We start from the raw sequence: 101,268 nt of genomic DNA, 5'->3' as shown, positions 1-101,268 counted from the left end.
GGCCTGGCCTTGCGAGCCTGCCAGGCCGGGCACCGCGTCTTATTCGCCACCGCCGCCGAATGGGTCGCACGGCTAGCCGAAGCTCACCACGCCGGCCGCATCCACGCCGAACTGACCCGGCTCGGCCGCTACCCACTCATCGTCGTCGACGAGGTCGGCTACATCCCCTTCGAACCCGAAGCCGCAAACCTGTTCTTCCAGCTCGTCTCATCGCGCTACGAACGAGCCAGCCTCATCGTCACCTCCAACAAAGCCTTCGGCCGCTGGGGCGAAGTGTTCGGCGACGACGTCGTCGCCGCCGCCATGATCGACCGCCTCGTGCACCACGCCGAAGTCATCACCCTCAAAGGAGACAGCTACCGACTCAAAGACCGCGACCTCGGCCGCACCCCCGCGGCCACCACCACTGAGGAATAATCACCACCACCACCCCAGGGGGTCAATTCTCACTTGCCGCCAGGGGGTCAAAATTCAGATGCCGTCGACACAACCAGCGCCGGTAGTCGGTTTTGCGTGTAACGAACCGCATCAGGCCGCGTCTTTCCGTTGGGTTGGGTGCGGATTATCAATCCAATCCGCTCTATCGGCGCGCACCCACCAGTCGGTTGCCCCGGCCGAAAGCTCAGACGCCCGCCTCGACGTCAACACCGCTCACACAAGGCGCTACATCTGACGTTCAAGGTCGGCTGCCTCATTCCTGAACCGTGCCAACCCCGGACTTATGGCGGCTTGGGTGGAAACATCACCGGTGCAGGCGACGTCGTCGCCATCGGACATGGCCGCAAGCGTAAGGCCGGCGTCTCCCCTGTGTTCATCTTTTTGAAATACTTGCGGTTCTTCCACCGCTGCGCGATTCCTCCTGCGTTTCCGCGCAGCCGAATACCTGAGGTAGTGTGTGCACGCGCCTCGCCCGCGTCGAAGTTGAACCAGTTACTTATCGAAAGGTCCTGGTAAGCGCGTACCTGGCGCGTGATGAATCGAGCTCCGGCGGCCCGGCCGAAAACTCCGAACGCGCATTGACGGCTTCGATCGGCGTCTAAGCTCACCACCGGCACTACTGGCATGCGAGACAGGGGGCGGTTTTGACCGTGACCGATAGCGACGTCCGATCTCTCTACCTCGATCAGATCCGGCGCGACCTTACTAGATATGGCATGGACCAACTAGTGCCCGTGGGATGGCCGTTGAAGATGCGCGCCAGCGTGGGTTGGTTGACGTGGCTCCCCTTCCTTAAAAACCGCAACATCATGCTCGTGCGTAAGCGTCCGTTCGACAAGGAGCTGCGTGACGTGGGCATGGACTGGCCGGTGGATGCCGAGACGATGATCGGCATGCGCCGGCTCACCAGCCTGCAGGAATGTGTCGAGACAGTTCTGACCGAGGACATCCCCGGTGATCTGGTCGAATGTGGAGTATGGCGGGGCGGGGCGTCGATCTTGATGCGCGCCGTTCTCGCGGCCTACGGGGATACGAAGCGCCACGTCTGGCTATGCGATTCGTTCGAAGGTGTACCACCGCCCGACACCGCGAACTATAAAGCGGATAAGCTGCCGCGGTTTGCGCTCGGTCTCCATCACGCTGCGCCCATTCTGGCGGTAACTCAAGACGAGGTCAGGGCGAATTTCGAGCGCTACGGGCTGCTGGATGAGCAGGTGCGCTTTCTTCCCGGCTGGTTCAAAGACACACTGCAAGACGCGCCGATCGAAGAGATCGCTGTGCTGAGGCTTGACGGTGACCTCTACGAATCGACGATCCAAGCGCTTGACGCGCTTTACCCCCGATTGTCCGCGGGGGGGTTCTGCATCATTGATGACTTCAACCTTGCTGGATGTAGGCAAGCCGTCACGGATTACCGAACCAGGCATGGGATCTCCTCGGAAATCGTCACGATCGACCAGTGTGGCGTGTTCTGGCGCAAGTGAGCTGCGCATGCTGAAAGTACTGTCGGTACGGCTTTCGTCACGAGGCACCCTGGCCAGGCCAGCACGGGCAGAACGGTAAGACTTCGGGATTAACGATGAGAATTGTGCTGGCAAGTTACGGAACTCGTGGTGATATCGAGCCGTCCCTGGTTGTCGGCCGCGAACTACTGCGCAGAGGCCATGACGTGCGGATGGCCGTTCCGCCCGACGCGGTAGATTTCGTGGAGGCCGGGGGTCTCTCGGCGGTCGCGTACGGTCTGGATACGCGGACGTGGTTGGACGTCTACCGCAACTTTTGGACGTCCTTTTTCGGGGGCTTCTGGAAGGTCAGAGAGCTCCGAAAGCTGTGGCACGAGATGTGGGAACTCAGCGATGAGTGCTGGACGCAGATGAGCAAGGCACTGACGTCGATCGCGGACGGGGCCGACCTGCTTTTCGTGGGCCTGAGTTATCAGGAGGCCGCGATCAGCGTCGCGGAGTATCTGAATGTCCCGTTGGCAACTCTGCATCACGTCCCAGTTCGGGCAAACGGCGAGCTTGTACCGATTCTGCCCGCCCCGCTGGCCCGTTTCGCGATGACTGCGTTCGACTGGCTGGGATGGTTCCTGAACAAGAACGTTGAGCAGGCACAGCGCCGTGAATTGGGACTGGCTAAGGCCAAAAGCCCCGCGGCGCAACGCATAGCGTCGAGCGGGGCGCTGGAAGTCCAGGCCTACGACGAGGTGTGCTTCCCAGGCTTGGCGGCGGAATGGGCAAAATGGAATGGTCAGCGACCTTTTGTCGGCGCGCTGACTATGGAGTTGACCACCGGGGCGGATGAGGAAGTCGCATCATGGATTGCCGCTGGAACTCCTCCGATTTGTTTCGGGTTCGGCAGCATGCCGGTGGAATCCCCGGCCGACGCGATCGAGATGATCGGCTCAGCCTGCGCGGAATTGGGTGAGCGCGCGTTGATTTGCGCTGGTTGGAGCGACTTCAGCGACATCCCGCACGGCGACCACGTCAAGGTGGTGGGCGGGGTGAATTATGCTGCGGTCTTTCCCGCCTGCCGTGCGGTTGTCCACCACGGTGGCTCGGGCACCACAGCCGCAAGCCTGCGCGCCGGAGTGCCCACCCTGATTCTTTCGATGGACGTCAACCAGAAGTTATGGGGTGCCCGGGTCAAGCGACTGAAGGTGGGCACCTCACGGCGCTTTTCGAGCACTACCCGCAAATCACTCGTAAAGGATTTGCGCCGAATCCTCGCTGCGGAGTACGCGATGCGGGCACGCGAACTCGCCACGAAGATGACGACACCTGCCGAAAGCGTGGCCAACGCCGCTGATGTCGTAGAAAGGTATGCGCGTTCGAGGCACCTTGCCTGACTGGCGATGGCAGGCGGCCGAGGCGCCCCAAAGCGCCGCACTTCCCGGCGACTGCCTGTTAGTATCCAACGACGCCGGTCAACGGACTCGCCGAACGGTATCATCGACGCTATTCGAGCTGCTAGACCAGACCGCGCGAACATTTCCGAACACGACCAAGGAAAACATGACCAGCCTGACGACTAAACTGAAGTTTCGTTGGACGCCTCGAACCCTTACATTTCTGTTTTTTTGGTGGCTTGGGGGAACGCGTCCTGCCGTGGCGCGGCATTATCTTATCGACGCGCTGCGCTGTCGCTTGGTCAAGCGGGGAATTCCATCTCGCGCCGCAAAGCACCTTGCTGAGGTTAGTGCGGAATTTGAAGGGCACGCCGAGAAAGGACAATTTCAAGAGCGCTGGTTCGATATGAATATCGTGCCGTGGTCTGTCACCTTTCCGAAAGTTTTCGACCGTTCGGACCCGGTACGCATTCTCGAAATCGGGTCATGGGAAGGGCGCTCGAGCCTGTTCCTCCTGACGTACTTCACGAAAGGCGAGTTAACCGCCGTTGACACATGGGCCGGCAGTGACGAGTGGCATTACCACGCCACCCCAGACTTGCAAGATCTTGAGGCACGATTTGACCATAACGTCGCCTCGGGCGGCGGACGGGTAACGAAGCGCAAGGGATCATCACTAAGCGTGTTGCCTCAGTTGCTAAACGAGCAGCAAATGTTTGACATCATTTATGTGGATGGATCGCACTTAGCGGATGACGCCATAACGGACTCTTTTAACGCATGGCGTTTGTTGAAGCAGGGCGGGATCATGATATTCGATGATGTTATGTGGCCAGCTTACCCGCGGGCACGCGCCAACACCGCATGGGCGATCAACCAATTTTTGAAATACCATACCGGTGAATACAAAGTTCTGCACGCCCAGTATCAGATCATTTTGCAGAAAAAGGTTGCGTTTGTTGACCGTCTGGCAGATTGGATAAAGTCACCGCCGGTCCCCGCTGCGATTTCAGAGTCGGCGACCAACTCACATGAACGGCGACACACGCAGCAGGAAGTGCTCGGCTAGGCGCCGCAGGCTCGCTCGCCATTTGTCTAAAGCGCTATCGACCACGCGGCCCGCTTAGCCGGAAGTCGCCTCCTGTTGTACGGTGACTGGCGGCAAGCCAGGCCTCTTTTGAGTGAAACGGGATTTCAACGCGATCGCTCGCTTTTCAACCAAGAACCAACTCCCGGCTGCTAGTGGCACGGTCACGGCGCCGGCGATGACCGCGAACGCAAACGGATTCAAAACCCCAAGGCCACAGATCACCAAGAACTGCTGCGTCGGCCATCCGTAGATGTAAACGCCGTAGGACAAGTCGGTACGCAATCTCAAGCGCGGGTTGCGGATCAGGGAGCCTGAAACAATGACGGCGTACGCCAATGGAATGGCGGCCACCACTCGGTAATTGACCATGAGCAGCGCGGACGCCAGCACGATGACCATGCTGAGTGCGACGAGCGACCATCGAGCGGGAAGCACGTCTCGGAATTGATGTATCAGCATTCCGGCGAGGAACACGACGGCGAAGCGCGCAATCATCTGCGGAATCGTTTGCACTGCGAAGGCCGGGTAGGACACCACCGCGGCCAATGAAACTGCCAGTAGGAACGCCAGAGGCACTGCCCAACGGCGACCGAGCAGTCCGGTGATACCGGCAGCGGCAACTCCGATGTAGCAGATCAATTCGAAGATGAGAGTCCACAGTGTGCCATCCCATACATGCGGCCATGGGACTCCGCTCGGTGTACCCGCGATACTGGCGTGGTACACGTTGAGTACTGCGTTGTTCAGCACGTATTCGATTGGCGCAGTGGACATCAGCAGCTTCTTCGCTGAACCGCCCTGGATCGCCACGCCGATGGGCGCGATAACGAACGCGACGACGATCAGGCAGACCCACAACCCCGGAAAGATGCGAAGAGCGCGCGCGGCGAAGTACTCGCGAGGGCGTGGGTTGCGGAGCCAACTGGAGGTGATAAGGAATCCCGAGAGGACGAAGAACCCGTCGACCGCGATTTCATAGAGTCCCCCCAGTCCCGGAGCCGTATGGCCGGTGAGTGGCCAAGAGTGTTGCAGGACGACCGCACTGGCCATCACGAGCCGCCAAACGTTTAGCGCATTTCTTCGCGGATCGAATGCCTGTCCAAGTTTCATGCATTTCCGCCTGTTCCCCGATTGCCCGTCCATTGTTGCGCAGTTATACCGGCGTCGCATGAAAGTTATGCAGGAAAGTCCGTTGTAGTGGTGCCGGCGTCACGTTAACACTCGCTGACGGTCGCCGCCTGACCGCGCTCGACCCGGCCCCAAACGATCCAGGCGGCGTCTCGCGCGACGGTTAAACAGCGAATCTTTCGTGGGACTGAAACATCAACGTGCGTGTCGATGGCAGATGGTACTGTCGTGATTCGCCTGGACGGGGCAGAGCTGGGCAATCGTTCCTGAGGGACTCTATTTTGGCTGATGGTGAGCTGACTGCACGCGAGGCGGAAAGCGCTGTGTGGGACGTAATCGTCGTCGGCACCGGCATGGGCGGCGGGATGCTCGGCTACTCGCTGGCCCGTTCAGGACGACGGGTGCTGTTCGTCGAGAAGGGGCGCTCGACCCTTCCCGGCGCGCCGAGTACGCTCCGCTCATCGATGCCCGAAGTGGCTGAGCCTCGGGCCTGCCGTTCGCCAGTGACCTACTACGACGTTTTGGCCCGGTCTGGGCGGTCGACCGACGAGGTCGAAGACATCAGCGGGCGTTCCCCGCAGCGGTTTGTGCCATTTTTAGGCAGCGGGACGGGCGGTTCATCCTCCCTCTACGGCATGGTCTGCGAGCGGTTCTTCGCGCAAGACTTCATTCCGCGCCAGCACTTCCGCAACCCCGGCGAATCCACCGTGCCCGAGGCCTGGCCGGTTACCTACGACGAGATGGCGCCCTGGTACGCCGCGGCCGAGCAACTGCTAAGAGTTCGGGGCCAGCCAGACCCATTGCGCGCGGACGCCACCGATGTCAGTCTGCCTGCGGCACCGCCATTTTCGGCAGAGAACCAACCATTGGTCGACTATCTGGCGGGTCGCGGTTTGCACCCTTATCACCTGCCGATGGCCTGCGATTACACGGAAGATTGTTCCACCTGTCAGAGCTATCTTTGCCACCGGTCGTGCAAAAACGACACCGGCCGCAATTGCGTGCGGCCCGCGATCGCCGAGTACGGCGCCCACCTGCTCGCGGAATGTCGGGTCGTGCATCTCGAGGCGGACCGCACACAAGTCCGACAGGTAATCTGCGAGAGCCGCTCTGGCACGCTGGTACTGAAAGCCAAGGTGGTGGTGCTGGCCGCCGGGGCTCTGGTCACGCCGGTGCTGCTGCTCAATTCCCGTTCAGCAGATTGGCCGCGTGGACTGGCCAATGGCTCAGATTGGGTGGGCCGCAACCTGATGCGTCATCTTGTTGACTTGGTCGAAATCTGGCCGCAGCCCGGCCACAGGATGTTGGGCGCAAACAAGGAGATCGGGCTCAACGATTTTTATTTCTGGGAGGGCCAGAAATACGGCACCGTACAGTCATTCGGCCCCATGCCGCCCATGGAAATTCTGACCAGCACCCCGGGCTGGCGGGCAAGAGCACTGCGTCTGATGAAGCCAGCGGTCCGCCGGGTGTATGAGCGGTTCTTCAATGGCGGACTGGTGCTCGCGACGATCATGGAAGATCTCCCCTACCTGGACAACCGCGTGCTGCCCTCCGATCAGCCGAACGCCGATGGCCGCCAGCGCCTGCGGCTTCAATACCGCCTTCACGCCAATGAGATCGAGCGCCGCGCAGTGTTTTTGCAGCAAATGAAAGAAGTGCTGGAGCCGTTCCGCAAAATTACTTTGCGAGGTGCGGAAGACAACAAGGCCGTCGCTCACGTCTGCGGCACATGCCGCTTCGGCATCGATCCCACATCCAGCGTGCTCAATCAGCACAACCGGGCGCACGAAGTCGACAACCTGTACGTGGTCGACAGCTCGTTCTTCCCCTCCAGCGCCGGGTTGAATCCCAGTTTGACGATTGCGGCCAACGCCTTAAGGGTGGCCGCGCACGTGAACCAGGCACACTTCGCCACCTGATAAGCGGTGAAGACCAGCCTGAAGTGTCAACTGGCCGAAGCGATTACCTGGGGGCGGGTTGGCGGAGCGGCAGCCCAGCCGCGCGGTAGATCGCATCGATGACGGTCATGTTCTCGATAGCGGCTTCCGGTGTCGTCCTTACAGGCTCGCCCCGCAACACCGCAGCGGCGAAAGCATCGAGTTGGTACGCGTACGAAGGACGGCGCGGGAAACGCTTCACTCGTTTGCCGCCTGCTGATCGGACGGAGAGCCGATGGAAAGACTGCGGCATCACCGGATTGAGTACCCGCAACTCACCACGGTCGCCAATCACCTTGGCGCTCAGCTGCAGCAGGTTCGTCGACCACATTGAGCAGCGAATCCGTCCGGTATGCCCGCCGTCGAACCGCAGCTCGGCCCTCATGGCCCGGTCGACCTGAGGGTCACGCAGTTTCGCCTGCGCCGAAGCGACTTCCGGCGTTGAACCGCCGAACGTACGGACCATGTCCACGGCATAGCATCCGGCATCCATTGTCGCCCCGCCGGCAAGGGAGTAGTCGTAGCGGATATCGGAAAATTTTGGAAGCGGAAAGCACAGGGCCGCCTCCACTCGCTCCAACTTGCCCAACTCCCCCGAGGCAATGATCTCCTCGACACGCAACGTCAATGGGTGGTAGCGATAGTGGAAAGCTTCCATCACCACTCGGTCTGACTTCGCGGCGAGTTCGGCGATTTCGCGTGCCTCGGCAGCATTGGCAGTGAACGGCTTTTCACACAGCACGTGCTTGCCGGCCGCAAGCGCGGCTCGAGTCCACTTGCCGTGCAAACTATTCGGCAGCGGGTTGTAGACCGCGTCCACGTCTTGGTCGGCGATCAGCGCCTCGTAGCTGTCGTGGACTCGGTCGATTCCGTGTTTCGCGGCAAAGGCTTGAGCACGTGACGCATCGCGTGCAGCTACGGCGGCGACTACGACTTCGGCGTTTTCACGAGCAGGGTTGATGAGCGCCAACGGCGCGATACGAGCCGCGCCAAGGATTCCGATCCTTACCTTGGCCTTCACGAATTGGAGGATATCCGGTTCGGCGAGGCGAGGATTTCGTCCAGATATGCAGGCGGTTTCAGATTTAGCAATCCCACACGGTCGGCAACGAGGTCTGCATAGTCAAGTGCTTCAATCTGCGCGGGCGAGTACGACAATCGTGAGTCCGCAGTTCCTTTTCGTACAATTCCCACCCCCCAGTCGCAGTTCAATACCGCGATTTGCAGATCTTGTCGAGTGCTACGCAGGTAGACGATCGCCTTCCAGACATCGCCACTCCAGTCGATCTCCCACCAACGGTTCTGCGCACGAAAGTCGGCGTACGAGTCTGCCGGGCAAGCGACCGACGCTCGCGTCGGATTGCAGTCGTGCAGGAAAATGACGCCATCGTCGCGCAGATAGCGCAGCGTGTTCTCGACGTCGTTCACGACCTGTCCATAGGTGTGCAGGCCATCGATCAAAGCGACGTCGATGCGACGCTGCTTGAGGAACGTCGCCTCGTTCTGGAAGAAGGTGTCGCTAGTCATCTCGAAGTAGTGGGTCGCGTTAGCCTTCGCGTCGGCGCGCCGCCGCGTACGCGCCGAAAGCCTGAACGCCGGGTCGACGGCGATCTTCTCCGCGGCCGTGATACGCCGGAATGCCGTCCCGCGCGAGACACCGATCTCCAGGTATACGGGACTCGACCGCCCGTCGAGCGCCCTCTGTACGGCCTTGATCCGGTTCATCCCACAACCCTCCCCGACGCTCGTGCGTCCGATAAATAGCACGCCCGCATACTAGAGATTCGTCTGATCTTCGTCCCGCCGAACCGGGTGAGGTTCTCGCGGAGAATGCGCCAAACCCTCACCTCAGGCGTGTCATAGCACCTATGCTTCTCAGGATCGGGCCCGTTCATAATCTGTAAACCTATCCCAACCGAGACCGCTGTAATATCCAAACGGCACTCACATTCGCAAACATGCTTCCTGCGAACGGAATAGGCGCAACGAGTCCCTGCTGTGGCCCCTTGGGGGCAGGGATCCTGCCGGTCGGTACGCTGCGCCGAGGCAGGCGGGAAGTCACAATGCCACAGACTCCAAGTACATAGAAAACGCAAGCGATTCTCGCAGACGAAAGCAAAGAGCCTGGTAGCGTGGCCTCGCGCATGGCAAGTGATATAAGGCTAGGAGCCCTATGAAATTCGCCCTCGCAAGCTTCGGCACTCGCGGTGACATCGAGCCCTCAGTCGCTGTCGGTCGCGAACTGCTGCGCAGAGGCCACGATGTGCACATTGCCGTCCCGCCCAACCTGATTAGCTTCGTCGAGTCCACTGGTCTTACGACCGTCTCCTATGGCCTCGACACCCAGGACGGTCTCCAGGAGGGCCTCGACGCCAACCGCGAATTCTGGACCTTGATCTTCCGCAAGTTCTGGAAGGTAAACGAGCTGCGCGAAGCATGGCACGGGCTGTGGGACCCGGTTGCCGACATGTGGGCACACATGAACAAAACCTTGATGTCATTGGCGCAAGACGCTGACTTGTTGCTCACCGGCCTGAATTTCGAACAAGCCGCTGCCAACGTGGCGGAATACTACGATATCCCGTTTGCCACGCTGCACTTCTTCCCAATAAGGCCCAATGGTCAGCTCATTGGGACCCTACCTGCGCCGTTGGTCCGCTTCGGAATGATGGCAATGGGCTTGGCTTCTTGGCATCTTCTAACAAAGAAGCTCGATGATTTTCAGCGCCGCGAACTAGGCCTGCCAAGGGCGAGGGGAACCTCTTGGCGACGGCTGGCTGAAAGCGGGGCGCTGGAAATCCAGGCGTACGACGAGGTTTGCTTCCCCGGTCTGGCAGCCGAATGGGCGAAATGGAATGGCCAACGGCCTTTCGTCGGACCGCTCACAATGGAGCTGACCACGGAAGCCGACGACGAGGTCGCGTCCTGGATCGCCGCAGACACGCCGCCGATTTGCTTCGGCTTTGGCAGTTTTGCGGTCGAATCTCCTGCTGCGACAGTCGAGATGATCGCCAGCGCGTGCGCGGAATTGGGCGAACGCGCATTGATTTGTTCCGGCTGGACCGACTTCAGTGACGTCCCCGATTTCGACCATGTCAAGGTGGTGGGCGCGGTGAACTACGCGGCAACCTTCCCCGCCTGCCGGGCGGTCGTTCACCACGGGGGCGCGGGCACCACAGCCGCAAGCCTGCGCGCCGGCGTTCCCACGCTGATTCTCTGGACGATGCCTGACCAACCGATCTGGGGAGCGCAGTTCAAACGGCTGAAGGTCGGCACGTCCCGGCGCTTTTCGACCACTACCCGCGAGTCGCTGGTCATAGATCTGCGCAAGATTCTCGCACCCGATTACGCCGTCCGCGCCCGTGAGCTCGCCAGCCGGATGACTAAGCCCGCCGAAACCATCTCTAACACAGCCGATCTCATCGAAAATTTCGCCCGCTCGAGACGTCCTGGCTGATCGGCGATGCGTGTCATCCGGATTGGCGGCGCCCGGCTGGCCTAAGCCCACGTCCCCCGGCGACGGTGAGCCATTGCCATAAGCTCAATCATCGGCTTCACGACGGAGGGCCGAAAGATCTGGGACTGCATGCTTTTCGAGCGGCTGCGGAAATCCTCGAACAACGTTCGGTAATCATGTTCGCTCGCCTGGTACGCCTCGAAGATGCGATCCAGCGTGGCGATGTCAGGCGAACCGTCTCGCGCGGCCACGCACAGGGCACCATAGGTGGCGGAGATCCAATCTGTTCCGAAACGCTCTATCACGGCTCCGCAGTTTCGCTGACGCCGAAGATCCGGCGTGAGGAACGCGTCGATTGCATCCTCCTCCCGGTTCTCCAGATTGACGGGAAGCGCCGCGGAAACCCGCTTCATCTCTGTGCGCCAGTCCGCCAGCATGCTGGCGTATTCAACGAACACGCGGGGCACGTCGCGCGTGTGTCGCTCGGCCAGCAGGTTGTATTTGAGCCACAAGGCGCTCGACAGTTCCGGCGAGATTTTCCAGGATGCCGCCACCGACGATATGACCTCTTGTGGGTGGCGCAAGGCAATCAGGGCTGCCACGTCGAATCCGGCCAGACGCGCCGCCTCGAACCACAGATCGGACATCGTGGTTATCCGTGGGTCTTTGATGACCACGAGTGGTGCGGCGGGCATCGTCTTGAGATACGCGCTGATCTCGGCGACGCACGCGGCCTTCTCGTTGGCACCCAGTGCACCTTCTTCCAGCAAGCGCAGTGAGGGGTCGAACCAGGCGCTGCCGGCGCGGTGCAGAATCGCTTCATTGATCCCGATCGCTTTGCGCGGCTCCCAATTGCCGCGTGGATTGCCGGCATCGGCGCCCAACATCCCGGTGGGGAGGGTGCCGCCGCATAGTGACAGAACGCGTGTCATCGCCGAAGTGCCAGAACGTTGTGTACCCAACACAAAGAGAACGACTGGCTGAGGCGCAGCGGCAGGTTTGGCGGCTTTGCCCGCGGCATCCCGACAGTCCGCGACCCGGTCGCCGGATGAAACCCCCCCTACAGATTTCATCGCGAATCCAGCCTTTCATTCATCGTGCGCTTAATCTTTGGTACCGGGGCATTATGTCTGATTTTCGTCGCAGCATCATCCCGAATGAGACGAATCATCAAGGCTTGTGCGTCGCGGCGTTGCAGGCGACTCGGCTTCGGTTGATTCGGCGGGTTCGGTCGGTGTGATCGACGGGAGGTCCGAGCACTTCTCCTGTATGGAACACCGCTCCGGCGCGAACGAGAGCAACCAGGTGGACTGTGCGTTGACGGCTCGCCGGCGGACTTGTGCGTCGTTGATGATGAGTTGGTACGCCGTGTTGGAACGAGCACGCGCGGCCGGTTACTGTCACCGTTATGTCGAGGATCATGGGCAACCTGCTCCGCATCATGCTGAACACAGGCCGCGACAAGAACTCCCTGGAGCCCACACGCTGGGCGGCCGCATACAGCTGGTTCCGCGGCGAGCACCTCGTTTCCCCACCCGCGGTCGCGAAGCGACGCCATCTTCTCAAGGTTTTCAAATCGCGTGGGCACCGCGTCTTCGTTGAGGCTGGCACCTACAAAGGTGAAACGACCGCATTCTTTGTGCCGCACGCAGATCAGGTGATAACGGTCGAGCTCCATGACGACCTTTTCGCCGCAGCCAAGCAACGCTTCGCAAACTACCCAAATGTCACTCTCATCCACGGCGATTCGCTTACCGAGATCCCAAAGATTGTGGCGAACTGTTCGACCCCACCGCTTATTTACCTCGATGGGCACTTCTCGGGCGCCGGCACGGCCAGGGGTGAGGAGATGGAGCCAGCAGAGTCCACGCTTGGGCGACTCGCCGACGTAGCTCCGCCCGGAGCCAGTGTTGTGATCGATGACCTGAGGCTCTTCGGCTCCGGACTCGCCGGATTCCCCCAGCTCGATGCGATCACAACAACCGCGCGCGCCGCATTCCCGACGGCAGTGATCCGCACTGGCCTGGACTCGATCGTCGCCGAAATTCCGAAAACAGACGGGTAAAAAGCGCGTGTACCAGGGGCGCTCGTCCCGATGGAGTACATCGTTGCGGGCTTCAGCTCGTTCCTGGTTCTAAAACCATTACGGGAAGGGATGGTTCATGAACCGACGGCTTGCGGGCGGATTTTCCGCGGCCGCCCCGCCGGTGCATGTGCTGCTGGCATGGCAACTTCGCTTGTGGATGTTCAACCATCCCGCAGTGGGTGGACACTATGTCCTCACCCAGACGCGCCGGTTACTCGCAGTCGCCGGTGCGCACAAGCAGCACATCTCACAGATCCGTTCGGAGTTCACCACTAATACGGCGCACGCCACGTTCAGCGGCCTGTGGTTCGACGTCCACCTGGTGCCGTGGTGTTTGACCTTCCAGCGGGCCTTCAGCCGTAAGGACCCGCTGCGGATACTCGAAATTGGATCCTTCGAGGGCCGCTCCACCCTGTTCCTGTTGACCTACTTCCCCAAAGCGCAGGTCACCACCGTGGACACGTGGGCGGGGGCCGCTGATGAAGCGGGACGCGCTGACTTCGGCGGCATCGAGGCGCGTTTCGACGCCAATCTCGCACCTTTCGCCAACAGGTTGACCAAACGCAATGGCTCGGCCACGCACATACTGCCCCGGCTCCTCGACGAGCACCAAGAATTCGACCTGGTGTACGTCGACGCCTCACACTATGCCGATGACGTCTTGACGGACTCGATCACCGCGTGGCGCATGCTGCGCACCGACGGGGTGCTGATCTTCGATGACCTGAACTGGTTCGACTACCCTACGCTGCGGGACAACCCGGCGTGGGCGATCAACACCTTCCTGGATTTTCACGCCGGCGGCCACCGGATTCTCAGCGTCACCCCGTGGCAGCTCACGCTGCAAAAAAAATGAAGCCTATTCCGGCCTCGGTGGGGGCGAGCATCAGAATCAGTTCCAGGTGTAGCCGATGTCGCCGGCGACCATCACCCCAGGACTAGCCATCCAATAACCACGACGGCCCTCTTGTGATCGGCCAAACTTATTGCGCCGCCATGCCGTTGGGCGGTTCCTACTCGGCAGATGCGCGGCTTTGCGGGCCGCCGCGCGGCACTGGGCCTTCAACGACACCACGTCGGTCGCGTCCATGCCGGCCGTTGGGCTGAACATCCCTTAATTATGGCGATGATCGCCGCACATACGACAGCCCCGGCCTGCAGGCGAAAGGGACATCGGACCACCGCACGCCGGTTGACCCGGCGAACCACGTTGTCAGGCACGGTGTCTCGATAGACCACTTCCATCCCGCTGCCGGTGCAATGGCGCTCAGCTATGGGTCTACCCGCTCGCGCGAGGTTGTGGAAACCCGTCTACCTCGTGACTAGGTAGATGGCCAAGGAGACATATTTACTCAGGGGATACGGCAGGCCCTTTGAAGTATGAGCAGCCCGAAGCTTCGCCTCCAGCTTGTCCTTGTCGGAGCACGCCAGGACGGTCGCGGGGTGAGTAAGGGGCAAGCTCAGGTCCTCGGCGCCCAGCGAAGAGTAGACCATATCGCCCTTCGTGTGGGTGGCATCGGCGTGGAAGCCAATATTCCGTACCAAGTTTCGGGCCGGGGTCGCACAAAGCCCTGAGTTCGCCCATATGCTGTAGAACCACCGCCAGGCCCAAGTATCGACCTGGCCGTCATAAACGCTTTGGAACACGAACTCCCAGTAGCAGCGCTCACTCATCGTTGGGAAATACTGGTCGAAGAGCTTCCTATCTCTGATCTCCGGCCAGTCCGTCATGTTGAGGTCGTATTTCGCCCAGGCTCGCCTCCACGTGGCCCAGCCCCATATGTGGGGATATCTCGAGAAATAGTAGCTATCCGCAATCTCAGCGTGTCCGAACAAATGATTCCCGCCCGAGATCATCATGACGCGCTCGTCGTTCTCGTAGCGATCTAGAAGGTCGGCGCAGTAGGGGAAGAACGAAGCGGAAGGCACGCAGTCGTCCTCGAGGATTATCGCCTTATCGACGAGCTCGAAAGCCCACGTCAGGCCAGAGGAGATGCGGTGACAGGTGCCCATGTTGGTCTCCGAGAAATTCGTCTGGATTTCGCAGTCCCAGTCGACTTCGTCGACGATCGCGCGTGTCGCTGCGCACTTCTCAGCCTCTCCGGGCCTATTCGTGCGCGGGCCATCGGCGATCACCAGGAGCTTCTTGGGCCTCGCGACCCTGATCGCTTCTAGCGCCTGCCTTGTGGTGTCCGGGCGATTGAAGATCGTGAAGATGACTGGGACGGAGCACGGTTGTCTCATCACTTGACGCAGTCAACCACTATGGACATCGGCCGGAAGGGGTGGGACACCCTTTCGTCGTTGTCAGGGGTTCTCTTGACAAAGCCTTTCGAGTAATCGATGGGCCTGGTATGCGGAAACCCCTTTTCGTCATAGTAATGATAGAATTCCACGGAAGAAAACTGTGTATCTTTAAGTAGCTCCAGTACGCTCTCATATTTCGGGAACCAGACATGGCCCCCTTTTACTACCTTCTTTGGGCCGAATACAGGAGGTCGACGCCTATATGCTCCGCCTCCGAACGGATCGAACATGATGTTTCCGTGTGCATCTTTAATCGATCTATCGAGTAAAACATCGCAACGATAATCTGGAAGCGACAACCTGAAAAGTCCGCCCATTTTAAGGACTCTGTATATTTCAGAAATGGTAGCGGGAAGCTTGCAATACTCTATGTGCTCGAAAACGTCTTCAGACTGGTAGATATCAACGGAGCCGTCGGGTATCGGAAGCGGCATCGAAACATCGTGGCGGATATGCCATTCGTCTTGCTTTGTCAGCGATAGCCCCACTTGTTGCCTAGTACGGTATTCAGGCATGTCAGGAAGGTCACCTGCATACAGATTTACGAAACAACGCGACGACAGCTCGCTGAATTTCATGGCCTGCCCCTTATTGCGATGGCGCCAGCGCTAGAGGAAGGCGTGGACACTCGTTCAACCTCGCGGAGCAAAGCACGGTCTGGCATCGCGCCCTCATTGTCCGCGGCCACACGCCACCCAGATCAGAGATGGAGAACTTCATCGATGAGTCCTCTGAAAAGTTCAATACTCCTGGCCGCGCCCTGCCGAAAGAATCTCCGGGATGCCAACCGGGCCTTTGTCACGGCGAGGCTGCGGTCCGCGTGCTTTTCGTCGGGTCGTCCGACGACGGGGCGTAAGAGGTCGCCGAGTTGGACACCAGCAGCGCCCGCGACGAGACTCTCATGATTCCTCAACGCCGGCCCATGCCATAGTACTCAAAGCCCTCGGCCTGCACACGCTCAGGGTCATAGATGTTTCGGCCGTCGAACACGACGTGCCCTCGCATGGCCGACTTCACACGCTGCCAAGACGGCCGCTGAAACTGTTTCCACTCCGTGAGGAGCAGCAGCGCGTCGGCGCCCTCAACGGCTTCGTACATGGTTTCGGCGTACTCGATCGAATTCCCGAGCGCCTTTTTGGCCTGCTCGGTCCCTTCGGGATCGAAGGCCCGCACCAAGGCCCCGAACTCAGTCAAGTCCTTTGCAATGACCAGAGAGGGGGCCTCGCGCACGTCGTCGGTCCGTGGTTTAAAGCTGAGGCCCCAGAGCGCGATACGCAGGTCTTGTAGATTCTTCGTGGGCGAGTCATCCCCAAAACGAGTGACGATCTTGGACACGAGGACGGACTTCTGCTCGCTATTGACCTGTTCGACCGCGCGCAGTAGACGTGTGTCCGATCCCAAGCGCTCGGCAGTATGTAAAAGTGCCTGAACGTCTTTCGGCAAGCAAGATCCTCCATAGCCTATCCCGGGGAACAGAAATTCATAACCAATACGCTTGTCCGCCCCGATGGCTTCCCGTACGGCTGCGATATCGGCGCCGGCCTTCTCGCACAAGTTCGAGATCTCGTTGATAAAAGAAATCTTGGTCGCGAGGAAAGAGTTGGCTGCATACTTCGCCATCTCGGCGCTCCTGGTGTCTATGACGATCAGCGGGTGGAAGGTGCGAAGAAACGGCTCGTAGAGCTCCCGCATGATAGCGAGCGCACGCTCCGAGTCGCCGCCGATCACCACGCGGTCGGGCTGCATGAAGTCAGCGATCGCCTTCCCCTGCTTCAGAAATTCCGGGTTGGACACGACGTCGAACTCGTGCTTGGCCTTCCTACGAATGATCGCTCGGATTTTGTCCGCAGTGCCGACAGGGACGGTCGACTTGCTCACGACGACCTTGTAGCGGTCCATATAAGTCCCGATGTCGTTAGCAGCGGAGTAGACGTAGGTAAGGTCGGCCGCGCCGCCCTCACCCATGGGCGTTGGGACAGCGATAAAGATCACGTCTCCATGCTCGATCGCTCGCTGCCTGTCCGTCGTGAAGTCGATAAGCCCGTTCTCGCGGCTCCCTGCGATCAGCTCAGCCAGGCGGGGCTCGTAAATTGGGATTTCTCCACCGAGTAGTCGGTCTATCTTGGCCTGGTCAATATCGATGCAGATGACGTCGTTACCGCTGTCCGCCAGGCAGGCGCCCGTGACGAGGCCGACGTAGCCCGAACCAATTATCGAGATTTTCAAGATGATCCCTTCGTCTCCTCGATCGACCGCCGCCAATATTGCCGCAAGCAACCTGCGATTTCCCGTAGAGGACTGGCCAGCGCTCCCGGCACTTTCACTGCAAAGTGATTCTGACTTCGACCCCGCGCCAGGCCGCATACTATCCAGCGGACTGCCGCGTAGTCTTCCACCGGAGCGGTGGTGTAGCAGGTGTGCGCGGCCTACATTGCCCACAGGCGACATGTGAGGCGTCGCCAGATTGCTTGACGCGGAATTATATTGCCACCTGGCTCAACGAACCTCACATAGTCGCTTCGGTCCCTCGGACCGTGCCCACGGCGTCCGCTTGCCCGGTAGAGTTGCTGCCCGAAAGGGGCATCATGCGATGGGACGGTTTCTGGATGAAATGGTCTTTACGGCTCGGCAGCGCTCAGGGCGACTCCGGGTACCGGACATGCCGCACTTCGACAGCCCGGAATCCACCGCATGGTTCCTCAAGCAGTTGGAGGGCTCGAAACTGTACCTTGAGTACGGGACGGGTGGCTCGACATACCAAGCAGCCAGGCTGGGAATAGATTTCATTGCCGTCGACACCGACTCATACTTTCTAGACAGCGTGCGAGCCAAAATCCACGCCGCCGGCATGGAGCGCGCCGGACAGTTGTACTGGCACGCGGATATTGGATGGACCGGAACATGGGGCCGCCCATTGGGGCGGGTGACCGATCATCGCCGCGAGTTATTTCGGCGCGCCTCCGACCCACCGCCCAAGTGCTTCGATGGCCGCCAACCAGACCTTGTGTTAATCGATGGCCGGTTTCGCGTCGCCTCTGCCTTCAAAGTCTTTAACATGCTAAGTGCACAGACCGGGTGGATGGTGGTGGTTGACGACTACACCGACCGCGCCTACTACCGGGAGATCGAGGACTACGCCGAGGTAAAGCTAGTAGGACGCATGGCTGTTATCCAATCCGCTCAGCCTGTTCCCAGCGATGTAATCACCCGATGGGAAACCGATTTTAACTAGTATTTCCCGCCTGACCAGATTGCGGGGCATCGTCCTATTCGTTGTAGGGCGACGACCTTATCGTCCGCTACGTCGAAACCCTCACCCTGGTGGGCGTTCTCGTAGCCGTAGACACTTTGGTCCTTCTGTTTGGCGTGCCTGCCGCTCTCAGTCGGCCGTAACGCCCGTTAGTAAGCCCATCACTGCACGTCTGTTGCCTTTGACATCTACTATGAAGCGACGGCGACGCCCCCGGCGTTGTAGCGCAACGAGGGGTGAGATCGCCGTAATTATCGGATGCCGGACGCGCGGCAAAAAGCATGCACCGACGGGAGCGGGAATCCAGTGAAGCGAGCATTGATAACCGGAATTACCGGGCAAGACGGCTCGTACCTCGCCGAACTGTTGCTGACCAAGGGATACGAGGTCCACGGCCTCATCCGTCGGGCGTCCACCTTTAATACCTCGCGGATCGATCACCTTTATGTCGATCCCCACCAACCGGGCGCACGACTTTTCTTGCACTACGGCGATCTCACCGATGGAACCCGTCTGGTGACGTTGTTGAACACCATCGATCCGGACGAAGTGTACAACCTCGCGGCGCAGTCGCATGTGCGTGTCAGCTTCGACGAGCCGGTACACACTGGCGACACAACCGGCATGGGATCGATCCGACTGCTCGAAGCTGTCCGCCTGTCCCGAGTGCAATGCCGGTATTATCAAGCATCGTCGTCTGAGATGTTCGGCGCGTCGCCGCCAACGCAAAATGAGCAGACAGCGTTTAATCCGCGATCACCGTATGGTGCGGCAAAGCTTTACTCGTACTGGGCGACTCGCAACTATCGAGAAGCGTACGGGTTGTTCGCGGTGAACGGCATCTTGTTCAACCACGAATCTCCCAGGCGGGGCGAAACATTCGTGACTCGAAAAATCACACGAGCCGTCGCGCGGATCAAAGCAGGTGTCCAATCAAATCTCTACTTAGGCAACCTCGATGCTGTGCGCGACTGGGGGTACGCACCCGAATACGTGGAGGGAATGTGGCGCATGCTGCAAGCTGCACAACCCGAAGACTTCGTTCTGGCGACGGGACGCGGTTACACAGTGCGTGAATTCGCTGAAACCGCGTTCGACCACGCCGGACTCGACTGGCAGAAGCATGTGCAGTTCGACGAGCGCTACCTGAGGCCCACTGAGGTGGATTCGCTGATAGGGGATGCCACGAAGGCCGCCCAGACCTTGGGGTGGAAGGCCTCCGTCCACACCAGCGACCTGGCGCGAATCATGGTGGAGGCGGACATCGCCGCTCTCGAATGCGACGGCAGGCCATGGATTGACAGGCCGAGTCTTCCGGGCTGGGGCTGACAACGGATGGACGCGTCAGTCGGCACTCTTGACCGCACAGCTCCGGTGTACATCGCCGGACACCGCGGCCTAGTCGGATCCGCCTTGCTACGCGGATTTCAGGCCGAGGGATTCACCAATCTTCTTGTGCGGTCACACAGCGAACTCGACCTAACGGACCGGGCCACGACATTCGACTTCATACTGAGCACCAGACCACATGTCGTCATCGTCGCAGCGGCCCGTGTGGGCGGGATCATGGCCAACGACACATATCCCGTGGATTTTCTATCCGAGAACCTGCAGATCCAGGTGAATCTGCTCGATGCCGCGGTGACCGCGCGGGTGCCGCGACTGCTGTTTCTCGGTTCGTCTTGCATATACCCGAAATTTGCGTCACAGCCCATCAAGGAGAACGCGCTGCTCACCGGCCCGCTGGAGCCCACCAATGACGCATACGCGATCGCTAAGATCGCCGGCATTCTTCAGGTCCAGGCGGTCAGGCGCCAGTACGGCCTGGCATGGATTTCTGCGATGCCGACGAACCTGTATGGACCGGGCGACAACTTCTCCCCATCGGGGTCACACCTGCTGCCGGCGCTCATCCGCCGATACGAGGAGGCCAGAGTTAGCGGCGCGCCGGAGGTGACGAACTGGGGCACCGGGGCTCCGCGGCGTGAGCTGCTCCACGTCGATGACCTGGCAAACGCATGTCTGCACCTCTTGGAAAACTTCGACGGTCCGAACCACGTCAACGTGGGCACCGGCATCGACCACACCATCATGGAGATTGCTGATATGGTCGCCGGAGCGGTCGGCTACTCCGGCGAAACTCGCTGGGACACAACCAAACCGGATGGGACGCCACGCAAACTGCTGGACATTTCGGTGTTGCGAGAGGCTGGCTGGCAGCCCGGCATCGCGCTGCGGGACGGCATCGAGGCGACGGTGGCCTGGTATCGCGCGAACGCCGATGCAGTGAGGAAGTGACATTGTCGCCGAGGCTTCAGCAACGCCTTTTATCGGGAAAGGCGCACCGGTCGCCCGGATGCACAAGCACGCATCTCCTCTCTGCATGGCCCGGTCGCACGTTCACCACATCCCGGGGAAATCCGCATGTTAGCGTTGCGCGGTGGATTTGATGCACCGCGCTCGTCAGATCGCGCATCGCGCCGGTTTCGAGGTGACGAGCTACTCTCCTCACCTGGACTGGGAACGAAATTTCATGCATCAACTCGAATCGCATCAGATAAACCTCGTGCTTGATGTCGGCGCCAACTCCGGCCAATACGGTACCGACCTGCGCAGGGCGGCGTACAAGGGTCGTATCGTATCGTTCGAACCTTTATCGGAGCCATTTTCACTTTTAGCTCAGAAGGCAGCGAAAGATTCGCTGTGGGATTGCAGGCAGTGTGCATTAGGAGATGTTGATGGAAAAATTTCGGTAAATGTCGCGGCGAATGCCGGTCAAAGCAGTTCTGTTTTGTCGATGCTGAAAAGTCACCAGGATGCGTTTCCTTGGGCAAATTACACTGGTACCGAAGAGGTGCCGATACACCGACTTGATTCTGTGGTGCCAGAAATTCTCCGTCCGGCCGATGTTGCTTTTCTCAAGATCGACGTGCAAGGATTTGAGAAACAGGTGCTCGCAGGTAGTAAATCAACGCTGAATAACCGTTGCGTCGGCATGCAACTCGAACTTTCGTGCCTCCCCCTGTACGAAGGCGGGATGCTCATTCGCGAGGCGCTCGATCTTGTATATTCTTTGGGGTTCACGCTCACAGGATTGCTGCCATGTGTCACGGACACCCGAAATGGTCGAATGTTGCAGGCCGACGGCATCTTCTTCCGTGAAAGTGATTGACCGAAGATGCGCGTCGGAGCCTTTGTCGATCGAATGGCACATGGGCACCGACCGAACGCGCAAAGTGAAGATTGCGAGTAGCCCATGACTGCGCCAATGTTTTCCATCATCGTGCCCGCATTGAACATGGTGACGACTTTGCCCGCCTGCCTCGAAAGCATCGCGCAACAGGTTTGCGGCGACTTTGAGCTGGTCCTCGTAGACGGCGGCTCGACGGATGGAACGCTCGATGTGGCGCATAGCTTCGCTCCCAAGCTGGGGACCCGGTTAATCATCCATTCCGGCCCCGACCGCGGCGCCTACGATGCCATGAACCGTGGTGTCGACATGGCCAGCGGGGCCTGGTTGCTATTTTTGGGTGCCGACGACACCCTGTACGACGCCGACACCTTGGCTCGCGTAGCCGCGTTCATCGGAGAACATGAGCACAGCGATCTCGTGTATGGCGATGTAATGCTGCGCTCGAATTCTTTCCGCCATGCAGGCGCCTTCGACCTCGACCGTCTGCTGTTCGACACCAACCTCGGCCACCAGTCGGTCTTCTATCGCCGTGAGATTTTCGACGGCATCGGCCCCTACAACCTGCGCTATCCTGTCTGCGCCGATTGGGACTTCAATATCCGCTGCTTCTCCAACCCCGCGCTGGTCACCCGGTACATGGACATCGTCGTTGCGCGGTACAACGACATGAGCGGGATCAGCATGAGCAAGGACAAAGAGTTCATGAAGCGACTCCCGCTGTATCTCTGGACATCGAACTTGACCCGCGGGATGACAAAGGAGGGCCGCCGCGCGGTGTTCATGGCGTACCTTCGGTGGTTCCGTATCCAGGCGTTTCGGGTACGCAACGCTAGATCGAGGTTGTTCCGCGCGCGTAGCGCTCAAAGACCCGCAAGCCCAGCCCGCCGCTAGCCTGCCAACGCACGCGGCATGCAGGATCGCCCGTCCCCGTACGTGGCAAACAATGGGCGCCATGGCTGTCACATGGGTAGCGCCCTCGCGAGTGTGGTTAAGGTTCCGGATGCTCTCACGCATTGGATTCGGCGGCGACCCGATACCCACGCACCGCGACCGGGACAGACACCGCTAGCAGTGCCATCGCCCAAGCCATGGTCATCGCCAGGGGCCGTACCAACGGGCCGCCGTGGGCCAGGGCCCACATGGCCTCGATGGGCGGTGACATCGGTTGCATGCGGACAAATGGCCGGAGCCACTCGGGGAACGTGTTGATTGGCGTGGTTCCGGGGTTGAGGAATGCCAGGGAGACGGTGCCGGCTGCCAGCCAGGTCATGAGGGAGACACCGTTGGTCCGGATGGCGATCGCCATGACCAGCGACGTGAACCCAACCACGAGGATGGAAGGGATCAGAACGTAGAGCAGTATGGTGAGCCAGCCATGCGTGAAGCGCAGCCCCATTACGACTCCGAGGGCGGTGATCAGAATCGTTCCGCCGAGAGCCCGCACGGCCTCTGCCGTCAGCCGTCCGGTGAGCGGGCTTGCTCTGTGGACGGGCAGCACCCACATCCGGCTCAGCATTCGTGAATCGCGCTCCATCGCGATGCCGAGCGAAGTGCTGAGGGCGCCAAACAGTGCGGACAGCACCGAGCACACCGGGACCAGGCCGTAGACGCTGGCGACGCCGGTGAGCTTATGGACGCGCTCATCCAGCACCACGACATAGACCAGCAAGAGGCAGACAGGGACAATCAGGGATCCCACCAGCACCGCTCGCTCACGCCGCCACTCGGTGAGGAGTCGCACGGCTTGCACCCAGCTCTGGGTCAGCAGCGAACCCTGCGTCTCCATACGATGTGACACTAGGTTCGCCTCTGCATCCGTAGCGTGATTGCGCCGAAGACCAGCACCATGCCCACACACCACGCCAGGCTGGGTGCCAGATTGCCGACTGTCACATGGCCACGGCCCAAGCCACGGAGTGTTTCGGCGACCAGCGACAAGGGCTGGTTGCGTACGTATGGACGCAGCCAACCGGGGAAGTTGGTCTCGGGGGCGATTCCCGTGGAAAGCATGAATAGCAGGAGTTGGGGGACAAACAATAGGTGGCTGGCGCCCTGCGGGGTGCTGGTACTCGAACCCAGCGCGTCGGCACCTAGTGCCACGGCGAGGCCGAATAGCAGTGCGATGGCGACGAAGGCCGCCGCGTAGCCCGGACCGCCGGTCATCCGGAATCCGAATGCATAGCCGGCGATGATCGCCACCGTCAGGCCGAGCGCGGCCCGGACCAGGGTCGCAATTATTCGCGCACTCACCGGGACTGCCGCGGCGATTGGCAGCGTCATCAATCGCTCCCCCAGCCCATGCAGGTGATCGCGTGCAGCGCGATCCGCGGTGAGCATTCCGGCGAAGACCACCGCCTGGAGCGCGATCGCAGGGACCAGATACTGCGCATAGCTGGTGTGTCCGGTGTCGACCAGGCCGTGCAACGCCAGGGAAAAGCCGACCAGATATCCGACGGGTGAGAATATCTCGAACATCAGCCCGCCGTCGCGTGCGGCGGCGAGCAGCGACCGTTCGGTGAGGGCGGCCAGAGCGGTCATGCTTGGGCGACTGTCCGCTCGGTGAGGTGCAGGAACGCCTCATCGAGGGACGGTTTGCGCAGCGATATGTCGATGAGTTCCACACCGATCGCATCGACCCGCCGGAACACCTCGCTCAATGTCGCCACACCGTAGGGAGCCGGCACCGACACCGAGTTCATGTCGGCGTCGATATCGATGCCATCGAGGCCGGTCAGCGCAGCCATGACCTGGTGGACGTCGGCCGGGTTCGCCGGGGTCACCTGGCAATAGCTGGTGCCCACCCTGCGTTTGAGGTCCTCGGCGGTACCGCTGGCGATCACCTGCCCGTGGTCGATGACAACGATCGAGTCGCTCAACACGTCGGCCTCTTCCAGGTACTGCGTGGTCAGCAGCACAGTGACGCCCTGCAGGGTCAATGAGCTCACCAGCGACCACACGGCTCGGCGGCTACGTGGGTCCAGCCCGGTGGTCGGCTCATCGAGAAACAGCACCTTCGGCAGCACCACCAGGGCGCTGGCGAGATCGACCCGCCGCTGCATGCCTCCGGAGTAGGTGGATACCCGCCGATCGGCGGCCGCGACGAGGTCGAACTGTTCGAGCAACTCGTCGGCACGAGCCTTCGCCTGTTGCCGGCGCAGGCCGCGCAGCCTGCCGAACAGCACCAGGTTCTCCCGCCCGGTGAGCATTGGATCCATTCCGGTGAACTGCCCGGCCATCCCGATGCCGGCACGTACCTGGGTGGGCTGACGGACGACGTCATACCCGCCGACGCGCGCGCTGCCCGAACTGGGCCGAATCAGCGTGGACAAGATATTGATGGTCGTGGTCTTGCCGGCGCCGTTGTGGCCGAGCAGGCCGCACACGGTTCCGGCCGGGACTGAGAAGCTCACGCCATTGACCGCGGGCGTATTTTGCCCGAATGTCTTTGTGAGGCCGACAACCTCGATCGCCAGTGAGCTCACGACTGGCAGTATTTCATGGTGGATGGTCGACGTGTCGTGGTATCGGCAAAGCATGATGCTTTCGAGATGTGGGCCCCTTCCGCTCTGGTGACTCACCGGAACTGGAACTGGTAAGTATGCCTGTCACAGCTGACGGGCAGGTTCCGCTGGTCACTGCAGCAATGTGAAATCGATCGAAGATGTGGTGTGATGTGGCCCCAAACGCAGTTCAGGGAAGTCGCCGCATATGGGCTGTCGTTGTGTCCCGGCGCTACGTCCCCTTCCCGCCGCTTTTCAATTCGTCACGCTGATAACTGCACCGCTGGGTGATTGATGCTCGCCGGGTAGGCGCTAGCAAGTCCTTCCGCGTGCTTGACGCTGGAGCAGGAATCGCGCCCTATCGCAAGCATTTTGAACATGTGACGTACGAAACTGCCGACTTCGGCCAGGTCAGCAAAGAGTACTCCCAGATCGATTACATCTGCCGGCTTGAAGAACTGCCGATGGCCGACGAGACCTACGATCTTGTGCTTTGCTCCCAGGTGTTAGAACACGTTCCCGACCCGGTGGCCGTTCTTCGGGAACTTAAGCGCGTGCTGAAGCCCGGTGGGCAAGCATGGGTGAGCGCACCGCTCTTCTATGAAGAGCACGAGCAGCCCTATGACTTCTGTCGCTATACGCAGTTCGCGTGGCAGCGGATGGCCGCCGAGGCCGGGTTTACCGTCGAGTCACTCGACTGGCTGGAAGGGTACTACGGCACCATCAGTTATCAGCTGATGATGGCCAGCAACGAGTTGCCATATGTGTGGCTGCCCCTACAATTCGCCTGCTTTGTGTTGTCTTTGGTGTTTGGATTCCTAGACACCAAATTCAAGATCACCAAGACAGGCATGCCAAAGAACTACCGATGCGTTTTCCGGCGGCCCCCTATTGATGCACTAGAAGAAGACGAGTTCGAAGTTAAACTCGGCTAGGCAAACGTGATCAATGGAAGGCACGTGAGATAATTGCTCGCATCAATCTATTTGCCATCGCCACGGTGCGGGAGTCTCGATGAGCCGACAACTTGGCTTCCATTTCGGTGAATGGGTGAGCGACCACCGCTGGGCGCTGCTTGCCCCGTTGTTTCACCGATCGTTGCTCGAGATCCGATAAGTATTCGCGCGCCGCTGCAGCCCCTGCGCCGTCTCTGGTCAGCACCACCAGATTGCCACGAAGCCATGGAAAGGTCGAAAGCGACCGCAGCACAAGGGTATCGAACAGGCACGGGTACCAGCCGGCTGAGGCGAATAAGTCGAGCCGCCGCGAAATGGATTGGTTGGTGTGGTTGCCGCCGGGCGGTCCTGCCGGCGCGCCAGAAATTATTATGCGCTCGCGCGCATGGCGCGCGATGTTATCAACGAGCGCATCTTCCGACGCCGGATGATGGATTGCGCCCAGGCTCATCACGAGGTCGAAAGTCTGTGCCAGGTTCAGCGGTTTGCCAAGGTCGGCTCGCACGTATTCGTCGGCTTCGAGGTACGTTGCCGTTGGATCGAAATTGTCGACACCCGTAATCCGTTCAGTCCCGTGAGAAGCGAAGTACTTCGCATATGCCCCAGAACCGCAACCGATGTCCAGTACGGAGCCGGGACGATACCGCTGTGCGACATACCGGAAAGGGGGGAGATCAACGCAGAGTTCGGTTTTGGATCTGCCGCCGTTCGTGAATGGTCGTGCGAAGTGTCTTCGCGCCCTAACCTTTCGGTGCGAGTTCCGCAGAAATTCGGTGTCCGATGCCAGCCCAGAGATATCAGCTTCCGGGTTGAATATTCTGTCGATGGACCGCACGACTTTTTGCAGCGGAGTGCAGGTGACCGCCGACCGCGCTGTCAATTCCGTATAAGCCGGCACCACCGGATCGCGTACCACGTCGCGCGGCCACCGCAGTTCAGCCCCGGAGAAGTCCGCATACTTGAGCGCTTCCATCGTCAAAACCTCGGGCGTAAGCGAATCGCGAATGATGCGCTCGTAAACCACTTTCCAGTGAATCGCGTGTGCCATGTCGAGCCGGTATCGATTTCGCTCCAGATTGGCGATCCAGCCGACCAAGATCTTACTTGTGAATTGATCAACGCTTCGCACGGGGAAGTGAGCTATCGTCGCATCCCGTAATTTCACTTTGCGTAGCGGAAGGCCCATGTGCCTGACGCCATGGTTGCCTTGGCGGATCTTCACCTTCATGTCGATCTTCGGCTTGGTGACGATGATCGGCTTGTACCACGCGCGCTCAACCAACTTCCGGTGGGTGATGCTCCGCAATGGATCCGACTCATCGCCTTCGGGACCGTCGGGGGCGGGAATGTAGGTGCGCCAGGAATATTGCGCTTGCGTACCAGGGCGCAGTGCGCGCAACTGTGAGTACAAGGTGTCCCGCGACGAGGCAACGATAAATTCATCGGCATCAAGCAAGAACACAAAGCGCGGCTTGAAGATTGGCACTATCCTGCGGTATACGGCCGTTACGATTTCTGCCTGAAAGTGACCAACCACCGGGTCGTCCAACAAAACAATGGGCAGCCCCTCCCGCTGTAGCCGAACGAGAATTTCACGAGTGTCATCGACCGAGTCGTTATCGACGATGACCAGCGCATCCATATAGCTCAAGTTATGCCGAGCGAACGCCTCAACGACATCGGCCTCGTTCTTCACCATGGCGATCCCGAGGGCTTCAAACATGTGTAACCCTGCTCCGGCGGCCGCTCGGACGAACCACGGCGGCGACTTTCATCCTCTGAGCGCAATATACGGCCGCCTCGCCCTGCCGCCGCGTTGCATCGTGCAGCTCTAGCACCCTATATCGGCCTTATGCTGTCCCGTCATCGCCCTCCCGCCCGTTTCGTATTGCGCACCACCGCTATGAGGCAACCCGCTTGACGCGGGCGAACTCCTCCACTAGTTCAGCAGCTCGCGCGACGCTTTCTGCGGGTTTAGTCATGTGGGTGGCGAAATCGCGAGCGCGAGTGGTGTATTCGGGCGCCAGAATACGCCGCAGGTCGGCGACCAACGACTGGCGGTTCGTCGCCGCAAAGCGCCGGGCGGTACCGACCTTCAGTCGTTTCACCGATGCGGCCCAGAAAGGCTGATCTCCCGCCGTCCACAGGATCAAAGTGGGCATCCCGGCGCGCAGACCAGCCGCTGTGGTGCCCGAGCCGCCGTGATGAACGACTGCACGGCAGGCGGGGAAGGTGGTGCCGTAATTCACCATGCCCGCCACCTTCACGTGCTCGAATTGGGGCGCACCGCTGAAGTCACGCAAGCCGGTGCAAACCAACGCTCGTTCACCCAGCTCCGCACAGGCCCCGCCAATCAGTTCGACTGTGGCTGCCGGTGATTCGACCGCTATGGTTGCCAGGCAGAAACAAATCGGGGGGCTCCCCGACGCGATCCATGACGCAACCTCGTCATCGACGTCCGTGGCCATCTCCATCGTCAGCGCACCGACGAAAGGACGCCGGTCGCCCCATTTCTCCCACTCGGCTTCCAGGCCAGGGAAGAAGGCCGTGTCATAGGCCTGGATTTCCAACGATCCGCTTTCCACTATCCGTCGCCCAGCGAAGCGGGTCGCTTTGGGTAGGCCCAGTTCACGGCGTTGCGCGTCCTCGGCCCTCTTGTTCATGCGCCAGCAGAACCAGTCGTGCAATGTCATTGCCGAGCGCAATACCGGCGATGGCACGCTATCGAAGAGCTGACCATTGGGCCGTATGGGGAAATAGTGCAGCGTGACAAATGGGGCGTGGTAGTACTCCGCGACACTGACGGCGAGATCCTGATAAAGCAGACCAGTGAACAGCAGGTCAGCCCCGTCGCACAGCGACGTCAGCGTCTGGCTCATTTCCTTCCAGTGCCGAAGGCAAGGCTCCCATAGTTCTCGCACCAACCTGATCGGCTCCCGGATAGTCCAAAGGCTGCGGAGCAAGTTCGGCCAGAAGCTCCGTAGGAAATTCTCGTCCCAGAATTCGTGCAAATTTGGCCCGTAGGCGACGGCCGAAAGTCCCGCTTTTTCAGCGAAACTTACGAAGTCGGGCGGGACGGCAATATCAACTTCGTGTCCCCTGCGAAGCAGTTCGCTACCGATAGCAACGGAAGGCTCGATATCACCGCGACTTCCGTAGCTTGCCAGCACAAATTTCATGCGGTCATTATCACGACGTTGTCGGCGTCGCGGGCGCTTTCGAGCCGAGTGCGCTTCGGGCCTTTGGGTCAGCCGGCGACGGCTTCCGGCTCGGAGAACGGCGCACCGAACTCGGTGACCGGACGGAATCCGCGCTTGCGCACCTTGTCGGCGGCCCGGCGGATCAGGGCATAGATCCCGACGAACGCCGCGTGATCGGTCATCACCAGGGGCGTCAGCAGCCGGTTGTGCACCAACGCGAACGCCACCCCCGAGGCGGGGTCGGCCCATCCCAGCGAACCACCCAACCCGACGTGACCGAAGCCGGGCATCATGCCGCCGACCGGCAGACTGTGATATCCCAGGTGAAAAGCCAACGGCACGTACAGGTTTCGGTCCGGTCGCAGGCTCCGCTCGCCCGTCAGGCCCGCGACCAGCTGACGGGAGAGGAAGCGGATGCCGTCAACCTCGCCGCCATTGGCGATCGCGCCATACATCCGGGCCAGCCCGCGCGCAGTGGCTACGCCGTTCGCCGCCGGGATCTCCGCGTCCAGCAAGGGAATGTCACCCTGCACGGCGGCGACCAGACCCTTGAAATACATCGACCGGTACGCCCCGGACATCTCGTTGGCGACCTTGCGCGTCACGTAGCTGAGGACGCGGTTTCCGATCATGTTTTGCGGGCAGATGATCTCGGCGACCCGCGTCGGCGCATTAGCCGGCGGCCGACCGAGGTGCAGGCCGTCGGTGCCCAACGGCTCGGCGAGCTCCTCGCGGATCAGCGTGGCCATGCCCTTTCCGGTCACGGCCCGGCCCAGGCCGGACATCAACCAGCCGAACGTCAGCGCGTGGTACGCCGATTTGCCAAGCAGCCGTCCGGGCGCCGCAGCGGCCAGCTTCTCCTCCATCACGACGTGATCGAGCAGTTCTTCCTTGGTGGCGCCGCGCAGGCCGGACAGCCCGGCCTCGTGTCGCATGACCTGGCGCACGGTCATGTCGGCCTTGCCGTTGGCCGCGAACTGCGGCCAGTACTCGGCAACGGGCGCCTCGTAGTCGATCAGGCCCCGGTCAGCGAGCCGGTGGATGACGGTAGCGGCCATCCCCTTGGTCGCCGAGAAAACCATCGCGGCGGTGTTCTCCGTCCACGGCCGCTGCCCGGCCCGATCGGCGCAACCCGTCCAGACGTCCACGACGGGCTGCCCGTCGACATAGACGGCCAACGCCCCGCCACCGAACCGGCGCGCGGGGAACATGCTGGCGAAACTGCGAACGACGCAACCGAAGTGTGAGTCCGCCGCGCCGGACACACGATGACCTGCGTCAAAGTCATCGTGGACACGGACCGCGCGGCGATCGACTCGGGCATCCACCGTCACAACTTTGAATTTACGTGCATTACACAACCGGCAGGAGCGAAACGGAAATTATTTACTCATCCGTTAATCCGTCGCTGGCCGTCAAAATCTGCTGGGCCGCCAGCGCGGGAGTTAGCTCCCCCGCCTTGACCTTTCGCTCCACGTCGGCGCGGACCTTGCGCACCGCAGGGTTGGTCAACAACCGGTCCAGCACCGTGTCGCGCACCATCTGCCAGGTCCAGTCGACCAGCTGATCCCGGCGGCGCGCCTCCAACTCCCCCGCCTCGCTCAGGACCTGGCGATGCCGTTCGACGGTGTCCCACAATTCCTTCAGGCCGGTCCCCTCGGCCGCGCTCATCGTGAGAACGGGCGGGCGCCAGAGCGTTTCACGCGGATGGATAAGCCTGATCGCCCCGAACAGCTCGCGCGCCGCCGACCGGGCCTCGGCGAGGTGATCGCCGTCGGCCTTGTTCACCACCACGATGTCGGCCAGCTCCAGCACGCCCTTCTTGATGCCCTGCAGCTGATCGCCCCCGCGCGCCAGGGTCAGCAGCACGAACGTGTCGACCATGTTGGCCACCGTCACCTCGGACTGACCGACGCCGACGGTCTCGATCAGGATCACGTCGAAGCCGGCGGCCTCGAGCAGCACCGTCGTTTCGCGGGTCGCCTTGGCCACCCCGCCCAGGGTGCCCGACGTGGGCGACGGCCGGATGTAGGCATCCGGATGCATTGCCAGGCGCGCCATTCGGGTTTTGTCGCCCAGGATCGAGCCGCCGGTCCGCGTCGATGACGGGTCGACGGCCAGCACGGCCACCCGGTGCCCCAGCTCGATCAGATGCATGCCGAGGGCCTCGATGCTGGTGGACTTGCCCACCCCGGGGATCCCGGTGATGCCGACGCGATAGGCGTTGCCCGAATCCGGCGTCAGCTCCAGCAGCAGCTGCTGCGCCTGCTCGCGGTGATCGGCGCGAGTGGACTCCAGCAGCGTGATGGCCCGCGGCAACGCCGCGCGGTCACCGTTGCGGACCGCCTCGGCCAGCTCCGAGCTCATCTCCAGCTCCTTCGGGCCCAGCTCCTTCGGGCCGCGAGCGTAAGCACACTGCGAAAAAACCCGGCCGAATCTGCAGTGTGCTTACGCTCGCGGAAGAGATCGTCAGCCATCTAGTCGAGCGTGTAACCCAGTCGCTCGGCGAGCTTGTGCAGCAAGCCGATTGCGGCGTCGGCGATCACGGTCCCGGGCGGGAAGATGGCGGCGGCCCCGGCCTCGTACAGCTCGTCGAAGTCACCCGGCGGGATGACGCCGCCCACCACGATCATGATGTCGGGCCGGCCCACCTCGGCCATCGCCTCGCGCAGCGCGGGCACCAGCGTCAGGTGACCGGCCGCCAGCGAGGACACCCCGACCACGTGCACGTCGTTGTCGGCGGCCTGGCGGGCCACCTCCTCTGGCGTGGAGAACAGGGATCCGACGTCGACGTCGAATCCGATGTCCGCGAACGCCGTCGCGATCACCTTCTGGCCGCGGTCGTGGCCGTCCTGGCCCATCTTGGCCACCAGAATCCTGGGGCGGCGACCGTCGGCTTCCGCGAACTTCTCGACGAGTTCGGTCGCCGTTGCCATGTTCGTGGCCTTTCCAGCTTCGTCGCGGTAGACCCCGGCGATAGTACGGATCTCCGCCTGGTGGCGGCCATACACCTTCTCCAGCGCGTCGGAAATCTCGCCGACGGTCGCCTTGTGGCGGGCCGCGTCGATGGCCAGCGCCAGCAGGTTGTTGCCCAACCCGTCCTCACCGGCGCGGCCCTGGGCGGCCGCGGCGCGGGACAGTTCAGCCAGGGCCGCGTCGACGGCCTTCTGGTCCCGGTTCGCCCGCAGCTCTTGCAGTTTGGCGAGTTGCTCGGCCCGCACCCGGCTGTTCTCGACCTTGAGGACCTCGACCTCGTGATCCTCTTCGACCTGGTACTTGTTCACCCCGATCACCGGCTGGATACCGGAGTCGATCCGGGCCTGGGTGCGCGCGGCCGCCTCCTCGATGCGAAGCTTGGGGATGCCGTCGCTGATGGCCTGGGCCATGCCGCCGTGCTCGGCGACCTCGGCGATGTGGGCGCGGGCCTTCTGCGCGAGCTGATGCGTGAGCCATTCGACGTAATACGAACCCGCCCACGGATCGATGGGCCGCGTGGTGCCCGACTCCTGCTGCAGCACCAGCTGGGTGTTGCGGGCGATGCGCGCCGAGAAGTCGGTGGGCAGTGCCAAAGCCTCGTCGAGCGCGTTGGTGTGCAGCGACTGCGTGTGCCCCTGCGTTGCGGCCATCGCCTCGATGCAGGTGCGGGCGACGTTGTTGAACGCGTCCTGCGCGGTCAGCGACCAGCCGGAGGTCTGCGAATGCGTGCGCAGCGACAACGATTTGGCGTTCTTGGGCTCGAACTGCGACACCAGCTCGCTCCACAGCAGCCGGCCCGCCCGCAGCTTGGCGACCTCCATGAAGAAGTTCATCCCGATGCCCCAGAAGAAGGACAGCCGGGGCGCGAACCTGTCGATGTCCAGCTCGGCGTCCAGGCCGGCCTTGATGTAGTCGACCCCGTCGGCCAGCGTGTAGGCCAGCTCCAAATCGGCTGTGGCTCCGGCCTCTTGGATGTGGTATCCGGAGATCGAGATGGAGTTGAACTTCGGCATCTTGGCGCTGGTGTAGGCGAAGATGTCGGAGATGATGCGCATCGACGGCTTGGGCGGATAGATGTAGGTGTTGCGCACCATGAACTCTTTGAGGATGTCGTTTTGGATGGTGCCGGCCAGCTTCTCCGGCGGCACACCCTGTTCCTCGGCGGCCACCACGTACAGCGCCAGGATCGGCAGCACCGCGCCGTTCATGGTCATCGACACCGACACCGTCGACAGGTCGATGCCGTCGAACAGCTGGCGCATGTCGATGATGGAATCGATTGCCACACCGGCCATTCCGACGTCACCCTGCACCCGCGGATGGTCGGAGTCGTAGCCGCGGTGGGTGGCCAGGTCGAAGGCCACCGACAGACCCTTCTGACCCGCCGCCAGGTTGCGCCGGTAGAACGCGTTGGACTCCGCGGCGGTGGAAAAACCGGCGTACTGCCGAATCGTCCACGGCTGGTTGACATACATCGTCGGATAGGGCCCGCGCACGAACGGTGGCTCGCCGGGAAAACTGTGCAGCGGATACCCGTCGGCTTCCACGGCGGCGCGGTCGGCACCGATGTAAACCGGTTTGACGTCGATGTCTTCCGGTGTGTGCCATTGCAGCTGGTCGGGTGTGTACAAATGCGCGACGGCGGCCGCGGCCACATGTTCTTCGACGGCGGCTTCGGTCGCCGGCGCGATCGCCCGCTCGCTGTGCAGCGGCACGTCGGCGAAGCTGCCGACAGCAGGTGCAGTGGTCGTCATTCTAACTACGCTCCCAGCCTCGTGAGCAGATCCGACAGAGCTTGCACCGCATTGATTTTCGCGGTCAGGAATTGGTCCGGTTGGTGCTCGGCGTCGGCGACGGCCTTCTCGGGCCCGGCCAGATAGACCCGCGCGATGCCGGCGTTGCGCGCCGCCCGCACGACGCCCGAAGCCTCGTCCTGGTAGCGCTTGTCGGTGCCGCAGATGACCGCTACCGTCGGCGACCCCGCGTCGGACACCGCCGAGGCGACGCCGCCGGCGTCGACCGTTCCCGGGTTGATCGCCTCGATGCCGCCGGAGGCCAGCAGGTTCGAGGCGAACGTCGCGCGGATGTTGTTTTCGGCCAGCGGGCCCAGCGGCAACAACAGCACCTGCGGGCGGGATCCGGTGCGGGCCAGGTAGGCGTCCGAGCGGTCCCGCAGCGCCTCGAACTCCGCGGCGTACCGCACCAGCTTCCCGGCGGCGAGCGGCGAATACGTCGAATCGCTTTGCGGCAGGGGCGGTTCGGTGAGGTTGGGGAATTCGTTGACGCCGGTGATCGCGGTCCGGCGGTGTGCGATGTCGTCGCTGCGACGGGCGGCGACCTCGGCGATCTGACCGGCGATGAAGTCGCGGGCCTGCGTGAATCCGCCCCGCGCCTCGATGGCCTGGAAGTGCTCCCAGGCCTGCTCGGCCAGGCGACGGGTGAGGTCCTCCACGAACCAGGATCCACCGGCCGGATCCAGCACGCGGCCCACGTGTGACTCCTCGAGCAGCAGCAGCTGCGTGTTGCGCGCGATGCGGCGCGCGAAACTCGTTGCCATGTCCGGGAATCCGCCGTCGATGGCCACATCGAACGGGAACACCAGCAGGGAGTCGGCGCCACCGACACCGGCGCCGAAGGCGGCCAGGGTGCAGCGCAGCATGTTCACCCACGGGTCGCGTTGCGTCATCATCGGCAGCGACGTCTCGGCGTGGGTGACGGCCGCGCCGGCGTCCGGCTCGCCGACAACCTCGGCGACCCGCGCCCACAGGTTGCGCGCGGCGCGGAACTTGGCGATCGTGATGAACTGGTCGTCATCGGCGGCGAACCGGAAGCTGATCTGCTGCAACGCCTGACCGATCGAGAGCCCCGATTCGGTGAGCACCCGCAGGTAACTCACCGCGGCCGCCACACTCGCGGCGAGCTCCCACGTCGCGTTGGCGCCGAGGTTGTGGAAGGCGGGCCCGTCGACGGTGATCGCACGCACCCCGGTGTGGTGGGCGGCCCGCTTGGCGACGGCGACCACGTCCTCGATCTTCGGCGCTGGCCGCTCACTGAGGGTTGCGCTCAGCGGGTCAGCGCCCAGGTCGATCGACAGGGTGGCGCGCTGGTCGGGCTCGACCGCATCAACCAGCGCCAACGCCGCGTCGCTGGCCGCCGCGTAGTCGGCCCCGGCCTCCAGGATCAGTGGCGCCATGCTCAGGTAGACGCCCTCGAGCGCCTCGCCCAGCTGGTCGGGCGAAACGCCCGACTCCCCGATCCGCAGGACCACCGCGCCGGCCCCGTTGCCGAGCGCGTCGAGCACCGCGGAGTTGACGTCCTTTGCCGCCACACCGGGCACCGGCGTCGCGGGGAAAGCCTCGGCGACCTTCCAGCCGGACTTGACGTCGCGCAGCGCGTCGCCGCCGCGCACGAAGGGCCACTCACCCGGCAGCGGCGGTTCCGGCAATTCGTCGAGTGCGGTGTAGAGCGCGCGGATCGCGATCCCGTCATACGTCGGGGTTTCCAGCAGCCGCTCGGGCGCGTCCCCCAACTGCTCGGGGTCCTTCCGGGTGCTTTTGGCCAGCACACCGGCGACCGCACTGCGCCAACGCCCGCGAACCTGTTCCAGGTCCGCGAGCTCGGGTACATCAATGGACACCGATTGCTCCCTTTTCCCAGCATTTAAGCTAAAGCTCTGGGGATACCACTTAGCTACCGAGGCTAATTGATGACCGCTCGTCGCTAAAAACCGCCAGGTGCGGCCGCCGGGCCGATTCCCGATGAAACACCGGCGTCGCGAAACGCCCTATTCACCTGCGGCCCGTACCCTAGGGAGCCGTGACGGGTTCCGCCACCAGCAAAATCGCCGAAACGCTGCGCGATCTCGGCTGCGCCATGGGCGTCGCCGCGCGAAGCGTGTCCCGGTCGCGGATCGCCTGGGCAGTGGTGGGCATCACAACGCTGGTGGTGCTGGCGTCGTGGCTTCCGCTGCCCACGCCGGTGCAGATGCGCGACTGGGCGCAGTCCGTCGGACCGTGGTTCCCCCTGGCGTTCTTGATCACCCACATCGTCGTGACGGTGGTGCCCATTCCGCGCACGGCGTTCACCCTGGCGGCCGGACTGCTGTTCGGGCCGCTGTTGGGCGTTGCCATCGCAGTGGTCGCCAGCACCGCGAGCGCGATGATTGCGCTGCTGCTGGTGCGCGCGGCCGGATGGCGGCTGAACCGGCTGGCGCGGTATCGATCCATCGAAACGGTGGAAGAGCGCCTGCGACAACGGGGCTGGCTGGCCATCGTGTCGCTGCGGCTGATACCCGCGGTGCCGTTCTCGGCGCTCAACTACGCCGCGGGCGCGTCGAGCGTGCGGGTGCTGCCCTACGCGCTGGCGACTCTGGCCGGGTTGCTGCCCGGCACCACCGCCGTCGTCGTTCTCGGCGATGCGCTCGCCGGTCACATCAGCGCGCTGCTGTATCTGGTATCCGCGATCAGCAGCGCGCTGGGACTGAGCGGGCTGATCATCGAAATCCGCCACTTCCGCCGGCATCACCGCCGTGCGCGCCGTGCGCAGCGCGACGAACCCTCGCCCGAGCCGGCCACCGTCGCCTGATCACCAACTTCGGTAAGACCGCCGCGCGGTGCGGCGAAGACCGCTGTAATGGTGAAGGTGTACGCCCTGGAGGTCGCGAGCTGGGGGACGCCGTACTCGCCGGCTCGCACCGTCGCGCTGCCGCTGAGCGCCCTGGTGTTAGCGGTGCTCGCCGTCCTGGGTTTGCTGCCCGACCGGGACGCACGGCGCCGCAGCCCGAAGAGGAACCCGTTCGCCGCGCCGGTCGCGCAGCCACGGCGCGCCAAGCTGCACACCACGTTGCTCACCCTCGCGGCGGTGTGCAGCATCGCCGCCCTGGTTACGGCCGTCTGCCTGTTTCCCAGGGCCACCACGCCGGCGGCGCAGATGCCGCCGCCCGTCCTGGCGCCGATCGATCTGCCCGCCGCCATCGCGGTGGGGCCGGGCGCGGGAATCTACGTCGCCTACGCCGATCGCTCCGGTGGAATGGGTTGCACCGCAGGCTTTCTGGTGCACACCAGCACCGGTGCGGCCGAGATTCTCACCGCCGGGCACTGCAACCGCCCCGGGCAACCCAGCAAGGTGACGATGAACCTGGGCGGCGTCCTGCCCTACGCGACGGTGGGCACGTTCCGCGAGACGATCAACTAGGGAGTGCACAACGAACAGCACGACATCGGCCTGATCACACTGGACGGCGACAACATCCCCCAGTCCTCGGCGGTCGCCGCGTCGGTGCCGGTCACCGGTGTCGCCAGCAGCCTGCAGATAGGCCAGCAACTGTGCAAGTTCGGCATGGGCTCCGGCGCGGACTCCTGCGGGCCGATCGTCAAGATCACCGACAGCAAGGTGGTATTCCTGGCGGGCGGTCACTGCGGCGATTCGGGCGGCCCGGTGTATCGGTACGAAAAGGACGGCACCGTCAGCGCCGTCGGCATCCTCATCCGCGGCGGCGTCCCCTACACCCCCAGGGCCCGGTGCGCGGCCCGGGCCAAATTCTCCGTCGCCGAATTGGTGCGGCCCTGGCTGGACAAGTGGCACCTGACGGCCGTGACCGCGCCGGCTTCCCCGCATCCCTGAAAGGGATAACCCACTTTGGCGGCCCAGTACCCTCTCGAGTGACCCAGCTCCGACGACCGTGGAGAGCCGCATGACATCGGACAACAACGGAGCCCGCCGGCGTCCCACCGGTGTCGCCTTACTCGCCGGACGGCTGCTGCGGTCGCGCCGCCTCATGCGCGCGCCGATCTGGATTTACAAAGCCCGCGCGGGCGCGTTGTTCGGTTCACGCATCCTGCTGCTCGAACACATCGGCCGCAAGTCGGGGCTGGCGCGCTATGCGGCGTTGGAGGTCGTCGACCACTCGTCGCCCGACACCTACGTGGTCGCATCGGGCTTCGGCCGAAAAGCCCAGTGGTTCCGCAACATTGAAGCCAACCCGCGGGTGCGGGTCTACGCCGGCAGCCGCCCGCCCAGGACCGCGACCGCGCGGGTGATGACCACGCCCGAGGCCGATAACGCCTTGGCCGCCTACCGATCCCGGCATCCGAAGGCGTGGCAGCGGATGCGTCCGGTGCTCGAGGAAGCGCTCGGCGTACCGATCACCGACACCAACACCCCGCTGCCGCTGGTCGAGCTGCGCCTCGACTAGTTCTTGTCGGGTCCCTTGATCGTCATCGCGGCGACCAGCGCCAAAAACAGGGCGGCCGGAACGCCGTTGACGACTTTGTCGCGCACCCGGACGTGCGCGCCCACCGCCAAGACGAAGTACAACGTCAGCATCGCCGTCGTCAGCCGCGCCAGGGCGGGAAAACGGTTGACCGACAGCAATCCGACGGCGGCGGCCGCCTTCACCGCGGGCAACACGGGCCGGACGTTCTCCGGCAGCCCCACGTCATCCAACACTTTCTTGATCGGCGCCACCTGAACGCCGCACAGTACCGCGTCGACGGCGTGGAAGGCCCCAAGCGCCGCATAGCTCTTCGGTGAAGTCAACGCACTCATGCCGCAATCCTATGGAGTCAGCTCGCCGGTCGCGCCGTCCGCCGGCTGGCGGGCTATCGCCTCCGCCTTGGCCACCGCCTGGGCGATCGCCGGGTCGGTCTCGGTGGAGAACCAGTCGGCGACGTCGGCGTCGTCGTCGGCGCTGTGCTTGGGGGCGTCGTCGACGGGCGATGGCTGGAAGCGGAACACGCCGTCCTGGCCCGGCGCCCCCAGCAGCTTGGTGAACCCCTGCAACGCCGCGCTGAAGTCGCTGGGCACCACCCACACCTTGTTGGCGTCGCCGCGCGCCATCTCCGGCAGCGTCTGCAGATACTGGTAAGCCAGCATCTCCGGGGTGGGCCGGCCGGCCTTGATCGCGGCGAACGTCTTCTCGATGGCCTTGGCCTGCCCCTGCGCCTGCAGGTAGGCCGCGGCGCGTTCACCTTGGGCGCGCAGCATCCGCGACTGCCGGTCGGCCTCGGCGCCCAGGATCGCGGCCTGCTTGGCGCCCTCGGCCGCCAGGATCTGCGCCTGCTTCTGGCCCTCGGCCTCCTTGATCGCCGCCTCGCGCATACCTTCGGCGGTCAGGATCATCGCCCGCTTCTCGCGGTCGGCCTTCATCTGCTTTTCCATCGACGCCTGAATCGACGGCGGCGGATCGATGCTGCGCAATTCGACCCGGGCGACGCGCAGGCCCCACCGGCCGGTCGCCTCGTCGAGCACGCCGCGCAGCTGCCCGTTGATCTGGTCGCGCGACGTCAGCGTCTGCTCCAGCGTCATGCCGCCGACCACGTTGCGCAGCGTGGTGGTGGTGAGCTGCTCGACGCCGACGATGTAGTTGCTGATCTCATAGACCGCCGCCTGGGGAACGGTGACCTGGAAGTAGACCACGGTGTCGATGTTGAGGGTCAAGTTGTCCTCGGTGATCACCGGCTGCGGCGGGAACGACACCACCCGCTCACGCAGATCCACGCGGGCGCGCACCCGATCGATGAACGGCACCAACAACGTCAGCTGCCCGCTGACCGTGCGGCTGTATCGGCCCAGCCGTTCGATCACCGCGGCCTCCGCCTGGGGTATCAGCGCCACCGACTTGGCCACCACGACGATCGCGAAGATCACCAAGACGACCAGCAGCACCAAACCAGCAACTGCACCTTGCATCGGACTTCCTCTCTCCGTCGTTGGCAGCGCTACAGGCTGCTTTTGAAGACGACCGCCGTGGCGCCGTCGATGTGCATGACGGTCACCGGCTCCCCCGGTTCGTAGACCTCGGCGTCATCGAGCGGACGGGCCGACCACACCTGGCCGTCGAGCTTGACCTGGCCCTCGTCGCGCGCGACCCGCTGGAGCACCAGCGCGGTTTTGCCCTGCAACGCTTCGATTCCCAACCGCGGCGCCGCGGCCGGCGTCAGCCGCCGCGTCAGCGGCGGGCGAACCAGCACCAGCAGCAGCACCGAGACCACCAGGAACACCGCGCCGTTGGCCCACACCGGAAGGTCCGTCACCCAACTGGTTAGCGCCGCGGCCAGTGCGCCCCCACCGAGCATCACCAAAAACAAATGGCCGGTGAGCGCCTCCGCACCGGCCAGCACCAGCGCGAATATCAGCCAAAGCACCGCGGCGTGCATGCGGCAAGAATACGCGTGATCCGCCTCTGCCGGGTAAAACAACTACACTGCGTTCTCGTGTGGTGTCCCAGTGTTTCGCTGTCCTTATGGGCCAATGCGTGGCTCGCCGGAAAGGCCGCGCCCGATGACGTCCTGGACGCGTTATCCGTTTGGGCGCCAAAGCAATCGGTGACCGCGTATGATGCGGTGGCCGCAGGCCACACCGGGTTGCCCTGGCCCGATGTGCACGACGCCGGAACTGTCACGCTGCTGCAGACGTTGCGCGCCGCGATCGGCCGGCCGCCGCCGGCGCACGACGGCGTCGGGTTGATGCGCGGATCGATCAACGTGGTTTTGCCGGTGCCGGGCGACGTGCGCGGGCTGGCCCCCGGGACGCAGTTCGAGCGGGACGCGCTGGCCGCCGGCGAGGCGGTCATTATCGCCAATCCGCGCGATCCCGCCACCGCGGTCGGCCTGGTGCCCGAATTCTCCTATGAGGACGACGAAGACGTGCCCGAGGACTACGAGACGCGGCTGGCCGAATTGTGCATGCTGACATGGACCGTGTACTCGCTGCCCGGCGCACCCGTGCTGGACCATTACGAGCTCGGCGACGCCGAATACACGCTGCGGTCGGCGGTGCGCTCGGCCGCGGACGCGCTGGGCGCCATCGGCCTGGGGACCGCCGCGTCCGACGTCGACGACCCGCGCGGCCTCGTCGAGCAACTCATGGAATCCGCACGGCAACACCGCATTCCCGACCACGCGCCGACGCGCGCGCTTCGGGTGCTGGAGAACGCCGCCCACGTCGACGCCATCATCGCGGTCAGCGCGGGCCTGAGCCGATCCGACTCTCCGGACCGGTTCGCCGCGCCCGTCGCCGCCGGCGTGGAACCACTGGGAACCCAATCCTCTTCGGAGGCCCGCATCGCCAGCGACGCGCTGCGGCCGCTCACCGCCGTGGTGCGTTCGGCCCGGATGGCGGCCGTGACCGCGATCCTGCATTCGGCCTGGGGCGATTAGCCGTTTCTAGCGGCCGGCCGCGCAGTGCGGCGGGCGGCACGGCGCGCCGTTGACGCTGGCGAGGCAACCGGGCACCGGGTCGGGTCCGGTCACTCTCTCGGGAGCTCGCCCGTATCGCAGTTCGTCGATCAGGTCCGCGGCCATCTGCGCGAAACGCGGATGCGCGTTAGGGGTCGACGCCCGCACCAGTGCCACGCCCGCCGCCTCGGCCTGAGCTGCCAACTCGTTGTCGAGGTCCCACACCACCTCGATGTGGTCGGCCACGAACCCGATCGGGCAGACGATGACGGCCTTCGTCCCGGCCTCGGCGAGGGTGGTCAGGTGGTCGGCCACGTCGGGCTCCAGCCATGGCACCTGGGGCGGCCCCGAGCGCGACTGCCACGCCAGATCGTAGTCGGAGTATCCGGCGGCGGCCGCCACAAGGCTTGCGGCGTAAGCGACTTGGCGGCTGTACAGCCGGGGCCCCAGGCGGTCGTCGGCGGCCACCGGGATCGAATGCGCGGTGAACACCAGTCGCGCACCGGCCTGTTGCTCGGCGGTCAGAGCGCCCGACGCCGCGGCTATGGTGTCGGCGAAGATCCGCACGAACCTGGGGTGGTCGAAATAGGGCCGCAGCTTGACCAATTCGGGCGCGTCGGGCCCGGCCGCCTCGCGCGCCCGGGCGATGTCCTCGACGTATTGCGTGCAGCTGGAATAGCCGCTCCACGCCGAGGTGGTGAACACCACGGCCCGACGAATTCCGTTGTCGCGCATGGTCGCGACGGTGTCCTCGACGTAGGGCTCCCAATTGCGGTTGCCGAAATGAACCGGCAGGTCCAGGCCGCGGTCGTGCAGCTCGGCTTCCAGCTGCGCGACCAGCGCGCGATTGATGTTGTTGATCGGCGAGACGCCACCGAAATGCAGGTAGTGCCCGGCGACGTCATCGAGCCGTTCCGGTGGCACGTCGCGGCCCCGGGTGACGTTCTCCAGGAACGGCCGAACCTGCTCGGGACCTTCCGGCCCACCGAAGGAGAGCAGCAGGACGGCGTCGAATTCCATTAGGCTTTAGAGCAATTGGGTGCTTGCGCCGCCGTCGGCGTAGATGATGGTTCCCGTCGTCGCCGGCAGCCAATCCGAGAGCAACGCGCACACCGTCTTGGCGACCGGCGTCGGATCCTTCATGTTCCAGCCGATGGGCGCGCGCTGGTCCCAGCCCTCTTCGAGCAGCTGCATCTGCGCGCCGGCCTCTTCGCCGAGCGCCCCGCCGACGATCGCGCTCATGGCCAGCGTCCGGATTGGGCCCGCGGCAACGAGATTCGAGCGCACGCCGAACTTGCCCGCCTCGCGCGCCACGAACCGGTTGACCGATTCCAGCGCGCTCTTGGCGACGGTCATCCAGTTGTAGGCCGGCATCGCCCGACTGGGGTCGAAGTCCATACCCACGATGGAGCCGCCGGGATTCATGATCGGCAGCGTCGCCTTGGCCAGCGAGGCGTACGAATACGCCGAGATGTGAATGCCTTTGGAGACATCCTCATACGGCGCGTCGAAGAACGGGTTGATGCCCATCCCCGTCTGCGGCATGAAACCGATCGAGTGCACCACGCCGTCGAGCTTGTTGCCGTCGCCGATCTCTGCGGTCACCCGCTCGGCGAGCGAGTCCAGGTGCTCCTGGTTCTGCACGTCGAGTTCGATCAGCGGCGCTTTCTCCGGCAACCGGTCGGCGATGCGCTGAATCAGGCGCAACCGGTCGAACCCGGTCAGCACCAACTGCGCCCCGGCCTCCTGGGCCGCCTTGGCGATGTGAAACGCGATCGAGGAGTCGGTGATGATCCCGGAGACCAGAATCCGTTTGCCGTCGAGCAGTCCTGCCATGTCCGTCCTTTGAATCGTGGTTGAAGTCAGTGGCCCATGCCCATGCCGCCGTCCACCGGGATGACCGCGCCGGCGATGTAGCTGGCGTCCTCGGACGCCAAGAAGCTGACCGCGCCGGCGACCTCCTCGGCGGTGCCGACCCGCTTGGCCGGGATGAAGTCCAGCGCACCCGCCTGGATCCGCTCGTCCAGCGCGCGGGTCATCTCGGTGTCGATGTAGCCCGGCGCCACCACATTCGCGGTGACATTGGCCTTGGAGAGCTCGCGGGAGATCGAGCGGGCCATGCCGATCAGGCCGGCCTTGGCGGCCGCGTAGTTGGCCTGGTTGCCGATGCCCCAACTGCCGGACACCGACCCGATGAAGATGATCCGGCCGAAACGCTTGCGCTGCATGCTGCGTGAGGCGCGCTGGGCCACCCGGAAGGCGCCGGTGAGGTTGGCGTTGATGACCTCCTCGAACCGCTCCTCGGTCATCCGGATCAGGAACGCGTCCTTGGATATGCCGGCATTGGACACCAGCACCTCGACCGGGCCCTGGTGCTCTTCGACCTCCTTGAAGGCGCGGTCGACCGCTTCGTTGTCGGTGACGTCGCACACGACGCCGAACAACCCCTCGGGCGCCCCGGATCCGCGGTGCGTGACGGCCACCTTGTGGCCGTCGGCGGCCAGCCGCTGCGCGATCGCCAGCCCTATCCCCCGGTTTCCGCCGGTGACCAGGACCGAACGGGATACGAATGCCGGCTTGCCGCCGTTGCTGGCGGGCTTGGAGGTGTGCTCGGTGGCTGCGTCAGTCACCCGGCCAACTTATCGCCTCGATGCGGCGGGGCCGAAATCTCCCCCCGTCATCTCCGCGAGCGTAAGCGGGCTGCGCTTCTCGGGCCGGATTTTCGCAGTGCGCTTACACTCGCGCGGTTCTGTCGGTGTGACTGCGCACACTTCGGCCATGACAGGCCCCTTCCTGGGCAGCGAAGCCCTGGCTGTCGGCGCGCTGACTCCATATGAGCTGCGCAGTCGATACATGGCGCTGCACAAAGACGTGTACGTCCACAGAGATGCGGAGCTGACCGCGGTATTGCGGGCGAAGGCCTGCTGGCTGCGGTCTCGACGCCGCGGCATACTCGCCGGCTTTTCCGCCTCGGCGCTGCTCGGCTCGAAGTGGATCGACCCAGCGTTGCCCGCCTCCATCATCGACACCAACCGCTGCCCCACTGCGGGCGTGCAGGTGTGGGAAGAGCGGATCGAGAACGACGAGATCACGGTCGTCGACGACATGCGAGTCACCACAGCGGCTCGAACGGCACTCGACTTGGCCAGGCGATGCCGGCTGGGTGTCGCCGTAGCTGCGATCGACGCCCTCATACAGGCAACGAACCTACAGGTTCCCGACGTCGAGCCATTGGTCGAGAGGTATCGGGGAGGCCGAGGCATGAAGGCCGCTCGTGTCGCTCTGAAACTCGTCGACGGTGGAGCGCAATCCCCCAAAGAGACCTGGCTGCGTTGTTTGCTGATCAATGCGGGATTCCCCCGGCCACAGACGCAAATCGCCGTGCGCAACGAATGGGGTTGCGCCGAAGCCTATTTGGACATGGGCTGGGACGATATCAAGGTCGCGGTCGAGTACGACGGCGACCAACATCGATCGAGTCGCCATCAGTACGTCAAGGACATCCGCCGGCTCGAAATGCTCGAACGGCGCGGGTGGGTCGTCGTCCGGGTCATCGCCGAGGATCACCCCGACGACATCGTCCGCCGGGTGCGCGAGGCACGCGCCTCGCGAGCGTAAGCACACTGCGAGAATCCGGCCCCGAAATCGCAGTGTGCTTACGCTCGCGGATGAGGCGGGGCCCCGGGCTATGTGGGTAGGCGGCGGTTGATCAGGAGCGCTGCCAGCGCCGCCAGCGCCAGCACCAGCGCGCCCAGCCGCACCCAGCCCACGCTGGCGTCGCCCTTGATCGTCTCGTAGCCGATCTGCTGCTGCAGCGTCGCGTACACCGACTTCAACTCCTGCAATGACGCCGCGCTGTAGGCATTGCCGCCCGAGAGCTGGGCCACCTTCTTCAGCGTCGCGTCGTCGACGGGCACCGGCTGGCGCTGGTCGTTGATCTCGACGAAGCCGTACGGCGTGCCGAACGAGATGGTCGAGATCGGCACGCCCTGGTCCTTGGCCGTGCGCGCGGCGGTGAAGGCGCCCTTCGGGTTGTCCGGATTGGTCGGCATCGTCTCCTTGCCGTCGGAGAACAACACGATGCGCGCCGGCGGCGGTTTGTCGCCGCCGCCGATCACCGCGCCGACGGTCGCGATGGCCTGCAGGGCGGTGAAGATGCCCTCACCGGTAGCCGTGCGGTCGGCGAATTGCAGCTTGTCCAATGCGGCCTTGGTCGAGTCCCGGTTGGTCGTCGGCGATACCAACACCGTCGCGGTCCCCGCGTAGGCGATCAGCCCGAGGTTGATGCCCGGGGTCAGCTCGTCGGCGAACTGCTTGGCCGCCTCCTGCGCGGCCGCCATCCGGTTGGGCGCCACGTCGGTGGCGCGCATCGACTGCGAGACGTCGATGACCAGCATCACCACCGCGCGGTTGCGCGGAATCCGGACGTCGTTGGTGGGGCCGGCCATCGCGATGGTGAACAGCACCAGCGAGGCCACCAACAGGATCGCCGGAACATGTCGCCAGCTCGAAGGCCGTTTGGGTGCAACGCTTTCCAGCAGCTCCATGTTGGCGAACCGCAGCATCCGCCGCTGGCGCGCCAGCTGCATCAGGATGTAGAGCGCGGCCAGCCCGAAGACGACGAGCAGGAACAGGAAGAACCACGAATGTTCGAAGCCCGACAACGACATCGGGCCCAGTAGCGGCAATGTCACTGCCGCCCTGCCAATGCCCCACGCCGGCGGGATTCGACAAACCGCACGATGTCGGCGATCCAGTCGCGGTCGGTGCGCAGCGTCAGAACCGGGGCACCGCAGCTGCGGATGGTGCGGGCCACGTCGGCGCGGTGCGCCGCGGCGGCCTTGGCGAAATCGTCGCGCAGCTGGGCGTCGATGGTGAACTCACGGGTGACGCCGGACTCGGCGTCCTGCAGCACCACGTCGCCGATGTCGGGCAGCTCGACGTCACGCGGGTCGAGCACCTCGATGGCCAGCACCTCGTGCCGGGCGGCGATCGCCCGCAGCGGGCGCATCCAATTGATCGGACCGAGGAAGTCGCTGATGATCACCGCCATGCCGCGGCGGCGTTCCGGCCTGCGCAGGGCGTCGATCGCCGTCGCCAGATCGCCGCGCACCCCGACGGGCGCCCGCGGCGTGGTGGCGATGGTGCGCAACAGCGTCTGCTCGTGCTGACGTCCGGACCGGGCGGGCACCCGGGTGATGTTGGCGCCGGTGGAGACGATCGTGCCCAGCCGGTTGCCGCCCCCGCTGTTGAGGAAGGTGATCGCGGCGGCCGCCGCCACCGCGAGGTCGCGCTTCTCGCACCCCACGGTCCCGAAGTCCAGGCTGGCCGACATGTCGACGACCAGCCAGGTTTCCAGCTCCCGGTCGGCGATCATCTGCCGCACGTGCGGGTGTGTGGTGCGGGCGGTGACGGCCCAGTCCATGCGGCGGACGTCGTCGCCGGGCTGGTACTCGCGCGACTCCCCCGGCTCCGAGCCGGGCCCGGGGATCAGGCCGAGGTGATCGCCGTGCAGCACACCGTCGAGCTTGCGTTTGACGGTGAGTTCGAGAGTGCGCAGCGCCGCCGACAGCTTCGGGTCATCGATCTGACCCCGCTGCATCGACGGCGGATGCACCACCGCCCGCCTGTTGGGGTCGGTCACCGACCGCTGGCCGCGCCGGCGGGTTGCATCACCGGGGGCACCGAATGACCTTGCTGCGGAACGGCATTCACCTGAGGCAGGGCCACCGTCTGCAGCACCCGGTTGATGACGATCTCCGGCGAGATCTCGTCGGCGAGCGCGTCGTAGGTGAGCACCAGCCGGTGGCGCAGCACGTCGGGAATGACGTCGACGACGTCTTGCGGGATCACGTAGTCACGGCCGCGGACCAGCGCCAGCGATCGGGACGCGGCGATGATGCCCAGCGAGGCGCGCGGCGACGCCCCGAATGAGATCCACATCTTGACGTCGTTCATGCCGAGCTGTTCGGGGTGGCGGGTGGCGGTCACCACGCGCACCACGTAGTCCACCAGGGCGTGGTGGACGAAGACGTTGGCGGCGATGTCCTGCAGGCGCAACAGGTCGCCGGTGTTGAGGATCTGCTTGGGCTCCGGCGGGCGCACACCCATCCGGTAGATGATCTCCCGCTCCTCCTCCGGCGACGGGTAGCCGACGTTGATCTTGAACAGGAAGCGGTCGCGCTGGGCTTCGGGCAGCGGGTAGACACCCTCGTGCTCGATCGGGTTCTGCGTCGCCATCACCAAGAACGGGTTGGGCAGCGCGAAGGTCTTGCCGCCGATCGACACGTGGCGTTCCTGCATGACCTCCAGCAGCGCGGACTGCACCTTGGCCGGCGCGCGGTTGATCTCGTCGGCGAGCAGGAAGTTGACCACCACCGGGCCGAGCTCGGTGTCGAACTCTTCCTTGCCCTGGCGGTAGATGCGGGTACCGATGATGTCGGTGGGCACCAGGTCCGGCGTGAACTGGATGCGCGCGAACGTCCCGCCGACCACCTTGGCGAACGTCTCGACGGCCAGCGTCTTGGCCACGCCGGGCACACCCTCGAGCAGCACGTGCCCCTTGGACAACAGGCCCACCAGCATGCGCTCCACCAGCTGGTCCTGGCCGACGATGATGCGTTTGACCTCGAAGATGGCTCGTTCCAGAGTCTGCACCTCGGCGGCCAGTCCGTTGCCGCCGCCCGCCGGCGCTTCGTGAGCCGGGCCGGATTGCCCGCCCGCGCCCGAGTAACCGCTGGCGCCTGGCGGCGGCCCACCTGCTGCTGTCATAAACCCTCCACGTCTCATCGGACACGACTGCCGGGCAGCGACGTGCCCTCGTCCAACTATTCCAGCACCGCCGGTTTCCGTCGACGCTCACCCAGCCGATGGGTCGCCGGCCGGGCGATCAGTACTCGATGATCCTGGTCAGGAACGGTGTCATGCCGGGCTTTCGAACCGGGCTTACTGTAACCTTCCCGGCGCTGCCCGACGCCTCCAGCATCTGGCCGTTGCCCAGATACATGGTGACGTGCTGGCCGCCGCCCGGGCCGTAGAAGATCAGGTCGCCGCGCCTGGCCTGGTCCGGCGGGATGTGGCGCCCGGCGTTGTACTGGTCACCGGAGAACCGCGGGATCAGCACGCCAACCCCGGCGAAGCCGTAGCGCATCAGCCCCGAGCAGTCGAAGCCGGTGATGTTGGCGCCGTCGCCGACGCCCTTGCTGGGGCCGTCCAGCGAGCCGCCGCCCCACGAGTAGGGCACGCCCATCTGCGAGCCCATCCGCTTGATCACGTACTCGATGGCCTGCCGGCCATAGACCCGCGGGATCTTGCCGCCGGGGTTGGACGGGGTGGCGGCGGGTGCGGGATCGCCCAGGATGTTGATCCCGAGACCGCCGAGGAACTGCCTGCCTAGGTCCATCGTCGTCTGGGTCGCCTGCGCGGTGGCCTGCAACGACGCGTTGGCGACCGCCAGCGGGTCGCCCGGGGCACCGGCGCTGATCTGGGCCGGCAGGGTGGGATCCCACTGGCCGGGGTCGGCCGCGGCAATCGGAGCCGGCAGCACAGCAGAAAACATCAGCCCGGACAGCACAGCGGCGATCCAGGCGAGGTTGATGATGCGAAACCGGTTGCGGCGCATGGCTGTCCGTTCAGAGCTCACTCGATCACCACTCGATGTACCGGACCACGTAGGGCGTCATGCCGCTGGTGCGCACCGGGGCGACGCGCACCTTCAACCCGATGTCGGGGGCCTCGAGCATCTGGCCGTCGCCGAGGTAGATCGTCACGTGCTGGCTGCCGCCCGGGCCGTAGAAGATGACGTCGCCGCGGCGCATCTGGGAGGACGGGATCTTGCGACCCAGGTTGTACTGCGAGCCCGAGTAGTGCGGCAGCTTGATGCCCACGCCGGCGAACGAATACAGCACCAGACCCGAACAGTCGAAGCCGGTGATGCCCGCGCCGGAGTCGATGCCCCTACTCGGGCCGGCCGCGTTGCCGCCGCCCCAGGAGTAGGGCACGCCGATCTGCGACATGCCGCGCCGGATGACGTATTCGGTGGCCTGCCGCCCGTAGACCCGGGGGATGCGCGCTCCCACCCCGCCGGGCGCGGCGTTGGTGATGCCGGTGTCATCGGGCTTGAGGATGCCCAACTGCTGCAGGAAGTTGCGGCCCAGGCCGGCGGTGACCTGGGTCGAGGTGGCCGAGATGCCGAGCACCTGGTTGATCACCGCGATGGGGTCGCCGGGGACGTTGGCGCTCGGGATCATCGGCAAGGTGGGGTCCCAGGCGCCGTCCCACTGGCGGCCCCCGGCCGACGGCGCGGGCGCGCCTTGCGATCCGGTATCCCACCGGTCACCCGACGCCGACGGGCCCGCACCGCCGGCGCCCGCGGACCACTGCCGCGCGGCCTCACGCTTGGCCGCCTCCAGCTTGATTTGAGCCTGATTCCGTTCGGCCGCAAGGCGAATGATGTCCTCGCGCTGCTGGTCGAACTTCTGCTTGGAGTTGGTGAGCGCCGCCACGGCGGCGTCCTGGCTGGCCTTGGCGTCGGCGGCGGCCTTGTCGGCGTTCTGCTTGGCCAGCCGCGCCGCCGACTCCTTGTTCACCTGCTCGGTGCGGGCCCGCTGCAGCTTGGCCATCACGGTCTGCGAGCTGGTGGTCAGGTTCTTGGCGGCGGCCTCGGTGGCGATGATGTCGTCGGGGCTGCTCGCGGTCAGGTAGCTGTTCGACGGGCCGTTCATGTAGGTGGCCGCGGCGAACGTGTCGAAGCGGCGCTGCGCGCCCGCGATGGCGATGTTGGCGTCCTTGACCGCCTGCTGGCTGGCCTCGAGGTCGCGCTGGGCGGTGGCCGCGTTGTCCCGCGCGGTCTCCACGTCGACGAGGGCCTTGTTGACGCTTTCCTGTTCGGTCTGGATTTCGGCGCTCAGGTTCTGCAGCCGCTGGTTGGCCTTGGCGACGTCGGCGATGAGGGCGGCCAGGTGATCTGCGGTGGGATCGGCCTCCGCGAGGCCCGGCGTGGCGATCAGCAGGGCGAGGCTCACAACGGATGGAACGACGGGCCGCATCAGCCTTAGGGCTTGTCGCGCAGAAGACCCCCAGCGTGTGCGTGTCATTCGACTCAGGTCTCCTACGGCTCAACACGACGGGCGGCGCCAGCCACAGGTTCCCCGAAAGGCGCCAAAGACAACACCAGCATCATTTGCACCGTACGTCACACCGATGGGCGTGCAAACGCTCCACCGAAATCGCACTCTCTACGTGCGTTTAATGTGACCGAATGGTGACCTGGCCGGTTTGCCAGCAGGTCACCCCGGTTCGCCGAGGGAACCGCGATAGACGAATACCAGATGTTAGACGGCGGTATTGGCGTCGGCGGCCGGGGTTGCCGCGGCGTCCTCCGACGTTGCTGCGCGCTTGCCGCGCACCTGCAGCAACCGGGTGCCGACCGCGGCCGCGAGGACCGCGATCAACAGGAAGATCGTCAGGCCGGTCCAGGGAAACTCGGGCGTGTCGAGCTCGTGCAGGAAATGCTGGGCGGAGACCACGGGGTTGCCGGTCTTCGCGTTGTCCTCGCCGGCCTCGAGCGTCACGCGCGGGAACTGGGTGCTGTAGCTTCCGACGTAGCTCGGGCTGAGCGTCAGGACCGTCGCGTCGTGATAGTCCGCACCGACCACCGTCGAGATGTCGCGCAACGGGGTGTCGTTCGGGGGATTGTGGTCGAGCAGCACGATCTTGAGGTTGATGCCCTCGGCGTGCGCCTGGTTGACCACGTCGAGCAGTCCGGGCATCGCGGCGGGTGGGGCGCTGACTCCGGTGGCGGCGACCTGGGTTTTGACCATGGTCATGTCGACGTCCACCGGAATGTAGGCGGGCGGGAACGGAACCGTTTGCGGCAGCGGTCCGGCGAAAGAATCTTGCCCGGTCATGGCGTCCCTCCTGCGGTAGTGCTAGGGGCACCGTACGCGACTCGATGGCCGGGGGTTTAAACCGGCGGCCGCGGCGATAAGACTGAAGTCAGCAGTGCCCCCGTAATGCAGGACAAGCGTACTGTTAAAGTTGGCACGGCACCGCCGACACGGCCCGTCGCGGTGGAGAACTAAAGACTCTGGGAGTGCAAGTGACTGATGTTGTGAATTCGTTCGGCGCCCGCGACACGTTGAAGGTCGGCGACCAGAGTTACCAGATCTATCGCCTCGACGCCGTCCCCAACACCGAGAAGCTGCCCTACAGCCTCAAGGTGCTGGCCGAAAACCTGCTGCGTAACGAAGACGGCAGCAACATCACCAAAGACCACATCGAGGCCATCGCGAACTGGGATCCCAAGGCGGAACCCAGCATTGAGATCCAGTACACGCCCGCTCGTGTGGTGATGCAGGACTTCACCGGCGTGCCGTGCATCGTCGACCTGGCCACCATGCGCGAGGCCATCGGCGACCTCGGCGGCAAACCGGAGAAGGTCAACCCGCTCGCCCCCGCCGACCTGGTGATCGACCACTCCGTGATCGCCGACCTGTTCGGCACCGCCGACGCATTCGAGCGCAACGTCGAGATCGAGTACGAGCGCAACGGTGAGCGCTACCAGTTTTTGCGCTGGGGCCAGGGAGCGTTCCAGGACTTCAAGGTGGTGCCGCCGGGCACCGGCATCGTGCACCAGGTCAACATCGAATACCTGGCCAGCGTGGTAATGTCGCGCGACGGCGTGGCCTACCCCGACACGTGCGTGGGAACCGACTCGCACACCACGATGGTCAACGGCCTGGGCGTGCTGGGTTGGGGCGTAGGCGGTATCGAGGCCGAGGCCGCGATGCTGGGACAGCCGGTGTCGATGCTGATCCCGCGGGTCGTGGGCTTCAAGCTGACCGGTGAGATCCAGGCGGGCGTCACCGCCACCGACGTCGTGCTGACGGTCACCGAAATGCTGCGCAGGCACGGCGTTGTCGGCAAGTTCGTCGAGTTCTACGGCAAGGGCGTTTCGGAGGTGCCGCTGGCCAACCGCGCCACGCTGGGCAACATGAGCCCCGAATTCGGTTCCACCGCAGCCATTTTCCCGATCGACGAGGAGACCATCTCCTACCTGAAGTTCACCGGCCGCAGCGACGAGCAGCCGGCGCTGGTGGAGGCCTACGCCAAAGAACAGGGCATGTGGCACGACCCCGACCACGAGCCGGTGTTCTCCGAGTACCTCGAGCTCGACCTCTCCACGGTGGTGCCGTCGATCGCCGGACCCAAACGCCCGCAGGACCGAATCCAGTTGTCGGAAGCCAAGTCCACGTTCCGCGAGCAGATCCTCAGCTACGTCGAAGGTGAAGAAGACGACCGGCAGAACTATTCGAAGCTCGACGAGTCGGTCGAGGAGACCTTCCCGGCCAGCGACCCGGGCGCGGTGTCCAACGGCCACGCCGACGACCGGCCCGTCGTGCATTCGGCCGCCTCACATGCCCAGGGCAGGCCGAGCAACCCGGTGCAGGTGAAATCCCACGAGCGCGGCGAGTTCGTGCTCGACCACGGCGCGGTGGTGATCGCCGCGATCACGTCGTGCACCAACACCTCCAACCCGGAGGTGATGCTGGGCGCGGCGCTGTTGGCCCGCAACGCCGTTGAGAAGGGACTGGCGTCCAAGCCGTGGGTGAAGACGACCATGGCGCCCGGTTCGCAGGTGGTCAACGACTACTACGACAAGGCCGGCCTGTGGCCGTACCTAGAGAAGCTCGGCTTCTACCTGGTGGGCTACGGCTGCACCACCTGCATCGGTAACTCCGGTCCGCTGCCCGAGGAAATCTCAAAGGCCATCAACGACAACGACCTTTCGGTGACCGCGGTGCTCTCGGGGAACCGCAACTTCGAGGGCCGCATCAACCCCGACGTCAAGATGAACTACTTGGCGTCGCCGCCGCTGGTGGTGGCCTACGCGCTGGCCGGCACCATGGACTTCGACTTCGACGAGCAGCCGCTCGGCCAGGACAAGGCGGGCAATGACGTCTTCCTGAAAGACATTTGGCCGTCGCAGAAGGACGTTTCGGACACCATCGCCTCGGCGATCAACTCCGAGATGTTCACCAACAATTACGCCGACGTGTTCAAGGGCGACGAGCGCTGGCGCAACCTGCCGACGCCGAGCGGCAACACTTTTGAGTGGAACGCGGATTCGACCTACGTCCGCAAGCCCCCGTACTTCGAGGGCATGCCGGCCGAGCCCGAGCCCGTCACCGACATCACCGGCGCAAGGGTGCTGGCGCTGTTGGGCGACTCGGTGACCACCGACCACATCTCGCCCGCCAGCAGCATCAAGCCGGGCACCCCGGCGGCGCAATACCTCGACGAGCACGGCGTCCAGCGCAAGGACTACAACTCCTTTGGCTCGCGGCGCGGCAACCACGAGGTGATGATCCGCGGCACCTTCGCCAACATCCGATTGCGCAACCTGCTGCTCGACGACGTGTCCGGCGGCTACACCCGCGACTTCACCCAGGACGACGGGCCCCAGGCGTTCATCTACGACGCGGCGCAAAATTATGCGGCACAAGACATTCCGCTGTTGGTGCTGGGCGGCAAGGAATACGGGTCGGGCTCGTCGCGCGACTGGGCGGCCAAGGGGACCCGGCTGCTGGGCGTTCGCGCGGTGATCGCCGAGTCGTTCGAGCGGATTCACCGCTCCAACCTGATCGGCATGGGTGTCATCCCGCTGCAGTTCCCCGACGGCAAGTCCGCCACGGATCTGGGTCTCGACGGCACCGAGGTGTTCGACATTACCGGCGTCGAAGAGCTCAACAACGGCAAGACGCCGAAGACGGTGCACGTCAAGGCAAGCAAGGACGGCGGCGATCCGGTCGAGTTCGATGCGGTCGTCCGCATCGACACCCCGGGAGAGGCGGACTACTACCGCAACGGCGGCATCCTGCAGTACGTGCTGCGCAACATGCTGAAGTCATAGCCGTCACCGCCTGATGCCAAAAGTCAGCGAGGACCATCTGGCGGCTCGCCGCCGCCAGATCCTCGACGGCGCCCGCCGCTGCTTCGCCGAATACGGTTATGAGCAAGCCACGGTGCGCCGGTTGGAGAAGGCGATCGGGATGTCGCGCGGCGCGATCTTTCACCACTTCCGGGACAAGGACGCGCTGTTCTTCGCGCTGGCCCACGAGGACGCCGAGCGGATGGCCGACGTGGCTTCGCGCGCGGGACTCATCCAGGTGATGCGCGACATGTTGGCCGCGCCGGACCAGTTCGATTGGCTGGCAACAAGATTGGAGATCGCGCGCAAACTGCGCAACGATCCCGCGTTCAGCCGGGGATGGGCGGAGCGTTCCGCCGAGCTTCGGGCGGCCACCACCGATCGGCTGCGCCGGCAGATGGAGGCGCACCGGGTGCGCGACGACGTACCCGGCGACGTGCTGCAGTGCTATCTGGAATTGGTGCTCGACGGCCTGGTGGCCCGGTCGGCATCCGGCGAGGATTCGCAGCGGCTATCCGCGGTCCTCGACCTGGTAGAGAACTCGGTGCGCCGCGGTTGAGCCGCGCCGATTGTGAATCTCACGACGCGACACGCCGATTCGGTGTCGCCGGATGCACGTTCGGCGGATTCAGTGCGCCTTGGCGGTCCGATTGGGGCCGCCGCGGCTGCGCATCGTGGTGCCCGACTCCCGCAGCAGGCTATGGATCGACCCGTACGACCTACCGGTCGCGGCGACCAGGCTGCGGATACTGGCGCCGCTTTCGTAGGCGTGCCGCAGCTCGTCCAGCAGCTGGTCGCGTGACTTGACCGACCTTTGCAGTGTTCTGTTCATGGCTCCTCCGACGCCGGGACACGATCGCAAGCACCCAGAGTAAGAAGCCACCGTCGGCCGCGGGCCGATTTCGTCAAATCCCGCATCGACTCAAGCGAGCTCGATGAGATCCCGGTACTCGTCGGACCAGAAGTCCTCGGTGCCGTCGGGCAACAGCACGACGCGTTGCGGGTCGAGGGCCTCGGCGGCGCCGGGGTCGTGCGTCACCAAAACCACCGCTCCCCGATAGCTGCGCAGCGCGTCGAGCACCTGTTCGCGCGACGCCGGATCGAGGTTGTTGGTCGGTTCGTCGAGCAACAACACGTTGGCCGCCGACGCCACCAAACCGGCCAGCGCGAGCCGGGTCTTCTCACCGCCGGACAACGTGCCCGCCGGCTGGTCGAGCTGGGGGCCGCTGAACATGAACGCGCCCAGCAGGCCGCGCAGATCCTGCTCGCCCGAATCCGGTGCGGCGTGCCGGATGTTCTCCCACACGGTCGCATCGTTGTCGAGCGTGTCGTGCTCTTGGGCGAAGTAGCCGATCCGCAGCCCATGTCCGGGCTCGAGGGCTCCGGTGTCGGGGGCCTCGGTGCCGGCCAGGATTCGCAGCAGTGTGGTCTTGCCGGCACCGTTGAGGCCCAACACCACCACCCGCGAGCCGCGGTCGATCGCGAGATCGACACCGGTGAACACTTCCAGCGACCCGTAGGACTTGCTCAGCCCGGTGGCCACCAGCGGTGTGCGCCCGCAGGGGGCGGGACTCGGGAACTTGATGCGGGCCACCTTGTCGGCCACCCGCTCGTCGTCGAGCGCGGCCATCATCCGATCGGCGCGGCGCAACATGTTTTGTGCCGCAACGGCTTTGGTGGCCTTGGCGCCGAGCTTTGCCGCCTGCGAACGCAGCGCGGTGGCCTTGCGTTCGGCGTTCGCGCGTTCCCGGCGGCGGCGCTGCTCGTCGGTGGCCCGCGCGTCGAGGTACTTCTGCCAGCCCATGTTGTAGACGTCGACCTCGCCGCGCACCGCGTCCAAAAACCACACCCGGTTGACGACGTCGGCGAGCAATTCGACGTTGTGGCTGATGATCACCAGCCCGCCGGTGTGCGCGCGCAGGAAATCCCGCAGCCAGCCGATGGAATCCGCGTCCAGGTGGTTCGTCGGTTCGTCGAGCAGCAGCGTGGTCGACGAGCCCGACATGCCCGCGCCGCCCTCGGACGCGGCGAACAGGATGCGGGCCAGTTCCACCCGGCGGCGCTGTCCGCCGGATAAGGTGCGCAACTGCTGCGTCAGCACCCGTTCGGGCAGGCCGAGACTCGCGCAGATGCGACTGGCTTCGCTTTCCGCGCCGTAGCCGCCCAGCGCGACGAAACGCTCCTCCAGCTGGCCGTAGCGGCGGATCGCGCGGTCGCGGGCGTCGTCGTCGGCGACCTCGGCCATCAGCGCCTGCTGCTTTTCCAGATCGGTCAGCAACACATCGAGCCCGCGCGCCGACAAGACCCGGTCGCGGGCCAGCACGTCGAGGTCGCCCTCTTTGGGATCCTGTGGCAGATAACCGATTTCACCCGCCCGGTTGATCGCCCCGGCGTAGGGTTCGGTTTCCCCCGCCAGGATGCGCAGCGTGGTGGTCTTGCCGGCACCGTTGCGGCCCACCAGCCCGATGCGATCGCCGGGCTGCACCCGCAGGTCGGGCCCGTCCGGTGAGAGCAGGATGCGCGCACCAGCGCGGACCTCGAGGTCCGTGGCCGTGATCACGATTGCTCTCCTTGGAAAAGACGCCTATTTGTCGTCGGTGAACACCGGTGGTCGTCGTTCTGCGCGCGCGGCAACCGCTTCTTCGAAGTTGGCGGTGAGCAGGCGGACGAAAAGCTGTCCCAAGCCTTCGGCTTGCATGTGCCCTTCCAGGTTACCGGCGTCCAGTCCACTCCACAGCGTGCGCTTGGTCAACTCGATTCCCGGGCGGGAGAAGGCCGCTATCCGCGCGGCGATGGCGTAGCAGGTGTCCAGCAGCTGCTCGTCGGGGACCTGGCAGGACACCAGCCCGATGCGTTCGGCCTCCTCGGCGGTGATGTCGCGGCCGGTCAGCATGATCTCGAACGCGCGGGACGAGCCGATGGCCCGCGGCAGCAGGTAGGAAAGGCCCAGCTCGCTGGCGGTCAGCCCGTTGTTGATGCCGGCGGCGCGGAAATAGGCGCCGGTCGAGGCCACCCGGATGTCGGCGGCCAGCGCCAGGCACAGCCCGCCGCCGATGGCGGGGCCGTTGACCGCGGCGATCACCGGCTGGTGCAGTCGGCGCAGCGCCAGGATGACCTCGTCGAGGATCTCCATGGAGCGCAGCGCATAGGTCGGGCGGGTCAAGCCCTCGACGTGCGGCACCGAGCCCGCGGACTTGTGATCAGCGCCCGAGGAAAAGCCGCGGCCGGCGCCGGTCAGCACCACCACGCGCACCGAATTGTCGTAGGTGACCTGCTCCAAAGCCTCCTTGAGCGGCACCATGACGTCGAACGCCATCGAGTTCATCCGCTCGGGCCGGTTCAGGGTTATCAGCGCGACGCCGGGCCGCGGGCGGTCCACCAGTACCAAACTCACCCATGCAACCTAGCGCGTGGCGCCGGGCGCCTTTGCGCGCAGCGCGGCGGGGTCATTCGCCCCACCCCGCTTGGGCGGCCCTACACTTCCGAGACGTCGAACGCGCGGACCTGCGCGACCAGGTCCTCCAGGGCGGCCGGCGGCAGCGCGCCGGGCTGGTTGAACAGCAGTTTGCCCTTCTTGAAAGCCATCAGCGTGGGGATGGAGCGGATCTGGGCGGCCGCCGCCAGCTGTTGTTCGGCCTCGGTGTCGACCTTGGCGTGCACGATGTCGGGGTGCTTCTCCGAAGACGCCTGGAAAGTGGGACCGAACTGGCGGCACGGACCGCACCATGACGCCCAGAAATCGACGAGCACGATGTCGTTGCCCTCGATGGTTTCGTTGAACTTCTCAGCGGTGAGATCGAGTGTTGTCACGTTTGCCGTAACGCCCGGGGCTGACGCGATGTTCCCGGTCCTCGGCCTGGCGCCGGCGGCGCACCGCCGCTGGTTACGGTTGCGTACGTTTTCCCGCGTCCGACAGACTGTGCCTGACGATCCGCCGCCTCGAGGACCAGTGAGGGAATCGCGTTGGGCCATTACATCGCTAATGTCCGCGATATCGAATTCAACCTGTTCGAGGTTCTCGATGTCGGCGCCGTCCTCGGCTCCGGCGGCTACCGCGAGCTCGACGAGGACACGGTCAAAACGATCCTGGCCGAAGCCGCTCGCCTCGCCGAGGGTCCGGTGGCCGAATCATTCGCCTTCGCCGACCGCAATCCGCCGGTATTCGACCCGGCCGAGCACAAAATCAGCGTGCCCGACGAGTTGGCCAAGACGGTCGCCGCGCTCAAGGAGGCCGGCTGGTGGCGGCTGGGCATGGCCGAGGAGATCGGCGGCATGCCCGCCCCGCCGCCGCTGGCGTGGGCGGTCAACGAAATGCTCATCTGCGCCAACCCTTCGGCGAACTTCTTCAACCTGGGCCCGTTCATGTCTCAGGCGTTGTACCTCGAGGGCAACGAGCAGCAGCGGCGGTGGGCCGCCGAAGGCGTGGAGCGGGGCTGGGCGGCCACCATGGTGCTCACCGAACCCGACGCGGGCTCCGACGTCGGCGCCGGGCGCGCCAAGGCCATCGAACAACCCGACGGCACCTGGCACATCGAGGGCGTCAAGCGCTTCATCTCCGGCGGCGACGTGGGCGACACCGCCGAGAACGTCTTTCATCTGGTGCTGGCCCGCCCCGAGGGCGCGGGCCCGGGCACCAAGGGGCTCAGCCTGTTCTACGTGCCCAACTTCCTGTTCGACCCGGACACCTTCGAGCTCGGCCCGCGCAACGGCGTGTACGTCACCGGGGTGGAACACAAAATGGGCATCAAGTCCTCCCCCACATGCGAATTGACTTTCGGCGCAACGGATGTGCCTGCGGTCGGTTACCTGGTCGGCGACGTGCACCGCGGCATCGCGCAGATGTTCACCGTGATCGAGCAGGCGCGCATGACGATCGGCGTCAAAGCCGCAGGCACGCTGTCCACGGGTTACCTGAACGCGCTGGCCTTCGCCAAGGAGCGGGTGCAGGGTGCCGACCTGACGCAGATGTCGGACAAGACCGCACCGCGGGTCACGATCATTCACCATCCCGACGTGCGTCGCAGCCTGATGACGCAGAAGGCGTACGCGGAGGGCCTGCGCGCGCTCTACATGTACGCCGCCGCCCATCAGGATGATGCTGTGGCCCAACGCGTTTCGGGCGCCGATCACGAAATGGCGCACCGGATCGATGATCTGCTGCTGCCCATCGTCAAAGGGGTGAGCTCGGAACGGGCGTACGAGGTGCTGACCGAGTCGCTGCAGACGCTCGGCGGTTCGGGCTTCCTGCAGGACTATCCGCTCGAGCAGTACATCCGCGATTCCAAGATCGATTCCCTCTATGAGGGCACCACCGCCATCCAGGCGCTCGACTTCTTCTTCCGCAAGATCGTGCGCGACCGGGGTCAGGCGCTGCAGTTCCTGACGGAGCAGATCACGGCGACCATCGACAACGTCGACGAGGCGCTCAAGCCGGTCGCGCAGCTGGTGCAGACCGCATACGACGACGTGACGGCGATGACGGGCGCGCTGACGGGATACCTGATGTCCGCGGCGCAGCAGGCGAACGAGATCTACAAGGTGGGCCTGGCATCGGTGCGTTATCTGCTCGCGGTCGGCGACCTGCTGATCGGCTGGCGGTTGCTGGTGCAGGCCGACGTCGCGCACCGGGCGCTGGCGAACGGCGCGGGCGACGACGAACCGTTCTATCGGGGCAAGATCGCCACCGCAACGTTCTTTGCCAAGAACATGCTGCCCGGGCTGACCGCGCTGCGCGGGGTCATCGAATCCATCGACGACGACATCATGAAGGTGGCCGAAGAGGCCTTCTGAGTGCCCACAGGTTGGGCACAGGTTAATCGGGTAAACCCTTACGTTGGCTTTAACCGACGAATGGAGAAGGGTTGATGTCTGCCAGCTGTCACGTGCCCCGGTTCACTCGCCTCGCGGTCTGCGCCGTGGCGGGGGCTACCGCATTGTCCCTGTCCGCCTGCGGCTCTTCGAACAAGTCCAGCCCCCCGTCCACCTCGACCTCAACCTCGACGTCGGTCGTGACGTCGACGACCACCTCGGCCACTCCGAACGCCGAAGCGCGCGTCAGTGGCCTGATCGCCTCGGTGGCCGGCAACTCCATCCAGGTCACCAAGGAAGACAACGCGACCGCCTCGGTGAATTTCACCTCGACCACCAAGATCACCGAGGCCGTTCCGGCCGGGCTGCCGGACGTCACCCCCGGTAGCTGCGTCAGCGTGAAGCCCACGCAGGGGTCGACGCCGGCCCCCGGCCAGCCGGTCACCGCCGCGTCGGTGAAGATCAGTCAGTCCGTCAACGGCGCCTGCCCTAAGCCGCCGCAGTCCGCGCCCGGCGGTTCCACCACCACGCCGCCGTCGCTCCCGCCGTCACAGGCGCCCGCGAAGCCGGCCTGGGTGCGCGGCTCGGTGGCGTCGGTGTCCGGCAACACCATCAACCTGACCAACACCGATCCCAGCGGCAACACCACGCAGACGACCGTCACGGTCGACGACAAGACCAAATACAGCAAGCAGACGCCGGCGAACACCGACGCGATCACGCCCGGCAAATGCCTGTACGCGCGCGGAACCCAGGACAACGGCGGCGCGCTGCAGGCGACGAGCATCAAGCTACGACAGGCCGTGGACGGCAAGTGCGGCAAGCCCAACCAGCCCGGCCAGGGTCACTGACCCCGGCTCGCGCTGACTGAATTTGCCGTTCCCCCCCGCCGGCGCGGCGTGAAGTCGCGTTCGGCGGGGGCACTCGCCTCCTCGGGACGGCGCAACGCGTGATCGGAGATGGATGCTGTGGCTGCCCTATCGTTGAAGACCCGGCGGACGCAGATCGCGCTGGGCGCCGTCGTCGCCTTCGTGGCGCTGTGCATCGCGATGTGTGGGCCCTCGCACGACGCGTCGAACGGCAGCGCGCCACGCGCCGTCACGGCGGTCCCGCCCAGCGGGGCTCCCACCGCGGCGCCGCCGCCGGCACCGGGGCCGCCTGCGCCGCCACCACCGCCGCCGATGGGCAAGGACTACGTAGAGGGCATGGTGCAATCGAATTCGGGTGGCACGGTGGCACTTCGGACACGGACCGGCTCGGCGACGGTGGACTACACACCCCAGACCCGGGTCGTCGATGTCACCCCCGCGAAGCTGACCGATGTGACGCCCGGCAGTTGCGTGAACATCAAGGCCACCCCGCAGAGCGCGCCGCCCCCGGGTGCGATCACCGCGCAGGCGGTGACGGTCACCCAATCGGTGGACGGCAAATGTCCACCGCCCGCCGGGTTCTACGGCACGGTCGCCTCGGTCTCGGGCAACACCATCGCCGTCCACGGTCTGGGGCCCGGCGACCCGGGCGCCTCCACCAACGTGACGGTCGCTGACTCGACCTCATACCAGCGGCAGACACCGTCGGACACCCAGGCGATCACGAACGGGAAATGCATTGGGGCACAAGGGACTCAAGACGGCGGGGTGCTGCACGCGACGATGATCAGCGTGGAGACCTGCCCGCCCATGGGCCACCGGCACCACCACCTGCATCTGCCGCGCCTGCACTTCCACCTCTAGAGGCTAAGGGACGCGGGCCGCGTGGGCGGCAAGCGCGGAAAGGCCTGGCTCAGACGGTGAAGCCGAGGGCGCGCAGTTGCTCGCGGCCGTCCTCGGTGATCTTGTCCGGACCCCACGGCGGGTTCCACACCCAGTTGATCCGCAGGTCGTCGACCAGGCCGGCGCCCACCAGCGCGCTGCGTGACTGGTCTTCGATGACATCGGTCAGCGGGCAGGCCGCCGACGTCAGCGTCATGTCGATCAGCGCGACGGTCCCCTCGTCACCGGCCTCGACGTTCAGCCCGTAGACCAGTCCCAGATCGACGACGTTGATGCCGAGTTCGGGGTCGACGACGTCACGCATCGCCTCCTCGAGGTCGGCAAGGAATTCGTCATCCTGCGCGATGGTTTCGCTCATCCGTGACCTCCTGAAAGTCGGTAGCCGCTTTGGCCAACGCATCCTTGAACGCCATCCACCCCAACAGCGCGCATTTCACCCGCGCCGGATATTTGGCCACCCCGGCGAACGCGATCCCGTCGCCAAGCACGTCCTCGTCACCCTCGACGGTGCCACGCGAGGACACCATTTCGGTGAAAGCGGTGACGGTCTTGAGCGCGTCGCCGACGCTTTGCCCGATCACCTGCTCGGTGAGCACCGACGTCGCCGCCTGGCTGATCGAGCAGCCCTGCCCGTCATAGGACACGTCGGCGACGGTGTCGCCGTCCTCGGACAGCGCCACCCGCAGGGTGACCTCGTCACCGCAGACCGGGTTGACGTGAAACACCTCGGCGCCGAACGGTTCCCGCAGCCCGCGGTGCTGCGGGTGCTTGTAGTGGTCCAGGATCACGTCCTGATACATCTGTTCGAGACGCAATGTCAGCCTCTCCCAGCCCATGGCGGCGACCCGCCGCGCCCGGCTTCGCCGCGCTTGCGATCGCCGACGAAGAAATCCAGGGCGCGGCGCACACCGGCGATCAGACGCTCGACCTCCTCGGTGGTGTTGTACACCCCGAAGGACGCCCGAGCGGTGGCCGCCAGCCCGAACCGGCGGTGCAGCGGCAAGGCGCAGTGGTGACCCACCCGCACCGCGATGCCCTCGTCGTCCAGCACCTGCCCGACATCGTGCGCGTGCACGCCGTCGACGACGAACGACACCGGCGAGGCGCGGTTCTCCATGGATGACGGCCCGACGATGCGCACGGCGTCGATACCGGACAAGCCGTCGATCGCGGCGGCGACCAGCTGATGTTCGTGGGCCGCCACGGCCTCCATGCCGATGGCCCCGAGATAACGGGTGGCCGCGCCCAGCCCGACCACCTGAGACGTCATCGGGGTGCCGGCCTCGAACCGCTGCGGCACCGGCGCGTAGGTGGACGCTTCCATGGTGACGGTCTCGATCATCGAGCCGCCGGTCAAGAACGGCGGCAGGGCCGCCAACACCTCGCCGCGCCCGTACAACACACCGATACCGTTGGGGCCTAACATCTTATGCCCGGAGAATGCGGCGAAGTCGACGTCCAGCGCGTGGAAATCGACGGGCTGGTGTGGCACCGACTGGCAGGCGTCCAGCACCGTCAGCGCGCCCACCGCCCGCGCCCGGCTGACCAGTTCGGCCACCGGGGCCACCGTACCGGTCACATTCGAATGGTGGGTGAAGGCGACGACTTTGACGCGTTCGTCGAGCTCCAGCGAGTCGAGGTCGATGCGTCCGTCGTCCGTGACGCCGTACCAGCGCAGCGTCGCCCCGGTGCGCCGGCAGAGTTCCTGCCACGGAACCAGATTGGCGTGGTGCTCGAGCTCGGTGGTGACGACGACGTCACCCGGTCCGACCGCACGCTCGAAACGCTTGTCCCCCAGCACATAGGACACCAGGTTGAGCGCCTCGGTGGCGTTCTTGGTGAACACCAGCTCTTGGGTGTCTGCCCCCACGAACGCGGCGATGTCGGCCCGTCCCTGCTCGTAGGCGTCGGTGGCCTCCTCCATCAGTTGGTGCGCACCGCGGTGCACGGCGCCGTTGGAGGTCAGCAAAAACTCCCGCTCGGCGTCGAGTACCTGCAGCGGGCGCTGCGACGTCGCACCGGAATCCAGGTATGCCAGCGGATTTCCGCTGCGCATGACGCGCTTGAGAATCGGGAAGTCGGCACGGATGGCCGCGACATCCAGGGGTGAGACCGCCGCCGAAGGTGTAGCCATGTCAGGCTCCGGCGGCCGCCGCTTGGGTGAAGCGGACGTAGCCGTTCTGCTCGAGTTCATCGGCCAGCTCGGGACCGCCGGATTCGGCGATGCGCCCGCCGACGAACACGTGCACGTGTTCGGGGCGGATGTAGCGCAGGATGCGGGTGTAGTGCGTGATCAGCAGGATGCCGCCACGCACCGGCTGGCCGGTGCCATCGTCCCAGCCTGTTTCGGCGTAGCGGTTCACGCCCTCGCTGACCACGCGCAGGGCGTCGACGTCGAGCCCGGAGTCGGTCTCGTCGAGGATGGCGATCCTGGGCTTGAGCAATTCCAGCTGCAGGATCTCGTGGCGCTTCTTCTCACCGCCGGAGAAGCCCTCGTTGACGCTGCGCTCGGCGAACGCCGGGTCGATTTCCAGCGAGCCCATCGCCGCCTTGACCTCTTTGACCCAGTGCCGCAACTTCGGGGCCTCACCGCGCACGGCGGTCGCCGCCGAGCGCAGGAAGTTCGACACCGAGACGCCGGGCACCTCGACGGGATACTGCATGGCCAAAAAGATTCCGGCCCGGGCGCGCTCATCGATGCTCATCGCCAGCACGTCCTCGCCGTCCAGCGTGATGGAGCCCGAGGTCACCGTGTACTTGGGGTGACCGGCGATGGCGTACGACAGCGTCGACTTGCCCGAACCGTTGGGGCCCATCAACGCATGCGTCTCACCGGATTTCACGGTCAGGTCGACGCCGTTGAGGATTCCGATCTCGCGTTCGGACTCGGCGGCGTTCGGGTTTACGACGCTGACGTGTAGGTCTTTGATTTCCAGGGTGGTCATGAGGCTGTTGTTTCCGTCTTTTCCGTTAAGGCCAGTTCGTGTTCGATGGCTGCGGTCAGGCGCTCCCGGATATCGGGCACCCCGATCTTGGAGGTGATCTCGGCGAAGAACCCGCGGATCACCAGGCGGCGGGCCTGCTCCTCGGGGATGCCACGGGAACGTAGGTAGAACAGTTGCTCGTCGTCGAAACGGCCGGTGGCACTGGCGTGCCCGGCGCCGACGATCTCGCCGGTCTCGATCTCCAGGTTGGGCACCGAGTCGGCGCGTGCCCCGTCGGTGAGCACCAGGTTGCGGTTCACCTCGAACGTGTCGGTGCCGGTGGCCTCGGCGCGGATGAGCACGTCGCCGATCCAGACGGTGTGCGCGTCGGGCAGCGCGGAGTCCGGATTGCCTTGCAGCGCACCCTTGTACAGGACGTTCGACTTGCAGTCGGGCCGGGCGTGATCCACCAACAGCCGCGACTCCAGGTGTTGCCCGTCGTCGGCGAAGTACAGGCCCAGCAGCTCGGCGTCCCCGCCCGGGGCGGTATACCGCACGTTGGCCGTCAGCCGCACCACCTCGCCGCCGAGCGTGACCGCGACGTGGCGCAACACCGCGTCCTTGCCCAGCTTGGCGTGGTGCATGCTGACGTGCACGGCGTCGTCGGCCCAGTCGGCGAGCCACACCACCGTGAGCCGGGCGGCGTCGTCGACGACGAATTCGACGTTGTCGGCGTAGGTTCCGCTGCCCCGGTGGTCGATGACGACGACCGCCTCGGCGAGCTCGGCGACCCGGACCTGCAGGTGCCCGTAGGCCACCGCGCCCTCGCCGGGGCCGGTCACGGTGATGCCGATCGGTTCGGCGATGCGGGTGTCGCGTTCGACGGTGACCAGCGTCGCGGAATTGAACGACGAAAACGCTTGCGCGGCAACCCTGTCGGTGGGCACGCCGCCCTGGCCGAGTCGCTCGTCGCCCCGGGAGACGGTCTCGACCCGCACGCCGGGCTGTTCGGTGACGCTGACCCCGGCCCTGCCGGTGGCGCGCGCCGAGCCGTCGTGCAACCCGCGCAGCCGGCGCAGCGGGGTGAACCGCCAGACTTCGTCGCGGCCGCGCGGGACCTCGAACGCGTCCACCTCGAACGAGGAGAACAGCTCGCCCTTGTTGACTGCGGTCAGGGCCGAACCCTCAACCGCTTCGGTCAGATTCGTCACTAGCCGACCGCGCCTTCCATCTGCAGCTCGATCAGGCGGTTGAGCTCCAGCGCGTACTCCATGGGCAGCTCTTTGGCGATCGGCTCGACGAAGCCGCGGACCACCATGGCCATGGCCTCGTCCTCGGTCAGGCCGCGGCTCATCAGGTAGAAAAGCTGGTTCTCGCTGACCTTGGACACGGTGGCCTCGTGGCCCATGGTGACGTCGTCCTCGCGGATGTCGACGTAGGGGTAGGTGTCGCTGCGGCTGATCGTATCGACCAGCAGCGCATCGCATTTCACGCTGGAACGCGATCCGTGCGCGCCCTTGTTCACCTGCACCAGGCCGCGGTAGGAGGTGCGGCCGCCGCCGCGGGCCACCGACTTGGACACGATGTTGCTCGACGTGTTGGGCGCCAGGTGCAGCATCTTCGCGCCGGTGTCCTGGTGCTGGTCTTCGCCGGCGAAGGCTACCGAGAGCACCTCGCCCTTGGCGTGCTCGCCGGTCATCCAGACCGCCGGGTACTTCATGGTGACCTTCGACCCGATGTTGCCGTCGATCCACTCCATGGTGGCGCCGGCCTCGGCGCGGGCCCGCTTGGTGACCAGGTTGTAGACGTTGCCCGACCAGTTCTGGATCGTCGTATAGCGAACGCGCGCATTTGGTTTCACGATGATCTCGACCACCGCCGAGTGCAGCGAATCCGACTTGTAGATGGGCGCGGTGCAACCCTCGACGTAGTGCACGTAGGAGCCCTCGTCGGCGATGATCAGCGTCCGCTCGAACTGGCCCATGTTCTCGGTGTTGATCCGGAAGTAGGCCTGCAGCGGGATGTCGACGTGCACGCCCTTGGGGACGTAGATGAACGAGCCGCCGCTCCACACCGCGGTGTTCAGCGCGGAGAACTTGTTGTCCCCGGCCGGGATCACGGTGCCGAAGTACTCCTGGAAGATCTCCGGGTGCTCGCGCAGACCGGTGTCGGTGTCGAGGAAGATGACGCCCTGGGTCTCCAGGTCCTCGCGGATCTGGTGGTAGACCACCTCCGATTCGTACTGGGCCGCGACGCCGGCCACCAGACGCTGCTTCTCGGCCTCCGGGATGCCCAGCCGGTCATAGGTGTTGCGGATGTCCTCCGGCAGGTCTTCCCAACTGGCGGCCTGCTTCTCGGTGGAGCGCACGAAGTACTTGATGTTGTCGAAGTCGATACCGTTCAGGTTCGAGCCCCACTTCGGCATCGGCTTGCGGTCGAAGATGCGCAGCGCCTTGAGCCGCGTCTGCAACATCCATTCGGGCTCGTTCTTCTTGGCCGAGATGTCGCGGACGACGGCCTCGGACAGGCCGCGCTGGGCGCTGGCGCCGGCGACGTCGGAGTCCGCCCAGCCGTAGCCGTACCGCCCCAGGGAGGCGATCGCCTCTTCCTGGGTCAGCGGTGCGGTTGTCGTCGTGCCGGCCTCGGGGGTGAGTGTCATCGAGACGCTCCTTTGATGCTCGTGGTGTTGGTACGACGCGGGCTGGGCGCCGTGCTTGATGCCTGAGTCAGGGGTACGTGCGTGGTGCAGGCGCAGTCGCCGTTGACGATGGTCGCCAACCGCTGGACGTGGGTGCCCAGCACCTCGGCCATGGCCTGTTGCTCGGCCTCGCACAGCTCGGGGAATTCCTCCGCGACGTGCGACACCGGGCAGTGGTGCTGGCAGATCTGCACGCCGTGGATGGGCCCACCGACCTGTGTGGTGGTGGTGACATAGCCGGCCTTGGTCAGGGCGGTGGCGATCCGGTCGGCGGCCGCCTCGACGTCGGTGTCGGCGGCGCTGTCGGCCGCGGGAACGTCGGCCAGGATGGCGTCGATCCGCTGCCGGGCGAACGCCTGCACGGCCTCCTCCCCGCCGATCTCGCGGAGTTGCCGCATCGCGGCCGCGGCCAGGTCGTCGTAGGCGTGGTCGAGCTTGGCCCGCCCGGCCGCGGTCAACCGGTAGCGCTTGGCGGGACGCCCGCGCCCCACCTGCTGCCACGCCGCGGGCGGCGTGGCCTCGGCATCGCCGGCCTCGATCAGCGCGTCGAGGTGGCGCCGCACGCCGGCGGCCGCCAAACCCAGCCGGTCACCGATCTCGACGGCGGTGATCGATCCGGACTCCAGCAGCAGGCGCACGATCGCGCGGCGAGTGTGACGATCCGGCACCGGCGCGCCGACGCCCGCCACGCCGGTAGCGGCGTCAGCGGCCCTGGCGGGGCTGGTTCGGATTTTCACAACACCAGTGTGACGCAATTCCGGGGATCGGTCTAGCAAGGGTCCCCTGCTTTGGCGTTGCGCTGCTCACACCAGCCGCTCGGCGTGACCCGGTCGCCTGGCGAGGCTACGCCCATCGCCCGGGCTACGCTGCTCTGATGGCAGCCCGCCACCACACGCTGAGCTCGTCGATCGCGAGTCTGCACGGCGACGAGCAGGCGGTGGGCTCGCCGCTGAACGATACCGAGCTCACCGCGCTGCGCCGCACCCGCCTGTTCGGTGCCGCCGGCACCGTGGTGATGGCGATCGGCGCGCTGGGCGCCGGCGCGCGTCCCGTCGTGCAGGACCCCACCTTCGGGGTGCGGCTGCTCAACCTCCCGTCGCGGATCCAGACCGTGTCGTTGACCATGACCACCACCGGCGCGGTCATGATGGCGCTGGCCTGGTTGATGCTCGGCCGCTTCGCGCTCGGCAACCGGCGGATGTCGCGCGGCGACCTGGACCGCACCCTGCTGCTGTGGGTGCTGCCGCTGCTCATCGCCCCGCCCATGTACAGCAAGGACGTCTACTCCTACCTGGCGCAAAGCCAGATCTCGCTGGAGGGCCTGGACCCCTACCGGGTGGGCCCGGCCTCGGGCCTGGGCCTGTCACACATCTTCACGCTGTCCGTGCCGACCCTGTGGCGCGAGACGCCCGCGCCGTATGGGCCACTGTTCTTGTGGATCGGACGCGGCATCTCGGCGGTCACCGGGGAGAACATCGTCGCCGCCGTGCTCTGTCACCGCCTGGTGGAGCTGCTGGGGGTGGCCCTGATCGTGTGGGCGACCCCACGCCTGGCCCGGCGCTGCGGCGTCGCGGAGGTCAGCGCCCTGTGGCTGGGCGCGGCCAATCCGCTGCTGATCATGCATCTGGTGGCCGGCGCGCACAACGAGGCGCTGATGCTGGGCCTGATGCTGACCGGGGCGGAATTCGCGTTGCGCGGCATCGACGCGCCGCGCCTGCTGCCCGCGTCCTGGAAGTCGGCCCCGGACTGGGAGCCGCTGGGGTTGCTGGCCGCCGGCGCCGTGCTGATCGTGCTGTCGTCGCAGGTGAAGCTGCCGTCGCTGCTGGCGCTCGGCTTCGTCACGATGGCGCTGGCCTACCGCTGCGGTGGCACCCTGGGCGCGTTGCTGCTGACTGGCGGCGGCATGGCGGCGCTGTCGCTGGCGGTGATGGCGCTGGTGGGCTGGGCCAGCGGGTTGGGCTTCGGCTGGATCTACACGCTGGGCACGGCCAACGTGGTGCGCAGCTGGATGTCGCCGCCCACCCTGCTGGCGCTGGGCACCGGGCAGGTGGGCATCCGGCTGGGCCTGGGCGATCACACCACCGCGGTGCTGGGGCTGACCCGTGCGATCGGCGTGCTGATCATCACGGTCATGGTGGCCTGGTTGCTGCTGGCCGTCTTCCGCGGCCGGCTGCACCCCATCGGCGGGCTGGGTGTGGCGCTGGGCATCACGGTGCTGCTGTTCCCCGTCGTGCAGCCCTGGTACCTGTTGTGGGCCATCATCCCGCTGGCCGCCTGGGCGACCCGCACCGGGTTCCGCGTCGCGGCCATCGTCATCAGCCTGGTCGTCGGGATCTTCGGCCCCACCGCCAACGGCGACCGGTTCGCGCTGTTCCAGATCATCGACGCCACCCTGGCCAGCACCGTGATCGTGGTGGCGCTCATCGCGCTGACCTACACCCGCCTGCCCTGGCGCCGCCCGCCCGTCCAGGACACCGAATCCAACGGACAGCCCGCCACCGACGGCTCACCGCCGCAGCCTCCCTCGACCCCTCGCCCGGCGCCGGCACATGGCGCCTACGCTGATTCCACGTGAGCTCGGCCTTTCCGCCATCGCGCCAATCCCCGGACTCGGTGGTGCGGCTGCGCGGCGTCACCAAGACATACGGATCTGGCGCGACCGCCGTCGAGGCCGTCGCCGACCTCGATCTCGAAGTGCACGCCGCCGAGGTGCTGGCCCTGCTCGGCCCCAACGGCGCCGGCAAGACGACCACGGTGGAGATGTGCGAGGGCTTCGTGCGCCCCGATGCCGGCACCATCGAGGTGCTCGGCCTGGACCCGATCGCCGACAACACGCGGCTGCGGGCGCGGATCGGGGTGATGCTGCAGGGCGGCGGCGGATATCCCGCGGCCCGAGCGGGCGAGATGCTCAACCTGGTGGCCGCCTACGCCGCCGACCCGCTGGACCCCGCGTGGCTGCTGGACACCCTCGGCCTCACCGACGCCGCCCGCACCACCTACCGGCGGCTCTCCGGCGGCCAGCAGCAACGCCTGGCGCTGGCCTGCGCGCTGGTCGGGCGTCCCGAACTGGTGTTCCTCGACGAGCCCACCGCCGGCATGGACGCCCACGCCCGGCTGCTGGTGTGGGAGCTGATCGACGCGCTGCGCCGCGACGGCGTGACGGTGGTGCTGACCACGCATCAGCTCAAGGAGGCCGAGGAGCTCGCCGACCGGCTGGTGATCATCGACCACGGGGCGACGGTGGCCTCGGGCACGCCCACGGAGCTGATGCGGAGCGGGGCCAAGGACCAGTTGCGGTTCAGCGCACCGCCGCGTTTGGATCTGTCCCTGCTGTCCGCCGCGCTGCCGGAGGATTACAAGGCCACCGAGGTGACGCCGGGCGAGTACCTGGTCGAAGGCCCCGTCGACCCGCAGGTGCTGGCCACCGTCACCGCGTGGTGCGCGCGGATCGACGTGCTGGCCACCGACATGCGCGTCGAGCAACGCAGCCTCGAGGACGTGTTCCTCGACCTCACCGGCAGGAAGTTACGGCCTTGACAGACAACGAGATTCAATCCGGCGTCTTTCCCGCGGGCACCTTCGCGCCCGATCCGCGGCCCAGTGCGGTACCGAAAATGCTTGCCGCGCAGTTCAATTTGGAGCTCAAGCTGCTACTGCGCAACGGCGAACAGCTGCTGCTGACCATGTTCATCCCGATCACGCTGCTGGTCGGGCTCACGCTGCTGCCGCTCGGGTCGTTCGGCCAGCACCGCGCGGCCACCTTCACCCCGGTCATCATGGCGCTGGCGGTGATTTCGACGGCGTTCACCGGGCAGGCCATCGCGGTCGCCTTCGATCGGCGCTACGGCGCGCTCAAGCGGCTTGGGGCCACCCCGCTGCCGGTGTGGGGCATCATCGCGGGCAAGTCACTGGCCGTGGTCACGGTGGTGTTCTTGCAGGCAATCCTGTTGGGCGCCATCGGTTTTGCGCTCGGCTGGCGACCCGCACCGGCGGCGTTGGCGCTGGGTGCGGGTGTGATCGCGCTGGGCACCGGAGTGTTCGCGGCGCTGGGCTTGCTGCTCGGCGGGACGCTGCGGGCGGAGATCGTGCTCGCGGTTGCCAACCTGATGTGGTTCGTCTTCGCCGGCCTGGGCGCGCTGACGCTGGAGACGGGCATCACCCCGACCGGGGTCAAGCTGGCGGCCCGGCTGACCCCGTCGGGCGCGCTCACCGAGGCGCTCTCGCAGGCGATGACCATGTCGGTGGACTGGTTCGGGGTGGTCGTCCTGGTGGCGTGGGGCGCGGTGGGCGCGCTGAGCGCGCTGCGCTGGTTCCGCTTCACCTGACGGGCTCGCTGGCGGCCGCTCGCCCGCGCGCCCGTCGCGACACGTAAACCACGCACACGACACGCCGACGCGGGTGTGCATGGTTTACATCTCGAGGCTGCCAGCCGTACTACAGGTCGTAGTTTTCGGTGCCTTAGGATGCAACCCGTGGTTGGACGGATGCCGTTGCGCGTGGTGGACCTGCCCCCCAACCCCACCCCGGGTGTGCAGCGCCTGATCGCCGCGGCCGTCATCCTCACCCAGGGCGGCATCGCCATCACCGGCGCGATCGTGCGCGTCACCGCGTCGGGCCTGGGCTGCCCCACCTGGCCGCAGTGCTTCCCGGGCAGCTTCGTGCCGGTGGCCCACGCCGAGGTGCCGCGCATCCACCAGGCCGTCGAATTCGGCAATCGGATGGTCACCTTCGCCGTCGTCATCACGGCGGCGCTGGCCGTGCTGGCGGTGACCCGGGCACGACGGCGCCGCGAGGTCCTCGTATACGCCTGGCTGATGCCGATGTCCACCGTCGTGCAGGCGGTGATCGGCGGCATCACCGTGCGCACCGGGCTGTTGTGGTGGACGGTGGCCGTCCACCTGCTGACGTCGATGACGATGGTGTGGCTGTCGGTGTTGCTTTATGTGAAAGTCGGTGAGCCCGACGACGGGGTAGTTCGCGAGCGAGTCGTTCGGCCGCTGCGGGTGCTGACCGCGTTGTCCGGCCTGAACCTGGCCGCCGTGCTGGTCACCGGCACGCTGGTGACGGCCGCCGGCCCGCACGCCGGGGACCACAGCACCACCCGCACGGTGCCGCGGCTCAAAATCGAGGTCGACACCCTGGTGCACCTGCACTCGTCGCTGCTGATCGCCTACCTGGCGCTGTTGGTGGGGCTGGGCTTCGGGCTGCTGGCCGTGCGTGCCGCCCGGCCCGTGCTGGTGCGGCTCGCCGTTCTGCTGGCGCTGGTGTTCGCCCAGGCCGCCGTCGGCACCGCGCAGTACTACACCGGGGTGCCCGCCGTGCTGGTCGCCCTGCACGTGGCCGGGGCCGCGGCCTGCACCGCGGCCACCGCGGCGCTATGGGCGGCCATGCGAGAGCGGGCCCAGGCCGAGCCGCTCGCAGGCTGACTGCACCGCCACCGCGAACTGGCGCTGGGCGACCTCCCGGGCCGCGGGGTCCAGCCGACGCCAGCCCAACGCCGGCGCGACCAGGTCCAGCGCCGCCACCCGGTCGCCCGCCAGATCAACGCGCGCGTAGAGCAGCTCCCCCGCGGCTATGCCGGCGCGCCGGGCGGCCGAGGTCAGCGCGGCGTGGCCCAGGTCCCAGGACTCGAACTCCGGCTCGGCCGGCCAGGCGTGGGACCGCTCGCCGCCCACGAAGACCAACGACGCCTGCGCGACGGGCCGCTCCCGCAGCGTCGGCACGCCGTCGGCCTCGAGGTCGCGCCGATAGCGCTCATCGAGGTTCCAGGCGACCGCGCCGGGCGGGTTGAGCAGGTGGCGCACGCGTCGGGTCCACGCCAGGAATTCGTCGCGCCGATCCCGGCCGCCCGCGCCGGCGCGCAGTATCACCAGGTCCGCGCCGGCGGTTTCCGGATCGTCCCAGGACAACCAGCGCGCGTGCAGCCCGCGTCGCCGCAGCGCGGCCACCAGACCGGCGTCGTCGGCCGTGCGGCCCGCGGCGTCACCCGACCCCGCCAGCACAATGCGGGGATGGAAGACGTCCGGGCGAGCGAGTTTCATGCCCGGGCATGATAAGCGGATGCACGCAATCGAAGTCAGCGAGACCGGCGGCCCCGAGGTGCTGCGCTATGTCGATACGCCCCAGCCGGCTCCCGGGCCCGGCGAGGTGCTGATCAAGGCCGAGGCCATCGGCGTCAACTACATCGACACCTATTTCCGCTCCGGGCAGTACCCGCGCGAGTTGCCGTTCGTCCTGGGCTCGGAGCTGGCCGGCACGGTCGAAGCCCTCGGCGACGGCGTCGACGGGTTGCGCGTCGGCGACCGCGTGGTCAGCGCCGCGGCGTCCGGTGGGTATGCCGAATATGCCACGGCCCCAGCGCATTTGACCGCCGAGGTGCCCGACGGCGTGACCGCCGACGTGGCGGCCTCAGCGCTGCTGAAGGGCCTGACCGCCCACTACCTGCTCAAGTCGGTGTATCCGGTGCAGGCGGGCGACACGGTGCTGGTGCACGCCGGCGCGGGCGGCGTCGGACTGATCCTGACGCAGTGGGCCCACCTGCTGGGGGTGCGGGTGATCACCACGGTCTCGACGCCGGAGAAGGAGCGGCTGTCCCGGCGGGCGGGCGCCGACGAGGTGCTCCCCTACCCCGAGGACCCCGCGGCGTTCGGCGAGCGGATCCGCTCGCTGACCGACGGCGCCGGGGTGGCCGCGGTGTACGACGGCGTGGGCGCGAGCACCTTCGACGCCAGCCTGGCGAGCCTGGCCATCCGGGGGACCCTGGCGTTGTTCGGAGCGGCCAGCGGGCCCGTTCCGCCGTTCGACCCGCAGCGCCTCAACCCCGCCGGCTCGGTGTTCTTGACCCGGCCCTCGCTGGCGCACTTCGTCCGCACCAGCCAGGAATTCAGCTGGCGGGCAGAGGAATTGTTCGCCGCGATCGCCGGCGGCGACATCAGCGTCGAGGTCGGCGGGCGCTATCCGCTGGCCGAAGCGGCGCGCGCCCACCAGGATCTGCAGGGCCGCAAGACGGCGGGCTCGATCGTGCTGCTGCCCTGATTGCCCCCGAACGTGGGCCTGTGGACCGGCCTCAGAACAGGTGCGGCAGACCGATGGCCGAGTCGATGGCCAACGCGCAGAACACCACCGCCAGGTAGTTGTTCGACTGCAAAAACAGCCGCAGCGGCCTGACCGGCTCGCCGGCGCGGACCCCGGCGTACAGCTGGTGGGCCATCGCCAGGAACCACACCCCGGCCACCAGGGCGACCGCGGCGTACAGCCAGCCGGTCGCCAGCGCCAGCGCCAGCGTCGCCAGCACCGTCAGCCAGGTGTAGATCAGGATCTGCTTTGTCACCTGACGCTCGGTCGCCACGGCGGGCAGCATCGGGACGCCCGCCGCCTTGTAGTCGTCCTTGTAGCGCATCGCCAACGCCCAGGTGTGCGGCGGCGTCCAGAAGAAGATGATCGCGAACATCACCAGCGCGGGCCACCCAATGGTGCCCGTGACGGCCGACCAGCCGATCATCACCGGCATGCAGCCGGCCGCGCCGCCCCACACCACGTTCTGCGAGGTGCGGCGCTTGAGCAGCAGGGTGTAGACGAACACATAGAACCCGACGGTCGCCAGCGCCAACAGCCCGGACAACAGGTTGCTCGTCCACCACAACCAGAAGAACGACGCCACCGTCAGCACCAGGCCGAGCACCAGGGCGTTGCGGGTGGGCACCGCCGCACGGGCCAGCGGCCGGCGGGCCGTGCGCTTCATCACTTTGTCGATGTCGGCGTCGGCCACGCAGTTCAGCGTGTTGGCGCCGCCGGCGGCCAGCATCCCGCCGATCAGCGTGTTGACGATCAGCAGCGGGTTCACCGAGCCGCGCTGGGCCAGCAGCATCGCCGGGATCGCGGTGACCAGCAGCAGTTCGATGACCCGCGGCTTGGTCAGCGCCAGATATGCCAGCACCCGCTGGATTGCCCGGCTCCTCACCGTCCCGGTACCCGGGCCGGATCGTCGCCGGGCGGTGCCGTGTCCTCGGCTTGGCAATCGGCTCGGCGCGGCGCGCCCGCGAACGCTCACGCAATAACTCCTTGGGGTCGCAGCGGCGCGCAGCATCTACTACACATGATGGTAGACCGCGATGTGGCGATGGCCCGCCCGCGGGTCAGTTCCCGCAGACGTTTCCCAGATTCCCGAACTGAATGTTAGGCGCTTTCGACGGGCGCGTAATTTTCACACCTGCCGGCCGTGGGTACCCGAAATCCTGCGCTGCAAGAGCCGGCCCTCCCGCACTAGGGTGGGATTGATCAGCTCGATGACCCCAAGGACTGAGTCTGTGACGACACTCGAAGAGATCTCAACGCTGACCCAACCGCACCTTCCCGAGGACTGGTCCGAGCTCGACTCGGCCGCCGTCGACACCATTCGGGTGCTGGCCGCCGACGCGGTGCAAAAGGTCGGCAACGGCCATCCCGGGACGGCGATGAGCCTGGCGCCGCTGGCTTACACCTTGTTTCAGCGGGCGATGCGCCACGACCCCAGCGACACCCACTGGCTGGGCCGCGACCGGTTCGTCCTGTCCTGCGGGCACAGCAGCCTGACGCTCTATCTGCAGCTGTACCTGGGTGGTTTCGGTCTGGAACTGTCCGACATCGAGTCGCTGCGCACCTGGGGATCCAAGACCCCCGGACACCCGGAATTCCGGCACACCAAGGGCGTTGAGATCACCACCGGCCCGCTCGGCCAGGGCCTGGCCTCGGCGGTGGGCATGGCGATGGCCGCGCGCTACGAGCGCGGGCTGTTCGATCCGGACGCCGCCCCGGGCACCAGCCCGTTCGACCACTTCATCTACGTGATCGCCTCCGACGGCGACATCGAGGAGGGCGTCACCTCGGAGGCCTCGTCGCTGGCCGCCGTGCAGCAGCTGGGCAACCTGATCGTCTTCTACGACCACAACGAGATCTCGATCGAGGACGACACCAACATCGCGCTGTGCGAGGACACCGCCGCGCGGTACCGCGCCTACGGCTGGCACGTGCAGGAGATCGAGGGCGGCGAGAACGTCGTCGCGATCGAGGAGGCCATCGCCAACGCCAAGGCGGCCACCGACCGGCCGTCGTTCATCTCGCTGCGCACCATCATCGGCTACCCCGCGCCCAAGCTGATGAACACCGGCAAGGCGCACGGCGCGGCCCTGGGCGACGAGGAAGTCGCCGCGGTCAAGGAGATCCTCGGCTTCGACCCGGACAAGAAGTTCGAGGTGCGCGACGAGGTGATCGCCCACACCCGCAAGCTGGTGGACCGCGGCAAGGAAGCCCACGAGAAGTGGCAGGCCGACTTCGACGCCTGGGCGCAGGCACAACCCGAGCGCAAGGCGCTGCTGGACCGGTTGACCGCCGAGAAGCTGCCGGACGGCTGGGACGCCGACCTGCCGCACTGGGAACCGGGCTCCGACCCGATCGCCACCCGCAAGGCCTCCAACGAGGTGCTCAACGCGGTCGGGCCGAAGCTACCGGAGCTGTGGGGCGGTTCGGCCGACCTGGCCGGCAGCAACAACACGACCATCAAGGGCGCCGATTCCTTTGGCCCACCGTCTATTTCGACCAAGGATTACACGGCCCACTGGTACGCACGCACGCTGCACTTCGGTGTCCGCGAACACGCGATGGGTGCCATCCTGTCCGGCATCGTGCTGCACGGCCCCACCCGGGCGTACGGCGGCACGTTCCTGCAGTTCTCCGACTACATGCGCCCGGCGGTGCGGCTGGCCTCGCTGATGGACATCGATACCATCTACGTGTGGACGCACGACTCGATCGGGCTCGGCGAGGACGGTCCGACCCACCAGCCGATCGAGCACCTCGCCGCGCTGCGGGCCATCCCGAACCTGTCGGTGGTACGTCCGGCGGACGCGAACGAGACGGCCTACGCCTGGCGTACCGTCCTTGCCCGCGGCAACGGCAGCGGCCCCGTCGGCCTGATGCTGACCCGCCAGAACGTGCCGATCCTCGAGGGCACCAGCGCCGACGGCGTCGCCCGGGGCGGCTACATCCTCAACTCGGACGGCGAGGAGGCCGGCCAGGACCCCGATGTGGTGCTGATCGCGACCGGCTCAGAGGTCCAGCTAGCCGTCGATGCACAGAAGCTGTTGGCGGACAAGGACATTGTCGCTCGGGTGGTTTCCATGCCGTGCGTCGAATGGTTCGAGTCGCAGCCCGAGGATTACCGCGACAGCGTGCTGCCGCCGACCGTATCGGCGCGGGTGGCCGTCGAGGCCGGCGTCGCGCAGTCCTGGCACAAGCTCGTCGGTGACACCGGCAGGATCGTTTCCATCGAGCACTACGGCGAATCCGCCGATTACAAAACGTTGTTCCGGGAATTCGGCTTCACCGCAGAAGCCGTCGCGGCCGCCGCGGAACAGGTAGTGGATAACTGAGAAAGGGCCTTTGGAGATGACTCAGAACCCCAACCTCGCGGCGCTGTCCGCCGCGGGAGTATCCGTCTGGCTGGATGACTTGTCGCGCCAGCGGCTGCAGTCGGGCAACCTGCAGGAGCTGATCGACACGAAAAGCGTTGTCGGCGTGACCACCAACCCGTCGATCTTCCAGAAAGCGTTGGCGGAGGGCGATTCCTACGACGGCCAGATCGCCGAACTGGCCGAGCGGGGCGCCGACGTCGACGCCGCCATCCGCACCGTCACCACCGACGACGTGCGCAACGCGTGCGACGTGCTCAAGCGGGAGTGGGAGGCCTCCGACGGCGTCGACGGACGGGTGTCCATCGAGGTCGACCCCCGACTGGCCGCCGATACCGACAAGACGATCGCGCAGGCCGTCGAGCTGTGGAAGATCGTCGACCGGCCCAACCTGTTCATCAAGATTCCGGCGACCAAGGCCGGCATTCCGGCGATCACCGCCACTCTCGCGGAAGGCATTTCGGTCAACGTCACGTTGATCTTCTCCGTCGAGCGGCACCGCCAGGTGATGGACGCCTACCTGGCCGGCCTGGAGAAGGCGCGCGAGGCGGGGCATGACATTTCCAAGATCCATTCCGTCGCATCGTTTTTCGTGTCCCGGGTGGACACCGAGGTGGACAAGCGGCTGGAGAAGATCGGGTCCGACGACGCCAAGGCGCTGCTGGGAAAGGCCGGGGTGGCCAACGCGCGCCTGGCCTACGCCGCCTACCAGGAGGTCTTCGAGGGCGGCGATCGCTACGAGTCGCTCAAGGCCGACGGCGCCCGGGTGCAGCGTCCGCTGTGGGCGTCCACCGGTGTCAAGAACCCCGACTACTCCGACACCCTCTACGTCACCGAGCTGGTGGCGCCGAACACGGTGAACACCATGCCGGAGAAGACGATTGACGCCGTCGCCGACCACGGTGACATCGAGGGCGACACGGTCACCGGCACCGCCGGGGACGCCCAGGCGGTGTTCGACAAGCTGGACCAGATCGGCATCGATTTGACCGACGTCTTCAAGGTGCTCGAAAAAGAGGGCGTGGAGAAGTTCGTGGATTCCTGGACCGAGCTGCTGGAAGAAACACAGAAGCAGCTGGGTTCCGCCTCCAAATGAGCCCAGCCCGCACCGCACAACAATCGGATAACCCATTACGGGACAAGCGCGACAAACGGCTCCCGCGGATCGCGGGGCCGTGCGGGATGGTGATCTTCGGCGTCACCGGCGACCTGGCTCGCAAAAAGGTCATGCCGGCCATCTACGACCTGGCCAATCGCGGTCTGCTGCCGCCCAGCTTCTCGTTGGTGGGCTTCGCGCGCCGGGACTGGAGCACCCAGGATTTCGGCGAGGTGGTGCACGACGCCGTCAAGGAACACTGCCGCACGCCGTTCCGGCAGGAGAACTGGGATCGGCTGGCTGCGGGATTCCGTTTCGTGCCGGGCGCTTTCGACGACGACGAGGCGTTCGGTCGGCTGGCCGAGACCCTCGACAAGCTGGACGCCGAGCGCGGCACCGGTGGCAACCACGCGTTCTATCTGGCCATCCCGCCGAAGTCCTTTCCGGTGGTGTGCGACCAGCTGCACAAGTCGGGACTGGCGCGCCCGCAAGGCGATCGGTGGAGCCGAGTGGTGATCGAGAAGCCGTTCGGCCATGACTTGGAGAGCGCGCAGGCCCTGAATAAGGCGGTCAACGCGGTGTTTCCGGAAGAGTCGGTGTTCCGGATCGACCACTACCTGGGCAAGGAGACGGTGCGTAACATCCTGGCGCTGCGGTTCGCCAACCAGCTGTTCGACCCGATCTGGAACGCGCACTACGTCGATCACGTGCAGATCACCATGGCCGAGGACATCGGGCTGGGCGGCCGGGCCGGGTACTACGACGGCATCGGCGCCGCGCGCGATGTCATCCAGAACCACCTGATGCAGCTGCTGGCGCTGACCGCGATGGAGGAGCCGGTCAGCTTCAACCCGACGGCGCTGCAGACCGAGAAGATCAAGGTGCTCTCGGCCACCCACCTAGCCGAACCCCTTGACGAGACCACCAGCCGCGGCCAGTACGCCGCCGGCTGGCAGGGCGGCGAGAAGGTGGTCGGGCTGCTCGACGAGGAGGGGTTCGCCGAGGACTCGACCACCGAGACGTTCGCCGCCATCACGCTCGAGGTGGACACCCGCCGCTGGGCCGGCGTTCCCTTCTACCTGCGCACCGGAAAGCGCTTGGGCCGCAGGGTGACCGAAATCGCGCTGGTCTTCAAGCGGGCACCGCACCTGCCGTTCGATGCGACCATGACCGACGAACTGGGCGCGAACGCCATGGTGATCCGGGTGCAGCCCGACGAGGGCGTCACGTTGCGGTTCGGCTCCAAGGTGCCGGGCACCGCGATGGAGGTCCGCGACGTCAACATGGACTTCTCCTACGGCTCGGCGTTCGCCGAGGAATCACCGGAGGCCTACGAACAGTTGATCCTTGACGTGCTGCTCGGTGAGCCGTCCCTGTTTCCGGTCAACGAAGAGGTCGAATTGGCTTGGGACATACTTGATCCCGTGCTCAACAACTGGGCGGCGGACGGTAAGCCCGAACCGTACGAGTCGGGCACCTGGGGTCCGGACTCGGCGTTCGAGATGCTGCGCCGCACCGGCCGGGAATGGCGGCGCCCGTGATCATTGACATGGAAGACACCACCACAACGGCGGTCAACAAGAAGCTCGACGAACTGCGCGAAAGGGTCGGCGCCGTCGCGATGGGCCGGGTGCTGACCCTGATCATCGCACCGGACAGCGAGGACATCTTCGAAGAGTCGCTGCGGGCGGCCAACGACGCCAGCCATGAGCACCCCAGCCGGATCATCGTGACGATGCGGGGCAATCCGTATGCGGACGAGCCGCGCCTGGACGCGCAGCTGCGTGCCGGCGGCGACACCGGCGCCAGCGAAGTCGTGGTGCTGCGGCTGTCCGGGGCGTTGTCCGGCCACGCCGCCAGCGTGGTCACCCCCTTCCTGCTGCCCGACATCCCGGTGGTGGTCTGGTGGCCCGACGTCGCGCCGGCCGTGCCTGCGCAAGACCCATTGGGGCGGTTAGCGATTCGTCGCATCACCGATGCCACCAACGGGGTGGACCCGTTGGCGGCCATCAAGAGCCGGCTGCCCGGATACACCGCGGGTGACACCGACCTCGCCTGGGCGCGCATCACCTACTGGCGTGCGCTGCTCACCTCGGCCGTCGACCTGGCGCCGCACGAACCGATCGAGTCGGCGCTGGTGTCCGGTCTGGCGACCGAGCCCGCCCTGGACGTCCTGGCCGGGTGGCTGGCCAGCCGGATCGACGGACCGGTGCGCCGGGCGGTCGGCGAACTCAAGATCGAACTGCAGCGCAAGAGCGAAACCATCGTCTTGAGCAGGCCGCAGGAAGGAAGGACGGCCACGTTGAGCCGGACGTCCCGGCCGGACGCCCTACTCCCCTTGGCGCGCAGGGAAACCGGCGAGTGCCTCGCCGAAGACCTGCGCCGACTGGATCCCGACGAGGTTTACCAATCAGCGCTCGAAGGCATCGAGAAAGTGCAATACGTGTGAGCACCAGCGTCGAAATTTTCCCGGACAGCCAGACCATGGTGGAAGCCGCCGCCGCGCGGCTGACCGACACCATCGCGAACGCCGTGGCGGCCCGCGGCCGGGCGCTCATCGTGCTGACCGGCGGCGGCAACGGCATCGGGCTGCTGCGGTCGCTGGCGGGACGCGAGATCGACTGGTCGAAGGTCCATCTGTTCTGGGGCGACGAACGCTACGTCCCAGAGGACGATGACGAGCGCAACGACAAACAGGCGCGGGCGGCGCTGCTGTCCCGGGTCGACATCCCGTCGAGCCAGGTGCACCCGATGCCCGCCAGCGACGGGGAATTCGGGAACGATCTGGCCGCGGCGGCGCTGGCCTACGAGCAGCTGCTGGCCGCCAACGCCGAACCCGGCGAGCCGGTTCCCAATTTCGATGTGCACCTGCTTGGCATGGGCCCCGAGGGCCACATCAACTCGTTGTTCCCCGACACCCCGGCCGTGCTCGAGACCACCCGGATGGTGGTGTCGGTCGAGGACTCGCCCAAGCCGCCGCCGCAACGAATCACGTTGACGCTGCCCGCCATTGCGCGTTCCCGCGAAGTTTGGCTGCTGGTGTCGGGCGGGGGCAAGGCCGACGCGGTGGCCGCCGCCATCGCTGGCGCCGCACCCGTTTCGGTGCCGGCCGCCGGGGCGGTCGGGCTGGACACCACGCTGTGGCTGCTCGACGAGGACGCCGCGGCCAAGCTGCCGTCGGACACGTCCCGAGTGGCGCGACACCCGGCGTGAGCTAGGCCCGTCGCTGAACCACCGGACGTCCGTTCAGCCGCAGCGACAGTTCTGTCGATGCTCGACTCAGCAGCACCGGAACGGCTTGGGTGTCACCATTTTTCGCGGCGACGACGAGCGTATGTCTGCCGCCCACCGGGCCGACGAGGTGGTAGTAGCCGTCGGCGCTTGACCGCCCTTGAGCGACTTGACGACCGGCGCTGTCAATCAACTTGAGTGAGGCGTCGGCAAGCGGCGCGGCGTCGGCGCCACGAAGGTGGCCGTGCAAAACATTGCCCTCGGCCGACTCGACGATTTCCTCAGCGGCCTCGTCACTTTCGTGTTCGGAGGGCACGTGAGCCTTGGCCACCAGACCATGCGCGGTGGCGAGCACCGGCAGGCCGAGGAACACCGCGCCGCCCGCAAGGTAGAACAGCGCGGCCGCACTGTAGTGAGCGGCCACCACTCCGCCCAGCCACGGTGCGAGGCCGGCGCCGATGAACCGCACGAAGCTGTAAGCGGCAGACGCCGTCGGCCTCGGCACCGGCGACACCTGCATCACCGTGCTGGTCACCAGCGTGTTGTTCATTCCGATTAATGCGCCGCTGGCTATGACGCAAGCGATGACAACGGGCGGACGGGCGATCCACACGCCAATCGCCGCCACGTCCAGCGACATCAAGAACAGCGTCAGATAAAGCGAGACGGCGGTACCGATGCGCCGCTGCGCCCACGGCGCGCAGAAGACCGCGAAAACCGCGACGAGTAGACCCCAACCGAAAAACACCAACCCCAATTCGTGCACGCCGATCTTCATCGGATACGGCGAATAACTCATGACGATGAAGAAGCCCGAGTTGTACAACAGGGCGACGACGGCGATGGTCGAAATGCCGCGATTGCGTAGCGCGTTGAGTGGGTCCGCGATCCGCGCCCGCTCGGCCGGGAGCGGAGCCGGCGCAACGAACGTGATTACGCAGATGAGAGCGACTCCCATGAGCGCGGCTACACCGAAAAACGGCCCACGCCAACTGATCCCGCCAAGTGCGGCGCCGACCATCGGCCCCACCGCGATGCCGACACCGAGCGCGGCCTCGTAGAGCACGATCGCGCCCGCGAAGCCACCGCTGGCCGCCCCCACGATGACCGCCAGCGAGGTGGCGATGAACAGCGCGTTGCCCAGACCCCAGCCGGCGCGAAACCCTATGACGCCGTTCACTCCCCCGGCGGCTCCAGCAAGGGCACTGAACATCACGATGATGACCAGCCCGACGACAAGCGTCCGCTTGGCGCCGATCCTGGACGACACCCAGCCGGTGATCAGCATCGCGACCGCGGTGACCAGCAGGTAGCTGGTGAACAGCAGCGAGATCTGCTCGGGTGTCGCATGCAACTGGCTGGCCATGGTCGGCAAGATCGGATCGACAAGACCGATGCCCATGAACGAGATCACACATGCGAAGGCAACGGCCCACACCGATCTCGGCTGACGTAGAAAGCCAGGCGCCCCCCGGGGTTTCGTCACCGCCATCCTCCTTCACGCCATACGCGGGCAGAGATTCGACAAGAAAATTAGATAGGGATGCTATCAAAATGGATAGGGTGACCCGCGCCACACCGGGCCGGCGCGGGGTCATAATGACGGTCATGGCAGACAGAACCGTGCGCGGGGGACAGGAGCGAAGCCGGCTCAAGACGCTCACCCAGGCCGCGTTGAACGCCGACAAGACCGTGGAGCAGGTCGAAGACGTCCTCGACGGGTTGAGCAACACCATGCAGGAGCTGAGCGATTCTTTGTCGGCCCTCAACGCCACGGTGGAACGCCTGGAAGCCGGCCTGGATCACCTGGATGGCACCATGGCCAGCCTGGACGACCTGGCCAAGCGGCTGATCGTGCTGGTCGAGCCGGTGGAAGCCATCGTCGCGCGGGTCGATGACATGGTGCGGGTGGGCGAGACCATGATGTCCCCATTGGCGATCACCGAGCACGCGGTGCGCGGCCTGGTGGACAGGCTGCGCAACCGGACCGTGCAGTAGGCGCACGGCGGGACTTTCGATGGCCACGTTGCTGCTGCACCATCCCGCGTTCGCGGATCATCGGACCGCCCCCGGTCATCCGGAGCGGCCGGACCGCTACCGCGCGGTGGCGGCGGCGCTGAGCCGGCCGCAGTTCGACAAGCTGATGCGTGCGGAGGCCGAGCCGGCCGACCTCGCGACCACGCGCTACGTGCACTCGAATCGCTATGTCGACGCGCTGGAAGCCGCGCGGCCCGAAGCCGGTTACGTCTACCTCGATGGCGGCGACACCATGATGGAGCCGTCGACCTGGGAGACGGCGCTGCGCGGGGTCGGCGCCACGCTGCAGGCCGTGGACGCGGTGCTGGCCGGTGACGCGCAGAACGCGTTCGTCGCATGCCGGCCGCCGGGCCACCACGCCGAAACCGAGCGCGTCATGGGCTTCTGCCTGTTCAACAACGTCAGCATCGGCGCGCGGCACGCGCAGCGCAAACACGGGCTGACCCGGGTCGCCATCGTCGATTTCGACGTCCACCACGGCAACGGAACCCAGCAGATCTTTTACTCCGACCCCAGCGTGCTCTACGCGTCCACGCACCAGATGCCGCTGTTCCCGGGCACTGGTGCGGTACGAGAGGCCGGGGTGGGCAACATCTTCAACGCGCCGCTTTCACCCGGCGACGGCGGGGCGGAGCTGCGCGCGGCGTTTCAGGACCGGATACTGCCCGCGCTGCAGGGCTTTTCGCCCGAGCTGATCATCGTGTCCGCCGGTTTCGACGCCCACGAGCGCGATCCGCTCGGCTCGCTGACCATGACGGCCGCCGACTTTGCTTGGGTCACACGGGAATTGATGACGTCGGCCGAGAGGCTGTGCGACGGCCGGCTGGTGGCGGTGCTCGAAGGAGGCTATGACCTGCAAGGCCTCACTGATTCGGTCACCGCGCACGTCGGCGAGCTGCTGAAGGGCTGATCAACCCGCCTTCTGGTGCATCTCGGGATACGGCCCGCCGACCGGCGTGGCCGCCCCCAGAATCTCGTCGAGCGCGGCGAGATCGCCGTCGGACAGCGTGACGTCGACCGCGCCGGAGCTCTCCTGCAGGTAGCGCAGGTGCTGGGCTCCGACGATGGCGACGTGCACGCCCGGCTGCGCGATCACCCGCGCGATGGCCAGCTGGCTGATCGTCACGCCCATCCCGGCGGCCAGAACCTCAAGCCGCGCAACAACTTCCAGGTTGCGCAGGTAGCCTTCGCCGCTGAAGATGTCGCTCTTGCCGCGCCAGTCCTGGGCGCCAAAACTGGTGTCGGCCTTCATCGTCCCGGTCAGCAGACCGTGCGCCAGCGGCCCGTACACCATCACCCCGATGTCGTGCTCGCGGGCGTACGGCAGCAGCTCGTCTTCGATGCCGCGGCGAAATAGGTGGTAGGGCGGCTGCACCACCTCCACCGGAAGGGTCTCGGAAAACTCCCGCACCTGCGCGGTGTCATAGTTGGACACACCGACGTGCCGGATCTGGCCCTCCGACACCAATTCCGCGAGCGCCCCGGCGGTTTCGGGGGCCGGGGTGCCCGGATCGGGCCAGTGCACCAGGTACACGTCGATGTGGTCGATGCCCAGCGCGGTTAGGCTGGACTCCACGCCCTCCCGGAGCCATGTGCGGCTGCCGTCGCGGACCAGCCCGTTGTCGGTGGCACGCAAACCACCTTTGGTGGCGATCACCACCTCATCGCGAGATTTCCGGAGATCGTCGCGAAGCGCCTCGCCGAGCAGGCGTTCGGACGCCCCGAACCCGTATTGCTGTGCGGTGTCGAAGAAGTTGATCCCGAGGTCGCGGGCGCTGCGGATCAGGGCGATCGCGGCCTCCTCGTCGGCGTGGCCCCAGTCGCTGCAGAACTCCCAGGTGCCGAAGGCCAACCGGGAAACCTCGAGTCCCGTCTTGCCGAATGTGATGGTCTTCAATGCCCACCCTCCCCGTTGCATAGACGTCCACTGGGTATGCAGCCGGTGCGGCCAAGCCCCCGACCCAACCATAACCAGGACCGATTGGCCGGTTATCAGCCGCTGTTTCGCAGCGCGCTGGCCAGCCCGTTCATCGTGAGCAAAATGCCGCGCTGCACCAATTCGTCGTCGTCGCCGGACCGGTAACGGCGCAGCAGCTCCACCTGCAAGTGGTTGAGCGGCTCGAGGTAGGGGAAGCGGTTGAACACCGAGCGCGCCAGCGCCGGGTTGTCGGCGAGCAGGTTGTCGTGGCCGGTGATGAGCTTGTGCATGGCGATGGTCCGCCGGTGCTCGTCGACGATCTTGTCGAATACCCGGTGCCGCAAGTCCTCGTCGTCCACCAGTTCGGCGTAGCGCGCCGCCAGGCCAAGGTCGCTTTTAGCCAGCACTTGAGCCAGGTTGGACAGCACGCTGCGGAAAAACGGCCAGCGTTGGTACAAGTCGTGCAGGATGTCCACCCGCTCGCTTTCGCTTTCCGGGCCCGCCGCGATCCACTGCTCGAATGCCGACCCGGTGCCATACCAGCCGGGCAGCATGACCCGCGACTGGCTCCACGCCAGCACCCACGGGATGGCGCGCAGGTCCGAAATGGACTGGGTGGGTTTGCGTGAGGTGGGTCGGCTGCCGATGTTCAGCGATCCGATTTCGCTGACCGGCGTCGACGCCATGAAGTAGTCGACGAAACCCGGTGTCTCGTGCACCAATTCGGCATAGGCGCGCTGGGCCAGCACGGCCACCTCGTCGAGCACCGCGTACGCCGGTTCGGCGGCATCGCCCAGTCCCTCCACATCGAGCAGGGTGGATTCCAGCGTGGCGGCCAGCAGGCTCTCCAGATTGCGTTGCGCCGCTTGCGGTTCGGCGTACTTGGCGGCGATCACCTCACCCTGCTCGGTGAGCCGCAGCGATCCGTTCACCGCGCCGGGCGGCTGCGCCAGGATGGCTTCGTAGCTCGGGCCGCCGCCGCGCCCGACGGTGCCGCCGCGACCGTGAAAGAGCCGCAACCGGATTCCCGTTTTGCGGGCTACCTCCACCAGGGCCAGCTCGGCCCGGTACACCGCCCAGCTGGAGGCGAGATAGCCGCCGTCCTTGTTAGAGTCGGAATACCCGAGCATCACTTCCTGGCTGTCGTCGCGGGCGGCCACCAGGGCGCGGTAGATCGGCAGTTCGAGCATGGCATGCAGAACGGTGGCGCCGTTGTGCAGATCGTCGATGGTCTCGAACAGCGGGGATATGCCCACCGGGCAGTACGGCGCATCCCCGGACGCGTCGATCAGGCCCGCCTCCTTGAGCAGGATGGCGGCCTCGAGGACGTCGGAGACCGAACGGCACATGGAGATCACGTAATTGGGCACTGCGGACGGTCCGTAGCGCTTGATGGCGTGTGCCGCCGCACGCACCACGCCCAGCTCTTCGCGGGCCAGCTCGGACAGTTCCGCGCGGTCACCGACCAGCGGCCGGCGGGTGGCCAGCTCGGCGGCCAACAGCTCGACGCGCTCGTCTTCGGGCAGCGAACGGTAATCGGGATGCACCCCGGACCATGCCAGCAGCTCGGCGACCACCCCCTCGTGCACGTCGGAATTCTGCCGCATGTCCAGGCCGCACAGGTGAAACCCGAAGACTCGCACGCCTTCTCGCAGCAGCGCCAGGCGGTCGTCGGCCAGCAGCGCGCTGCCGTGCGCGCGCAGCGACGCATCGATGGTGTCCAGGTCGGCCTGCAGTTCGCCCGGGGCCGCATAAGGGGGCAACCCCAGGTCCAGCTCGTGCTGCGGTCGGCGATCCAGGATCTCGGCGCCGGTCGCGGTGAGCCGCGCGCGGATCACCCGCACCGCGCGGCGGTACGGCTCGTCGGCGCGGGCCTTTTCCCCGCAGCCCTCGGCCAGTTCGGTCAGCTCCGGGCTCACCGCGACCAGGCGCGCCGACATCGACAGCTCCTGTTCCAGAGCGGTCAGTTCGGCCAGGTAGTGCGCCAGCGCGGTGAACGCGGCGTTGCCGGTGGCTTGGCGCACCACGCCGGCCGTCACGTTCGGATTGCCGTCGCGGTCCCCGCCGATCCAGGAGCCGGGCTGGAGGATCGGCTGGCTGAGCAGGTCGGCGTCGGGCCAGCGTGACCGCAGGGCGTCGCGCACTTCGGCGTTGACCTGCGGGACCACCTTGAAGAAGGCGGCGGCGTAGTAGCGCAGCCCCACCTCGATCTCATCGGTGATCTGCAACCGGGACAACCGGATGAGCGCGGTCTGCCACAGCGTGAGGACCTGGCGGCGCAATTCGCGTTCGACGTTGCGGCCGTCGTCGGTTTCCTCGTGCCCCTCGGCGTGCAGCCGCATCAGTTCGGTGATCCGGTGCTGGGTGACGAACACGGTGCGCCGGCGGGTCTCGGTGGGGTGCGCGGTGATCACCGGCGCCACCACGGCACCCTTTAGCGCACCGGCGACGGTAGCCGAATCCAGTTGCGCGCGATCGAGTTTGGCGTAGGTCGCGGCCAGGCTGCTGTCCTGCGGCGGCTCGCCCGCGGCGACGTGGATCGCCCGGCGGCGCTCCCGGTGGATGTCTTCGGCGACGTTGGCCAGCAACGCGAAGTGGCTGAAGGCCCGAATGACCGGGATCGCCTGGTGGATGTCGATGCCATCGAACATCCGGGCCAGCTCGGCGCGGTCGATCTCGGAGCGGCGCACCCGAAACGATTCGACCCGCGCCCGCTCGACGAGCCCGAACACCTCGTGCCCGTTCTGCTCGCGCACCGTGTCGCCCAGGATGGCGCCCAGCAACCGGATGTCGGCCCGCATCGGCTCGGTCGCCTCACGACCCACCAAGGTGCGCTGCACGGCGCCGATCGGTTCCAGCGTGCCCTCGGATGCCTCAGCCATAGGACCCAGTATCGATGCGGATGCCGGCGCCCGCCCGTCGGGGATCGCCCGCGGCGGCGAATCACCATGGCGCAGTAGGTCAGATCACCGTGTTTCGGCGGGAATGGCGGGCCGATCAAGCGCGTTGGTTGCAGGCATGTCCGCCGGAATCATTCTCATGGCCCGTCCCGATGCCCACAATTTGGTCGATGACGTGATTGCGCAGGCCAAACGCGCCCACCAGCTCGGGGTCGCGCAGGTGTGGCTGCCCCAGCAGCAGAATTACGACGCCATCGCGCTCGCCGCGCTCGTCGGAGCCGCCGTGCCCGGGCTGGGCGTGGGCACCTCGGTGGTGCCGATCAACCCGCGTCACCCGCTGATCGTCGCCTCGTTGGCGCAGACGGCGCAGGCCGCCGCGCACGGCAACTTCAGCTTGGGGCTGGGGCTGGGCGCCCGCCAGGTGGAACGCCCGACTTTCGGCACCGACTGGCCCAACACCATCACCCGGCTGCGCGAGCACCTGACGATCCTGGCGTCGGTGTTCAACAGCGGCGACGTCGACTTTCACGGCAGCGAGCTCAGCGCCGGCCCAACCTGGCCGGTGCAGGTGCCGGGCGGCACACCGATCCCGGTGTATGTGGCGGCGATGGGCCCCAAGGCGCTGCGGGTCACCGGCGAACTGGCCGACGGCACGCTGCCCTATCTGGCCGGGCCCCGCACGATCGGAGAATTCATCGTGCCCGAGATCACCAAGGCGGCGGCCGAGGCGGGCCGCCCGGCACCGCGCATCATCGTCGCGGTGCCCGTGCTGTTGTCCGACGATGTCGAGGGCGGTCGCAGCGCCGCGGCCCAGCAGCTGAGCTTCTACGAGACCATCCCTTCGTATCGCAAGGTGATCGCTCGAGAGGGCCTCGCCAGTGTGGTCGACCTCGCCGCGATCGGGCCCGAGGAGTCCGTGGGACGCCAGTTGCGCCGCTACCGCGATGCTGGAGCCACTGACATCGTGGTCAGCCCGCTGGACCGCTCCGAGTCGGTCGACCGCGAAGCGTTATGGAGACTGACCGCCGCGCTGTGAACGCGCGGGATGCCCGCGCCGTCAGCGGTACTTGATCATCAGCGCGATGCCGACGATGCACACCAGCCAGATGGCGGTGATGAAATACGTCAGCCGGTCCAGGTTCTTCTCCACCACCGTGGAGCCGGACAGGCTGGACTGCACGCCGCCGCCAAAGAGCGTGGACAGGCCGCCACCCTTGGCGCGGTGCAGCAGCACCAGCAGCACCACCAGGATGCTGGTGACGACCAGGGTGATCTGCAAAGCCAACTGCATGACGGCCAGCCTACCGGCGTCGGTTCGTGTTCAGGGCGCCGCCCTACGGAAGCGGCCCACCGGCGGCGATCGCCGCCAGCTGGGCGAACTGCTCGCCGTCCAGGGAGGCGCCGCCGACCAGACCGCCGTCGATGTCGTCGCTGGCGATCAGCTCGCCGATGTTCTTGGCGTTCACCGATCCGCCGTAGAGCACCCGCACCGAGTCGGCGACCTCTGGGGAAGCGAGGGACGCCAACTGTTTGCGGATCGCCGCGCACACCTCTTGGGCGTCGCCCGCGCTGGCCACCCGCCCGGTGCCGATCGCCCATACCGGTTCGTAGGCGATGACGACCTTGCCGATCTGTTCGCCTGACAGCCCGGCCAGCGATCCGCGCAGCTGCTCTTCGCAGTGCCCGACGTGGTTTCCCGCCTCGCGGACATCGAGGTGCTCGCCGATGCAGACGATCGGGGTCAGCTCGTGCTTGAGCGCTGCGGCGGCCTTGGCGGCCACCACCGCGTCGTCCTCGTGGTGGTAGGTCCGCCGCTCGGAGTGCCCGACGACGACGAACTTGCAGCCCAGCTTGGCCAGGAAGGCACCGCTGATGTCGCCGGTGTAGGCACCCGAGTCGTGCTCGGACAGGTCCTGTGCGCCGTAGGTCAACCGCAGCTTGTCGCCGTCGACCAGGGTCTGCACGCTGCGCAAATCCGTGAACGGCGGTAGCACCGTGACGTCCACCTTGTCGTAGTACTTGTCCGGCAACGCGAACGCGATCTTTTGCACCAGCGCGATGGCCTCGAAGTGGTTGAGGTTCATCTTCCAGTTGCCGGCGATCAGCGGTTTGCGGCTCACGACTGTCGGGCCTTTCTAGTTGTGGTCGGGCTGGGGTCGACTCAACACCTCGATACCCGGAAGCGTCTTGCCCTCAAGGTATTCCAGCGACGCTCCCCCACCGGTCGAGATGTGCGAGAAGTCGCCCTCCGGGATGCCCAGTGCGCGCACCGCGGCCGCGGAGTCCCCGCCGCCCACCACGGAAAACGCGCCCTTGCCGGTGGCCGCGGCGATCGCCTCGGCGACGCCCTTGGTGCCCGCGGCGAAGGCCGGGAATTCGAACACGCCCATCGGCCCGTTCCAGAACACGGTTTCGGCGTTGGACAGCAACGTGGTGAAGCGTTTGACCGAGCCCGGCCCGATGTCCAGGCCCATCAGGTCGTCCGGGATCGCGTCGGCCGCGACGGTCTGCGGTGTCGCGTCGGCGGCGAACTTGTCGCCCGCCACGACGTCCACGGGCAGCCGCAGCACGTCGACGTAGGTGTCCAGCAACCCGCGGCAGGTGTCCACCATCTCGGTCTCCAGCAGCGACTTCCCGACCGAAAACCCCTGTGCGGCGAGAAAAGTGAAGCACATGCCGCCACCGATGACGATGCTGTCGGCTTTGGTGGCCAGCGATTCGATGACGCCGAGCTTGTCGGAAACCTTGGAGCCGCCGAGCACCACCGCGTAGGGGCGTTTGGTGGAGCTGGTCAGCTGCTCCAGCACTGCGATCTCCTCGGCCACCAGCGTGCCGGCGTAGTGCGGCAGCAGGGTGGCGATGTCGTACACCGAGGCCTGTTTGCGGTGTACCACGCCGAAACCGTCGGACACGAAAGCCCCTGTCGGGCCGACCAATTCGGCCAGCTGCCGGGCCAGCGCAAGGCGCTCGCCGCCATCCTTGCTGGTTTCGCGGGCGTCGAAGCGGACGTTCTCCAGCAGCAGGACGTCGCCGTCGGTGAGGCCCTCGGAGCGCGCCAGCGCGTCGGTGCCCACGACGTCTCCGGCCAGCTGGACGTGCCGGCCGAGCTGCTCGGACAGGGCCGCGGCGACGGGCGCCAGCGACAGCTTCGGGTCGGCTCCGCCCTTGGGCCGGCCGAGGTGCGCGGTGATCACCACCTTGGCGCCCGCCTCCACCAACGCCTTCAGCGTCGGCACCGAGGCGGTGATGCGGCCGGCGTCGGTGATCGTCCCGTCGTCGAGCGGCACGTTCAGATCGGAGCGCACCAGCACGCCGCGCCCGGAAACTCCCTCGGCGAGAAGGTCTTTCAGAGTGTGGACGGCCACGGTTTACAGCGACTTGCCGACCAGGGCGACCAGGTCGACGAGGCGGTTGGAGTAGCCCCATTCGTTGTCGTACCAGGAGACGACCTTGGCTTGGTTGTCGATCACCTTGGTCAGACCGGCGTCGAAGATCGAGCTGTGCGGGTCGGTGACGATGTCGCTGGACACGATCGGGGCGTCGTAGTACTTCAGGATTCCTTTGAGCTTGCCCTCGGCTGCGGCCTTGAACGCGGCGTTGATGTCCTCGGCGCTGACCGACTTGGACAACTCGGCGGTGAGGTCGGTGACCGAGCCGGTGGGGATCGGCACCCGCAGCGCGTACCCGTCCAGCTTGCCCTTCAGTTCCGGCAGCACCAGGCCGATGGCCTTGGCGGCGCCGGTGGACGTCGGCACGATGTTCAGCGCGGCGGCGCGGGCCCGGCGCAGGTCCTTGTGCGGACCGTCCTGCAGGTTCTGGTCCTGGGTATAGGCGTGGATGGTGGTCATCAGGCCCTTGACGATGCCGAACTCGTCGTTGAGCACCTTGGCCAGCGGCCCGAGGCAGTTCGTGGTGCACGACGCGTTGGAGATGATGTTCTGGCTGCCGTCGTACTTGTCGTCGTTGACGCCCAGCACGATGGTGATGTCCTCGTCGGTGGCGGGCGCGGAGATGATCACCTTCTTGGCGCCGGCGTCCAGGTGACCCTTGGCCTTGGCGGCGTTGGTGAAGATGCCGGTTGACTCGACCACGACGTCGACGCCCAGGTCGCCCCAGGGCAGCGCCGCCGGGCCTTCCTTGACCTCGAGCGCCTTGATCTTGGTGCTGCCGACGACGATGGTGTCGTCGCCCTCGAGGCTGACGTCCTGCGGCAGGCGGCCCAGGATGGAGTCGAATTTCAGCAGGTGCGCCAGGCTGGCGTTGTCGGTGAGGTCGTTGACCGCGACCACCTCGATATCAGCGGTACCCTGCTCCTGTTGAGCCAGCAAGGCCCGGTAAAAGTTCCGCCCGATGCGACCGAAGCCGTTGATACCTACTCGGACCGTCACTTGTCTCTCCTGTCGTCTTCCGGTGTCCGCTGCTTTGCGCTCGTCGCCAGCCTAGATCAGGGTCTTCTACCATTGCCGCGCCGGTACATCACCGGTGACGTCGGCCACAAACGGTCCGGGCCGGCGGGTCGCCGCCGTCGATGACGTGGACGGGGTAGTCGTCGCCGTGCTCGGGCCAGGGCTGACGGCTCAGCATGGCCGCGACGTCGACGTAGCCCTGTTCGATGAGGCCGGTCTTGGCGTCGACGATGCGGTAGGCCTGCGTTTGGCGCTGGATGGGTTGGGCTTCCAGGATGATCACCCGGACCTCGCCCTCGTCGAAGTCGCAGCGCCGCTGCACGGCGGCCAGCAGCTGTTCGTTGTGCAGGTGGCCTTCGCCGAAGTTCCACCCGATCAGCGGTCCGGCGATGATTTCGCCGTCGCGCAGCAGGTAGTCGGCCTCGTCGGCGCCGTCGGGCAGGGCGCGGGGCACCAGCCCGCCCAGCGCCCGGCCGTGGGTGTGCATGGACCGCCACCCCATCAACTTATCGATCATGAGCTCGGCCGTGAGCGGATCATAAAGGCGGGCAAGCTGGTTGGGTGCCAGCGCCGACGCCTTGGTGATGTTCGCCTCGATCTTGTCCTCGGCACCACTGCGCAGGCACCAGGTGCTGGTGGCCCAGTTGCCCGCGTAGTAGCGCATCGCCGGCAGGAACGAGATCTGTTGCGGGAACATGTTTCCCAGGATCGGCACCACCGCGAGCGCGGCGATCAGGATGATCAGCAGCAGCGGCGAGCTCAGCCCGGTGGCCGTGACGCCGGCGTAGTGGCCGAACAGGTAGAACAGCGAAAAGATGAAGAAGACGTTCCACTCCAACGGGACCCCCATCGGGATGGTGGAGGTGATGTTGAGGTGGAACAGCACCATGAAGCCGATCAGGAACCACGCCCACCGGTGACCGTCGGCGAAGAACACCAGGACCAGCGGAACCAGAAATTCGGCCGTCGTCCCGCCGACGTGGGCCATGACCTTCGGTATCCACGACGGTCGCAGGTCGTTGACCGGGTCGAGGTAGAGCCGTCGCTTGAACCAGTTGAACGCCCGGCCGCGCAGCAGCGGGCTGTTGCTCATCATGACCGCCACGACATACGGGAAGTGATGGTTGAGCTTGGAAGTCGCCGCGCCCCACCACAACGCCAGCATGATGATCTTGAAGGCGGCGATCTGGTCGGTGAACCCGAAGAAGAACACCAGCAGCGTCAGCCCGTAGTGCTCGCCGCGCGCCGCCAGGAAGACGGTTTTGTCCCGCAGGCCCAGCAGCGCGAGCGCGACGATGGCGGGCACCACCAGCCAGGGATCGATCAGGCCGACGTCGCCCGCCGCGGTGACCGGTCCGCCCCGGCCCGGTGAGAGCAACGCCCAGACGCCGGAGCCCAGCACGACGAGATACAGCGCCACGTCGACCACCGTTCGGCTGTCCCCGCGGGTGAACGGGACCTTGCCCGGCCAGGCCGGCAGCCGAATGGTGTTGGGCCGCAACCAGTACAAGAACCCGCCGAACGGCGGCCAGAACCGCGCGGTCAGCGGCCCCGATCCGCAGCCCAGGCCCAGGATCTCGAACAGCAGCGTGAAGATGACCAGCTTCTGATACACGATCGGCTGCGTCCACCAGTCGGTGAGGTGGCCCAGCCCGCCCAGCCCCGGCGTCAGGGAGATCACCGCGGCGGCGCCCGCGACGTACCCGGCGATCTTGAAGACGTAGAACAGGTAGACCGCGTACGGCGAACCGAAGCCGTGTTCGACCCAGTGCCGGGTCATGATCTGGCGCCTGGTCGACCGGGGCAAGCTGAGCCACGTCTGCGGGTCGACGTAGGGAAACTCCGGAGCCATGAATCCCATGGGCGGCCTCGTTCCTGTCTAGAAACCAGCTGGCCCATCGAATGTATCGGCAACGCCACGCCCGATGTGCCGATTTGCGCGCCCCGGTGCCAGGCGCCGGCGCCCGGTCAGTGGCCCTACGGCGAAAACTGTTGCGAGAAACGGTGATTCAGCGCACGGCCGGGGCGGGCCGGCGAGCCACCGGGCGTGCCTGCGGCAAAACCGCACCCGGCGTCGGGCGGACGAATCGGCGCCGCAGTTTGTCGATCATCGTGTCCAGGGTCCGCCGATCCTGGTCGGCGATGCGCACCAGGCGGCGGTAGTTCGCTACGGCATCGAGGTCACCCTTGACTTCCGCGGTGCCGATCTTGCGCTCATATTCGTCGATGCGCTGATCGATGAGGCCGCGCCGGCCGCCGAGTAGGCGCACGAAGTAATCGGCCTGCAGCTCGTCTGCGGTGTCCGGCGCGGCCGCGGGGGCCCGAGAGGCTTCTCGACCGGGGCGGGCCGATTCCACGCGGGCCGCGCCGGTGTGGGCACGCCGCCCACGCCGGTCCCGGGTGGTGGCCGATCTGCGGGTGGCGCTCGCGCGGGCGCCAGTCTCGTGAGACAGACCGGGTACGTCCATCGGGTCCCCTTTACTCGAGGATTGCTTAGGGCGTCGTAACAATAACGCCCCCATCCCGACCCGCGCCATATGCCCGGCCCGGCAAATGCGAAACACCGTGACAGCAACGCAGCCCCGGTCGCTACCATCGAGGGACTCGACTCGGCGAAGCCGCCTGATGCGAGGGCCAAGGAGGGAACGTGACCGACGACGGCAACCCCGACGGGGGGGATATCGGCAAATTCGACCCCGGCTTGACCCAGCGTCTGATGGCGGTGATGCGCCCGGTTCTCAAGACCTACTTCCGGTCGGAGGTGCACGGCCTGGAGGCGTTCCCGCCCGGCGGGGCCCTGGTGGTCGGCAACCATTCGGGCGGCATGTTCCCGATGGACGTTCCGATTTTCAGCGTCCACTTCTACGACAAACTCGGCTACGGCCGGCCGGTCTACACGCTGAGCCACGACATCCTGATGTCCGGACCCACCGCAGATCTCTTCCGGCGCACCGGATACATCCGGGCCAATCCGGCGAATGCGGCCGCGGCGCTGCGGTCCGGCGGGGTGGTGATCGTGTTCCCCGGCGGCGACTACGACGCCTACCGGCCCACCCTCTCGGAGAACGTCATCGACTTCAACGGCCGCAAGGGCTACGTCCGCACGGCGATCGAGGCAGGTGTCCCCATCGTGCCGGCGGTGTCCATCGGCGGGCAGGAGACCCAGCTGTACCTGACCCGCGGCACCTGGCTGGCCGAGCGGCTGGGCATCAAACGCTTGCTGCGCAGCGCGATCCTGCCGTTGTCCTTCGGCTTCCCCTTCGGCCTGAGCGCGGTCATTCCGCCGAACCTGCCGCTGCCCGCCAAGATCGTGACGCAGGTGCTCCCGCCCATCGACATCGCCGAGCAGTTCGGCGACGAGCCGGACGTCGACGAGGTCGACGAGCATGTGCGGTCGGTGATGCAGCAGGCCCTGACCGAGCTCGCCGCCAAGCGTCGCTTCCCGATTCTGGGCTGAGCCATGCCGAATCCATTGAGCGAGACCTTGGGCCTGGTCAGCACGCTGAGCCGCGCCGGCGTGATCGCGCCGATGCGGCCCGACCGCTACGTCAAGATGGCGGCGGCCATGCGCCGCGAAGGCATGGGCATGACCGTGGGCTTCGCCGCCGCGGCGCAGCGCTGCCCCGACCGTCCCGGCCTGATCGACGAACTCGGCACGCTGACCTGGCGCGAGCTCGACGACCGGATCAACGCGTTCGGCGCCGCGCTACAGCGCTTGCCCGGGGGTCAGCCGAAAGTCGTGGGCATCATGTGCCGCAACCACCGCGGCTTCGTCGAGGCGGTGGTGGCCACCAACCGGATCGGCTCCGACGTCGTGCTGCTCAACACGTCGTTCGCCGGACCGGCGCTGGCCGAGGTGGTCAACCGCGAGGGCGTCGACGCCGTGGTCTACGACGAGGAATTCGCGCCGACCGTGGACCGCGCGCTGGCCGACAGGCCGGCCGCCGGCCGCATCGTGGCCTGGACCGACGGGCGACACGAACTCACCGTCGAGAGGCTGATCGCCGATCACGCCGGGCAACGGCCCCGCCGCTCGGGCCGCAAGGGCAGGATGATCCTGCTCACCTCCGGCACCACCGGAACACCCAAGGGCGCCAACCAGACCGGCGGCAACGCCGGAATCGGCACGCTCAAGGCGATTTTGGATCGCACGCCGTGGCAGGCCGAGGAGAACATCGTGATCGTGGCGCCGATGTTCCACGCCTGGGGCTTCTCCCAGTTGATCTTCGCCGCGTCCATGGCCTGCACGGTGATCACCCGGCGCAAGTTCGACCCCGAGGCCACGCTCGACCTCATCGACCGGCACCAGGCGACCGGGCTCGCCGTGGTCCCGGTGATGTTCGACCGCATCATGGAGCTGCCCGCCGAGGTGCGGCGCCGCTACAGCGGCCGGTCCCTGCGGTTCGCCGCGGCATCGGGATCGCGGGTGCGACCGGACGTGGTCATCGCGTTCATGGACGCGTTCGGCGACGTGATCTACAACAACTACAACGCCACCGAGGCCGGCATGATCGCGACCGCCACCCCGCAAGACCTGCGGACCGCACCCGACACCGCCGGCCGGCCCGCGGGCGGGACCGAAATCCGGATTCTGGACCCGAAATTCAACGAGCTGCCCACCGGTGAGGTCGGCAGCATCTATGTGCGCAACAACACCCAGTTCGACGGCTACACCTCGGGGAGTACCAAAGACTTTCACGCCGGATTCATGTCCTCGGGTGACTTGGGATATCTCGACGAGGCGGGGCGCCTGTTCGTCGTCGGCCGCGATGACGAGATGATCGTCTCCGGCGGCGAGAACGTGTACCCGATCGAAGTGGAGAAGATGCTGGCGGCACATCCCGACGTGGCGGAGGCGGCGGTGATCGGCGTCGACGACGAACAATACGGGCAGCGACTGGCGGCCTTCGTGGTGCTCGAGCCCGGCGCCGCGCTCGACGGGGAGGCCACGCCCGACACCCTCAAGCAGCACGTGCGGGAGAACCTGGCCAACTACAAGGTCCCCCGCGAAATCACCGTGCTGGACGAACTTCCCCGCAGCAGCACCGGCAAGATCCTGCGCGCCGACCTGCAAGCGCGGGTGCACGGCTGATGCGGCTCGCCCGGACCCTTCGGAAACCCCGGCCACTGGCGCGGGCCGCGCTCGAATTGGCCAACGCCGCCAACGGGTTACGCCCGCTGGCCCGCAAGGGTTACAGCACCGTCCTGGTCTTCTGGTTCGGCTGGCCGGCCTCCGAGGTGCCGGGCGTGTACTTCTTTGCCTCGCTGCTCGATGCGCTGCGGCGGGGGCGCCGCGGCGATTTTGCGGGCCGGCGCGGGAAGGCCGCGCTGGCGTTGACGGCCGCGTCCTGGGCCATCCTGGCGGTGATCAAGTACCGGGGCGTCACCACTCCGGGCCCGGTGCTGGAGGCCGGGCTGCGCGAGGAACTCGGCGACGACTACGAAGAGGCGCTGACCAAGCTCCCGCAGACGGAACCGACGCGCAGCGGACGGCGCAATCTGCCGCTGGGCAACACCGTGGCCCGCCGCCGGTACGTCGAGAAGACCAACGTGGTGTCCTACGGTCCACACGGCCGCGCCAACCTCGCCGATATCTGGCGTCGACACGATCTGCCCCGCGACGGCAAGGCACCGGTGCTGGTGCAGGTTCCCGGCGGCGCCTGGGTGATCGGAATGCGCCGCCCCCAGGCCTATCCACTGATGAGCCACCTTGCCGCGCGCGGGTGGGTGTGCGTGTCGATCGGTTACCGGGTGTCGCCGCGGTACACCTGGCCCGATCACATCGTCGACGTCAAGCGGGCGCTGGCCTGGGTCAAGGAGAACATCTCCCGCTACGGTGGGGATCCCGACTTCGTGGCGATCACCGGCGGATCGGCGGGCGGCCACCTGTGTTCGCTGGCGGCGCTGACCCCCAACGACCCGAAGTTCCAGCCGGGGTTCGAGGACGCCGACACCTCGGTGGTGGCCGCGGTGCCGGTGTACGGGCGCTACGACTGGTTCTCGACCGAGGGCGAGGGCCGGCGCGAATTCGTGGACCTGCTCCAAAAGTTCGTCGTCAAAAAGAAATTCGCCACCCACCGCGACATCTACGTCGACGCCTCACCGATCCGGCGGCTGCGTGCCGACGCGCCGCCGTTCTTCGTGCTGCACGGCCACGACGATTCGCTCATCCCGGTCGGTGAGGCCGAGGAGTTCGTCGAGGAACTGCGCGCGGTGTCCAAGAACCCGGTCGCCTACGCCGAATTGCCGCACGCCCAACATGCTTTCGACATCTTCAGCTCCCCGCGGGCGCATCGGTCCGCCGAGGCCGTGGCGCGCTTCCTGTCGTGGGTGTACGCCTCCAGGATTCAATGAACCCGCCCGAACGCGACTAGAGCGTCGCGCCGATCGCATCGGAGCTATTGTAATCCCTTGTGTCACTGTGGTTTCAGTGGTCACAAAGCGGCGGTTCTTGTCGGTGGTCCCCGATAGCTTCGGGGTGTGATTGTAGACCGGGAGGCCTTGGCGGCGGCGTTTGACACCATCGACGCCGCCCTCGACGTCCTGGTCGGATATGACAGCGAAGCCTTGGCCACCCGCGAGCAGTTGGCCATGCTGGAACGCTGCGAAAAGGTGCGTCGCCGATTGCCGGCCATCGAGCATCCCCTGATCAATGCCCTTGCCCGTCAGGCACCGTCGACCGAACTGGGCGGCACCGCGGTCCATGCGATCGCCGAGGCCACACTGATCGGCCGCTCAGAAGCGTCCCGCCGCATCAAAGAGGCGCGGGACCTCGGGCCGCGGCACGGCCTGACCGGCGAACCGATTCCACCCGCCCTGGCCGCCACCGCGGCCGCCCAACGCGACGGCACCCTAGGTTCCGGTCAGGTGTCGGTGATCCGCAAGTTCTACCACCAGTTGCCCGGCTGGATCGACGCGGCCACCCGCGAACAGGCCGAGGCCAAACTCGCCGCCGAAGGCACCCGGTACCGGCCCGAGCAACTCGACAAGCTGGCAGCCGTGTTGGCCGATTGCCTCAACCCCGACGGCGGCTACCGCGACGAGGACCGCGCCCGCCGCCGCGGACTCACGTTGGGCAACCAACAACCCGACGGCATGTCGGCGCTGCGCGGCTGGCTGACCCCCGAAACCCGCGCCACCATCGAAGCCGTCCTGGCCAAACTCGCCGCCCCCGGCATGTGCAACCCCGACGACGACACCCCCCGCATCGAGGGCACCCCCAGCGAACAGGCCATCGAACGGGACAGCCGCAGCGCCGCGCAACGCAACCACGACGGACTCAACGCCGCACTGCGAGGCCTACTGGCCTCCGGGAACCTGGGTCAGCACAACGGCTTACCGGCCAGCATCGTCGTGACCACCACGCTGGCCGAGCTCGAGGCCGCCGCCGGCAGGGGGCTCACCGGCGGCGGCACCCTCCTGCCCATGAGCGACGTGATCCGGCTGGCCCGCCACGCCCACCACTACCTGGCCATCTTCAACAAAGGCAAAGCCCTGGCCCTGTATCACACCAAGCGACTCGCCAACCCCGGACAGCGAATCGTGTTGTACGCCAAA

91 protein-coding genes and 2 pseudogenes are annotated in these 101,268 nt (G+C 65.9%); 41 read left to right on the top strand and 52 right to left on the bottom strand.

Annotation, left to right across the window (positions count from 1 at the left end; translation table 11 throughout):
• The 4 genes from BST14_RS08555 to BST14_RS08540 form a co-directional block, all read left to right on the top strand.
• Positions 1-417 (top strand): ATP-binding protein (locus tag BST14_RS08555; RefSeq protein WP_158085858.1); only part of this gene is annotated, 417 nt, incomplete at its 5' end.
• Between the two features lie 671 nt (positions 418-1,088).
• A complete protein-coding gene (locus BST14_RS08550; protein ID WP_211280679.1) occupies positions 1,089-1,922 on the top strand; it encodes a TylF/MycF/NovP-related O-methyltransferase in 834 nt (277 codons plus the stop codon).
• Positions 1,923-2,017: 95 nt separating this feature from the next.
• Complete coding sequence (locus BST14_RS08545) at positions 2,018-3,286, top strand: glycosyltransferase (RefSeq protein WP_083064074.1); 1,269 nt, start codon at positions 2,018-2,020, stop codon at positions 3,284-3,286.
• A 166-nt stretch (positions 3,287-3,452) separates the two neighbouring features.
• Positions 3,453-4,355, top strand: coding sequence for a class I SAM-dependent methyltransferase (locus BST14_RS08540; RefSeq protein WP_083064073.1), 903 nt, complete (start codon positions 3,453-3,455; stop codon positions 4,353-4,355).
• 54 nt (positions 4,356-4,409) lie between these two features.
• Here the strand turns inward: BST14_RS08540 and BST14_RS08535 are convergent, their stop codons facing one another.
• The gene (locus BST14_RS08535; RefSeq protein ID WP_083064072.1) at positions 4,410-5,486 is read right to left on the bottom strand and encodes an acyltransferase family protein; all 1,077 of its coding nucleotides are present in this window, start codon (positions 5,484-5,486) and stop codon (positions 4,410-4,412) included.
• A 299-nt stretch (positions 5,487-5,785) separates the two neighbouring features.
• On the opposite strand from BST14_RS08535, the gene BST14_RS08530 reads away from it, so the two are divergent.
• Positions 5,786-7,426, top strand: a complete 1,641-nt coding sequence (locus BST14_RS08530; protein ID WP_083064071.1) for a GMC oxidoreductase — start codon at positions 5,786-5,788, stop codon at positions 7,424-7,426.
• 43 nt (positions 7,427-7,469) lie between these two features.
• On the opposite strand, the gene BST14_RS08525 is transcribed toward BST14_RS08530, so the two are convergent.
• Together BST14_RS08525 and BST14_RS08520 are read right to left on the bottom strand one after the other, a co-directional pair.
• The gene (locus BST14_RS08525) at positions 7,470-8,465 is read right to left on the bottom strand and encodes a Gfo/Idh/MocA family protein (protein WP_083064070.1); all 996 of its coding nucleotides are present in this window, start codon (positions 8,463-8,465) and stop codon (positions 7,470-7,472) included.
• Positions 8,462-9,169 carry a class I SAM-dependent methyltransferase gene (locus BST14_RS08520; protein ID WP_083064069.1) on the bottom strand — a complete coding sequence of 236 codons (708 nt, stop codon included), beginning with the start codon at positions 9,167-9,169 and terminating at the stop codon, positions 8,462-8,464. The genes BST14_RS08525 and BST14_RS08520 overlap by 4 nt, the downstream gene beginning before the upstream one ends.
• A 448-nt stretch (positions 9,170-9,617) precedes the next feature.
• Between BST14_RS08520 and BST14_RS08515 the strand changes: the two genes are divergently transcribed.
• On the top strand, positions 9,618-10,901 hold the full coding sequence (locus BST14_RS08515) for a glycosyltransferase (protein ID WP_083064068.1): 1,284 nt from the start codon (positions 9,618-9,620) through the stop codon (positions 10,899-10,901).
• A 41-nt stretch (positions 10,902-10,942) separates the two neighbouring features.
• On the opposite strand, the gene BST14_RS08510 is transcribed toward BST14_RS08515, so the two are convergent.
• Complete coding sequence (locus BST14_RS08510) at positions 10,943-11,833, bottom strand: sulfotransferase family protein (protein ID WP_211280678.1); 891 nt, start codon at positions 11,831-11,833, stop codon at positions 10,943-10,945.
• 476 nt (positions 11,834-12,309) lie between these two features.
• Here BST14_RS08510 and BST14_RS08505 point away from each other — a divergent pair, with 476 nt between their 5' ends.
• Both BST14_RS08505 and BST14_RS08500 read left to right on the top strand, forming a co-directional pair.
• Entirely contained in the window at positions 12,310-12,966 is a 657-nt protein-coding gene (locus BST14_RS08505; protein ID WP_083064066.1) for a class I SAM-dependent methyltransferase, read from the top strand.
• Positions 12,967-13,063: 97 nt separating this feature from the next.
• Complete coding sequence (locus BST14_RS08500; RefSeq protein ID WP_083064065.1) at positions 13,064-13,843, top strand: O-methyltransferase; 780 nt, start codon at positions 13,064-13,066, stop codon at positions 13,841-13,843.
• A 36-nt stretch (positions 13,844-13,879) separates the two neighbouring features.
• Here BST14_RS08500 and BST14_RS29435 read toward each other — a convergent pair whose 3' ends face one another.
• The 4 genes from BST14_RS29435 to BST14_RS08485 form a co-directional block, all read right to left on the bottom strand.
• Complete coding sequence (locus tag BST14_RS29435; RefSeq protein ID WP_142279311.1) at positions 13,880-14,098, bottom strand: hypothetical protein; 219 nt, start codon at positions 14,096-14,098, stop codon at positions 13,880-13,882.
• Between the two features lie 200 nt (positions 14,099-14,298).
• Positions 14,299-15,231, bottom strand: coding sequence for a glycosyltransferase family protein (locus tag BST14_RS08495; protein ID WP_245845341.1), 933 nt, complete (start codon positions 15,229-15,231; stop codon positions 14,299-14,301).
• Positions 15,231-15,872: a methyltransferase domain-containing protein gene (locus tag BST14_RS08490; protein WP_083064064.1), complete on the bottom strand. Its 642-nt coding sequence runs from the start codon at positions 15,870-15,872 to the stop codon at positions 15,231-15,233. The genes BST14_RS08495 and BST14_RS08490 overlap by 1 nt, the downstream gene beginning before the upstream one ends.
• Positions 15,873-16,203: 331 nt before the next feature.
• Positions 16,204-17,520 carry a UDP-glucose dehydrogenase family protein gene (locus tag BST14_RS08485; RefSeq protein ID WP_083064087.1) on the bottom strand — a complete coding sequence of 439 codons (1,317 nt, stop codon included), beginning with the start codon at positions 17,518-17,520 and terminating at the stop codon, positions 16,204-16,206.
• 364 nt (positions 17,521-17,884) lie between these two features.
• On the opposite strand from BST14_RS08485, the gene BST14_RS08480 reads away from it, so the two are divergent.
• The 5 genes from BST14_RS08480 to BST14_RS08460 all read left to right on the top strand — a co-directional run bounded on the left by BST14_RS08480 (position 17,885) and on the right by BST14_RS08460 (position 22,628).
• Positions 17,885-18,526: a hypothetical protein gene (locus BST14_RS08480; protein ID WP_083064063.1), complete on the top strand. Its 642-nt coding sequence runs from the start codon at positions 17,885-17,887 to the stop codon at positions 18,524-18,526.
• Positions 18,527-18,850: 324 nt separating this feature from the next.
• On the top strand, positions 18,851-19,873 hold the full coding sequence (gmd, locus tag BST14_RS08475) for a GDP-mannose 4,6-dehydratase (RefSeq protein WP_083064062.1): 1,023 nt from the start codon (positions 18,851-18,853) through the stop codon (positions 19,871-19,873).
• A 6-nt stretch (positions 19,874-19,879) separates the two neighbouring features.
• A complete protein-coding gene (locus BST14_RS08470; protein ID WP_083064061.1) occupies positions 19,880-20,842 on the top strand; it encodes a GDP-L-fucose synthase family protein in 963 nt (320 codons plus the stop codon).
• A 142-nt stretch (positions 20,843-20,984) separates the two neighbouring features.
• On the top strand, positions 20,985-21,716 hold the full coding sequence (locus BST14_RS08465) for an FkbM family methyltransferase (protein WP_245845339.1): 732 nt from the start codon (positions 20,985-20,987) through the stop codon (positions 21,714-21,716).
• A gap of 84 nt (positions 21,717-21,800) precedes the next feature.
• The gene (locus BST14_RS08460; RefSeq protein WP_083064060.1) at positions 21,801-22,628 is read left to right on the top strand and encodes a glycosyltransferase family 2 protein; all 828 of its coding nucleotides are present in this window, start codon (positions 21,801-21,803) and stop codon (positions 22,626-22,628) included.
• A gap of 115 nt (positions 22,629-22,743) precedes the next feature.
• Here the strand turns inward: BST14_RS08460 and BST14_RS08455 are convergent, their stop codons facing one another.
• Genes BST14_RS08455 through BST14_RS08445 form a run of 3 tightly spaced genes read right to left on the bottom strand, consistent with a single transcriptional unit; the run spans position 22,744 to position 25,219 of the window.
• A complete protein-coding gene (locus BST14_RS08455; protein ID WP_083064059.1) occupies positions 22,744-23,523 on the bottom strand; it encodes an ABC transporter permease in 780 nt (259 codons plus the stop codon).
• An 11-nt stretch (positions 23,524-23,534) separates the two neighbouring features.
• Positions 23,535-24,275, bottom strand: a complete 741-nt coding sequence (locus BST14_RS08450) for an ABC transporter permease (RefSeq protein ID WP_083064058.1) — start codon at positions 24,273-24,275, stop codon at positions 23,535-23,537.
• Positions 24,272-25,219, bottom strand: a complete 948-nt coding sequence (locus BST14_RS08445; protein WP_083064057.1) for an ATP-binding cassette domain-containing protein — start codon at positions 25,217-25,219, stop codon at positions 24,272-24,274. Before BST14_RS08445 ends, BST14_RS08450 begins: the two co-directional genes overlap by 4 nt.
• 347 nt (positions 25,220-25,566) lie before the next feature.
• On the opposite strand from BST14_RS08445, the gene BST14_RS08440 reads away from it, so the two are divergent.
• The gene (locus BST14_RS08440; RefSeq protein ID WP_158085857.1) at positions 25,567-26,172 is read left to right on the top strand and encodes a class I SAM-dependent methyltransferase; all 606 of its coding nucleotides are present in this window, start codon (positions 25,567-25,569) and stop codon (positions 26,170-26,172) included.
• 10 nt (positions 26,173-26,182) lie between these two features.
• Here BST14_RS08440 and BST14_RS08435 read toward each other — a convergent pair whose 3' ends face one another.
• The 6 genes from BST14_RS08435 to mutA form a co-directional block, all read right to left on the bottom strand.
• On the bottom strand, positions 26,183-27,916 hold the full coding sequence (locus BST14_RS08435) for a methyltransferase domain-containing protein (protein ID WP_083064055.1): 1,734 nt from the start codon (positions 27,914-27,916) through the stop codon (positions 26,183-26,185).
• A gap of 178 nt (positions 27,917-28,094) precedes the next feature.
• Positions 28,095-29,372 (bottom strand): glycosyltransferase, encoded by a 1,278-nt coding sequence (locus tag BST14_RS08430; protein ID WP_083064054.1) that lies wholly within the window; start codon positions 29,370-29,372, stop codon positions 28,095-28,097.
• A gap of 68 nt (positions 29,373-29,440) precedes the next feature.
• A complete protein-coding gene (gene lipL, locus BST14_RS08425) occupies positions 29,441-30,727 on the bottom strand; it encodes an esterase/beta-lactamase LipL (RefSeq protein WP_083064053.1) in 1,287 nt (428 codons plus the stop codon).
• Between the two features lie 52 nt (positions 30,728-30,779).
• Positions 30,780-31,760 carry a methylmalonyl Co-A mutase-associated GTPase MeaB gene (gene meaB, locus BST14_RS08420; protein ID WP_083064052.1) on the bottom strand — a complete coding sequence of 327 codons (981 nt, stop codon included), beginning with the start codon at positions 31,758-31,760 and terminating at the stop codon, positions 30,780-30,782.
• A 110-nt stretch (positions 31,761-31,870) separates the two neighbouring features.
• Positions 31,871-34,123, bottom strand: a complete 2,253-nt coding sequence (gene scpA, locus BST14_RS08415; protein WP_083064051.1) for a methylmalonyl-CoA mutase — start codon at positions 34,121-34,123, stop codon at positions 31,871-31,873.
• Positions 34,124-34,128: 5 nt separating this feature from the next.
• Positions 34,129-36,006, bottom strand: a complete 1,878-nt coding sequence (mutA, locus tag BST14_RS08410) for a methylmalonyl-CoA mutase small subunit (protein WP_083064050.1) — start codon at positions 36,004-36,006, stop codon at positions 34,129-34,131.
• A 179-nt stretch (positions 36,007-36,185) separates the two neighbouring features.
• Here mutA and BST14_RS08405 point away from each other — a divergent pair, with 179 nt between their 5' ends.
• From BST14_RS08405 to BST14_RS08395, 3 genes and pseudogenes are all read left to right on the top strand, one after another.
• Entirely contained in the window at positions 36,186-36,953 is a 768-nt protein-coding gene (locus BST14_RS08405) for a TVP38/TMEM64 family protein (RefSeq protein ID WP_083064049.1), read from the top strand.
• Between the two features lie 48 nt (positions 36,954-37,001).
• Positions 37,002-37,991: pseudogene (locus BST14_RS08400) on the top strand (chymotrypsin family serine protease).
• A 154-nt stretch (positions 37,992-38,145) separates the two neighbouring features.
• Entirely contained in the window at positions 38,146-38,562 is a 417-nt protein-coding gene (locus BST14_RS08395; protein ID WP_083064085.1) for a nitroreductase family deazaflavin-dependent oxidoreductase, read from the top strand.
• Here the strand turns inward: BST14_RS08395 and BST14_RS08390 are convergent.
• Genes BST14_RS08390 through BST14_RS08380 form a run of 3 tightly spaced genes read right to left on the bottom strand, consistent with a single transcriptional unit; the run spans position 38,559 to position 40,525 of the window.
• Entirely contained in the window at positions 38,559-38,915 is a 357-nt protein-coding gene (locus BST14_RS08390) for a DoxX family protein (RefSeq protein WP_083064048.1), read from the bottom strand. The genes BST14_RS08395 and BST14_RS08390 overlap by 4 nt on opposite strands.
• Positions 38,916-38,924: 9 nt before the next feature.
• Positions 38,925-40,058 (bottom strand): SPFH domain-containing protein, encoded by a 1,134-nt coding sequence (locus BST14_RS08385; RefSeq protein WP_083064047.1) that lies wholly within the window; start codon positions 40,056-40,058, stop codon positions 38,925-38,927.
• Positions 40,059-40,087: 29 nt separating this feature from the next.
• Complete coding sequence (locus tag BST14_RS08380; RefSeq protein WP_083064046.1) at positions 40,088-40,525, bottom strand: NfeD family protein; 438 nt, start codon at positions 40,523-40,525, stop codon at positions 40,088-40,090.
• A 57-nt stretch (positions 40,526-40,582) separates the two neighbouring features.
• Here BST14_RS08380 and BST14_RS08375 point away from each other — a divergent pair, with 57 nt between their 5' ends.
• Entirely contained in the window at positions 40,583-41,527 is a 945-nt protein-coding gene (locus BST14_RS08375) for an Rv1486c family protein (protein ID WP_083064045.1), read from the top strand.
• 6 nt (positions 41,528-41,533) lie between these two features.
• Here the strand turns inward: BST14_RS08375 and BST14_RS08370 are convergent, their stop codons facing one another.
• Genes BST14_RS08370 through fabG1 form a run of 3 tightly spaced genes read right to left on the bottom strand, consistent with a single transcriptional unit; the run spans position 41,534 to position 44,175 of the window.
• On the bottom strand, positions 41,534-42,565 hold the full coding sequence (locus BST14_RS08370; protein ID WP_083064044.1) for a ferrochelatase: 1,032 nt from the start codon (positions 42,563-42,565) through the stop codon (positions 41,534-41,536).
• A gap of 6 nt (positions 42,566-42,571) precedes the next feature.
• Complete coding sequence (gene inhA, locus BST14_RS08365; RefSeq protein ID WP_083064043.1) at positions 42,572-43,381, bottom strand: NADH-dependent enoyl-ACP reductase InhA; 810 nt, start codon at positions 43,379-43,381, stop codon at positions 42,572-42,574.
• A 26-nt stretch (positions 43,382-43,407) separates the two neighbouring features.
• Positions 43,408-44,175: a 3-oxoacyl-ACP reductase FabG1 gene (gene fabG1, locus BST14_RS08360; RefSeq protein ID WP_083064042.1), complete on the bottom strand. Its 768-nt coding sequence runs from the start codon at positions 44,173-44,175 to the stop codon at positions 43,408-43,410.
• A gap of 148 nt (positions 44,176-44,323) precedes the next feature.
• Here fabG1 and BST14_RS08355 point away from each other — a divergent pair, with 148 nt between their 5' ends.
• Complete coding sequence (locus tag BST14_RS08355; RefSeq protein ID WP_083064041.1) at positions 44,324-45,163, top strand: DUF559 domain-containing protein; 840 nt, start codon at positions 44,324-44,326, stop codon at positions 45,161-45,163.
• A gap of 68 nt (positions 45,164-45,231) precedes the next feature.
• Here BST14_RS08355 and BST14_RS08350 read toward each other — a convergent pair whose 3' ends face one another.
• From BST14_RS08350 to BST14_RS08325, 6 genes are all read right to left on the bottom strand, one after another.
• Complete coding sequence (locus BST14_RS08350) at positions 45,232-46,239, bottom strand: VWA domain-containing protein (protein ID WP_083064040.1); 1,008 nt, start codon at positions 46,237-46,239, stop codon at positions 45,232-45,234.
• Positions 46,236-47,147, bottom strand: a complete 912-nt coding sequence (locus tag BST14_RS08345; RefSeq protein ID WP_142279318.1) for a DUF58 domain-containing protein — start codon at positions 47,145-47,147, stop codon at positions 46,236-46,238. Before BST14_RS08345 ends, BST14_RS08350 begins: the two co-directional genes overlap by 4 nt.
• A 38-nt stretch (positions 47,148-47,185) precedes the next feature.
• Positions 47,186-48,316: a chaperone MoxR1 gene (gene moxR1 / locus BST14_RS08340; RefSeq protein ID WP_083064038.1), complete on the bottom strand. Its 1,131-nt coding sequence runs from the start codon at positions 48,314-48,316 to the stop codon at positions 47,186-47,188.
• Between the two features lie 118 nt (positions 48,317-48,434).
• Positions 48,435-49,166 carry an NlpC/P60 family peptidoglycan endopeptidase RipB gene (gene ripB / locus BST14_RS08335; RefSeq protein WP_083064037.1) on the bottom strand — a complete coding sequence of 244 codons (732 nt, stop codon included), beginning with the start codon at positions 49,164-49,166 and terminating at the stop codon, positions 48,435-48,437.
• Between the two features lie 25 nt (positions 49,167-49,191).
• The gene (gene ripA, locus BST14_RS08330; RefSeq protein ID WP_083064036.1) at positions 49,192-50,640 is read right to left on the bottom strand and encodes an NlpC/P60 family peptidoglycan endopeptidase RipA; all 1,449 of its coding nucleotides are present in this window, start codon (positions 50,638-50,640) and stop codon (positions 49,192-49,194) included.
• Between the two features lie 237 nt (positions 50,641-50,877).
• Positions 50,878-51,453: an Rv1476 family membrane protein gene (locus BST14_RS08325; RefSeq protein ID WP_083064035.1), complete on the bottom strand. Its 576-nt coding sequence runs from the start codon at positions 51,451-51,453 to the stop codon at positions 50,878-50,880.
• A 191-nt stretch (positions 51,454-51,644) separates the two neighbouring features.
• Between BST14_RS08325 and BST14_RS08320 the strand changes: the two genes are divergently transcribed.
• Together BST14_RS08320 and BST14_RS08315 are read left to right on the top strand one after the other, a co-directional pair.
• Complete coding sequence (locus BST14_RS08320; protein ID WP_083064084.1) at positions 51,645-54,458, top strand: aconitate hydratase; 2,814 nt, start codon at positions 51,645-51,647, stop codon at positions 54,456-54,458.
• A gap of 13 nt (positions 54,459-54,471) precedes the next feature.
• Entirely contained in the window at positions 54,472-55,035 is a 564-nt protein-coding gene (locus BST14_RS08315; RefSeq protein ID WP_083064034.1) for a TetR/AcrR family transcriptional regulator, read from the top strand.
• A gap of 69 nt (positions 55,036-55,104) precedes the next feature.
• Here the strand turns inward: BST14_RS08315 and BST14_RS08310 are convergent, their stop codons facing one another.
• The 4 genes from BST14_RS08310 to trxA all read right to left on the bottom strand — a co-directional run bounded on the left by BST14_RS08310 (position 55,105) and on the right by trxA (position 58,286).
• Positions 55,105-55,308, bottom strand: coding sequence for a helix-turn-helix domain-containing protein (locus tag BST14_RS08310; RefSeq protein WP_438502140.1), 204 nt, complete (start codon positions 55,306-55,308; stop codon positions 55,105-55,107).
• Between the two features lie 90 nt (positions 55,309-55,398).
• The gene (locus BST14_RS08305) at positions 55,399-57,036 is read right to left on the bottom strand and encodes an ABC-F family ATP-binding cassette domain-containing protein (protein WP_083064033.1); all 1,638 of its coding nucleotides are present in this window, start codon (positions 57,034-57,036) and stop codon (positions 55,399-55,401) included.
• Between the two features lie 24 nt (positions 57,037-57,060).
• Positions 57,061-57,870, bottom strand: coding sequence for an enoyl-CoA hydratase (locus BST14_RS08300; protein ID WP_083064032.1), 810 nt, complete (start codon positions 57,868-57,870; stop codon positions 57,061-57,063).
• A gap of 80 nt (positions 57,871-57,950) precedes the next feature.
• Entirely contained in the window at positions 57,951-58,286 is a 336-nt protein-coding gene (gene trxA, locus BST14_RS08295) for a thioredoxin (RefSeq protein ID WP_083064031.1), read from the bottom strand.
• A gap of 153 nt (positions 58,287-58,439) precedes the next feature.
• Between trxA and BST14_RS08290 the strand changes: the two genes are divergently transcribed.
• Positions 58,440-60,266: an acyl-CoA dehydrogenase gene (locus BST14_RS08290; RefSeq protein WP_083064030.1), complete on the top strand. Its 1,827-nt coding sequence runs from the start codon at positions 58,440-58,442 to the stop codon at positions 60,264-60,266.
• An 88-nt stretch (positions 60,267-60,354) separates the two neighbouring features.
• Here the strand turns inward: BST14_RS08290 and BST14_RS32610 are convergent, their stop codons facing one another.
• Positions 60,355-60,567 (bottom strand): hypothetical protein, encoded by a 213-nt coding sequence (locus BST14_RS32610; protein WP_083064029.1) that lies wholly within the window; start codon positions 60,565-60,567, stop codon positions 60,355-60,357.
• On the opposite strand from BST14_RS32610, the gene BST14_RS08280 reads away from it, so the two are divergent.
• Positions 60,551-61,135 carry a DUF5666 domain-containing protein gene (locus BST14_RS08280; RefSeq protein WP_083064028.1) on the top strand — a complete coding sequence of 195 codons (585 nt, stop codon included), beginning with the start codon at positions 60,551-60,553 and terminating at the stop codon, positions 61,133-61,135. The genes BST14_RS32610 and BST14_RS08280 overlap by 17 nt on opposite strands.
• Before the next feature lie 132 nt (positions 61,136-61,267).
• A complete protein-coding gene (locus tag BST14_RS08275) occupies positions 61,268-62,017 on the top strand; it encodes a DUF5666 domain-containing protein (protein ID WP_083064082.1) in 750 nt (249 codons plus the stop codon).
• A 49-nt stretch (positions 62,018-62,066) separates the two neighbouring features.
• Here the strand turns inward: BST14_RS08275 and BST14_RS08270 are convergent, their stop codons facing one another.
• From BST14_RS08270 to BST14_RS08240, 7 genes are read right to left on the bottom strand one after another with little or no spacing between them, the layout of a single operon-like run.
• Positions 62,067-62,414 (bottom strand): metal-sulfur cluster assembly factor, encoded by a 348-nt coding sequence (locus BST14_RS08270; RefSeq protein WP_083064027.1) that lies wholly within the window; start codon positions 62,412-62,414, stop codon positions 62,067-62,069.
• Positions 62,389-62,877 carry a Fe-S cluster assembly sulfur transfer protein SufU gene (sufU, locus tag BST14_RS08265; RefSeq protein WP_142279317.1) on the bottom strand — a complete coding sequence of 163 codons (489 nt, stop codon included), beginning with the start codon at positions 62,875-62,877 and terminating at the stop codon, positions 62,389-62,391. Before sufU ends, BST14_RS08270 begins: the two co-directional genes overlap by 26 nt.
• Complete coding sequence (locus BST14_RS08260; protein WP_083064026.1) at positions 62,874-64,190, bottom strand: cysteine desulfurase; 1,317 nt, start codon at positions 64,188-64,190, stop codon at positions 62,874-62,876. Before BST14_RS08260 ends, sufU begins: the two co-directional genes overlap by 4 nt.
• A gap of 1 nt (position 64,191) precedes the next feature.
• Positions 64,192-65,001 (bottom strand): Fe-S cluster assembly ATPase SufC, encoded by an 810-nt coding sequence (gene sufC, locus BST14_RS08255; protein WP_083064025.1) that lies wholly within the window; start codon positions 64,999-65,001, stop codon positions 64,192-64,194.
• A complete protein-coding gene (gene sufD / locus BST14_RS08250; protein ID WP_083064024.1) occupies positions 64,998-66,191 on the bottom strand; it encodes a Fe-S cluster assembly protein SufD in 1,194 nt (397 codons plus the stop codon). The genes sufC and sufD overlap by 4 nt, the downstream gene beginning before the upstream one ends.
• Entirely contained in the window at positions 66,191-67,639 is a 1,449-nt protein-coding gene (gene sufB / locus BST14_RS08245; RefSeq protein WP_083064023.1) for a Fe-S cluster assembly protein SufB, read from the bottom strand. The genes sufD and sufB overlap by 1 nt, the downstream gene beginning before the upstream one ends.
• Positions 67,636-68,454 (bottom strand): helix-turn-helix transcriptional regulator, encoded by an 819-nt coding sequence (locus BST14_RS08240; RefSeq protein ID WP_142279310.1) that lies wholly within the window; start codon positions 68,452-68,454, stop codon positions 67,636-67,638. The genes sufB and BST14_RS08240 overlap by 4 nt, the downstream gene beginning before the upstream one ends.
• A 98-nt stretch (positions 68,455-68,552) precedes the next feature.
• On the opposite strand from BST14_RS08240, the gene mptB reads away from it, so the two are divergent.
• The 4 genes from mptB (at position 68,553) to BST14_RS08220 (ending at position 73,104) form a co-directional block, all read left to right on the top strand.
• Entirely contained in the window at positions 68,553-70,253 is a 1,701-nt protein-coding gene (gene mptB / locus BST14_RS08235; protein ID WP_083064021.1) for a polyprenol phosphomannose-dependent alpha 1,6 mannosyltransferase MptB, read from the top strand.
• Positions 70,250-71,215, top strand: coding sequence for an ABC transporter ATP-binding protein (locus BST14_RS08230; protein WP_169926061.1), 966 nt, complete (start codon positions 70,250-70,252; stop codon positions 71,213-71,215). Before mptB ends, BST14_RS08230 begins: the two co-directional genes overlap by 4 nt.
• 77 nt (positions 71,216-71,292) lie before the next feature.
• Positions 71,293-72,003, top strand: coding sequence for an ABC transporter permease (locus BST14_RS08225; protein WP_245845340.1), 711 nt, complete (start codon positions 71,293-71,295; stop codon positions 72,001-72,003).
• A 159-nt stretch (positions 72,004-72,162) separates the two neighbouring features.
• Complete coding sequence (locus tag BST14_RS08220) at positions 72,163-73,104, top strand: COX15/CtaA family protein (protein WP_142279316.1); 942 nt, start codon at positions 72,163-72,165, stop codon at positions 73,102-73,104.
• Here BST14_RS08220 and BST14_RS08215 read toward each other — a convergent pair.
• Positions 73,054-73,719: a DcsG N-terminal domain-containing protein gene (locus BST14_RS08215; RefSeq protein WP_083064019.1), complete on the bottom strand. Its 666-nt coding sequence runs from the start codon at positions 73,717-73,719 to the stop codon at positions 73,054-73,056. The two genes, BST14_RS08220 and BST14_RS08215, sit on opposite strands and share 51 nt — an antisense overlap.
• A gap of 19 nt (positions 73,720-73,738) precedes the next feature.
• Between BST14_RS08215 and BST14_RS08210 the strand changes: the two genes are divergently transcribed.
• The gene (locus tag BST14_RS08210) at positions 73,739-74,713 is read left to right on the top strand and encodes a quinone oxidoreductase family protein (RefSeq protein ID WP_083064018.1); all 975 of its coding nucleotides are present in this window, start codon (positions 73,739-73,741) and stop codon (positions 74,711-74,713) included.
• Between the two features lie 31 nt (positions 74,714-74,744).
• On the opposite strand, the gene BST14_RS08205 is transcribed toward BST14_RS08210, so the two are convergent.
• On the bottom strand, positions 74,745-75,728 hold the full coding sequence (locus tag BST14_RS08205; RefSeq protein WP_083064017.1) for a heme o synthase: 984 nt from the start codon (positions 75,726-75,728) through the stop codon (positions 74,745-74,747).
• A gap of 256 nt (positions 75,729-75,984) precedes the next feature.
• Between BST14_RS08205 and tkt the strand changes: the two genes are divergently transcribed.
• Genes tkt through pgl form a run of 5 tightly spaced genes read left to right on the top strand, consistent with a single transcriptional unit; the run spans position 75,985 to position 82,432 of the window.
• Complete coding sequence (gene tkt / locus BST14_RS08200; RefSeq protein WP_083064016.1) at positions 75,985-78,084, top strand: transketolase; 2,100 nt, start codon at positions 75,985-75,987, stop codon at positions 78,082-78,084.
• A gap of 16 nt (positions 78,085-78,100) precedes the next feature.
• Complete coding sequence (gene tal, locus BST14_RS08195; RefSeq protein ID WP_083064015.1) at positions 78,101-79,219, top strand: transaldolase; 1,119 nt, start codon at positions 78,101-78,103, stop codon at positions 79,217-79,219.
• Complete coding sequence (gene zwf / locus BST14_RS08190) at positions 79,216-80,760, top strand: glucose-6-phosphate dehydrogenase (protein WP_083064014.1); 1,545 nt, start codon at positions 79,216-79,218, stop codon at positions 80,758-80,760. Before tal ends, zwf begins: the two co-directional genes overlap by 4 nt.
• Positions 80,757-81,668, top strand: coding sequence for a glucose-6-phosphate dehydrogenase assembly protein OpcA (opcA, locus tag BST14_RS08185; protein WP_083064078.1), 912 nt, complete (start codon positions 80,757-80,759; stop codon positions 81,666-81,668). Before zwf ends, opcA begins: the two co-directional genes overlap by 4 nt.
• On the top strand, positions 81,665-82,432 hold the full coding sequence (pgl, locus tag BST14_RS08180; protein ID WP_083064013.1) for a 6-phosphogluconolactonase: 768 nt from the start codon (positions 81,665-81,667) through the stop codon (positions 82,430-82,432). Before opcA ends, pgl begins: the two co-directional genes overlap by 4 nt.
• A 277-nt stretch (positions 82,433-82,709) precedes the next feature.
• Here pgl and BST14_RS08175 read toward each other — a convergent pair.
• Positions 82,710-83,942: pseudogene (locus tag BST14_RS08175) on the bottom strand (MFS transporter); the annotation flags it as partial.
• Between the two features lie 107 nt (positions 83,943-84,049).
• Between BST14_RS08175 and BST14_RS08170 the strand changes: the two are divergent.
• Both BST14_RS08170 and BST14_RS08165 read left to right on the top strand, forming a co-directional pair.
• Positions 84,050-84,448 carry an ATPase gene (locus BST14_RS08170; protein ID WP_083064077.1) on the top strand — a complete coding sequence of 133 codons (399 nt, stop codon included), beginning with the start codon at positions 84,050-84,052 and terminating at the stop codon, positions 84,446-84,448.
• 19 nt (positions 84,449-84,467) lie between these two features.
• The gene (locus BST14_RS08165; protein ID WP_083064011.1) at positions 84,468-85,397 is read left to right on the top strand and encodes a histone deacetylase family protein; all 930 of its coding nucleotides are present in this window, start codon (positions 84,468-84,470) and stop codon (positions 85,395-85,397) included.
• On the opposite strand, the gene BST14_RS08160 is transcribed toward BST14_RS08165, so the two are convergent.
• Both BST14_RS08160 and ppc read right to left on the bottom strand, forming a co-directional pair.
• Positions 85,398-86,384 carry an aldo/keto reductase gene (locus BST14_RS08160; RefSeq protein WP_083064010.1) on the bottom strand — a complete coding sequence of 329 codons (987 nt, stop codon included), beginning with the start codon at positions 86,382-86,384 and terminating at the stop codon, positions 85,398-85,400.
• A gap of 95 nt (positions 86,385-86,479) precedes the next feature.
• Positions 86,480-89,287: a phosphoenolpyruvate carboxylase gene (ppc, locus tag BST14_RS08155; RefSeq protein ID WP_083064009.1), complete on the bottom strand. Its 2,808-nt coding sequence runs from the start codon at positions 89,285-89,287 to the stop codon at positions 86,480-86,482.
• Between the two features lie 136 nt (positions 89,288-89,423).
• Here ppc and BST14_RS08150 point away from each other — a divergent pair, with 136 nt between their 5' ends.
• Positions 89,424-90,341, top strand: coding sequence for an LLM class F420-dependent oxidoreductase (locus BST14_RS08150; RefSeq protein WP_083064008.1), 918 nt, complete (start codon positions 89,424-89,426; stop codon positions 90,339-90,341).
• A 21-nt stretch (positions 90,342-90,362) separates the two neighbouring features.
• Here the strand turns inward: BST14_RS08150 and secG are convergent, their stop codons facing one another.
• The 6 genes from secG to BST14_RS08120 all read right to left on the bottom strand — a co-directional run bounded on the left by secG (position 90,363) and on the right by BST14_RS08120 (position 96,179).
• On the bottom strand, positions 90,363-90,596 hold the full coding sequence (secG, locus tag BST14_RS08145) for a preprotein translocase subunit SecG (RefSeq protein ID WP_083064007.1): 234 nt from the start codon (positions 90,594-90,596) through the stop codon (positions 90,363-90,365).
• 43 nt (positions 90,597-90,639) lie between these two features.
• Positions 90,640-91,425: a triose-phosphate isomerase gene (tpiA, locus tag BST14_RS08140; RefSeq protein ID WP_083064006.1), complete on the bottom strand. Its 786-nt coding sequence runs from the start codon at positions 91,423-91,425 to the stop codon at positions 90,640-90,642.
• A 15-nt stretch (positions 91,426-91,440) separates the two neighbouring features.
• Complete coding sequence (locus BST14_RS08135) at positions 91,441-92,670, bottom strand: phosphoglycerate kinase (protein ID WP_083064005.1); 1,230 nt, start codon at positions 92,668-92,670, stop codon at positions 91,441-91,443.
• Between the two features lie 3 nt (positions 92,671-92,673).
• Positions 92,674-93,693, bottom strand: a complete 1,020-nt coding sequence (gene gap, locus BST14_RS08130) for a type I glyceraldehyde-3-phosphate dehydrogenase (RefSeq protein WP_083064004.1) — start codon at positions 93,691-93,693, stop codon at positions 92,674-92,676.
• Between the two features lie 88 nt (positions 93,694-93,781).
• On the bottom strand, positions 93,782-95,572 hold the full coding sequence (locus tag BST14_RS08125; RefSeq protein WP_083064003.1) for a DUF3556 domain-containing protein: 1,791 nt from the start codon (positions 95,570-95,572) through the stop codon (positions 93,782-93,784).
• A gap of 148 nt (positions 95,573-95,720) precedes the next feature.
• A complete protein-coding gene (locus BST14_RS08120) occupies positions 95,721-96,179 on the bottom strand; it encodes a hypothetical protein (protein WP_245845338.1) in 459 nt (152 codons plus the stop codon).
• 248 nt (positions 96,180-96,427) lie between these two features.
• On the opposite strand from BST14_RS08120, the gene BST14_RS08115 reads away from it, so the two are divergent.
• The 4 genes from BST14_RS08115 to BST14_RS08100 all read left to right on the top strand — a co-directional run.
• The gene (locus tag BST14_RS08115; protein ID WP_142279314.1) at positions 96,428-97,168 is read left to right on the top strand and encodes a lysophospholipid acyltransferase family protein; all 741 of its coding nucleotides are present in this window, start codon (positions 96,428-96,430) and stop codon (positions 97,166-97,168) included.
• Between the two features lie 3 nt (positions 97,169-97,171).
• The gene (gene fadD12, locus BST14_RS08110) at positions 97,172-98,803 is read left to right on the top strand and encodes an acyl-CoA ligase FadD12 (RefSeq protein ID WP_083064001.1); all 1,632 of its coding nucleotides are present in this window, start codon (positions 97,172-97,174) and stop codon (positions 98,801-98,803) included.
• Positions 98,803-100,065, top strand: a complete 1,263-nt coding sequence (locus BST14_RS08105) for an alpha/beta hydrolase (RefSeq protein WP_083064000.1) — start codon at positions 98,803-98,805, stop codon at positions 100,063-100,065. Before fadD12 ends, BST14_RS08105 begins: the two co-directional genes overlap by 1 nt.
• Positions 100,066-100,191: 126 nt before the next feature.
• Positions 100,192-101,268 (top strand): 13E12 repeat family protein (locus BST14_RS08100; RefSeq protein ID WP_142279309.1); only part of this gene is annotated, 1,077 nt, incomplete at its 3' end.

Origin of the sequence: Mycobacterium arosiense ATCC BAA-1401 = DSM 45069 (assembly GCF_002086125.1) — a bacterium.
In the GTDB taxonomy this organism is placed as follows: domain Bacteria; phylum Actinomycetota; class Actinomycetes; order Mycobacteriales; family Mycobacteriaceae; genus Mycobacterium; species Mycobacterium arosiense.
The sequence above is the reverse complement of the archived record's forward strand: the minus strand, read 5'-3'. Positions and strand labels throughout refer to the sequence as shown.

Coding starts and splice junctions, on each gene's coding strand:
- BST14_RS08380 (WP_083064046.1), bottom strand. CDS start 40,525: ATGCACGCCGCGGTGCTTTGGCTGATATTCGCGCTGGTGCTGGCCGGT.
- BST14_RS08165 (WP_083064011.1), top strand. CDS start 84,468: ATGGCCACGTTGCTGCTGCACCATCCCGCGTTCGCGGATCATCGGACC.
- BST14_RS08430 (WP_083064054.1), bottom strand. CDS start 29,372: ATGAAATTTGTGCTGGCAAGCTACGGAAGTCGCGGTGATATCGAGCCT.
- BST14_RS08435 (WP_083064055.1), bottom strand. CDS start 27,916: ATGTTTGAAGCCCTCGGGATCGCCATGGTGAAGAACGAGGCCGATGTC.
- BST14_RS08315 (WP_083064034.1), top strand. CDS start 54,472: ATGCCAAAAGTCAGCGAGGACCATCTGGCGGCTCGCCGCCGCCAGATC.
- BST14_RS08390 (WP_083064048.1), bottom strand. CDS start 38,915: ATGAGTGCGTTGACTTCACCGAAGAGCTATGCGGCGCTTGGGGCCTTC.
- BST14_RS08490 (WP_083064064.1), bottom strand. CDS start 15,872: ATGAAATTCAGCGAGCTGTCGTCGCGTTGTTTCGTAAATCTGTATGCA.
- tal (WP_083064015.1), top strand. CDS start 78,101: ATGACTCAGAACCCCAACCTCGCGGCGCTGTCCGCCGCGGGAGTATCC.
- BST14_RS08105 (WP_083064000.1), top strand. CDS start 98,803: ATGCGGCTCGCCCGGACCCTTCGGAAACCCCGGCCACTGGCGCGGGCC.
- BST14_RS08505 (WP_083064066.1), top strand. CDS start 12,310: ATGTCGAGGATCATGGGCAACCTGCTCCGCATCATGCTGAACACAGGC.
- fadD12 (WP_083064001.1), top strand. CDS start 97,172: ATGCCGAATCCATTGAGCGAGACCTTGGGCCTGGTCAGCACGCTGAGC.
- BST14_RS08510 (WP_211280678.1), bottom strand. CDS start 11,833: ATGACACGCGTTCTGTCACTATGCGGCGGCACCCTCCCCACCGGGATG.
- sufC (WP_083064025.1), bottom strand. CDS start 65,001: ATGACCACCCTGGAAATCAAAGACCTACACGTCAGCGTCGTAAACCCG.
- BST14_RS08460 (WP_083064060.1), top strand. CDS start 21,801: ATGACTGCGCCAATGTTTTCCATCATCGTGCCCGCATTGAACATGGTG.
- BST14_RS08270 (WP_083064027.1), bottom strand. CDS start 62,414: ATGAGCGAAACCATCGCGCAGGATGACGAATTCCTTGCCGACCTCGAG.
- BST14_RS08470 (WP_083064061.1), top strand. CDS start 19,880: ATGGACGCGTCAGTCGGCACTCTTGACCGCACAGCTCCGGTGTACATC.
- BST14_RS08120 (WP_245845338.1), bottom strand. CDS start 96,179: ATGGACGTACCCGGTCTGTCTCACGAGACTGGCGCCCGCGCGAGCGCC.
- BST14_RS08355 (WP_083064041.1), top strand. CDS start 44,324: ATGACAGGCCCCTTCCTGGGCAGCGAAGCCCTGGCTGTCGGCGCGCTG.
- BST14_RS08150 (WP_083064008.1), top strand. CDS start 89,424: ATGTCCGCCGGAATCATTCTCATGGCCCGTCCCGATGCCCACAATTTG.
- BST14_RS08125 (WP_083064003.1), bottom strand. CDS start 95,572: ATGGGATTCATGGCTCCGGAGTTTCCCTACGTCGACCCGCAGACGTGG.
- ppc (WP_083064009.1), bottom strand. CDS start 89,287: ATGGCTGAGGCATCCGAGGGCACGCTGGAACCGATCGGCGCCGTGCAG.
- BST14_RS08500 (WP_083064065.1), top strand. CDS start 13,064: ATGAACCGACGGCTTGCGGGCGGATTTTCCGCGGCCGCCCCGCCGGTG.
- BST14_RS08210 (WP_083064018.1), top strand. CDS start 73,739: ATGCACGCAATCGAAGTCAGCGAGACCGGCGGCCCCGAGGTGCTGCGC.
- BST14_RS32610 (WP_083064029.1), bottom strand. CDS start 60,567: ATGGAGTTGCCGGCCACCGAGGCGATCAGGCCACTGACGCGCGCTTCG.
- BST14_RS08515 (WP_083064068.1), top strand. CDS start 9,618: ATGAAATTCGCCCTCGCAAGCTTCGGCACTCGCGGTGACATCGAGCCC.
- BST14_RS08215 (WP_083064019.1), bottom strand. CDS start 73,719: ATGAAACTCGCTCGCCCGGACGTCTTCCATCCCCGCATTGTGCTGGCG.
- inhA (WP_083064043.1), bottom strand. CDS start 43,381: ATGGCAGGACTGCTCGACGGCAAACGGATTCTGGTCTCCGGGATCATC.
- BST14_RS08385 (WP_083064047.1), bottom strand. CDS start 40,058: ATGCAAGGTGCAGTTGCTGGTTTGGTGCTGCTGGTCGTCTTGGTGATC.
- ripB (WP_083064037.1), bottom strand. CDS start 49,166: ATGCGCCGCAACCGGTTTCGCATCATCAACCTCGCCTGGATCGCCGCT.
- BST14_RS08495 (WP_245845341.1), bottom strand. CDS start 15,231: ATGAGACAACCGTGCTCCGTCCCAGTCATCTTCACGATCTTCAATCGC.
- BST14_RS08325 (WP_083064035.1), bottom strand. CDS start 51,453: ATGACCGGGCAAGATTCTTTCGCCGGACCGCTGCCGCAAACGGTTCCG.
- BST14_RS08260 (WP_083064026.1), bottom strand. CDS start 64,190: ATGGCTACACCTTCGGCGGCGGTCTCACCCCTGGATGTCGCGGCCATC.
- BST14_RS08220 (WP_142279316.1), top strand. CDS start 72,163: ATGCCGTTGCGCGTGGTGGACCTGCCCCCCAACCCCACCCCGGGTGTG.
- BST14_RS08395 (WP_083064085.1), top strand. CDS start 38,146: ATGCGCGCGCCGATCTGGATTTACAAAGCCCGCGCGGGCGCGTTGTTC.
- scpA (WP_083064051.1), bottom strand. CDS start 34,123: ATGACGACCACTGCACCTGCTGTCGGCAGCTTCGCCGACGTGCCGCTG.
- BST14_RS08115 (WP_142279314.1), top strand. CDS start 96,428: ATGGCGGTGATGCGCCCGGTTCTCAAGACCTACTTCCGGTCGGAGGTG.
- BST14_RS08545 (WP_083064074.1), top strand. CDS start 2,018: ATGAGAATTGTGCTGGCAAGTTACGGAACTCGTGGTGATATCGAGCCG.
- BST14_RS08345 (WP_142279318.1), bottom strand. CDS start 47,147: ATGCAGCGGGGTCAGATCGATGACCCGAAGCTGTCGGCGGCGCTGCGC.
- mptB (WP_083064021.1), top strand. CDS start 68,553: ATGGCAGCCCGCCACCACACGCTGAGCTCGTCGATCGCGAGTCTGCAC.
- BST14_RS08455 (WP_083064059.1), bottom strand. CDS start 23,523: ATGGAGACGCAGGGTTCGCTGCTGACCCAGAGCTGGGTGCAAGCCGTG.
- secG (WP_083064007.1), bottom strand. CDS start 90,596: ATGCAGTTGGCTTTGCAGATCACCCTGGTCGTCACCAGCATCCTGGTG.
- BST14_RS08310 (WP_438502140.1), bottom strand. CDS start 55,308: ATGAACAGAACACTGCAAAGGTCGGTCAAGTCACGCGACCAGCTGCTG.
- BST14_RS08535 (WP_083064072.1), bottom strand. CDS start 5,486: ATGAAACTTGGACAGGCATTCGATCCGCGAAGAAATGCGCTAAACGTT.
- sufB (WP_083064023.1), bottom strand. CDS start 67,639: ATGACACTCACCCCCGAGGCCGGCACGACGACAACCGCACCGCTGACC.
- BST14_RS08520 (WP_083064069.1), bottom strand. CDS start 9,169: ATGAACCGGATCAAGGCCGTACAGAGGGCGCTCGACGGGCGGTCGAGT.
- BST14_RS08170 (WP_083064077.1), top strand. CDS start 84,050: ATGACGGTCATGGCAGACAGAACCGTGCGCGGGGGACAGGAGCGAAGC.
- BST14_RS08225 (WP_245845340.1), top strand. CDS start 71,293: ATGCTTGCCGCGCAGTTCAATTTGGAGCTCAAGCTGCTACTGCGCAAC.
- moxR1 (WP_083064038.1), bottom strand. CDS start 48,316: ATGACAGCAGCAGGTGGGCCGCCGCCAGGCGCCAGCGGTTACTCGGGC.
- BST14_RS08450 (WP_083064058.1), bottom strand. CDS start 24,275: ATGACCGCTCTGGCCGCCCTCACCGAACGGTCGCTGCTCGCCGCCGCA.
- ripA (WP_083064036.1), bottom strand. CDS start 50,640: ATGACACGCACACGCTGGGGGTCTTCTGCGCGACAAGCCCTAAGGCTG.
- BST14_RS08480 (WP_083064063.1), top strand. CDS start 17,885: ATGGGACGGTTTCTGGATGAAATGGTCTTTACGGCTCGGCAGCGCTCA.
- zwf (WP_083064014.1), top strand. CDS start 79,216: ATGAGCCCAGCCCGCACCGCACAACAATCGGATAACCCATTACGGGAC.
- meaB (WP_083064052.1), bottom strand. CDS start 31,760: ATGAGCTCGGAGCTGGCCGAGGCGGTCCGCAACGGTGACCGCGCGGCG.
- BST14_RS08370 (WP_083064044.1), bottom strand. CDS start 42,565: ATGGAATTCGACGCCGTCCTGCTGCTCTCCTTCGGTGGGCCGGAAGGT.
- BST14_RS08540 (WP_083064073.1), top strand. CDS start 3,453: ATGACCAGCCTGACGACTAAACTGAAGTTTCGTTGGACGCCTCGAACC.
- BST14_RS29435 (WP_142279311.1), bottom strand. CDS start 14,098: ATGTTCAGCCCAACGGCCGGCATGGACGCGACCGACGTGGTGTCGTTG.